Annotated in this window: 88 protein-coding genes, 3 tRNA genes, 1 other RNA gene and 4 pseudogenes (1 of these 96 running past the window's edge); 63 read left to right on the top strand and 33 right to left on the bottom strand. The window is 58.7% G+C overall.

Annotated features, from left to right (window positions below; genetic code table 11):
• On the bottom strand, positions 1-258 hold part of the coding region annotated (locus L9059_RS17590) for a LysR substrate-binding domain-containing protein (protein ID WP_247292232.1) (this coding region is incomplete at its 3' end). Its footprint begins 474 nt before the window's first position; 258 of 732 annotated nt are visible.
• A gap of 229 nt (positions 259-487) precedes the next feature.
• Between L9059_RS17590 and L9059_RS17585 the strand changes: the two genes are divergently transcribed.
• Positions 488-1,252 (top strand): sulfite exporter TauE/SafE family protein, encoded by a 765-nt coding sequence (locus L9059_RS17585; RefSeq protein WP_247292231.1) that lies wholly within the window; start codon positions 488-490, stop codon positions 1,250-1,252.
• On the opposite strand, the gene L9059_RS17580 is transcribed toward L9059_RS17585, so the two are convergent.
• Positions 1,242-1,556, bottom strand: coding sequence for a putative quinol monooxygenase (locus L9059_RS17580; protein ID WP_247292230.1), 315 nt, complete (start codon positions 1,554-1,556; stop codon positions 1,242-1,244). The genes L9059_RS17585 and L9059_RS17580 overlap by 11 nt on opposite strands.
• 157 nt (positions 1,557-1,713) lie before the next feature.
• Between L9059_RS17580 and mdaB the strand changes: the two genes are divergently transcribed.
• From mdaB to L9059_RS17565, 3 genes are all read left to right on the top strand, one after another.
• Positions 1,714-2,304: an NADPH:quinone oxidoreductase MdaB gene (gene mdaB, locus L9059_RS17575; RefSeq protein ID WP_247292229.1), complete on the top strand. Its 591-nt coding sequence runs from the start codon at positions 1,714-1,716 to the stop codon at positions 2,302-2,304.
• 137 nt (positions 2,305-2,441) lie between these two features.
• Positions 2,442-3,353: a LysR substrate-binding domain-containing protein gene (locus L9059_RS17570; protein WP_247292228.1), complete on the top strand. Its 912-nt coding sequence runs from the start codon at positions 2,442-2,444 to the stop codon at positions 3,351-3,353.
• A gap of 325 nt (positions 3,354-3,678) precedes the next feature.
• Positions 3,679-5,124: a SulP family inorganic anion transporter gene (locus L9059_RS17565; protein ID WP_247292227.1), complete on the top strand. Its 1,446-nt coding sequence runs from the start codon at positions 3,679-3,681 to the stop codon at positions 5,122-5,124.
• A gap of 59 nt (positions 5,125-5,183) precedes the next feature.
• On the opposite strand, the gene gliR is transcribed toward L9059_RS17565, so the two are convergent.
• Positions 5,184-6,212, bottom strand: coding sequence for an AraC family transcriptional regulator GliR (gene gliR, locus L9059_RS17560; RefSeq protein WP_247292226.1), 1,029 nt, complete (start codon positions 6,210-6,212; stop codon positions 5,184-5,186).
• A gap of 210 nt (positions 6,213-6,422) precedes the next feature.
• Here gliR and L9059_RS17555 point away from each other — a divergent pair, with 210 nt between their 5' ends.
• From L9059_RS17555 to L9059_RS17530, 6 genes are all read left to right on the top strand, one after another.
• On the top strand, positions 6,423-8,018 hold the full coding sequence (locus L9059_RS17555) for an FAD-binding oxidoreductase (protein WP_247292225.1): 1,596 nt from the start codon (positions 6,423-6,425) through the stop codon (positions 8,016-8,018).
• Between the two features lie 5 nt (positions 8,019-8,023).
• Positions 8,024-9,607, top strand: coding sequence for a glycerol-3-phosphate dehydrogenase/oxidase (locus L9059_RS17550; RefSeq protein WP_247292224.1), 1,584 nt, complete (start codon positions 8,024-8,026; stop codon positions 9,605-9,607).
• Positions 9,608-9,673: 66 nt separating this feature from the next.
• A complete protein-coding gene (locus L9059_RS17545) occupies positions 9,674-11,242 on the top strand; it encodes an FGGY-family carbohydrate kinase (protein WP_247292235.1) in 1,569 nt (522 codons plus the stop codon).
• Between the two features lie 145 nt (positions 11,243-11,387).
• Complete coding sequence (locus L9059_RS17540) at positions 11,388-12,677, top strand: phospholipase C/P1 nuclease family protein (RefSeq protein ID WP_247292223.1); 1,290 nt, start codon at positions 11,388-11,390, stop codon at positions 12,675-12,677.
• 60 nt (positions 12,678-12,737) lie between these two features.
• Complete coding sequence (locus tag L9059_RS17535) at positions 12,738-14,693, top strand: DUF1302 domain-containing protein (protein WP_247292222.1); 1,956 nt, start codon at positions 12,738-12,740, stop codon at positions 14,691-14,693.
• A 141-nt stretch (positions 14,694-14,834) separates the two neighbouring features.
• Entirely contained in the window at positions 14,835-16,208 is a 1,374-nt protein-coding gene (locus L9059_RS17530; RefSeq protein ID WP_247292221.1) for a DUF1329 domain-containing protein, read from the top strand.
• Between the two features lie 77 nt (positions 16,209-16,285).
• On the opposite strand, the gene L9059_RS31020 is transcribed toward L9059_RS17530, so the two are convergent.
• Complete coding sequence (locus L9059_RS31020; protein WP_428480282.1) at positions 16,286-16,990, bottom strand: methyl-accepting chemotaxis protein; 705 nt, start codon at positions 16,988-16,990, stop codon at positions 16,286-16,288.
• A gap of 201 nt (positions 16,991-17,191) precedes the next feature.
• Positions 17,192-18,070, bottom strand: a pseudogene (locus tag L9059_RS31015) (methyl-accepting chemotaxis protein); the annotation flags it as partial.
• A gap of 378 nt (positions 18,071-18,448) precedes the next feature.
• Here L9059_RS31015 and pmrG point away from each other — a divergent pair.
• Both pmrG and L9059_RS17515 read left to right on the top strand, forming a co-directional pair.
• Positions 18,449-19,120 (top strand): lipopolysaccharide core heptose(II)-phosphate phosphatase PmrG, encoded by a 672-nt coding sequence (pmrG, locus tag L9059_RS17520; protein WP_247292219.1) that lies wholly within the window; start codon positions 18,449-18,451, stop codon positions 19,118-19,120.
• Positions 19,117-19,953, top strand: a complete 837-nt coding sequence (locus tag L9059_RS17515) for a phosphatase PAP2 family protein (protein ID WP_247292218.1) — start codon at positions 19,117-19,119, stop codon at positions 19,951-19,953. The genes pmrG and L9059_RS17515 overlap by 4 nt, the downstream gene beginning before the upstream one ends.
• 12 nt (positions 19,954-19,965) lie before the next feature.
• Here L9059_RS17515 and L9059_RS17510 read toward each other — a convergent pair whose 3' ends face one another.
• From L9059_RS17510 to L9059_RS17500, 3 genes are all read right to left on the bottom strand, one after another.
• Positions 19,966-21,807, bottom strand: a complete 1,842-nt coding sequence (locus L9059_RS17510; RefSeq protein ID WP_247292234.1) for a CocE/NonD family hydrolase — start codon at positions 21,805-21,807, stop codon at positions 19,966-19,968.
• 90 nt (positions 21,808-21,897) lie between these two features.
• Positions 21,898-23,346 (bottom strand): YfcC family protein, encoded by a 1,449-nt coding sequence (locus L9059_RS17505; protein WP_247292217.1) that lies wholly within the window; start codon positions 23,344-23,346, stop codon positions 21,898-21,900.
• Between the two features lie 136 nt (positions 23,347-23,482).
• Entirely contained in the window at positions 23,483-24,388 is a 906-nt protein-coding gene (locus L9059_RS17500; protein ID WP_247292216.1) for a LysR family transcriptional regulator, read from the bottom strand.
• A 228-nt stretch (positions 24,389-24,616) separates the two neighbouring features.
• Here L9059_RS17500 and L9059_RS17495 point away from each other — a divergent pair, with 228 nt between their 5' ends.
• A complete protein-coding gene (locus tag L9059_RS17495; RefSeq protein ID WP_247292215.1) occupies positions 24,617-25,840 on the top strand; it encodes an OprD family porin in 1,224 nt (407 codons plus the stop codon).
• Positions 25,841-26,339: 499 nt separating this feature from the next.
• Here the strand turns inward: L9059_RS17495 and L9059_RS17490 are convergent, their stop codons facing one another.
• The 6 genes from L9059_RS17490 to L9059_RS17465 form a co-directional block, all read right to left on the bottom strand.
• Entirely contained in the window at positions 26,340-27,581 is a 1,242-nt protein-coding gene (locus L9059_RS17490) for an OprD family porin (protein ID WP_247292214.1), read from the bottom strand.
• 153 nt (positions 27,582-27,734) lie between these two features.
• Positions 27,735-29,474, bottom strand: coding sequence for an acetyl/propionyl/methylcrotonyl-CoA carboxylase subunit alpha (locus L9059_RS17485; RefSeq protein ID WP_247292213.1), 1,740 nt, complete (start codon positions 29,472-29,474; stop codon positions 27,735-27,737).
• Positions 29,471-31,090 carry a 5-oxoprolinase subunit B/C family protein gene (locus L9059_RS17480; protein WP_247292212.1) on the bottom strand — a complete coding sequence of 540 codons (1,620 nt, stop codon included), beginning with the start codon at positions 31,088-31,090 and terminating at the stop codon, positions 29,471-29,473. Before L9059_RS17480 ends, L9059_RS17485 begins: the two co-directional genes overlap by 4 nt.
• A gap of 9 nt (positions 31,091-31,099) precedes the next feature.
• The gene (locus tag L9059_RS17475; RefSeq protein WP_247292211.1) at positions 31,100-31,906 is read right to left on the bottom strand and encodes a putative hydro-lyase; all 807 of its coding nucleotides are present in this window, start codon (positions 31,904-31,906) and stop codon (positions 31,100-31,102) included.
• A complete protein-coding gene (locus tag L9059_RS17470; RefSeq protein WP_247292210.1) occupies positions 31,903-32,673 on the bottom strand; it encodes a LamB/YcsF family protein in 771 nt (256 codons plus the stop codon). The genes L9059_RS17475 and L9059_RS17470 overlap by 4 nt, the downstream gene beginning before the upstream one ends.
• Before the next feature lie 28 nt (positions 32,674-32,701).
• Positions 32,702-33,934, bottom strand: coding sequence for an NRAMP family divalent metal transporter (locus L9059_RS17465; protein ID WP_247292233.1), 1,233 nt, complete (start codon positions 33,932-33,934; stop codon positions 32,702-32,704).
• Positions 33,935-34,203: 269 nt separating this feature from the next.
• Here L9059_RS17465 and L9059_RS17460 point away from each other — a divergent pair, with 269 nt between their 5' ends.
• Positions 34,204-34,869 (top strand): GntR family transcriptional regulator, encoded by a 666-nt coding sequence (locus L9059_RS17460; protein ID WP_247292209.1) that lies wholly within the window; start codon positions 34,204-34,206, stop codon positions 34,867-34,869.
• A 171-nt stretch (positions 34,870-35,040) separates the two neighbouring features.
• Here the strand turns inward: L9059_RS17460 and L9059_RS17455 are convergent, their stop codons facing one another.
• Entirely contained in the window at positions 35,041-35,436 is a 396-nt protein-coding gene (locus L9059_RS17455; protein ID WP_247292208.1) for a GFA family protein, read from the bottom strand.
• Between the two features lie 969 nt (positions 35,437-36,405).
• On the opposite strand from L9059_RS17455, the gene mads1 reads away from it, so the two are divergent.
• From mads1 to L9059_RS17395, 12 genes are all read left to right on the top strand, one after another.
• Complete coding sequence (gene mads1 / locus L9059_RS17450) at positions 36,406-36,621, top strand: methylation-associated defense system helix-turn-helix domain-containing protein MAD1 (protein WP_039570240.1); 216 nt, start codon at positions 36,406-36,408, stop codon at positions 36,619-36,621.
• Entirely contained in the window at positions 36,614-38,656 is a 2,043-nt protein-coding gene (gene mads2 / locus L9059_RS17445) for a methylation-associated defense system DNA methyltransferase MAD2 (protein WP_247292207.1), read from the top strand. Before mads1 ends, mads2 begins: the two co-directional genes overlap by 8 nt.
• Positions 38,653-40,002, top strand: coding sequence for a methylation-associated defense system AAA family ATPase MAD3 (gene mads3, locus L9059_RS17440; protein ID WP_130000099.1), 1,350 nt, complete (start codon positions 38,653-38,655; stop codon positions 40,000-40,002). Before mads2 ends, mads3 begins: the two co-directional genes overlap by 4 nt.
• Positions 39,999-40,655 (top strand): methylation-associated defense system protein MAD4, encoded by a 657-nt coding sequence (gene mads4 / locus L9059_RS17435; RefSeq protein WP_247292206.1) that lies wholly within the window; start codon positions 39,999-40,001, stop codon positions 40,653-40,655. The genes mads3 and mads4 overlap by 4 nt, the downstream gene beginning before the upstream one ends.
• Positions 40,652-42,040, top strand: a complete 1,389-nt coding sequence (gene mads5 / locus L9059_RS17430) for a methylation-associated defense system restriction endonuclease subunit S MAD5 (RefSeq protein ID WP_130000101.1) — start codon at positions 40,652-40,654, stop codon at positions 42,038-42,040. The genes mads4 and mads5 overlap by 4 nt, the downstream gene beginning before the upstream one ends.
• Complete coding sequence (gene mads6 / locus L9059_RS17425; protein ID WP_247292205.1) at positions 42,040-46,191, top strand: methylation-associated defense system protein kinase MAD6; 4,152 nt, start codon at positions 42,040-42,042, stop codon at positions 46,189-46,191. The genes mads5 and mads6 overlap by 1 nt, the downstream gene beginning before the upstream one ends.
• A complete protein-coding gene (gene mads7, locus L9059_RS17420) occupies positions 46,191-47,864 on the top strand; it encodes a methylation-associated defense system protein MAD7 (RefSeq protein WP_130000103.1) in 1,674 nt (557 codons plus the stop codon). Before mads6 ends, mads7 begins: the two co-directional genes overlap by 1 nt.
• The gene (gene mads8, locus L9059_RS17415; RefSeq protein ID WP_247292204.1) at positions 47,861-53,419 is read left to right on the top strand and encodes a methylation-associated defense system ATP-binding protein MAD8; all 5,559 of its coding nucleotides are present in this window, start codon (positions 47,861-47,863) and stop codon (positions 53,417-53,419) included. Before mads7 ends, mads8 begins: the two co-directional genes overlap by 4 nt.
• 1,204 nt (positions 53,420-54,623) lie before the next feature.
• The gene (locus L9059_RS17410; RefSeq protein WP_247292203.1) at positions 54,624-56,030 is read left to right on the top strand and encodes a YfjI family protein; all 1,407 of its coding nucleotides are present in this window, start codon (positions 54,624-54,626) and stop codon (positions 56,028-56,030) included.
• On the top strand, positions 56,017-56,370 hold the full coding sequence (locus tag L9059_RS17405; protein ID WP_247292202.1) for a hypothetical protein: 354 nt from the start codon (positions 56,017-56,019) through the stop codon (positions 56,368-56,370). Before L9059_RS17410 ends, L9059_RS17405 begins: the two co-directional genes overlap by 14 nt.
• Positions 56,354-57,337 carry an integrase domain-containing protein gene (locus tag L9059_RS17400; protein ID WP_247292201.1) on the top strand — a complete coding sequence of 328 codons (984 nt, stop codon included), beginning with the start codon at positions 56,354-56,356 and terminating at the stop codon, positions 57,335-57,337. Before L9059_RS17405 ends, L9059_RS17400 begins: the two co-directional genes overlap by 17 nt.
• Complete coding sequence (locus L9059_RS17395) at positions 57,334-57,603, top strand: hypothetical protein (RefSeq protein WP_247292200.1); 270 nt, start codon at positions 57,334-57,336, stop codon at positions 57,601-57,603. The genes L9059_RS17400 and L9059_RS17395 overlap by 4 nt, the downstream gene beginning before the upstream one ends.
• A gap of 148 nt (positions 57,604-57,751) precedes the next feature.
• Here L9059_RS17395 and L9059_RS17390 read toward each other — a convergent pair whose 3' ends face one another.
• The 8 genes from L9059_RS17390 to L9059_RS17355 all read right to left on the bottom strand — a co-directional run bounded on the left by L9059_RS17390 (position 57,752) and on the right by L9059_RS17355 (position 67,697).
• Complete coding sequence (locus tag L9059_RS17390) at positions 57,752-59,008, bottom strand: integrase domain-containing protein (RefSeq protein ID WP_124334002.1); 1,257 nt, start codon at positions 59,006-59,008, stop codon at positions 57,752-57,754.
• A 187-nt stretch (positions 59,009-59,195) separates the two neighbouring features.
• Positions 59,196-59,592, bottom strand: a transfer-messenger RNA (tmRNA) gene (gene ssrA / locus L9059_RS17385).
• A 98-nt stretch (positions 59,593-59,690) separates the two neighbouring features.
• Complete coding sequence (locus L9059_RS17380) at positions 59,691-59,972, bottom strand: hypothetical protein (protein WP_247292199.1); 282 nt, start codon at positions 59,970-59,972, stop codon at positions 59,691-59,693.
• Between the two features lie 116 nt (positions 59,973-60,088).
• Positions 60,089-62,908, bottom strand: coding sequence for an FAD-binding and (Fe-S)-binding domain-containing protein (locus tag L9059_RS17375; protein WP_247292198.1), 2,820 nt, complete (start codon positions 62,906-62,908; stop codon positions 60,089-60,091).
• On the bottom strand, positions 62,905-63,576 hold the full coding sequence (locus L9059_RS17370) for a LutC/YkgG family protein (protein ID WP_247292197.1): 672 nt from the start codon (positions 63,574-63,576) through the stop codon (positions 62,905-62,907). The genes L9059_RS17375 and L9059_RS17370 overlap by 4 nt, the downstream gene beginning before the upstream one ends.
• Positions 63,576-65,030 carry a LutB/LldF family L-lactate oxidation iron-sulfur protein gene (locus L9059_RS17365; protein ID WP_247292196.1) on the bottom strand — a complete coding sequence of 485 codons (1,455 nt, stop codon included), beginning with the start codon at positions 65,028-65,030 and terminating at the stop codon, positions 63,576-63,578. The genes L9059_RS17370 and L9059_RS17365 overlap by 1 nt, the downstream gene beginning before the upstream one ends.
• Positions 65,027-65,851, bottom strand: a complete 825-nt coding sequence (locus tag L9059_RS17360; protein WP_247292195.1) for a (Fe-S)-binding protein — start codon at positions 65,849-65,851, stop codon at positions 65,027-65,029. The genes L9059_RS17365 and L9059_RS17360 overlap by 4 nt, the downstream gene beginning before the upstream one ends.
• A gap of 151 nt (positions 65,852-66,002) precedes the next feature.
• Positions 66,003-67,697 carry a lactate permease LctP family transporter gene (locus L9059_RS17355; RefSeq protein WP_247292194.1) on the bottom strand — a complete coding sequence of 565 codons (1,695 nt, stop codon included), beginning with the start codon at positions 67,695-67,697 and terminating at the stop codon, positions 66,003-66,005.
• A gap of 262 nt (positions 67,698-67,959) precedes the next feature.
• On the opposite strand from L9059_RS17355, the gene L9059_RS17350 reads away from it, so the two are divergent.
• Complete coding sequence (locus L9059_RS17350; RefSeq protein ID WP_247292193.1) at positions 67,960-68,727, top strand: GntR family transcriptional regulator; 768 nt, start codon at positions 67,960-67,962, stop codon at positions 68,725-68,727.
• Between the two features lie 131 nt (positions 68,728-68,858).
• On the opposite strand, the gene smpB is transcribed toward L9059_RS17350, so the two are convergent.
• Positions 68,859-69,341, bottom strand: coding sequence for an SsrA-binding protein SmpB (gene smpB, locus L9059_RS17345; RefSeq protein WP_028623113.1), 483 nt, complete (start codon positions 69,339-69,341; stop codon positions 68,859-68,861).
• Between the two features lie 118 nt (positions 69,342-69,459).
• On the opposite strand from smpB, the gene L9059_RS17340 reads away from it, so the two are divergent.
• From L9059_RS17340 to L9059_RS17330, 3 genes are read left to right on the top strand one after another with little or no spacing between them, the layout of a single operon-like run.
• Positions 69,460-70,863 (top strand): sodium-dependent transporter, encoded by a 1,404-nt coding sequence (locus L9059_RS17340; protein WP_247292192.1) that lies wholly within the window; start codon positions 69,460-69,462, stop codon positions 70,861-70,863.
• Between the two features lie 7 nt (positions 70,864-70,870).
• The gene (locus tag L9059_RS17335) at positions 70,871-71,305 is read left to right on the top strand and encodes a type II toxin-antitoxin system RatA family toxin (RefSeq protein ID WP_247292191.1); all 435 of its coding nucleotides are present in this window, start codon (positions 70,871-70,873) and stop codon (positions 71,303-71,305) included.
• A complete protein-coding gene (locus L9059_RS17330) occupies positions 71,298-71,612 on the top strand; it encodes an RnfH family protein (protein ID WP_247292190.1) in 315 nt (104 codons plus the stop codon). Before L9059_RS17335 ends, L9059_RS17330 begins: the two co-directional genes overlap by 8 nt.
• A 58-nt stretch (positions 71,613-71,670) precedes the next feature.
• On the opposite strand, the gene L9059_RS17325 is transcribed toward L9059_RS17330, so the two are convergent.
• Positions 71,671-72,198 carry an outer membrane protein assembly factor BamE gene (locus L9059_RS17325; RefSeq protein WP_247292189.1) on the bottom strand — a complete coding sequence of 176 codons (528 nt, stop codon included), beginning with the start codon at positions 72,196-72,198 and terminating at the stop codon, positions 71,671-71,673.
• Between the two features lie 97 nt (positions 72,199-72,295).
• On the opposite strand from L9059_RS17325, the gene fur reads away from it, so the two are divergent.
• The gene (gene fur / locus L9059_RS17320) at positions 72,296-72,700 is read left to right on the top strand and encodes a ferric iron uptake transcriptional regulator (RefSeq protein WP_003197684.1); all 405 of its coding nucleotides are present in this window, start codon (positions 72,296-72,298) and stop codon (positions 72,698-72,700) included.
• Between the two features lie 73 nt (positions 72,701-72,773).
• Here fur and recN read toward each other — a convergent pair whose 3' ends face one another.
• On the bottom strand, positions 72,774-74,447 hold the full coding sequence (gene recN, locus L9059_RS17315) for a DNA repair protein RecN (protein WP_247292188.1): 1,674 nt from the start codon (positions 74,445-74,447) through the stop codon (positions 72,774-72,776).
• Positions 74,448-74,686: 239 nt separating this feature from the next.
• Here recN and grpE point away from each other — a divergent pair, with 239 nt between their 5' ends.
• From grpE to L9059_RS17275, 8 genes are all read left to right on the top strand, one after another.
• A complete protein-coding gene (grpE, locus tag L9059_RS17310; RefSeq protein WP_247292187.1) occupies positions 74,687-75,253 on the top strand; it encodes a nucleotide exchange factor GrpE in 567 nt (188 codons plus the stop codon).
• 102 nt (positions 75,254-75,355) lie between these two features.
• Positions 75,356-77,272 (top strand): molecular chaperone DnaK, encoded by a 1,917-nt coding sequence (gene dnaK, locus L9059_RS17305; RefSeq protein ID WP_247292186.1) that lies wholly within the window; start codon positions 75,356-75,358, stop codon positions 77,270-77,272.
• Positions 77,273-77,569: 297 nt separating this feature from the next.
• Entirely contained in the window at positions 77,570-78,694 is a 1,125-nt protein-coding gene (gene dnaJ / locus L9059_RS17300) for a molecular chaperone DnaJ (RefSeq protein WP_247292185.1), read from the top strand.
• A gap of 10 nt (positions 78,695-78,704) precedes the next feature.
• Positions 78,705-79,508, top strand: coding sequence for a 4-hydroxy-tetrahydrodipicolinate reductase (dapB, locus tag L9059_RS17295; protein ID WP_162437898.1), 804 nt, complete (start codon positions 78,705-78,707; stop codon positions 79,506-79,508).
• 258 nt (positions 79,509-79,766) lie between these two features.
• Entirely contained in the window at positions 79,767-80,903 is a 1,137-nt protein-coding gene (carA, locus tag L9059_RS17290) for a glutamine-hydrolyzing carbamoyl-phosphate synthase small subunit (protein WP_247292184.1), read from the top strand.
• A 118-nt stretch (positions 80,904-81,021) separates the two neighbouring features.
• Positions 81,022-84,243, top strand: coding sequence for a carbamoyl-phosphate synthase large subunit (gene carB, locus L9059_RS17285; RefSeq protein WP_247292183.1), 3,222 nt, complete (start codon positions 81,022-81,024; stop codon positions 84,241-84,243).
• Positions 84,240-84,716 carry a transcription elongation factor GreA gene (gene greA / locus L9059_RS17280; RefSeq protein ID WP_247292182.1) on the top strand — a complete coding sequence of 159 codons (477 nt, stop codon included), beginning with the start codon at positions 84,240-84,242 and terminating at the stop codon, positions 84,714-84,716. The genes carB and greA overlap by 4 nt, the downstream gene beginning before the upstream one ends.
• Positions 84,717-84,747: 31 nt before the next feature.
• Positions 84,748-85,152 carry an MFS transporter gene (locus tag L9059_RS17275; protein WP_247292181.1) on the top strand — a complete coding sequence of 135 codons (405 nt, stop codon included), beginning with the start codon at positions 84,748-84,750 and terminating at the stop codon, positions 85,150-85,152.
• A gap of 9 nt (positions 85,153-85,161) precedes the next feature.
• Here L9059_RS17275 and L9059_RS17270 read toward each other — a convergent pair whose 3' ends face one another.
• Positions 85,162-85,470, bottom strand: a complete 309-nt coding sequence (locus tag L9059_RS17270) for a YhbY family RNA-binding protein (protein ID WP_008005472.1) — start codon at positions 85,468-85,470, stop codon at positions 85,162-85,164.
• A gap of 105 nt (positions 85,471-85,575) precedes the next feature.
• Between L9059_RS17270 and rlmE the strand changes: the two genes are divergently transcribed.
• From rlmE to L9059_RS17185, 17 genes are all read left to right on the top strand, one after another.
• On the top strand, positions 85,576-86,205 hold the full coding sequence (rlmE, locus tag L9059_RS17265; protein WP_247292180.1) for a 23S rRNA (uridine(2552)-2'-O)-methyltransferase RlmE: 630 nt from the start codon (positions 85,576-85,578) through the stop codon (positions 86,203-86,205).
• 202 nt (positions 86,206-86,407) lie between these two features.
• Positions 86,408-88,318, top strand: coding sequence for an ATP-dependent zinc metalloprotease FtsH (ftsH, locus tag L9059_RS17260; RefSeq protein ID WP_247292179.1), 1,911 nt, complete (start codon positions 86,408-86,410; stop codon positions 88,316-88,318).
• Between the two features lie 8 nt (positions 88,319-88,326).
• Positions 88,327-89,178: a dihydropteroate synthase gene (folP, locus tag L9059_RS17255; protein ID WP_247292178.1), complete on the top strand. Its 852-nt coding sequence runs from the start codon at positions 88,327-88,329 to the stop codon at positions 89,176-89,178.
• A 17-nt stretch (positions 89,179-89,195) separates the two neighbouring features.
• Entirely contained in the window at positions 89,196-90,533 is a 1,338-nt protein-coding gene (gene glmM, locus L9059_RS17250) for a phosphoglucosamine mutase (protein ID WP_247292177.1), read from the top strand.
• A gap of 66 nt (positions 90,534-90,599) precedes the next feature.
• Complete coding sequence (gene tpiA / locus L9059_RS17245; protein WP_247292176.1) at positions 90,600-91,355, top strand: triose-phosphate isomerase; 756 nt, start codon at positions 90,600-90,602, stop codon at positions 91,353-91,355.
• 4 nt (positions 91,356-91,359) lie between these two features.
• On the top strand, positions 91,360-91,743 hold the full coding sequence (gene secG / locus L9059_RS17240) for a preprotein translocase subunit SecG (protein ID WP_081818720.1): 384 nt from the start codon (positions 91,360-91,362) through the stop codon (positions 91,741-91,743).
• A 22-nt stretch (positions 91,744-91,765) separates the two neighbouring features.
• Positions 91,766-91,851: transfer RNA gene (locus tag L9059_RS17235), tRNA-Leu, on the top strand.
• Between the two features lie 96 nt (positions 91,852-91,947).
• Positions 91,948-92,024, top strand: a tRNA-Met gene (locus L9059_RS17230).
• 138 nt (positions 92,025-92,162) lie between these two features.
• Positions 92,163-92,621, top strand: a complete 459-nt coding sequence (gene rimP, locus L9059_RS17225) for a ribosome maturation factor RimP (RefSeq protein WP_010463487.1) — start codon at positions 92,163-92,165, stop codon at positions 92,619-92,621.
• Positions 92,622-92,668: 47 nt separating this feature from the next.
• Positions 92,669-94,150 carry a transcription termination factor NusA gene (nusA, locus tag L9059_RS17220; protein ID WP_045060041.1) on the top strand — a complete coding sequence of 494 codons (1,482 nt, stop codon included), beginning with the start codon at positions 92,669-92,671 and terminating at the stop codon, positions 94,148-94,150.
• Between the two features lie 27 nt (positions 94,151-94,177).
• Positions 94,178-96,709, top strand: coding sequence for a translation initiation factor IF-2 (infB, locus tag L9059_RS17215; RefSeq protein WP_247292175.1), 2,532 nt, complete (start codon positions 94,178-94,180; stop codon positions 96,707-96,709).
• 159 nt (positions 96,710-96,868) lie between these two features.
• Entirely contained in the window at positions 96,869-97,270 is a 402-nt protein-coding gene (rbfA, locus tag L9059_RS17210) for a 30S ribosome-binding factor RbfA (protein WP_045060039.1), read from the top strand.
• 3 nt (positions 97,271-97,273) lie between these two features.
• Positions 97,274-98,191, top strand: coding sequence for a tRNA pseudouridine(55) synthase TruB (gene truB, locus L9059_RS17205; protein ID WP_247292174.1), 918 nt, complete (start codon positions 97,274-97,276; stop codon positions 98,189-98,191).
• Positions 98,192-98,308: 117 nt separating this feature from the next.
• Complete coding sequence (gene rpsO / locus L9059_RS17200; protein WP_003176135.1) at positions 98,309-98,578, top strand: 30S ribosomal protein S15; 270 nt, start codon at positions 98,309-98,311, stop codon at positions 98,576-98,578.
• 194 nt (positions 98,579-98,772) lie between these two features.
• Positions 98,773-100,878, top strand: coding sequence for a polyribonucleotide nucleotidyltransferase (gene pnp / locus L9059_RS17195; RefSeq protein WP_247292173.1), 2,106 nt, complete (start codon positions 98,773-98,775; stop codon positions 100,876-100,878).
• Between the two features lie 215 nt (positions 100,879-101,093).
• Positions 101,094-101,169 (top strand) — tRNA-Thr (locus L9059_RS17190).
• 135 nt (positions 101,170-101,304) lie between these two features.
• The gene (locus tag L9059_RS17185) at positions 101,305-101,610 is read left to right on the top strand and encodes a DUF6388 family protein (RefSeq protein ID WP_247292172.1); all 306 of its coding nucleotides are present in this window, start codon (positions 101,305-101,307) and stop codon (positions 101,608-101,610) included.
• 74 nt (positions 101,611-101,684) lie between these two features.
• Here L9059_RS17185 and nadC read toward each other — a convergent pair whose 3' ends face one another.
• Positions 101,685-102,533, bottom strand: a complete 849-nt coding sequence (nadC, locus tag L9059_RS17180) for a carboxylating nicotinate-nucleotide diphosphorylase (RefSeq protein ID WP_247292171.1) — start codon at positions 102,531-102,533, stop codon at positions 101,685-101,687.
• A gap of 195 nt (positions 102,534-102,728) precedes the next feature.
• Here nadC and ampD point away from each other — a divergent pair, with 195 nt between their 5' ends.
• The 4 genes and pseudogenes from ampD (at position 102,729) to L9059_RS31005 (ending at position 106,321) form a co-directional block, all read left to right on the top strand.
• Positions 102,729-103,289, top strand: coding sequence for a 1,6-anhydro-N-acetylmuramyl-L-alanine amidase AmpD (gene ampD / locus L9059_RS17175; protein WP_247292170.1), 561 nt, complete (start codon positions 102,729-102,731; stop codon positions 103,287-103,289).
• The gene (gene ampE, locus L9059_RS17170; RefSeq protein WP_247292169.1) at positions 103,286-104,122 is read left to right on the top strand and encodes a regulatory signaling modulator protein AmpE; all 837 of its coding nucleotides are present in this window, start codon (positions 103,286-103,288) and stop codon (positions 104,120-104,122) included. Before ampD ends, ampE begins: the two co-directional genes overlap by 4 nt.
• A 201-nt stretch (positions 104,123-104,323) precedes the next feature.
• Positions 104,324-105,415, top strand: a pseudogene (locus tag L9059_RS31010) (methyl-accepting chemotaxis protein); the annotation flags it as partial.
• The gene (locus tag L9059_RS31005) at positions 105,392-106,321 is read left to right on the top strand and encodes a methyl-accepting chemotaxis protein (RefSeq protein WP_428480281.1); all 930 of its coding nucleotides are present in this window, start codon (positions 105,392-105,394) and stop codon (positions 106,319-106,321) included. The pseudogene L9059_RS31010 and the gene L9059_RS31005, both read left to right, overlap by 24 nt.
• Positions 106,322-106,330: 9 nt before the next feature.
• Here the strand turns inward: L9059_RS31005 and L9059_RS17160 are convergent, their stop codons facing one another.
• Positions 106,331-107,107 carry a TatD family hydrolase gene (locus tag L9059_RS17160; RefSeq protein WP_247292167.1) on the bottom strand — a complete coding sequence of 259 codons (777 nt, stop codon included), beginning with the start codon at positions 107,105-107,107 and terminating at the stop codon, positions 106,331-106,333.
• 3 nt (positions 107,108-107,110) lie between these two features.
• Complete coding sequence (gene cra / locus L9059_RS17155; RefSeq protein WP_247292166.1) at positions 107,111-108,106, bottom strand: catabolite repressor/activator; 996 nt, start codon at positions 108,104-108,106, stop codon at positions 107,111-107,113.
• 289 nt (positions 108,107-108,395) lie between these two features.
• Between cra and ptsP the strand changes: the two genes are divergently transcribed.
• Genes ptsP through L9059_RS17140 form a run of 3 tightly spaced genes read left to right on the top strand, consistent with a single transcriptional unit; the run spans position 108,396 to position 113,949 of the window.
• Complete coding sequence (ptsP, locus tag L9059_RS17150; RefSeq protein WP_247292165.1) at positions 108,396-111,257, top strand: phosphoenolpyruvate--protein phosphotransferase; 2,862 nt, start codon at positions 108,396-108,398, stop codon at positions 111,255-111,257.
• Positions 111,257-112,198, top strand: a complete 942-nt coding sequence (gene pfkB, locus L9059_RS17145; RefSeq protein WP_247292164.1) for a 1-phosphofructokinase — start codon at positions 111,257-111,259, stop codon at positions 112,196-112,198. The genes ptsP and pfkB overlap by 1 nt, the downstream gene beginning before the upstream one ends.
• An 11-nt stretch (positions 112,199-112,209) precedes the next feature.
• The gene (locus tag L9059_RS17140; protein WP_247292163.1) at positions 112,210-113,949 is read left to right on the top strand and encodes a PTS fructose-like transporter subunit IIB; all 1,740 of its coding nucleotides are present in this window, start codon (positions 112,210-112,212) and stop codon (positions 113,947-113,949) included.
• 8 nt (positions 113,950-113,957) lie between these two features.
• Here L9059_RS17140 and L9059_RS17135 read toward each other — a convergent pair.
• From L9059_RS17135 to L9059_RS17125, 3 genes and pseudogenes are all read right to left on the bottom strand, one after another.
• Positions 113,958-114,038: pseudogene (locus L9059_RS17135) on the bottom strand (outer membrane lipoprotein carrier protein LolA); the annotation flags it as partial.
• 187 nt (positions 114,039-114,225) lie between these two features.
• Positions 114,226-114,468 carry a pyocin S6 family toxin immunity protein gene (locus tag L9059_RS17130; protein ID WP_247292162.1) on the bottom strand — a complete coding sequence of 81 codons (243 nt, stop codon included), beginning with the start codon at positions 114,466-114,468 and terminating at the stop codon, positions 114,226-114,228.
• A gap of 264 nt (positions 114,469-114,732) precedes the next feature.
• Positions 114,733-115,343: pseudogene (locus L9059_RS17125) on the bottom strand (flavodoxin); the annotation flags it as partial.

Here is a 115,343-nt window from a genome sequence, read left to right as displayed (position 1 = left end):
CTCGGCCAGCTCCTGTTGCAGGTGTTCGGCCTGTTGCAGCAGGAGCCGGGCGTGCCTTGCCAAGGCTTTGCCGGCAGCGGTGGGGGTGACTCCGCGTCGACCGCGCAGCAGGAAATCCACACCCAGGGACGACTCCATGGCGCGGATCCGGGCACTCGCCGCCGCCAGGGATAAATGACTGCGGGCCGCGCCGGCGGTGATGTTGCCGCTGTCGAGGATGTTCAGATAGAGGCGCAGGTCGGTGAGGTCGAAGTGCATGGTGAGTCCATAGAGGTGTGTTGTTCGGTCTGCCGCCTTCGCGGGCAAGCCCACCCTCACAGGTCCTAGGTGTTGCCTGATCTTGAGCATGGCGCCTAACCCTGTGGGAGCGGGCTTGCCCGCGAAAGCGCCGGCTGCCACAACCGGGAACCTAGCCTCAGTCACAGCAAGAGGCACCCTCAGTATAAGCCAGCTTTTCAAGCCCCTTGCCCAGCCCCACGATAGACCCGTGAATAATCTGACTGCGTTCTATCAACACCTCGGCCTAGCCCTGTCAATCATGGTCATTGCCACCTTCCTGCTGGCCGGCATGATCAAGGGCGTGATCGGCCTCGGCCTACCCACTATCGCCATGGGCTTGCTTGGCCTGGCTATGGCTCCGTCGCAGGCTGCCGCGCTGTTGATCATTCCCGCGACGTTGACCAACCTCTGGCAGCTGGCATTCGGCGGGCATTTGCGGGAGCTGATCAGACGCTTGTGGCCGATGCTCCTGGCGATCTTCCTCGGCACCGGGGCGGGCACGCTGTGGGTCGGTATGGCTGGCGGGCACTGGGTGGTGCGAGGATTGGGCGCGGCATTGCTACTCTACGCGTTGAGCGGTTTGTTGCTGCCCACCTTGCCAGTCGGTAGCCGCGCTGAACGCTGGCTCGGCCCGCTGTGCGGTGTTTTGACCGGAGTAATCACTTCGGCCACGGGCGTATTCGTGATTCCGGCGGTGCCCTATCTGCAGGCACTGGGCTTGAACAAGGACCAGTTGGTGCAGGCACTGGGCCTGTCATTCACCGTCTCGACCCTGGCCTTGGCCGCCGGCCTGTTCTGGCGTGGCGCCCTCGGCGGGGGCGAACTGGGCGCATCGCTGCTGGCGCTGATCCCGGCAGTGGCCGGTATGTTGCTGGGGCAATGGCTGCGCCAGCGCATCAGCGCCACCTTGTTCAAACGGGTGTTTTTCATCGGCCTCGGTGTGCTGGGCGGCCACTTGCTGATCAGCGGCTAGGGGATGAGGGGCTGAGTATTTCGATGGCACGAATCTCGAAATCCCGTTCCAGATACTCCATGCGCGCTTCGCGAAACTGCTGCATGTGCGGCAGGTTCGAGTGCACGTCGAGGTGGGCCTGGGACTGCCAGATTTCAAAGAAGATAAACAGCGTCGGGTCCTGTTTGTCCCGCAACATGTGGTACTCGATGCAACCCGGTTCGGCGCGACTGGCTTGCACGTAGGCACTGAACAGCGCTTCGAACGCGGCAGATTTTTCCGGGCGGGTCTTGGCGTGCTGGATGAAGCCCGGAATGTCACTCATCAGCAAATTTCCTCAAATTAGGAGATCGCACTCCAAAGCAACAATAGGCATTCGATTCGTGCTTGTGGGTCAAATGAGTTTTGTCATATCAGGGCTTATACCGCGCGAAGCGGGTCGATACCCTGCAGCCATCGAATTCAAACCTTCCGAGACCTTCATGAAAAAAGTCCTGTTGCTCAATGGCGGTAAAAAGTTTGCCCACTCCGAGGGTCGCTACAACGCCACTCTGCACGAAACTGCGCTGAGCGTTTTGGATCGCGGTGGCATGGACGTGAAAACCACGTTCATTGACGAGGGCTACGATGTCGCCGAAGAAGTGGTTAAATTCCTCTGGGCCGATGTGATCATTTATCAGATGCCAGGCTGGTGGATGGGCGCGCCCTGGACCGTCAAGAAATACATCGACGAAGTCTTTACCGAAGGCCATGGCAGCCTCTACGCCAGCGACGGCCGCACCCGCTCCGATGCCTCGCAGAAGTACGGCAGCGGGGGGCTGGTCCATGGCAAGCAATACCTGTTGTCCCTGACCTGGAATGCTCCACAGCAGGCGTTTGATGACCCGACCGACTTCTTTGAAGCCAAAGGCGTGGACGCGGTGTATTTCCCATTCCATAAGGCCAACGAGTTCCTCGGCATGACCAGCCTCCCAACCTTCCTCTGCGTTGACGTCATGAAACGCCCGAACATCGAAGCCGACATCGCGCGTTATGAGCGGCATCTGACCGAGGTGTTTGGCCTGTCTGTCTAGGATTTCAGGCTACTATCGGACGCAAACGCCTAAAAGATCGCAGCCAGCTCCTACAGAGTTCGTCTTTCATTGTAGGAGCTGGCGCAGGTTGCGATCTTGGCGATAGATGCCACGCTGATTGTGCAAAGAGGACACCCGTGAAAGCCAGATCCGACGAACTGCAGATTTTCGTCTGCGTGATTGAATGCGGATCGATCTCCGCTGCCGCCGAGCAGGTGGGGCAAACGCCTTCGGCGGTCAGTCGCACGTTGTCGCGGTTGGAGGCCAAGCTTGAGACCACGCTGATCAACCGCACCACCCGGCGCATGGACCTGACGGAAGAGGGCAAGTATTTCTTCGAGCAGGCCAAGCTGATTCTCGACCAGATGGACCAACTGGAAGAACGCCTGACCTCCCGCCAGCAAACGCCGTCCGGGCGACTGCGGATCAACGCGGCCTCTCCCTTCATGCTGCACGCCATCGTGCCGCACATTGACGAATTCCGCCGGCTCTACCCGGATATCCACTTGGAGCTCAACAGCAACGACCTGATCATCGACCTGCTCGAACAAAGCACTGACATCGCCATCCGCATTGGCCCGCTAGCTGACTCGACACTGCACGCGCGCTCCCTGGGTTGCAGCCCGCTGCACATTGTCGCCAGCCCGGCTTATCTGGAGCAGCACGGTACGCCGGCTGCTGTGGCGGATCTGACCGCACACACCTTGCTCGGCTTCACCCAGAACGAGGGCCTCAACCAGTGGCCGTTGCGCTACATACATGGGGACCGCTGGCCAATCCAGGCCAGCATCAGCGCCTCCAGTGGCGAAACGATTCGCCATCTGGCGCTGGAGGGGCAGGGCATCGCCTGCCTGTCGCACTTTATGACCATCGAGGACATTCGCGCCGGTCACCTGCAGGTTCTACTGGAGGATTTCAACAGTGGTTATCGCCAGCCGATCAACGCGGTGTACTACCGCAACTCGCAGCTCGCCCTGCGCATTCAGTGCTTTCTCGACTTCATCCAGGGGAAACTGGCGGCGTATGCAGATGCGCAGTTCAACGGCTGATTCGTGACTCCCGCGCAAGGCTGATTTGGGTGGCAGCGCCTGTTTCCCGAGGGGAGGGTGCTCAATACTGGACCCATCACTTATTCACGCAGGGAGTTTCTCCATGAGCGTATTCATCACCGGCGCTGCGTCCGGGGGGCAACCCCGCGCCCACCCTGGACCCGTGTCGCGCACATATTTCGCGTCCGGCGAAGATTCCTGTGGGCGTCGGCTTACCCGCGATGGTGATTCCGACCGTCCGAAAGTAGCCTGATATCCCCCAAACCCGTAACATCCCACCCTCTTTCCCGGCCACGCCCCTGCGGCCCGTATTTTTGGGTATTTCATGAAACCACAACGTCTGCGCGCCGATATCCTGGCCGGACTCACCACCTCGTTCGCCTTGCTCCCCGAATGCATCGCCTTTGCCCTGGTAGCCCATCTCAACCCGCTGATGGGGCTTTACGGTGCGTTTATCATCTGCACCCTGACTGCGCTTTTCGGAGGTCGGCCAGGCATGGTGTCGGGGGCGGCAGGCTCGATGGCTGTAGTGATCGTCGCACTGGTGGTGCAACACGGCGTGCAATACCTGCTGGCCACCGTCCTGCTGGGCGGCCTGATCATGTTGGCGTTCGGGCTGCTTAAGCTGGGCAAGCTGGTGCGCATGGTGCCGCACCCGGTGATGCTCGGTTTCGTCAACGGTCTGGCAATCATCATCGCCCTGGCGCAACTCGAACACTTCAAGAGTGGCGAAACCTGGCTCAAGGGTGCGCCGCTGTACATCATGATCGGCCTGGTGGCCGTCACCATGGCCATCGTTTACCTGCTGCCACGCCTGACCCGTACCGTGCCGCCAGCGCTGGTGGCGATTCTCGGCGTGGGCCTGGCGGTGTTCCTGCTGGGCCTGCCGACCCGCACCCTCGGCGACATGGCGCACATCGCCGGTGGCCTGCCGACGTTCGCCTTGCCCGAGATTCCGTGGAGCCTGGAGACCCTGCGCATCATCGCCCCCTACGCGATCCTGATGGCGCTGGTCGGCCTGCTGGAAACCCTGCTGACCCTCAACCTCACCGACGAAATCACCGAGAGCCGTGGCTACCCCGATCGCGAGTGCGTGGCGCTGGGGGCGGCCAACATGGTCTCCGGGGTTTTCGGCGGCATGGGTGGCTGCGCGATGATCGGTCAGACCGTGATCAACCTCAGCTCCGGCGGACGTGGTCGTCTGTCCGGCGTGGTGGCCGGGGTGATGATCCTGCTGTTCGTGCTGTTCCTGTCGCCGCTGATCGAGCGCATCCCGCTGGCGGCGTTGGTCGGGGTGATGTTCGTGGTGTCACAGCAAACATTCGCCTGGGCATCGCTGCGAGTGCTCAACAAGGTGCCGCTGAACGACGTGCTGGTGATTGTCGCGGTCACTGTGATCACGGTGTTCACCGACCTGGCAACGGCCGTGCTTTGCGGCATCATCATCGCGGCGCTTAACTTCGCCTGGCAACAGGCGCGCGAGCTGTATGCCGATGCGCATATCGAGCCCGACGGCAGCAAGCTGTATCACCTGCATGGCACGCTGTTCTTCGCCTCGACCACGCCTTTTCTCAACCAGTTCGATACGGCCCGCGACCCCGATGTAGTGACAATCGACTGCCGCCACCTGAGCTTCGTCGACTACTCGGCCATTGCCGCACTCATGACCCTGCGCGAGCGCTACGCCAAGGCCGGCAAACACCTGCGGGTGCTGCACCTGTCCGAACGCTGCAAAAAACTGCTCAAGCGCGCCCGGGTGAATCACGACTGACTGACCGCTGATTGTTCCCGCGCGGCGCGTGGGAACGACACCCGCAACGGGCGGCAGCGTCAGCCTAGATCCGCACTGCGGTGAACCTGCCGAAACTCCCCAGGTGGCATTCCCCTACGGCTCTTGAACGTCCGATGAAACGACCGGGCTTCGGTAAACCCCAGGTACTGCGCAATATCCTGAATCGGCAGGGTACTGTTCAGCAGATAGTGCTCAGCCAGTTCCTGGCGCAGGTCATCGAGAATCTGTTGATACGAAGTGCCTGCCTGATGCAGCTGGCGTTGCAGTGTGCGCACGGACACGGTGAACTGTTCGGCCACCTGTTCCTTGCGCGGCAATCCCTCCTTGAGCAACTGGCGCAGGATGCCCTTGACCCGCTGCTGCAGCGACGCATCCTCCAGGGTGGCCATCAACCCCAGCGCATGTTCTTCCAGGGTGCGCAGCAGTTGTGCATCGGCCTGGCGTAGCGGCAGTTGCAGGTAGGGCAGCGGCACAATCAGCGCCGAGTAGGGCTGCTCAAACATCACCGGGCAGTCGAAGAACTCCTCGTACTGTGCCTGCGTAGTTTCGTCCGGGTGTGCGTGCTCAAGCCAGACGGCGGCCGGCGACAGCTGGGTGTCGGCAATCCAGCGCGCGTATTGCAGCCAGGAGCCGAGCACATTTTCTACCAGGTGTCGGCGAATGCGCGGGCGTTGGTGGCGGCAGGTCCAGATCAGGTGCACGTGTGCGTTCTGGACCTCGGCACGGCTGACGCCCATGTCGCCGACCAGTTTTTCGAACGGCATGATGCGGCTCATGGCATCGCCCAGGGTCGCGCAGTTCATGGTGATATAACCCAGCACGCTCCAGGAGTTGGGCAGCACGAAACGCGCCGAGTTGAGACCGAACAGCGGGTCACCCGAGTGTGCGCAGAAGTAGTCGAGCAGTCGCTCATGGACCTCGCCCGGCAACCGCAGGCTATTGTCGCTCAACTGTTGCGCCTGCAACCCGGCAGCCGCCAGCGCAGGCTCGGTGGCGACACCCAGTTGTTCGGCATAACGCAGGTATTTGAGCAGCGGCGGAACCGAAGTGAAGCCCAGGGATTGCATGACCGTGTTCCTTTGATCAAGGCCCGCATGTGCGGATGAATACCCTGAAAGGTAGTGTGAAACCACCGCTAAAGTAAATGGCCTGTCCTTGCGCGGTGTTTGACTCAATTGGCTACTCGAAGTGGCCGGATGCGACCGTGACACTTTTGGTGGGCTGGCTAGTATGGGTGTCTGAAATATTACTTATAAGAACCGCAAAAGGACACACGCATGCGACGCTGGAACGGCTGGGGAGAGGCAACCACGGTGGTCGAGTTACCGGCCCAGGGCGCGGGATTTCTCGCCGCACGGCTGGGCGCCGGGCGTGTACTGCCTGATGCAACCCTCGAAGAGGCGCTGGCCAGGGTACCGGCTTCGCGACTGGCGGCGCACGGGCTGTACAGCGTCGAGCCGCATGATCGCCTGCTGCATGCCCGGGGTCAGAGCCTGCCAGACTGGCTGGCCTTGCGCGAAGGGGCGCCAGGGCTCTATCCCGACGCCGTGGCTTTTCCGGACAGTGCCACGCAGATCCGCCAGCTGCTGGCGCTCGCCCAGACCCAGGACCTGTGCCTGATCCCCTACGGCGGCGGCACCTCGGTGGCCGGGCATATCAATCCACCGAGCTCGGCGCGACCGGTGGTGACGGTCTCCCTGGCCCGGATGAATCGCTTGCTGGACCTGGACGAGCAGAGTCTGCTGGCCACCTTCGGCCCCGGTGCCACTGGTCCGCAGGTGGAAAGTCAGTTGCGCGCCCGGGGTTACACCCTGGGGCATTTTCCGCAGTCGTGGGAGCTATCGACCCTGGGCGGCTGGGTCGCCAGCCGGTCCAGTGGCCAGCAGTCGCTGCGCTACGGGCGAATCGAGCAGCTGTTCGCCGGCGGCACTCTGGAAACCTTCGCCGGGCCTCTGGAAATCGCCACCTTTCCGGCCTCGGCGGCCGGTCCCGATCTGCGTGAGGTGGTGCTGGGCTGTGAGGGGCGCTTCGGCATCATTTCCGAGGTCAAGGTGCGGGTCAGTGCGCTGCCTGCCGATGAGCGTTTCTACGGCGTGTTCCTGCCCGACTGGGCGCAGGCGCTGCAGGCGATCCGCCAGTTGGCCCAGGCGCGTGTGCCGCTGTCGATGCTGCGCCTGTCCAATGCGCTGGAAACCGAAACCCAGCTCGCGCTGGCCGGTCACCCTCAGCAGATCGCCTGGCTGGAAAAATACCTCGCTCTGCGGGGAGCCGGCGTCGGCAAATGCATGCTCACGTTCGGTGTCACCGGCAATCGTCGACAGAACGCGTTGTCCCTCAGTCAGGCTCGCCAGCATCTGAAGGCCTTCGGCGGAGTCTTCACCGGCACCTTGCTCGGCAAGAAATGGGCGCAAAACCGTTTCCGTTTTCCCTACCTGCGCGAGAACCTGTGGAACGCCGGTTATGTGGTGGACACCCTGGAAACCGCGACCGACTGGAGCAATGTCGACAACCTGCTCGGGCGCATCGAGAACAGTCTGCGTGCGGCCCTGGCGGCCGAGGGTGAGCAGGTGCACGTGTTCACCCACCTGTCCCATGTGTATGGCGAAGGTTCGAGCATCTACACCACCTACGTGTTTCGTCCGGCGGCGGATTACCCGGCAACACTGGCGCGTTGGCAGGCGCTCAAGCAGGCGGCCAGTCAGACCATCGTCGACAACGGCGGCACCATCAGTCACCAGCATGGGGTGGGCAAGGACCACGCGCAGTATCTGCTGCGGGAGAAAGGTGCCCTGGCGATGGACGCCTTACAGGCGTTGAGCCGGCATTTCGATCCGGCCGGGCGGCTCAACCCTGGCACGTTGCTGCAGGAGTGACGGCGATGAGCCCGGACTGGAATTGCGCGTGGCGAGAGGCTGTGCTGCCGACCCTGGCGGATGAGACCTGGGACCTGGTTGTCATCGGTGGCGGGATCAGCGGCGCTGGCATTGTGCGTGAGGCCGCGCGCCGTGGCTGGCGCTGCTTGTTGCTGGAGCAGCGCGACTTCGCCTGGGGCACCTCCAGCCGTTCTTCGAAAATGGTCCATGGCGGCTTACGTTACATCGCCAAGGGCCAGTGGCGCCTGACCCGTGATTCGGTTCGCGAGCGCCAGCGCCTGCTTGATGAAGCGCCAGGGTTGGTGGAGCCCATGAGTTTCATGATGCCGCATTACCGCGGCGGTTTTCCCGGCCCGCGACTGATGGGTGGTTTATTGACCGTGTATGACGCGCTGGCCGGGAGGCGAAATCATCGTTTCCATGACGCGCAGCAGCTGAGGTATATGGCGCCGGGAGTGAAAGAAGAAGATTTGCTGGGCGGCACCGGTTTTGTCGATGCGCTGACCGATGACGCCCGGCTGGTGATGCGTGTCCTGGCCGAGGCACGCGCCGACGGCGCGGTAGTACTCAACGGCCTGCGAGTCGAGCAATTGCTGCGCGAAGATGGGCGGGTATGCGGGGTGCAGGTCGAAGACTGTGAAGGCGGGGCAGGGCTGCAGCTGCGCTGTCGCGTCCTGGCGGTGGCGACCGGTGCCTGGGCTGAACGTCTACGCCCGCCTGATCATGCGCTTCAGTTGCGTCCGTTGCGCGGAAGTCATCTGTTGCTGCCCGGGTGGCGTTTGCCGGTGGCCCAGGCGTTCACTTTTTTGCACCACGGCGACCGCCGCCCGGTGTTTGTTTTTCCGTGGGAAGGCGCCACCGTAGTGGGCACCACGGACCTGGATCATCACGACGACCTGGACCTGAGTGCAAGCATCAGTGCCGAGGAACTCGACTACCTGCTGGCGGCCTGCACCCAGCAGTTTCCCCGCGCCGGGGTGGTTGCCGCCGATGTGCTGTCGACCTGGTCCGGCGTTCGCCCGGTGGTGGGCGAGGCGGCAGGCGAGCAGCAAGTTAAACCATCGAATGAAACCCGTGAGCATGTGCTGTGGAAAGAGCCCGGTTGCGTGACGCTGGCGGGCGGCAAGCTGACTACTTTTCGCCCCCAGGCCATTGAAGTGCTCAAGGCCTGCGCGCTCATGCTCGGGCGTCCACTGAGTGATGACGGCGCGCCGGTGTTTGCCGCCGTGCCATTCCTGGCGATCCCGGGGCTCGGTCGCCACCAGTGGCGGCGGTTGGCCGGGCGTCACGGTCGAGCCTTGCCCAGACTTGCGCAATTGCTCGAACAGTTGGGCCACGACACTGTTGGCGCCACAGACACCTTGTGGGCGGAACTGGCGGTGGCCTGTGACACTGAAATGGTCCTGCACCTGGATGACTTGCTGTTGCGCCGCACCCGTCTGGGGCTGTTGCTGCCCTGCGGCGGCGAGGAGTATCTGCCTGCCATTCGTCAGCTGTGCCAGCCCCGGCTGGGCTGGGATGACGCACGTTGGCAGCAGGAGGAACAGCTGTACCGGGCATTGTGGCGACGGCATCACGGTCTGCCTTGAAACAGCCGTCACGATTTGCGCAATTTCACGGATATGCAGGTACACATGCCCATTGAAGAGAGCTCCATGGACAACCACCCGAACAAACGTTACCTGCTGGCCATCGACAATGGAACCCAAAGCGTACGGGCGCTGTTGTTCGATCTTCAAGGCAATCTGCTGGGCAAAGGCAAGGTCGACCTGCAAGCTTACTACTCGACCCAGCCTGGTTGGGCCGAGCAGGATCCAGATTATTACTGGGCGAAGCTGGGTGAAGCCTGCCAGCTGTTATGGGCGCAGACCGGTATCGATCGTGCACAGATTGCCGGTGTCTCCCTGACGACCCAGCGCGGTACGTTGATCAACGTCGACGCTCAGGGCAATCCGTTGCGCCCGGCCATTCTGTGGCTCGACCAGCGCCAGACGGAGGTCGAAGGCGGCATCAAGGGGCGTTGGGGATGGTTGTTCAAACTGGTGGGCGCCCAGGCCACCGTGGACTATTTTCGCGCCCAGGCCGAGGCTAACTGGATCGCCCACCACCAACCTGAAGTGTGGGCCAAGACCGAAAAGTTTTTACTGCTCTCGGGGTTTCTCACCCATCGCCTATGCGGGCGCTTTGTCGATTCAGTGGGCGGCTGCGTCGGTTATCTGCCCTTCGACTTCAAGCGCCTGCGCTGGGCGGCTCCTTCCGACTGGAAATGGCAGGCCCTGGCGGTGCGCCCCGAGCAACTGCCCAGCCTGCTCAAGCCCGGCGAAACCCTGGGCTACATCAGCGCCAACGCCAGCCGTCACACGGGCATTCCCGAAGGACTGCCGTTGATTGCCGCCGGTGCCGACAAGGCCTGCGAAGTGGTGGGTGCCGGCGTGGTCGATTCCAGCACGGTGTGCCTGTCCTACGGCACCACGGCGACCATTACCAGCACCCGTTCGCGCTACCTGGAAATCGTCCCGCTGATCCCTCCCTATCCGGCGGCCGTACCCGATCACTACAACTGCGAAGTGATGATCTACCGCGGTTACTGGATGGTCAGCTGGTTCAAGAATGAGTTCGGCCTGCGGGAAATGCAGCAGGCCAGGGAGCAGGGAGTGGAGCCGGAGCAACTGTTCGATGCGTTGGTCAATGCAGTGCCTGCGGGCTCTATGGGACTGATGCTGCAACCGTACTGGTCGCCCGGAATCCGCGAGCCTGGAGTCGAAGCCAAAGGCGCAATGATCGGCTTCGGCGACGTGCACACCCGCGCGCATATTTATAGGGCGATCCTCGAAGGTCTGGCTTACGCCTTGCGTCAAGGCATGGAGAGCATCGAGAAACGCTCGAAAGTCTCCATCAAGCGCTTGCGAATCGCCGGCGGTGGTTCCCAGAGCGATGCGGCGATGCAGCTAACGGCGGACATTTTCGGCCTGCCTGCCGAGCGTCCGCATGTGTACGAGGCCTCCGGTCTTGGCGCTGCCATTTGCTGCGCCGTAGGGCTTGGACTGCACGCGGACTTTCCCACGGCTACGGCGGCGATGACCCGGGTCGGCACGGTATTCATGCCCCAGGCCGAGGCGCATCAGATCTACGAGCGCCTGTACAAGGAGGTGTACCTGCGCATGTATCGTCAGTTGAAACCGTTGTACCAAAGCATTCGCGAGATTACGGGTTACCCGGCTTGATTGGTTGCCCACTGCAATACCTGTGTTCAAACCGCCAAAATCCATGGCGCTATCGGAGAACTTTTTTGGCCAGATCGGACAGTGCCACACCCCAGTGCGGTTGTTAGGCTCATCCCCACTGTCTATCCAATAAGAAACCCGAGCAATGAAGCTGCCATTTATCCTGCTGGTGCTCTGTGTCACGGCCCCGCCAGCCTGGGGCTGGTCCAATCACACAGTGGGCAGCTACCTGGCGCTGCAAGAGTTGCCCGCTTTGCGCGAAGCCCCACCGGTGGAAGTCGAACCCCTGGAACAATTCCTAGCCCAGCAGTACCACGCGGTGACCGAGTTGCTCGATGAACAGGAGCGGTTCGCCCGTCAGCACTTCGCCCGATACCCGCCGCGTCCCGACAGCCTGAAACTGCCCGCCGAACCCGGGCACAATCTGCGACAGGCATTCCTCACCGCGCTGCGCATCAACCCGCAGATTTACCTGGCGATGGCCATCCAGCCGCTGCCGGGTCGCGACCTGCCCGAACGCGAACACCTGAAGGCCAACCAGGTGATGGTTGAACAGACCCTCTCGCCCTGGAATCGCCAGCGCTTTATCCACGTGCTGACCGGCGAAAAACTGCCGCCCCTGGCGGTGCTGGCCAGCGCCGCCGACGAACCGGATTATGGCCACGACATCAATCTGTTCAGCGACAACCCTGGCGAGGTCGGCGGGCGCTACGGCTTCGGCCCGCAGCCTTTTGGCGACTCACGTTTTCAATACAGCTCCCAGGCTGCCTTCCACATGGGCTTCTTCCATGAGAGCCCGGTGGTGTACGCCGCTGCCGGTTTTCTGCAGCGCAGTTGGCCGCACTGGCGCGCTTACCAATACATGGGACTGGCGCGCCTGGCCTTCGCGACGGGGCATTCGTATTGGGGTTACCGCTTCCTTGGCTGGGGCCTGCACCACATACAGGACCTGACCCAGCCCTATCACGCCAAGCCACTGCCCGGCGCCGGGCTGGCCAGTTTGCTGCTGATGGAAGGCAAGGCACTGGCGGGTTTCGACAGCGACAAACACGCCGCCATCCAGCGCGTCGCAACCCGGCACATGGAGGTCGAAAAGTATCAATCCGCCTGGCTGCGGCGGCTACTGAAAGCCGGAGAACCGCACCCGATGATTGCGGCATACGCCAGGCTCGCTGAAGACGCCGATTACCCGCCGTACTCGGTGGACTACCTGCGTGAAGTGGTCAGTGCCCAGGCCGTCGCCGAGTCCGCAGCCTTTGATGAGGCCATCGAACAATGGCTAGCGACTGCCCCGGCCACCAGCGATTTCAGCGCCAGCAATCAGGTCTCGCGCGAAGACTACGACCACCCGCAACTCAACCGGCAGCTGTTGCAGTTGCTGGGGCATTTTGGCGCGCACAGCCGGATTTATGTCAGGGCGGGTTTGGCACCCTAACCATCGCGGCGAAGTTGCCCGCACACCAAAACAACAAAATCAGGGAAGGAGAAGCTGACCATGAGGATGCGCTTACAACTGTCTGGCGCGGGCATCACCGGAGCAAGCCTGGCAGGGCTGCTGCAACTGTGCGCGGTGGACGCGGTACAGGCCGTGGAATTCAGTGTGCTCGACCAGCAGGTCACCGGTTCGTTTGACAGTACTTTGTCTTATGGCCGTTTGTGGCGGGTCCAGGGGCGGAACAGGAGCAACGACGACGTCAATACCAACGACGGCAATCGCAACTTCGATACCGGGCTGGTTTCCGAGGTGTACAAGATCACTTCCGAGCTTGAGGCCAACTACCAGAACTACGGTTTGTTCATGCGCGGCACCGCGTTCTATGACACCCAGCTGATGGATAAGCGCAACGATTACTATCGCAACAACAGTCCTTCACAACCGAGCCAGAGTTATCCCCAGGACGACCACTTCACCGACCAGACCCGCGACATTGCCGGTAGCCGGGTGGAAATGCTCGACGCCTACGTGTACGGCAACTGGGACGTGGCGTCGATGCCGGTGACCGGGCGCCTCGGGCGCCAGGTGTTCAACTGGGGGGAAGGCATTTTCTATCGGGGCGGGATCAACACCACCAATCCGGTAGATGCCGCCAAGTACCGCTTACCCGGTGCCGAGGTCAAGGAAGTGCTGATCCCGATCGAGGCGATAAGCTTCAACATCGGCCTGTCCGACACCCTGACCCTGGAGAGTTTCTACCAGACCAACTGGAAAGAAACCCGCATCGATCCAGTCGGCACCTTCTACTCCCAGACTGACCTGTTCGCCGATGGCGGCAACACCGCCTACAACAATTTCACCGGCACCGCGCTGGATACACCGGTGCCAGGTTTCGGCAACGTGATCGACCTGTACAGCGCGCTGGGTAATAACCCGTTGCTCAACCAGGCGCTGGGCACTACCGGCCTGTACGCCAACGGCGTGACTCCGGCCTTCGGCAACACCCTAAAGGTGGCGTCGGTCGGCAAGGACTACAACGCCCGCAACGACGGGCAGTTCGGCTTCGCCTTTCGCTACATCGCCGAGCAGCTCAACAGCACCGAGTTCGGGCTGTACATGGTCAACTATCACGCCAAGGAGCCGACCATCTCCGCCAACCTCGGTGGTTACCAGGGCATCGACATGGACGCCCTGACCAATCTGCTCGCCGGAGTCGCCGGCAGTCAGGCCGGGCAACTGGCCAACGGCCTGGCGACAGCAGACGTGCTGGGTAATATCCAGGCGAATCGGCGCTACGCCGAAGACATTCGCATGTACGGCTTGAGCTTCAACACCACCGTGGGCCAGGCGTCGGTGTTCGGTGAAGTGGCTTATCGGCCGAACCTGCCCATCGGCGTCGCCGCAACCAACGACCTGATCGGCGACTTGGCCAACGGCGCTGCTGCGGCGGCTGCCGGGCAGACTATCAACATCGGCGGGCAGATGGTGCAGCTCGACAGCCAGATCAACAACGGCGAGCGCGTGGAAGCGTTCAATACCTCGTTGGGAACGATCTACAACTTTGGCCCGAGCCTGTCGTTCGACTCGATGTTCGGCGTGTTCGAACTGGCATCCGAGCACTTGCGTGGCAGCAACCTGCAATACACCGCCTATGACGGCAGCACGCGTTATTACGCCGGTACCGGCAACTATTCCTACGTGTCCGGCGGCGATCGAGGCGACCAGGTCAACCGCAACTCCTACAGCTACACCGCCATGTTCAACGGCACCTGGAACGATGTGTATGCCGGGGTCAACGTCTCGCCCTATGTCGTCTACAAGGATGATTTCAAGGGCAACAGCTACCAGGCCGGCAACACCATCGAAGGGCGCAAAGCCTACACCCTGGGGATCAAGGCCAACTACCAGAACAGGCTCGAAGCCGAGCTGCAGTACACCGAGTTCTACGGCGGTGGCCAGAACAACGGCATTCGTGACCGCGACAACGTCGGCTTCAACCTCAAGTACTTCCTGTGACTGCCCGGTACCGGTAAGCGCACTCAATGGTGGGAGCGAGCCTGCTGCGATGGGTACAGCACAGTCAACACAGATGTCGCCTGAAACATCGATATCGCGAGCAGGCTCACTCCCGCAGAGTTTCTATTTTGGAGAATGTCCATGTTTCATACGTCACGACTGATCAAGACCACGCTGGCACTGTTACTAGGCCTGGCCGCCGGTAGCACGCTGGCGGCGATCACGCCTCAGGAAGCGCAACAACTGAAAACCACTCTGACGCCCCTCGGCGCCGAGCGTGCCGGTAACGCGGCCGGGACCATTCCGGCCTGGGATGGCGGAATTACCCAGCCGCCCAAGGGCTACAAACCCGGCGAGCATCACTCCGACCCTTACGCAACGGACAAGCCACTGTTCACCATCACCAAGGCCAACCTCGAACAGTACAAAGCGCACCTCAGTGCCGGTCAGGTCGCGCTGTTCAACAGCTACCCGGACACCTTCCAGATGCCGGTGTACACCAGCCGTCGCTCAGGCTCGGCGCCCCAGTGGCTCTACGACAATACGTTCAAGAACGCCACCAGCGCTAAGCTGCTCGACGGCGGTACCGGCTTTGCCGATGCCTATGGCGGCGTGCCATTCCCGGTGCCCAAGGATGGTGTCGAAGCGTTGTGGAACCACATTACCCGCTATCGCGGGATCTACGTGGTCCGTCGCGCATCCGAAGCGCCGGTGCAGCGCAATGGCAGTTTTGCGCTGGTGACCTCGCAACAGGAAGGGCTGTTCAACTACTACCGCCCGGGCGGGCAGTTCGCCGATCTGAAAAACATCCTGTTCTACTACTTGGCCTTCGTGAAGAGCCCGGCCCGGCTGGCGGGGGGGGCGGCACTGATCCACGAGACTCTGGACCAGCTCAAAGACCCGCGTCAGGCCTGGATCTACGATGCCGGCCAGCGACGTGTGCGCCGGGCACCGAATCTGGCTTACGACACACCGATTGCCTCGTCGGACGGCCTGCGCACGGCGGACGACACGGACTTGTTCAACGGCTCCCCGGACCGCTACGACTGGAAGCTCAAGGGCAAGCAGGAGATCTATATCCCCTACAACAGCTACAAAGTCGGTAGCCCGCAGGTGAAGTACGCAGACTTGCTCACCCCCGGTCACCTCAACCCGCAGTACACCCGTTACGAACTGCACCGGGTGTGGGTCGTGGAAGGTATGCTCAAACCTGGCTCGCGGCACATCTATTCCAAACGAGTGCTGTTCCTCGATGAAGACAGCTGGGGCGCTGCGCTGGTGGATCAGTACGACGGCCGAGGGGAGTTGTGGCGGGTGTCGATGGGCTACCTGAAGAACTTCTACGACCTGCCCACCACCTGGAGCGCGCTGGACGTGTTCCACGACCTGCAGGCGCGCCGTTACTACGTGCAGAACCTGGATAACGAAGAGCCACAGACCGTGGACTTCTCCCAGCCAGTGCCCGAAGACGCCTATTTCATGCCATCAGCGCTGCGCCAGCGCGGGACGCGGTGACTACAGATTAATCTATAGGCAGAGTTAGACCCCCTTTGTCGGAACGACGAAGGGGGGCAATCACCGCAGACCTGTGATTAAACGCGAAAGTGGCTCACCAACATCTGCAACTGGCCACCCAACCGTGCCAGTTCGACACTGGACTTGGCCGTCTCGTCGCTGGCGGCGGCGGTCTGTTCCGATACGTCGCGCACGTTGACGATGCTGCGGCTGATCTCCTCGGCCACGGCGCTTTGCTGTTCGGCAGCAGCGGCGATCTGCTGGTTCATCGACTGGATGTTCGACACCGTGCGGGTGATGTTCTCCAGGGACAGGCCAGCCTTGCGGGTCAGGGCGACACTGCTGTCGGTCAGGGTGCGGCTGTTGTTCATCACCGTTGATACCCGTTGGGTGCCGTTCTGCAAACCGGCCACCAGGCCTTCGATTTCCTCGGTGGATTTCTGCGTGCGCTGGGCCAGCCCGCGGACTTCATCGGCGACCACCGCAAATCCGCGACCCGCTTCACCGGCACGAGCTGCCTCAATGGCAGCGTTGAGGGCGAGCAGATTGGTCTGCTCGGCGACGGCCTTGATTACGTCCATGACGCTGCCGATCTTGTCGCTTTCCTGTTGCAGCACACTCATGGCTTCGGTGGAACGCGCCACTTCGCTGGCCAGGCGTTCGATCTGCACAATGGCTTCGTTGACCACCTTGTCGCCTTCGCGCGCTTCGCCATCAGCAGCGGCGGCTGCTTGCGAAGCCTGTTCGGCATTGCGCGCCACTTCCTGCACAGTCGCCGTCATCTCATGCATGGCGGTGGCCACCTGATCGGTTTCGATCTTCTGGCTGTTGACGCCGGCGCTGGTTTGCTCGGTTACTGCGGAGAGCTCTTCAGCAGCGCTGGCAATCTGCGTGACGCCATCGCGGATGCCGCTGATCAGGTCACGCAGGGTCACGCCCATGCGCGCGATGCCTTGTTGCAATACGCCCAGTTCATCGCGACGAGTCACCTTGATGTCCTGGGACAGATCGCCACCGGCGATGCGCTCGACCACCGCGAGGGTTTCACGCAGCGGGCAGGTGATCTGTCGGGTGATGAGTACGGCGGCAATGATGCCCACCAGCAACGCCAGCAAGGTGCTGATCAATTGCAGAGTGCGCGCTTGTGCGCTTTCGATGTCGCGGCGGTTGAGCTGAATTTGATACAGCTGATCGCTCAGGGACACGATGGCCGCGCCCTGGTCGGTCATTTCCTTGCGCGCCTGAACCGCTTCATTGCTGGCATTCTTGTAGGCCTGCAAAGCGCTGCGATAGTTGCCCAGCGCTGTTTCCAGCTGACGCAATGCGTCGAGCTGAGTGTCGGCGAAATACACGTTTAGCGGTTTCAGGCTGGCAATCGCGGAGCCCAGTTGGCTGAGCGCTTTTTGCTCGGTCTCGGCATTGGTGGTGGCGGTGTAGCCACGCACTTCGTAACGAGCCAACAGGAATGCTTCCTTGGCCGCAGTGATGGCCTGGAACTGTTCAAAGCGCTGATCGCTGATCGGCATTTGCTGCACGCCGGTGTTGATGGCGTTGATCAGCGAATTGGCGGTTTCGGCGTTGGCGCCCATCACGTCGCGGGCGCTGTTGCCAGAGCGGTAGGCGCTGCGCATCTTGTTCAGGGACGCTTTGTAGGCGTCGATCTGAGCGCCTTGCTCCCGGAGCAGCTTGAGGTTGTCCGGGCTCTTGAACTGCACCAGCAACGCCTGTTGCTGGGCGGAGAACGCATCGAGGGTGGTCTGCACATTCTGCGCAGCGGTTTCGTCGCCGTTGGTCAGCATGTATTGCAGGCGCACTACTCGCAGCTTGGTCAGGCCAGCGTTGAGTTGGGTGATGTCACTCATCCAGTTACTGCGGTCAATCAACCCGCCCAGGCTCGTCCAGCCGGTCAGGGCGAGGACGCAGGTCAGTGCCAGGACCAGGCCAAACCCCAGACCCAATTTCAGGTTCACACTGATGTTGCCGAACCAGCTATTCATCACAATTCCTCCAGGAACGTTGTGTTTCTTGATCGTCGTTAGGCTGGAAGATTGTTGTTTTTGAGAGCCAGCAAAAATGGGTAGCAGGGGGATATCGGCAGCTGGCTTGTTAACTGAAGATCAAACGAGGCTGCGATCTTTTCTTAATCTATTTTTCACAACCGTTTCACTCCCTGCCAACGTGCCACTCTCTAACCTCGCGGCAGAAAATGAAGGCGATGGGTGCCGGCGAGGCGGCTAAATATGGAATTAAGACTGAATCTGTTGGGGATAAAGCGCTCGATTGATCGGCGCTGGCTGACCCGCTATCGAAATACTGTCGTGGTCCTGGCCTCTGCCCTGCTGGTCATCCCGTTGACCCTCTGGTTGTTGGCGCCAGCCGCAGTGCCGGACCTGGCCCATGGCAACGCTGCTGGCGCCCGGGCATTGCTCGCCGGCTGGGCCAAGGGCGACATGATCGTCCTGGTGCGCCACGTAGAACGTTGCGATCATTCCAACGCCGCTTGCCTGAGCGGCGACGAGGGCATCACCGCGCGCTCACGCAGTGTTGCGGTGGGCGTCGGCGCGCAGTTTGAACAGTTGGGTCTGGACAAGGCGGATGTCTACAACAGCCCGACGCTGCGTACGGCGCAGACGGCCGGGTACATGTTCAACAAAGTGGGTGCTGGTGAAGAGTGGTTGGTCAATTGCCGGGGCACCATGTTGCAGGATGCCTTGATGCACAAAGTACCGGGTCGCAACCTGATTTTGGTCACTCACAGCGAATGCATGGCGCAACTGGAAAAAGACCTTAAGCTGCCCGTTTCGACGCTCGGTTACGGTGCGTCGCTGTTCATCTCTGCCCAAGCCTTTACCGTCCCGCGTATGCTGGGCTTCGTTGAAGCGTCCGACTGGCGCTCGGTGACCACCCAATGAGCCGATCCATGCGCTTCTATGCCTTTAATTTTGGTATCCCGCTGGCCCTGGCGGTCGTGGTGTTCCTGCTGTTCGACCTGACCAGGATCGACATCGCCTTCAATGATCTTTTTTATGACCCGGTCACCCGCACCTTTCCGCTGGACCATGTCCACCTGTTCGAAAAAATCACCCACAAATGGGCACGCATCATTCCCAACTGGACCGGCGAAATCGCGATCATCGGCGCGTTGCTGTCCTTTTTATGGCCACGTCTGAAGGCTGAAAAGCATTCGAAACTCATTGGCTTCCTGGAAAAAATCAAGCTGGCTCCGGTGCTGCGATTTGCGACGAAGCACCGTCGGGATTTTTTGTATGTGGTGTTCGCGTTTTCCATCAGCACCGGCGTCATCCACTATCTCAAGGGTCACACCAGCGTGTATTGCCCGATTGAAACCACCCAGTACGGCGGTAAGATCGAGCACAAAGAGTGGTATCAGAACTTCGACCTGCTGAAAGTCGCGGGTGACGGGCGCTGCTGGCCAGGCGGGCATGCCTCGGGTGGTTTCACCATGTTGGCGCTGTACTTCGTGGCGCGTCGTTATCGCTGGCGCTATTCCAAGGCGCTGATGTACGGCTCGCTGGCGTTGGGTTTTGTCTACGGCACCACACGAGTCCTGCAAGGGTGGCACTACATGTCCCACACCTTTTGGGCCGGGATCTTTGTGTGGCTGGCCTGTCTGCTGACGGCGCTGGCGTTTTACGGCCGCGCGCGATTGGAGGTCCCCGTGACGCAGGCGCCATTGCAAGCAACTGATGGGGCGCTATCGCGAGCAGGCTCGCTCCCACAGTAGATGACCGTCCGGCTACAGGGAGGCTAGTGCATTCGCCGGCAGAACCGTCAACACCAGGCGCGAGGCAAAGTCTTCGCACATATACACGGTATTGGTGGCGATTTGCTTGTGACGGGCCTGGCCTTCGGGTTCGCCGCTATTGGGGTTGACGTCGAAATGCGGGAAGTTGCTGCTGGCAATGTCCAGGCGCAGTCGGTGCCCGCGTTTGAACAGGTTGCAGGTTGCGAACGGTTCGATGACCACCTTGACCCGTTTCCCTGGTGTCAGTGGTTGCGGGGTTTCCCAAGAGTCCCGGTAGCGGCAGCGGCGGATACCGTCGGTAATGTTCATCGCGTAGCCTTCGGGGTAGTCGGCGCTTGGCGGGTAGACGTCCACCAGTTTGGCGGTGAAGTCCGTGTCGGGCGCGTCACTTTCGATCCACAGTTCTATCTGCAGGGGACCCGCGATAATCAGGTCCTCAGTCAGCGGTGGGGTTTGAAAACTCAGCACGTCCGCCCGTTCTGCCAGGGGCCGATTGTTGCCACGGGTGCCAAAAAAATCCGGCCGTTCGCGTTGATCGAATGCGCCGCCGACAAACACCGGGGCACCCGAGGTGAGCGCACCGCCGAGGGTGGGGACAGGGTTGTCGGGGTCGGCGCGATAACTCAGTGTTGCCTCACGGACGCCTGGGGGAGTGGGGCTCAGGCGCCGATTGTGATCCAGATACAAACTCATTGCCTCACTGCCAGGCAGCGGCCATTGTTGGCTATGCAGCCAGCGCCCGCCATGTTGCAGGCGGCCGTTTTCATCGGTCGTACCGTCGCCGCCGCCCATCAGGAATACTTTCACCGGGGCCGATGCTGGCGCTACCTGCGACGTGTCCTTGAGTGAGCGCTCGAACCATTGCAGCCGACACGTCAACCAGTCCTCGGCCACCTGCCCATCGAAGGGGGCCGTCGCGCCGAATTCGACATCACCGCTGTGACTGATGTTACGGTCCCCGTGCAGCCAGGGTCCCATGATCAGATGCTGCGGCGCGCTGTTGTGGCGTTTGAATGCGCTGTAATTGGCGAGCGTCGAACTGACATAAGCGTCATACCAACTGGACATGAACAGCACCGGAATATCCGGCAAGTCAGCATAATGACCCTCGGCGTAAATCCCCGGCTTGCGCCAATAATCGCTGAAGCTGCCCTGGGCCCATTGTTCGAGCAGGTACGCTTCGTATTCCGGGACGTGGCGGATCGGCGATTGGCCCGGCTGCCAAGGCATCCGGGCAAACCATTGATGGATATCCTCCTGCTCCAGAGCGTCGCGGATCTGCGGGTCGGCGAGCGCTGCCGGGCTCTCCTTGGCCTGGCGCCAGGCCCAGGTGGCCTGCTTCAGTTCGAACGCTCCACCCTGGCGGATGCCGCACTGAAAAGCGTTGGAAAAGCCACCCGAGTCCAGAACCATGCTGCTCAGCCCGGGCGGATGCAGGCAGGCCATCGCCAATTGCGTATGGGCCGCATAGGACAACCCCATGCTGCCGATTTTGCCGTTGCTCCAGGTTTGATCGACGATCCAGGCGAGCGTGTCGAAACCGTCTTCGCCTTCTGCCGTGTACTTGGTGAAAACCCCTTCGGAGGCGTATCGCCCGCGACAATCCTGAAAGATTGCCACAAACCCTTGTTCGGTAAACCGTGCAGCCATGGCTTCACGGGAAATGTGTTGCCCGTCGAGCTGCTTCTCCGAGCGCGAGGGCTTGCTCTTGTCATAGGGCGTGCGTTCGATGACGACCGGAAATGGACCTTCAGCGTTTGTCGGAAGATAGATGTCGGTGGCCAGATGCACGCCATCGCGCATGGGGACTGACTGGTCGCGCAGAATGTGCATGGCCGGTAAAGCTTTTTCAGAAAGGGAATTCATATCAGAACCTTGTCGACGCTGGCGCCTGCGGTCATCACCGCAAGCGCCGTTGCACAGTCAGTAACCGGTGGTCACCGCGATGGCCAAGAGAATTATCGCCAGCGCCATGTAGATGAGAAACAGCGGCAGGATATAGCGCGCCCATTGGCCCCAACCGACTTGCGCGGTCGCCAGCAATACCAGCAGGCCACTGGAGGTTGGGGTGATCATGTTGGTCAAGCCATTGCCCAGCAGGAACGCATACACCGTGGTTTGCGGGCTGACGCCGGAGAGCTGGCCGAGTGGGCCGAAAATCGGCATGGTCACCGCGGCCTGACCGGAAGTTGAAGGGATCAACACATCCAGCCCCAGTTGCGAGAAGAACATGCCATAGGCCGAAACGATCGGGCCATGATCACTCACGACGCTCGCCAGGCCATTGACGATGGTGTCCAGTACCTGGCCGGTGGTGAGGATGATTTCAACGGCAGTGGCCAGGCCGATCAGCACACCGGCAATCAACACCTTCTTCATGCCATCGACGAACGCGTTCGCCGTGGCACTGGCACCCATCCCGGCGATGCTTGCGAAAGCGATGCTCAATGCCAGATAGAACGCTGACAGTTCGTGGTACTTCCACTCCCAGCGGGTGGAGGCAAAGACCATGAATGCGATGCCGCTGCCCAATACCAGCAGGTTGAGCAAGTGGCGCATCGGCAGCGGTTTGTGTTCGAAGCTGATTTTTGCACTGGCGTCGAAGCCCTGCCTGCGGATGCTCCACAACACGAACGCAATGCCGACGCTGAGGAACAGGGCATAGGCAGCGATCCGCATGCTCATGCCACTGAAGATTGGCAGGCCGACCATCGGCTGGGCCACGGAGAGCACCACCGGGTTGGTGATGGAGGCCAGGTAGCCAACCTTCACCGAGATACATACGATCGCCAGCCCGATCAGGTTCGACAGGCCTAGCCGATTGGCCATCGCGACCATCAGGGGCACGATCAGGATAAATTCTTTGGCCAGTCCCATGAAGGTACTGCCGGCCGAGAACACCAGCATCAGCATCGGCACCAGCACGTAGATGTTGCCGCGGGTCATTCCGAGCAAGCGTTCGAGCCCGGCATCGATCACGCCGGCCTTGTTGAGGACACCGAACATGCCGCCGATGAACAGCACCATGAAAATCAGTGCCGCACGCTTCTCGATGCCTTGCGGGATCGCCATGAAGCCTTCGACCAGCGACACCGGTCGGGCCACGCTTTCGTTGGCCTTGCGCGGTTCGGTGGAGAGCAACTGAGTCAGTGAGTGGCTCTTTTCCAACACCTGATAGGAGCCCGGTATCACCAGCGCGTTCTGGCGCTGGAAGGTCCCGGAGTTGACGACATAGGTGAAGGCGACCGCCAGCAAAACGATGCTCAGCAGGATGATCGCCGGGTTGATGGGTTTGCGCTGGCCGGCATTGCCGGTATCCACTTTCGTGGGGGCGGCGGTCGGCTGGGAGATGGTGATTTGTGGTTCGCTCATGATTCTTGCCCTGGCTGGCAGGGACGCCCTCGCGGTTATTGTTTTTGGTGTCGGCTGTTGTTGGAGCGGACACTAGGCCAAAGATCAAAGGCCCACAACGTTATGCGTGGAGCGGGTTGAGCTATGCGTTTTGTCATCATTTGCCAGCGACGGGCGACTCGCTCAGGCGCTGCTTGAGGTGTTCGGCGAAGGCACTGACAACACCCGGACGCGGCTCGTCCCGACGGAAAGCGAGGCCGAATGCATAGGGCAGGGCAGGCCGAAACGGACGGGTGACAATCGGCAAATGAGCGAAGTGGCTGGCCAGCAGTCCGTTGACGATCGACACCCCCAGGCCTTCTGCGACGAAGCTGCACGCGGCCCCGACGGAGTGCACTTCGATCCGCACCTGGGGCGTCAGGTTGACCGCGCGAAACACCTGGTTGAGCTCTGCGCGCAACGCCCGTTGTCGGCCCAGCATGACCAGCGGCACGTCGCGCAAATGCTGGACCCCGATCACCGCGTGACGTGTCAGCGGATGGTCTGCGGGCATCACGCACACCCCTTCGGTTTCCAGCACCGGCTCGATGTCAAAATCCGCCAGCTCGGTGGGCAAGCGGACGAACCCAAGATCGGCCGAACGATCCAGCACCGCTCGTTCGATCATGTCGTAGGAGCCGGTCAGCAACTCGACGACGATGTCTTCATGACCCTTCAGGAACTCGGCCACAATTTTCGGCAGCAGCTCCTGGGTCATGCTGGTCGGCACGCCCACCTTGAGCAGGCGCTTGCGCGAATGCCCAACACGCAGCTCGTCGGCCAGCCGCTGGATGCGCTGCATGCCATCCACCAGGCCAGCCACTTCCGCAAGCAACTCATCGGCCTCGGGGGTCGCCATCAAACGACCCTTTTTGCGCAGGAACAAGGCAAAGCCCAAGGTCTCTTCCAGCTGCGTGAGCAGGCGACTGACTGCCGATTGGGACAAGCCCATCCGCGTCGCGGCACCAATGGTCGAGCCGGTGGACATGATGGCCTTGAAGGCTTCGAGTTGTTTGAGATTCACGCAGGGATCCCCGTGGTTTTTAACCGCCGCAAGGTGTCGACACACGAGCTTGCGCATAGCCTGATGCGCTTCTCGCATAACGTTGTGCAGGCGTGGATGAGTCGTTAGTGTCCACCCCAATGCGCCGCTGAGTCCAGCGCGATACCACAAGATTATCGACACATATCCCGTCCGCGGGACCTTTGCTACTGCCCATAAAACCGACAATACGGCACTGAGGAAATGGTTATGCGTGAGCTGTTCACGAGAGGCGCAATTGTGCCCGTCGCACTACTGGCAAGCTGGTCACCACAGCTGCTGGCCCAAGGGTTCCTGGAGGATTCGCAAGGAAAACTGTCCCTGCGCAATTACTACTTCAACGATGACTATCGCGATGGTGGAAACGATCGCCGAGAGTGGGCCCAGGGCTTTCTGCTCAACCTGCAATCAGGCTACACCGAGGGCGCCGTGGGCTTTGGCCTGGACGCGCTGGGCCTGGCCGGACTCAAGCTGGACTCGAGTCCGACCCATGCAGGTACCGGGTTGTTGCCGGTGCACGATGACGGGCATGCGGCGGATGGTTTTTCCAGCCTGGGGGTGACGGCGAAGATGCGCATTGGCGATGCCGTGGTCAAAACCGGCAACCTGCAGCCGAAGATCCCGGTGCTGGTCTACAACGACGGCCGTTTGCTGCCACAAACCTTTCGTGGTACCCAGGTTGAATACACGGGTATCCGCGATCTGTATCTGCATACCGGGCATCTGGATAAATTCAAGCAGCGCAATTCGTCGGACAGTGTCGATATTTATCCCCAGGGCTACACCGGTGGTAAAGGCACGGATTTCGACTTTGCTGGCGCGAGCTACAAATTCACGCCAAACCTGAGTGGCACCTGGTACTACGGTGAAATGCGCGAGTTCTATCGCCAGCAGTTCCTCGGCCTCGTGCACAAGCTACCAGTGGGCAGCGGCAGCCTGACCAGCGACCTGCGTTATTTCATCAGCAACGATGCGGGCGAGGCGCGCAACGGTGCGGTCGACGCCGACATGTTCAGCGGTCTGTTTACCTACAAGGTGGGGGCGCAAGCCATCGGCGTGGGTTACCAGAAGGTGACCGGTGACACGGCGCTGCCTTACACCAGCGTTTCAACGGTTTATTCGTTCACCAACGCGGGGGTCGGCAAGTTCATCCAGGCCGGTGAACAAACCTGGATGCTGCGCTACGACTATGACTTCGCGGCCGTGCTTCCGGGCTTGAGTTTCATGAGCCGCTACTACAAGGGCGAGAACGGCGATTATAAAGGCCGGGAAGCCCGCGAATGGGAGTCTGACACCAACCTGCGTTATGTCATTCAGGACAGCGCGTTCAAGGGGGTGGGGATGGAAGTGCGCAAGGCGACTTACCGTTCTACCTATGTCAGCGACCGGGATAATTGGCGACTGTACCTGACGTATGACATCGCGTTGTGGTGAGGTAATCGCGAGCAGGCTCGACGATGAACGATCACGCGGTAAGCCCGTCCTGCAGACAAAAAAAAGCCCGCGGGAGGGCGGGCAAACCGTAGTTTCTTGAATGAGCGAGGGCAATGTATCGTTTGCCGCCGGGCAGCGGGGTGAAGAAAAATTCATCTGCACCGCGCGCCGTAGTTGTTCGACGGTGTCCTTTTACCATTGCCGTTGTCTGCTGTCGTAACCGGCGGACATCTCCCGTGGGGGGATATATCTGAAATCCCCCTCACGGGTACCCAGCTAACTTGCGATGAATTGATCCATCAGCCTGCGGCGTTACAACTTGCCGAGTATATTTTCGGTTGAAGGATCTTGGCCGATGGGTTCCGTAACATCCTTAATCAGAAACAGTCGCCCCTCCAGCCAGCTCTGGATGTTGTGGGTCATAGAGCCCGCGAGGGCGCGCGTGCTTTGCTCGATTCTGTGGATGTCGATGTTTGAAAGTTGTTAAAGCGCGTCGACCTTACCACAATGCCAATGTGTAACTCAGGATCAGTCGTGTTTCATCCAGGTCATTGCCGAAGTTCGATCGGACCGTGGCATTTCGAACTTTGACCCCGAGATTCTTCAGCGAACCGCTTTGGACCACGTAACCTATATCGGTATCGCGCTCCCACTCTTTCCCCGAATTACTGCCCGCTACCTGCGCATTGTCGCCATTGACGTAACGAGTCATGAAGGTCAGCCCGGGAATACCCAACGCGGCGAAGTTGTAGTCATAGCGCACCTGCCATGAGCGCTCCTCAGTGTTGGCAAAGTCGTTGATCTGCACGAAGTTGACCAGGTAAGGGTCGCTATTGGCTATGTACGGGAACGGGTCATCACCGCTCATTCGCTGATAGGCGGCGGTAAATACGTTGGAGCCCAGGGTGTAGGCCACTTGGCCGTTCGCTGCCTGGTTATCGAGAGGGCGGAAATTACCGTCATCGGTACTTTTAGAATAACGCAGGTCGAACTTCAGCGACTGTTGCGCGGCGAGGGGGATTTCATAGATCACACCGCCAAAGTACTGGCGATAGACATTTTCCAGATTGCCGTAAAACAGGCTTGTGCTTAGGGCTTTATTAAAACTGTAGGTGCCACCGGCAAAACGGAAGTCATCACTGACGCCGCCGATGCGGTTGCCGGTGAAGTCTTGATAGTTTGAGGAACTGTTAAACTTTATCTTCTGCAGTTTGCCTCCTTGCAGGGCCAATTTATCGATATCTTTTGAGGTGAGCAGTGCCCCTTCGAAGGTGGAAGGCAACAGGCGCGTGTCATTGCTCGACACCACTGGCGTACGGAAAGCCAGTGAGCCGACCTTTAGTTCCGTTGCAGAGACCTTCGCCTTGGCCGTCAGGCCCAGCTTGGAGTACTCGTTTTGCGAACCGCGGCCGTTCTTCGAACTGAGGTCAGCCGGCAACAGGCCAGAGCCTCCGGACCCATCACCGCCGTCAAGCTTGATGCCGAGCATGCCGATGGCGTCGAGGCCGAAGCCAATAGTGCCCGCGGTATAACCCGACTCGACGCGCAATATCGCACCCTGTGCCCACTCTGCTGCAGCGTCACGTTGTGCCGTAGGCGGGCCGTTACGAAAGTCTCGATTGAAGTAGAAATTGCGCAGTTCCACACTTGCCTTGCTGTCGTTAATAAAGTCGGCAGAGGCTGCGAGTGGAAAAACCAGCGCGCAGGTACCCGCAATAGCAAAAGCCTTGTTGATTGACATGCTCTTTATGCTCCAGATAAACGGCAGATTTAATGATTAGATTTATTGTTGTTTTTCATGAAAAATTACATCTACAATTTTCTGCGGGCAACACGCGGCAACGGGGCTATTAACCCGTTGCGCGTAATACCTGCGAAAAGAAAAGCGTTTAAATCAATTAAGGGTCTTGATGCGGCCAATCACGGAACCGGCTTCAAAATAGTCGCCTGCCTGTTTGGCGATCTGCACCTGACCTTCACAAGGTGCAAGGACCGAAGTTTCCATTTTCATGGCTTCTACAACCGCGATCACTTGTCCGGCACTCACCGACTCGCCGTCTTCGACGACCCAGGTATGCAGATTCCCCGCCACGGGCGTCAGTATCGCCTGCGGATCAGTAACCTCGGACGGGGCTGTGCTTTCGCTGTCGGTGCTCGATGCATTCAGGCTGACGCCTCGCAGCAGCGCAGCCGGAAGGCCCAGTTCGTGGCGTTTGCCGTCAATCTCGACAAATGTGCGCAGGATGCCTGGGTCGGCGGATACAGCAGCACGTGGGGCGAGCGTGATCTGTTCGGCGAAATCGGTCTCGATCCAGCGCGTGTGGACGGCGAATTTATCGGTCCCGGTGAAGTCATCATGGTCCATCACGGCCCGGTGGAACGGCAGTACCGAGGCGATGCCCTCAATGTTGAATTCAGCCAAGGCGCGCCGGGCGCGCACGATAGCTTGCTCGCGAGTGGCGCCGGTGACGATCAGTTTGGCCATCATCGAATCGAAGGTGCTGGGAACTCGTGAGCCGCTTATCACTCCGCTGTCCAGACGCACGCCCGGGCCAGACGGCGGCAGGAAATCGGTGATCTGACCGGGGGTCGGCAGGAAACCCTTGCCCGGGTCTTCCGCGTTGATTCGAAATTCGAAGCTGTGGCCTCGCGGGGTCGGTGTCTCACTGAAGGACAGCGGGAAACCGTCGGCGATCCGCAGTTGTTCGATCACCAGATCAACCCCAGAGGTCTCTTCGGTCACCGGGTGCTCGACCTGTAAGCGGGTATTGACCTCCAGGAACGACAGGGTGCCATCCTGGCTGAGCAGGAACTCCACAGTGCCGGCACCGACGTAGCCGGCTTTGGCGCAAATATCCTGAGCAGACTGATGAATACGCTGGCGCTGTTCGTCGCTGATAAAGGGCGCAGGCGCTTCCTCCACCAGCTTCTGATTGCGCCGCTGCAAGGAGCAGTCACGCGTGCCGACGACGACGACCTTGCCGTGTTTGTCGGCGAGGATCTGCGCTTCGATGTGCCTAGGGCGGTCGAGGAACTGTTCGACGTAGCATTCGCCACGACCAAAGGCCGCTTCCGCTTCGCGCACGGCGGAGGCGAACAATTCAGCTACTTCATCCATGCGCCAGGCGACTTTCATGCCACGTCCGCCGCCGCCAAAGGCCGCTTTGATGGCAATGGGCAGGCCGTGCTGTTCAGCAAAGGTCAGCACTTCGGCGGCGCTTTCGACCGGGCCTGGCGTACCGGCCACCAGAGGCGCACCGACCAGATGGGCAATTTTTCGCGCCTCGACCTTGTCGCCAAGCACGTCGATGGTCTCTGGGTTGGGACCGACCCAGATCAGCCCAGCCTCGATCACCGCCCGGGCGAAGTCGGCCCTTTCAGACAGAAAACCATAGCCGGGGTGCACGGCATCGGCACCGCTGCGTTTGGCGACGGCGATAAGTTTGCCGATATCCAGGTAGGTCTCGGCCGGACGCTGGCCATTCAGTGAGTAGGCTTCGTCGGCTTGGTGCACGTGCAGGGCGTCGATGTCCGCGTCGGCATAGACTGCGACAGACTGCACGCCATAGTCGCGGCAGGCGCGGGCGATGCGGACGGCAATTTCACCACGGTTGGCAATCAGTAATTTTTTCATGGGAGTTTTTTCACATCGGCAGGTGAAGAAGAGGCTTCAGTAATGGTTTGAATCTCTTTGAAGCCGTCCAAAGGGTTAAAGCGAATCTGCGCATTGATAGGTATCTGGCCAGCCAGGTCGAGGTGGTAGCTGGCGACTGCGCCGATCACCGGATAGCCACCGGTCAACGGGTGATCGGCGAGAAACAGAACCGGTTGGCCGCTGGCCGGAACCTGAATGGCGCCGACGGAAGTGCCTTCGCTGGGCAACTCTTGGTGGTTGCTGCGCTCCAGCGGCGTGTCACCCGCCAGACGAATACCGACGCGGTTGGACTGTGAGGTGACTCGCCAGAGTTGGCTGCTCAGACGCTGGATAGCGTCTTCGGTAAACCAGTCAGTGCGTGGCCCCATGACCACGTCCAGGGTCACGATGTTGGCCTTAGTGGGCAGATCGAAGGCCGGAGCTTCGTTCAGCGACACGCTGGTGCCTGTCGCAGGCGTCGTAAAACCCAGCTTGTCACCGGCCGCGAGTGCAGGGGGGCCGACTTGGGCTAGGGTATCTGTCGACAGACTGCCGAGCACCGGAGCGACCTCAAAGCCGCCGCGAATCGACAAGTAGCTGCGCAACCCTGCCGAAGGTGAACCCAGGCTGACCTTGTCACCGGCCTCCAGCTCAATGGGCTGGTAGTTGTCGGCAGGCCATTGCAGGCCACTGGCGTTAGTGATGGTGACCGGGGTGTGTGCGCCGGTGATTGCTATCACCGCACGACCATGACAGACGAAGCTTAGGCCGCCGAGTACCGATTCCACACAGGCCATGTCCGAGGGATTGCCGACCGCGCGGTTGGCCGCCCGCAAGGCGCCGAGGTCCAGCGCGCCGGAACGGGATACGCCTTGGCCGGTCTGGCCGGGACGGCCCATATCCTGCAACACGCAGTGCAAGCCGGGAGTGATGATTTCCAGATAGGCACCGCTGGGCGCGGCGGCACTTGCCGGGACTGTGGGAGCGGGCAGGCCGCCCGCCGGGAGTGGGCCAGCATCGGTAAACCGCACTTTATAGCCGGGCCGCAGCAGGGCCGATTCAGCGCGGTTCAGGTCCCACATCTGCAAAGGCGTGACGCCGATGATCTGCCATCCGCCGGGGCTGGCTTGCGGATAAACACCGCTGAATTCCCCCGCCAAGGCAACCGCACCTGCGGGTATGCGGGTGCGGGGAGTTTGTCGGCGGGGTACCTGGAAACCCGCCCCGCCGGTCAGGTAGGCGAACCCCGGAGCGAATCCGCAGAAGGCCACGCTGTAGTCATGGGCGGTGTGACGTTGGACCACCTCGGCGCGGCTGATCCCCAGCAGCGTGGCGACCTCGTCGAGGTCTTCACCATTGTAATGAACGGGAACTTCCACCCGGCGATGCTCGAACGCGCGGGGCTGGCTCAGGTCCTGGACAGCGATACGATTGACCAGCGCCTGCTGCGTAATGGCGCTGGGGCGGAATTGGATCAGCAGGGTTCGTGCGGCAGGAATGATTTCTTCCACCCCCGCAATAGGGTCCGCCGTCAGGGCGTCGAACAATGCCAGGGTTTCGTCCAGATCTTTCAATTCGACGAGCAGGGCGTCCAGGTTGACCGGTAAAAAACGCACAGCAGACTCCTAGACGTGGTACGTGCTGTCAGGCACATCGGTGATGAACATATGGCCGGGCGAATGGGTGATTGCAAAGGGCACGCCCGAAGCCATGACCGCCGCCTGAGGCGTTACTCCGCAAGCCCAGAACACCGGGATCTCTCCCGGCTCGATGCGTACGGCGTCGCCGAAATCGGGTCGAGCCAAGTCCTGGATGCCAAGCAAAGCGGGCTCTCCGATGTGCACCGGGGCGCCATGGACTGAAGGGTAGCGCCCGGAGATGCCGCAGGCTTCGGCCACGCGATCGGCGCGGATCGGCCGCATGGAAACCACCATGTCACCCTTCAGGCGCCCGGCCGGACGGCAGGCATGGTTGGTCAGGTACATCGGTACGTTGCAGCCATCGGCGATATGCCGCACTTCAATGCCTGCCTCTTGCAGGGCCGTTTCAAATGTAAAGCTGCAGCCGATCAGAAAGGTCACCATGTCGTCGTGTTCGGCCCACGCCTTCGTGGCGTCGCTGACTTCCTCCACCAGCTTTCCGTCACGCCAGATGCGGTACAGGGGCAGATCAGTGCGCAGGTCAGCTCCTTCAGCCAACAGGGTGTTTGGGCTTGCGGCATCGGTGACGTCAAGGATCGGACAAGCTTTAGGGTTGCGTTGGGCATACAGCAGGAAGTCATAGGCCCAGTCACGCGGTAAGGCAATCAGGTTCGCTTGAGTCATGCCCGGTGCGATACCGGCGGTGGGGGTGACTAGACCGCCACGGTAGGCTGCGCGTGCTTCACGGCCAGCGGCGATGGCCGCCCGGCGAGCGCGATCAAGGGCATTCATGGACGACCTCCTGCAAAGGGTTGCAGGGTCATGTTGGCCTGTTCCAGCACGCGGCGCAGTTCACGGGCCATTTCCACCGCTGCCGGGCTGTCGCCATGGACACAGATCGAGTCGGCCTGGATTTTGGTCAGACTGCCGTCGATCGCTTCGATGGTGCCGTCTTCAACGAGGCGCAGCATACGTTGGGCGACGAGCTTGGGATCGTGCAGCACGGCACCTGGTTCGCGGCGAGAGACGAGGGTGCCCTGCGGCGTATAGGCACGGTCAGCGAACGCTTCGGCGATACACTGCAAACCCTCGTTACGGGCCAGTTCAATCAGGCTGGAGCCCGCCAATGCGACCAATATGAGGTTGGAGTCAATCGCGCGGATGGCTTCGATCACGGCCAGCGCCTGACGGCGATCGTGAGCAATGGTGTTGTACAGGGCGCCATGGGGCTTCACATAGCGCACGGAGGCGCCGGCGGCCTTGGTCAGGCCTTGCAGCGCGCCGATCTGGTAGATCACGTCGGCAGTCAGCTCGTCACTGGACAGGTCCATGTTTCGTCGGCCAAAGCCGACTTTGTCCGGGTAAGCGACATGGGCGCCAATGGTGACATTTTTTGCCACTGCAGCTTTCAGTGTCTGCAGAATGCCGGCCGGATCGCCGGCGTGAAAACCGCAGGCGACATTGGCGCTGGTCACGACATCGAGCATCGCGTAATCGTCGCCCATGCTCCAGGCGCCAAAGCTTTCGCCCAGGTCGCTGTTGATATCTATTGTTGGCATTAACGTGACTCCTTGTTCGTCATCGGGCTCAAACAATGTTGAGGAAGGCGAAGATCGGCCCAACGGATTTGATTGCCATGTACCAGGTCAGCAGGCAGGTCACGGCGCCCAGCACCAGCAGCCAGCGTGGGTAATGGTAACCGTCCATGAGGTCGGACCGGCGCCAGCCGACGTAGATAAAAATGCTCAGACCGATTGGTAGTATCAGGCCGTTGAAACCGCCAGCGAAGAGCAACAGTGCGGAAGGTGCAGTACCCATCAGGACAAAGATCAGCAGCGATAGGGAGATGAACACTATCGTGGCGCGGTTGCGCCCCTTCTCAGTGATGTTCGGCTTGAACACGGTGATGAAGGAAATGGAAGTGTAGGCAGCGCCGATCACGCTGGTAATACTGGCGGCCCACAGGATGAGACCGAAGACGCGCAGGCCGATCTGCCCAGCCGTTGCCTGGAAGGCTTGAGCGGCCGGATTGGCGCCCTGACCCGAGGTGTCGATAACTACACCGCTGGCAACAACGCCTAGGATGGCGAGAAACAGGATGTAGCGCATGAGGCCGGTGACCATGATGCCGCTCAGGGCTGCCTTGGTCACTGCCTGGAGATTTTCTACCCCGGTAGTACCGCGGTCTAACAGGCGATGAGCCCCGGCATAGGTGATGTAACCACCAACCGTACCGCCAACAATGGTGGTAATGGTGGCGAAATTGATCTGGTCAGGAAGGATGGTCTGGTAGAGGGCTTCACCCAGTGGCGGGTTAGAGGCAAAGGCCACGAACAGCGTCAGGCCAATCATCACCAGGCCCAGCACGACGATCAGCCGGTCGACGGCCAGTCCGGCGCGGTGGGAGAGGAAGATACCGATGGCCAGCAGGGCGCTTAGACTACCGCCCCATTTTGCATCAAGCCCCATCAGCGCGTTCAGGCCCAACCCGGCACCGGCGATGTTGCCGACGTTGAACACCAGCCCGCCGAAGATCACCAGCACCGCCAGCAGGTAACCACTGCCTGGAATCGCTTTGTTGGCCACGTCTGCGGCACGCATTCGGGTCAGGGTGACAATACGCCAGACGTTCAGTTGAACCACGAAGTCGATCACAATCGACGCCAAGATACCGAATGCAAAGGCCGCCCCCATCTTAGCCGTGAACGTGGCGGTCTGGGTGATGAATCCAGGGCCGATGGCAGAAGTGGCCATCATGAAAATTGCGGCTATCAGGGAAGAGCGTCGCGCCTTTGTAAAATCTTGAGCGGTCTGTGTCACGGCTGTCTGTGTCACTGCATCATTCCTACGGTGGGAGATGCTTTGGTTGAGCAACGAGTGTGCCAAGATTCAATTATTGGGCTGAATGTGTTGATACATAGCTATTTGATTGTTGAACAATGATTTGTCTTTGGGTCGACAATGTGCACCGGTTTGTAACCTTATCACTCCTGCGTGTTACTTAATGATGCACACGGCACCCTTACGTCTTGCCATGCGCTGAGCTCTGATGGAACATCAAAATGACTTTTTCTGACTCTGGATCGCACATGAACGACGTTTCAAATTCCCTTCCTCGCTCGCTGGGTGAATCCATTACCCAAGAGGTCCGCAGGATGCTGGTCGAAGGCGAATTGGTCCCGGGCCAACGGCTGTCCGAAGCAGCGCTGGCCGACAGCCTGCAGATTTCCCGCAACACGTTGAGAGAGGCGTTCAGGGTCCTGACCCGTGAGGGGTTGCTCAAGCATGAGCCCAATCGAGGGGTAACTGTGGCGGAACCTGATATGGCGTCGATTATTGACATCTATCGTGTACGCCGCTTTATCGAATGCAAGGCCATTGCTCAGGGTTACCCGCTGCATCCGGGAACATTGCATATGCGTCAAGCAGTGGAGGCGGGCATGCGAGCGCGCGAAGCCAAGGATTGGGTCGCCGTCGGCACCGCTAACATGATGTTCCACAAGGCTATCGTCGAGCTAGCCGACAGCCCGCGATTGGTGGTGTTCTATGGTCAGATATCTGCCGAACTGCGGTTGGCCTTCGGCCTACTGGATGACGCAGAATTCCTGCATATGCCTTATGTCGACATGAATGTTTCAATCCTGCGCTGTATCGAAGAGGGGCGACCAGAGGAGGCAACTCAGATGCTCGAAGCCTATCTGGTGCAGTCGGAGCGCACCGTGCTGGCAGCCTACGAACGCAGTATGAGCCGATAGCTTCTGACGAGCGCTACGAACTCTTCAGAGACTAAAGCCAATACGGTCGTGAACGTCAGCCATCGAGACTTTCCAGCCACCTTTGTTTGCCAGTGCCATTGCGGAACATAAGGTCTCAGCATGAATCCCGCATGGGCACCTAACGGGTGTTATAGCCTGGCAACTGTTCTGTTATCCATCCGGCTGCCATTGTGAGTACCTCGGGAGATCTTCCCCTTCCAGCCACGCTACGTCCTGTTCCGTCCAGATGTGATACTTGGGCCTAGAGCCAGGCTCATCGTCCAGCGTCGCTACGCGTACGATCATTGCAGCTGATCCGTTACGCTCAGCTGCAAGGTGCGATCCGCATTGAGAGCAGAAGTGTCGGAGTTTTCCTGGAGATGACTCGAAAGATTTCAATGCTTCCAAGCCTTGAGTCCATTTGAAATGCTCTCTAAGCACCCCTGCTGTGGTGACATATGCAGCCGCATGGGTCTTGCGGCAGGTACTACAATGGCAATGGCTAATTGGCATATCAATGCTGTCGATTTCATAACCTACAGCCCCACAAGCGCAGCTTCCCTTCATTTCATCCTCCGATTTCGACACAGTGCGAAGATTATGATCACCATCGTAAATCTAACCAACAAGCAGTGCCTGCAATCCTAGTTGGAACGCATGCCTGCGGGACCACGCCCCGCGCAACCAGACCGGTTGCCAGTTGTGCGGCAGCAACTGATCGATTTCACGCATGGGGGCGCGGATATTGGTCTGCCGGAAGTCACGGAGTGTTTTTTAGCTCGAACCAGGCGGTGGCCACATTCTCTAGCGTATGTTCCGTCTGCGCTCGCTTGGCTTCGTTTTAGTTCCACAGCATCGAGCCATTGCTCCTGACGCGCAACTGAAGGTTCTAGGACCCTAAAACCTTGTGTTTACTGGATTCCAGGCACAAAAAAAGATGTCCGTGGACGTCTTTAGATGATGAATTGGTGGGCCGGGGTAATTTGAATCTTGGATGTAGGTATTTGATTTAAATTAGTTTTATAGATTTCAATTTTTCGGTGGAATACCGCTTGGAATACCTTTTCCCTAAGTTAGCTTGGGATTCCGAGTCTACGACTTGGCTCGGATGCACGGCCTGATCGCAGCGCGGTTAGTGAATTAAGCCGAAATGTGCATCGTCCCACAGTCATGGCTTTCGTCGGCATCGATTGGCTACCGTTACCCCGGATCAAGCTCCTCGGTGCTATGTGCGACGAGTTAAAAGCTTTGCCATGCCTACTGACTTCACTCTGGAGAAGGGGTTGGCGAGGCAATAGGACCGGTAGTTTGAGATCCACTCGAGGCAACCCACTTTCACCCGCGACAGCATCGCCGCCGCTGCGGGTGCAATCGTCATGGATCAGAGCAAAATCTAGATCATCACTTTCGTTCTGGTTCGGGTGAAAGGCGGGCTTACTAGGTTTTACCCTACCTAACCCTGCCTAACCCATGCAAGCAGGTCTGACTACGTGTAAGCTCCCCCTCTAATACCTATACAGCAATTAGGGCTTCGCTATGGACGACCGCTGGCTATCCGTCGATGAAATCGCCGATTACCTAGGTGTAGCCAAAGACACCATCTATACCTGGGTGACCTCTAAAGGCATGCCTGGGCACAAGGTTGGGCGCTTCTGGAAATTCAAAAAGGAAGACGTGGACACCTGGGTGCGAGAAGGCGGTGCCGCTGCGAGTACTGATGACTTTGACAACAAGGAGCCGCGCAATGCCTAAGCAGCGCTCCACACAGGACAGCAATGACATGAGCGACCTTGATCAAGAATTCCAAGCGCCAGCGCGCGCGCTCGAAGAGGGCAAGGTCTTTGATTACATCACCGGCAACCCGGTGAAAGACAGCGACAAAGAAAAGGTTCGCCAGCGCATTGCGCGTGCCATCATTCATGAGTACGGCATTGCGGCCGAAGACATGGAACCCGACTTCAAGGTCAAGGTGCTGGGCAAGAATCGCAAGCTCGACATCGCGATCTTTAAGCCGGGCCAGGCGCACACTTTAGACAACCTTTACCGTGCTGTGGTGGTTGAGAAAGAGCCCAAGATCGGTACTAAGGGTGCGTATCGCATGCGTGATCCAGAAGAGGCGCGCAAAGAGTTCGAGGTGCTGGAGGCCGTGATGGCTGAGGTCGATAGCTGCGATTACGGGCTGTGGACCAATGGACTGGAGTTCTTCTTTTTCAAGAAGGAGGTCACCCGCTTCGATACCAAGTTCAAACCCATCGGTGACTGGCCATTGGGAGACGACTCCTTCAGTGTTGAAGGTCGCTCCATGGGCCGGATGCGCCGTGCAGATCCAGTGATGCTGCGTACCGCTTTCCGTCGTTGCCATAACTACATCCATGGCAACGAGGGCATGCCCAAGGACGCCGCCTTCTGGCAGTTCCTGTATCTCATCTTCTGCAAGATGTATGACGAGCAGCAGCCTAATGAAGCTAGGGTGTTTTATGTCGGCCCATTCGAGCCTTTTGACCCTGAAGGCCAGAAAGCCATTCGTCTCCGAATCAAACCACTCTTTGAGAGGGTGAAGACTAAGTACGGTGGCCTATTCAAGGGTAACGAAGAAATCACCTTATCCGATCGGGCATTGGCTTTCATCGTCTCGGAGTTGGCTCGCTACGACTTTGGCCGCACCGATGTCGATGCCAAAGGCGCGGCCTATCAAGAGATCGTTGGTACCAACCTGCGTGGGGATCGCGGCCAATACTTCACGCCGCGTGGTGCCATCAGCCTTGTGGTCAAGATGCTCGCACCCAAAGAGCACGAACGTGTGCTGGATTCGTCCTGCGGGACGGGTGGCTTCTTGGTTGAGACTCTGAACTACCTGAACAAGGTCTTCCACGAAGAGAAGCGCATCAAGGCAGGCGATGAGAACACTGAAGAGTTCCTATCCATCCGTGATCGGTTGGCCAACTACGCAGCCAAGAACCTATTCGGTGCTGATTTTGACCCTTTCCTGGTCCGGGCTGCTCAGATGAACGTGATGATGGCAGGCAACTCGCTGGGCCACCTCTATCACATGAACTCGCTGGAGTTCCCGGTAGGACATCTCCCTGGCGTTCAGGCAGCGAAAGAGTCCATCCCGCTCGGTACGATTGATGTCCTGATGACCAACCCGCCGTTCGGCTCGGACATCCCCGTCACCGAAAAGACCATTCTTGAGCAGTATGAGCTGGCCCGCCGTTGGGAGCGGCAAGGCGATGGCTTTGTGATGACCAGTGCGACCAAGCCAGCGGTTTCGCCCGAGGTTTTGTTCATCGAGCGCTGTGTGAAATGGCTCAAGCCGGGTGGCCGGGCTGGCATCGTCCTGCCTGATGGCATCTTGGGTAACCCTGGTGATGAGTACATCCGCTACTGGATTCTTCGCCATTGCTGGGTGTTAGCTAGCATCGACTTGCCAGTGGAATCGTTCATCGTCGAGGCCAACGTCAACATTCTCACTAGCCTGCTGTTCCTCAAGCGCAAGCCTGCGGAAGTCATTCAGGCAGAAGACCTGGGCCAGAAGAGTGATTATCCGGTGTTTATGGCTGTGGCTGAGAAGGTGGGTTTCGACCGTCGTGGCAATACGCTGTACAAGCGTCACCCTAACGGCGAAGAAATCCTCGTGAGTGTGAGTCACGAAGAGAAAGTCCGAATCGCTGGTGGTCTACAGGTGCGCACGCTCCATCGTAAAGAGCGCATTCTCGACGACGACCTACCCGATATCGCCAAGGCGTATGCTGAGTTCCGCGCGATACACCCGGAGCCTGGCAAATGATCACTCGACTGGAAGCCACGCGCTATCGCTGTTTTGAGCGCCTCGGAATCGAAGTTGGCGACTTCCAGGTTTTGGTTGGAGCGAATGGCTCTGGTAAAACTACTTTGCTTGATTTGCCTGAGCTATTTGGAGATTTGTTGCGCACTACGAATGTCACCTCCGCATTCTTAGAGCGGCGAAATGGCATGCCAGCTCGTGCTGGTAATGCAAGAGAGCTTTTATTTGCAGGCGCAGGGAAAGACTTTTCGCTCGCAGTAGAAGCACGTCTTCCTGCTGATGTGGCCAATGCTGTTACCAATGCAACGATTGCAAAACAGCGAGGTGAAAAAGCTCGAGCCGCCTTTGCTGCTGATTCAAATCGTTGGCCTACCCATCTTCGCTATGAAATAGCATTCGAAGTCGCTGAAAATGGTGCGATTACGGTGCGAAACGAATATCTATTTTTGTTTCCATCCGTTCTTGCCCCGGAACGCAATGGTCAAGTGACTTTGCATGGCGTGAATGTGGACTCCAATAAGAACTGGTTGCCAGTGCTCGTCCGTGATTCACGCTCCGGGGCCTTATTTTCAGCAGAAGCCCCCCGGCGAAAGCAGCGAGATCAGGAGGCAATTGATCTGCCGGGAAATGTTCTTGCGCTTGCGCGTGTTCTTTATGAGTCGGCAGCCGAGTTCCCTGCTGCTCGCTGGTTCTTCGGATTGCTTACTGAGCGAGCGGTTTTTCTTGAGCCAAACTGGGTGGAGATGAGGCAGGCAAGTTTACCTGGCCAGCCAAACACGATTATTCGCTCAGGGCGGAATATTCCATGGCTGGCTCTTGATCTTAAGAATGACGAAAAGGCGCCTGACAGCGACTCGACCTATCGTAGCGAGCGATTTGCAGATTGGATTGCACATGTGCAAACGGCTCTTCCTCAAATTGTTGATATTGATGTTCGTGAGCGCGAGGATGATCACCATGCCTACTTCCGGGTGACCTATCGGGGCGGATTCACTGTGCCTCAATCGAGTTTATCAGATGGGACGCTTCGCATTCTTACGTTGACTCTGTTGCCTTATCTCCGCAAGCCTCCGTCCATTCTCGTTACCGAAGAGCCAGAGAATGGCATCCATCCGCGCGCCATTGAGGCGGTTCTACAGTCACTCTCGTCCATGTACGACAGTCAGGTGTGGGTGTCATCACACTCTCCCGTGGTCCTCGCTAGTGCAAACCTCGATCAATTGTTGTGCGCTCGGTTGGTCAATGAAGGCAGTGTAGAAATGGTCGCGGGTACCGATCACCCGCGTTTACAGGAGTGGCGCGGTGGCATCGATCTGGGCAGCCTGTTTGCAGCGGGGGTCCTAGGATGATTAACAAACGACCCTGTGTCATCTTGGTGGCCGATAGCAACATGGCAGCCACCTTTCGTGGCTATTTTAGGCGCGACGGTTGGCACCTGAGCCTCGGCTGCGCGCCTTTCGAGATTAACACCGATATTGGTGCTGACCTTCTCGTCGATGAGGGTGGTAACGATCCTGGTGTGTATACCAAGGGTCATGAGTTGCTGCGTCCCTACCAAAGCAGCCACCATCGTGCGTTGGTGGTTCTGGATTGCGAGTGGGAGGGCTCACCAGATAAGGCTGCCATCGTTGAACACATCACGGCACGTTTAGTGGTAAGTGGCTGGGGTGAGGATGCGGTTAAAGTGATCGCCATTGAGCCGGAGTTGGAGAACTGGTTGTGGCAAGACAAACCGCAAGTAGCGGATGCGCTTCGCTATAAGGGTGATAAACCCCTGCGTCAGCACCTGGCCGATAGCGGCTGGTGGCCCCTTGATGCTGCCAAACCACCTCGGCCAAAAGAGGCGGCTGAGTGGGTTTTGAGGCAAACTCGTCAGCCGCGTTCTTCGGCGATCTATCAAAAACTGGCGGAGCACATCTCGATTAAGGGATGCACGGACGCGGCATTTGCTGAAATGCATGCAGCGTTTCTGGCTTGGTTCCCACAGGAGGTGGCTCCATGACCTTTGCGAGTTTCAAGAACGCGCGCATTGTCCGTTCCGGCTGGCTAGATAACGGTGGGAGGCGATTGGATTGCAACCCATATATGTCCGGAGCGCTGGAAGCAAGAGATGCATTGATGCGCCTCGGCTGCCCCAAAGAAAAACTCTGCGATCTCACCTTAGGCATGTTCGACTCTGGTAGAGAAAGCAGAAATTGGGTTAATGACTCTAGATATGGAGTGCGTTACATGGGCAGCTCGGCAATTAGCCTAGCTGATCTGTCTACATTGCCGTTGATCTCAAATAAGCAGGTCGCTCGGAATCCGAAGCTGCTTGTTGAGGCAGGCTGGTCTTTGATTACACGTTCCGGAACAATCGGTCGCATGGCGTATGTGCGTTCAGATATGGCTGGATTGGCGTGCTCTGAAGATGTCCTCCGAGTGGTTCCGGATCCCGAAAAAATTCCACCTGGCTACTTATATGCGTTCCTGTCTAGTCACTATGGTGTACCCCTTGTGGTGTCCGGAACATACGGCGCAATCATTCAACACATTGAGCCTGTTCACATTGCCGATTTACCTGTGCCGAGGTTCGACCGAGAATTTGAGCGACAAGTAGCTGATGAAATAGAAGCCGCAGCGGTTCAACGAGCTATTGCATCGTCAAGCCGTCGAGCGGCTATTCAATTATTGGAGATGAAAATTGGTTGGAAGGGAGTTACTTCGTCTTCGATTGCAACCAGAACAAACGCTGCAGCGGTCTTGAGGCGCATGGACGCCTTTCACCACTCTTCAAAAGTTGAAGCAGGCCGTGCCGCACTCGCGGCGACAAATGGCGTTATATTGAGAGACCAAGTCGAACGAGTTTTCGAACCCAATCGTGGATCGCGACTTAAAGTCACCGATCCGGCTTACGGTATTCCGTTTTTATCATCGTCAGCCGTATTCGAGTTGAGTCCCTGCGCTGAGTACTTTGTTTCACGATCCTTAACTCCGAATTTGGAAAATTTATTGCTGTCTGAGTGTGATGTTTTATTGCCGAGAAGTGGGCAGTTGGGAGGGATCATTGGACGTGCGGTCTTGCCGCTGCCCAGGAATGTTGGTCATGCGGGAAGTGAACATCTTGTTCGGATTAGGTGCCATTCACAGTCAGATGCGGCCTATTTGTGGGCCGTCTTGGCATCTGAGGCGGGATATTGGGCATCAATAGGCACTGCTTTTGGATCGTCGATCCCGAGCTTAGATTCATCCCTAATAGGCGAGCTGGTTGTGCCATGGCTGCCTAAGCAAGATCGCGTCGAGATTGAAGCGCTGGTGAGAAAAGCTGTAGCCGCCCAAGATATGGGGGTTGCTCTTGAAACCGCAGCAGTGGAGCAATTGGAAGCAAAGATTAGGAAGGAAGGCTGATGGCTAAAGTGATCCCCGTAGGTCAGCCGGTCAACGATGCAGAGCGCAGCGCTATCGCTTACCTGCGGGATCGCTTGCCAGACAGCTTTATCCTTTTGCACAACTTCGAAATCGAACGCCAGGGTGAGCGCTTCGAGATCGATATTGCTCTGTTGACGCCGCATGCGCTGTACTTGATCGATGTAAAGGGCACGCGCGGCACCATCGATGTATATGGCAACAAGTGGTATCCCGAGGGGCGTGCACCATACCCTTCGCCCCTGAGCAAGCTGCGCGGGCATGCACGTACGGTCAAGGGCCTGGTAACTCAGGCCCACCCAGGGCGAAATGAACTGAACGACATCTATGTGGATGCAGCCATTCTGCTCACTGCGCCGGATGCGCACCTGATTGACCGCGACCAACTAGATTCAGACCGTTCGCTGAAGTTGAAGGACGCCGAGCGCTACTTCAAAGATGCTACACGCATACCCGCACGTTTTTCGAAGAACATTCTGCAGCAGCATGGGCTGATCCTACATGCTCTGAAAGTGGTGAAACCCGCCTCTGCCGTTCTCCGTTTTGGCCATTGGGAGGTGAAGGAAAAGCTCGGCGCGGCGCTGGCCTACAGCGAATTCCGTGCAGAGAACGCCTTTGCAGGTGGCACGGCCCGTCTGCGGGTGTATCAAGCGGACCCCTACCAGCCTGAAGACGTGCGCGAGGTCCAGGTTAATCGCATTGCCAACGCCTACCGGGCGCTATCCAAATTACCACTACATCCCAACATTGTTGCCGCGCGAGATTTCTTCCCCGCCGACGATGACAAGTCCTTCATCTTGATTCTGGACGACGCGCCCGGCCAGGCGCTGACCTTGCATATGGCGCGGCCACAGTTGGCGCTGACCATAGACCAGAAATGGCGTGTTGCTAAAGATCTACTGGCAGCCCTTGCACATGCTCATCAACATGGTGTGTTGCATCGCAACCTTACTCCCAGTGCGATCCTGATCGGTCAAGACGGCACCACTCGTATCACAGACTTCGACTTTGCGAAACCTAGTGAGAACCGCAGCCTGACCATTGCTGCGGACATCGTTGATTTGGTTGAAAAGGCCTATGTCGCGCCAGAGGCATTCCGCGAACCGGGTGCCGCGTCGAGCGCGTCGGACATCTTCTCGGCCGGTGTCATCATTTACGAGCTGTTCACTGGAGAGCGCCCGTTTTCGGGGGCGCCGACGACGGTGTGGGATCGTGTAGGTGAGTTCCTGAACAAACCATCAGCGCTGCGGCCCGAGTTGAATGACGCTTTCGATGCTTGGCTGCAAAGTCTGTGTTCGTTTGACGAGCATAAGCGACCATCGGCACCCAAAGCGTTGGCAGCATTGTATGCCTTGCTACAGCCTGAGGCCCTGCAAACAGGGGGGCTCGTTGCAGCATCGGCCTTTGAGTCCCCTGAGGTATCTGATGACCAAACCGACTACCTAAATCTACCAGCGGGATATAGATTGACCCGCAAGTTCATCATCGAAAAGAAGCTGGGGCGTGGCAGCTTTGGCGTGGTTTACAAGGTGATCGACACACTGGGCGATGTGGCGCGTACGGTGAAGCTCATCGTCAGCGATCGACACTCGACTCTGGATCGCCTGAAACAGGAGTACCGTCATCTTGTGCACATACCCGAGCACCCACACGTAGTGCGCGTGCTGGACGCGGATGTGATCCCTGGTCGTGACATTCCCTTCTTGGTTTTCGAGTACGTCGAAGGCTCCGACGTCGGTGACATGATTCATGAGCGATTGCTGTCGCCCGAAGACGTCTTGGAGCTGGGTAAGCAGGTGATTGAAGGCTTGGTGCATTTGCATCTACATGGCTTTCATCATTGCGACATCAAACCACGGAATCTGCTGTGGACGCAGAAGGGCGCGAAGATCATCGACTTCAATGTGTCGGTGCGGGCTGATGACAAGGAGTCGCGAGGAGGTGGTTCGCGTCGTTATCTGCCTCCTGACTTTGATCCAGAAGTCATCCCCTATAACGGCGAGCGCGCAGACCGCGACCTATATGCCATGGGGCTAACGCTTTATGAGGCGCTGACTTCGCGCTATCCCTGGGATACGACGGAGCCACCCGTCAACAAGCCTGCGCCAGACCCACGCGAGCTGTCAGGATATTCTGACCTTGCACCGGAGCTGGTGAACGTAGTGTTGAAGGCCATATCTCCGCGTCGTGCGGAGCGATTTGCCACAGCCACAGATTTTCATGATGCCCTGGCCGATGTGCGCCACGCACGGCGAATCAAAACCGTGAGTTTGGCTGCAATTGCAACCGCCAGCAGTGGCCAGGTGCAATCGTCGCCCAACAGCAATGCCTTCGTTTCGCACCTTCTTACGCTCTACAGCCAAAGTCACCGCAGTAATGCCGGTACGCGTGGTATGGACGCACTGGGGTTCTCAGCTTATGTGGATACCGCCTTGGATCGGGAACTATTGCCAGCGGTCCTTTCTGGTGAGTTCCGATTGGTGCTGATCTCCGGCAACGCGGGCGATGGAAAAACAGCGTTTTTACAGCGCTTGGAGAAGGAAGTTGAAAGTCGTGGCGGGTCAGCCAATCGAGGCTTGCCAAACGGCAGCGAGTTGGCATTGGACGGCAAGCGTTATTTAATCAACTACGACGGCAGCCAAGACGAAGGTAATAAGGACAACAACCAGGTGTTGTTGGATTTCCTATCACCCTTCAAGGGTAGCGATGCGAGCACCTGGAAGCCGAAAGAAACTCGCCTTATTGCAATCAATGAAGGCCGCTTGGTGGACTTCCTTGCGACACATGAACACGACTTCTGTGAGTTAACCGCGCTAGTTCGGCGGGCGTTCTCGACGGGCGATACTGAGTCTGGCGTCGCGGTGGTGAATCTGAATCTTCGCAGCGTGGTGGCAGAGGCCGAAGGGGGCTCGATTCTGGAGCGTACCCTGCAGAGCATCGTGCAGCCCAGGAATTGGTCAGCTTGCGAAAGCTGCGACCTGAAGGACAGCTGCTATGCCTTGCATAACGCACGTAGTTTCCAGGATGAGATTGCTGGCCCACACTTGCTGGAACGACTCAAGACTCTCTACACAATGGCGCACCTGCGTGGTCGTTTGCACATCACCATGCGTGACCTCCGCTCGGCGCTGTCATTCATGCTGATCGGCAACCGTGATTGTGGCCAGATTCATGCGCTGTATTTGGCCGGAAAGCATGATGAGGTAGCGCGCAGCTACTACTTCAACAGTTGGATGGGCGGCGGGCAGCCTACTTCGGATCGATTGCTCACCCTGCTAGGCGAACTCGATGTGGGCAAGCAGGAAGACCCGCGATTTGACAGAGGGCTTGACTTTGTTCAGCCGGATGACCGAGCGCTGTTCCGTTTTGAACGGCGGGGGCAATTCGATTTCGAGGTGTTGAAGCGTCTGTTCGGTGATCTACCTCGCGGGGTGGGTGACGTGTCCGTTCGACAGCGCGCGCATAAGCACCGCGAATATGTGGCGATGGCCCGGCGTAGGCACTTTTTCGAGCGGCGCGATGCAAGCTGGGAAAAAATGCTCCCGTACCGTTCGGCCAAGCGCATGGTTGAAATCGTTCGTGGCGACACTTCAATTGATGCACTTACAAGTGAAATTTTGCATGCCATTAACCGAGGCGAGGGTCTACACCGCCCGGAGCGTTTGGGGACCAGCTTGGCTCTGCAATTGCGTCAGGTGGAGCACGGTACGGTCCGCAGCTATAGGCTCTTCCCCGTGGAGGGGTTTGGCCTGCAGGTGCAAGACTTTGCCGCCAGCGCGCGTTTTGTTGAGCACCTGCCGACGGGCCTGTTGCTGAAGTTTCAGGGGCAGGGTTTCGGGGCCATTTCCAGTGAGCTGCTCATCAACCTTGACGTGTTCGAGATGTTGGTGCGACTGAATGAAGGCTACCGGCCTAGCGTCGAAGAGATGCAGGGCTTCTACCTCTGTCTGGGCGTCTTTAAAAACAGCCTCAACGCGCAGCCATATCGGGAAATTTTACTGACCACGACAGGGCATGACTTCTACCGTTTGGCTCGTCATGACGACAGCCGGGTGGAGATGCGCTTGTTGCAAAGGGCCGTGACCGGTGTAAATAAAGAAGAGGCCTTAGCGAAAGGCTTCGGGGAGAACTGATGGCGTTGCAAAAAAAGGACAGGGAGTTCCGCCTCCCGAAAGTCAGCTACCTCGACTTCAAGACCATCGAGATGGATCGCGTTCTCACCGGATTGTTTGAGCGCTTGGAGCATGGCGGCTATCCGAGCGTGTTTCGCGACAAGCGCGAGCTTACGGTGGACAAGTTTGTGGACGACATCCTTGAAGCCGGCGACCGCTTCTTGGGATTCGCGCAGCATCGAGACATGGTGCAGCGCTGGGTTGAAACCCACCTCATGGACATCGTTAATCGTGGCAAGAAAAATTCTGCGGTGGCTGGCCCACGTCCGCTGCATGGTTATACCTACCGCTTCCGTAATCCCAAGCATTCTCGTGACTATGGCGCTGCCCAGCAACTGTACCAAATGCTGCACCACGCCCGGCATCTTTCGGGGCACAAGGCCATCGAGCACCTGAAGGGCTTCTTCTTTGACGGCTTCGATAAAGTCACGCGAGAGCTGAACAACAAGGCGCTGACGGACATTGAGACCGCCACGCTTTTGCACTTCCTATCTCAGCGCAAAGACACGGCGGATACCCGTGCCGGTGGAGAGCGCTTTGCGCCGGTGTGTATTGGATCGGCAGACCTGATGGCTGAGGACATTCAGCGACTGCTTTTCTACAAGCAATACATGCCGCGCTCGGTGATGGTGGAGTACTTGAAGGTGCTGCTATCGTTTCACTTGGCGCTCTATCACCTGCGCTTGCTGAAGCTCTTGCCTGCCTGGCAAAAACTGGAGGGTGCGAATTCGTTGTGCGCTGAGTCAGCGTGTCCGATGAAACCCCGTGAGCATCGCGAACCACAGGGTGACTGCCCTTACAAGCTGGGGATGTTTGTTGACCTATCGGGCAACGCCAACTCAGCAACCGCTGCGCTCGCTGAGCGTAGTGCCGATGGTTTTTACCGACGAATCCCGAGTTTCATTCGCGCGTACTTTGTAGCGAAGAAACTAGACGAGTTCTCGGAGCACCTTGTGCGGCGTGGCAAATTGATCCGTCCGTTGAATTCAGTGCTCTCTGTCGGTGAACTGTATGGCCTTCAAGCCGAACCATTCGCTGAGGAGCGAGACAAGTTCTTTGGCGAGCGTTTGTCGGGGCTCTTGGAGTCGCTGTCAGAAGGCGAGGCCGGGCTGGATTTCGAGGTTGAAGCCATCACTAAGATGGGCCTCTCGGATTTTGAAACCTACATCGAGATTCTTGTCGCCCTCCGCGGTACTTTTCACAGGAAATACATCATTGAGTCGTTAGACGCGACGATGTTGAAGAATAAGTCGGGAGGACTGCTGGCCCAAACGCGTGCGAGAAATGCCCCTCGCCGATTTTCTCTTGAGAGCCGCTTGCTGGAGGTGCTGCTGCAAATTGCGGTGCTGCGTCCAGGGGGGGACCAGGGCTACTTCACTGGTGAGATGCGGATAGATGACCTGCTATCTTTTCTGCGTGAACGCTACGGCCTCTACATAGATCAGCTGCCGCCCGGTGAGGGGTTCTCAACACCCACGATCGACGAGCGTAAAGCTCTACGATGCAACGTTCAGGCATTTACTGGACGCTTGCGCGAGATTGGCTTCTACCGCGATTTGTCCGATGCCTATGTCACACAGACGGTTATACCCCGCTATACGATTGCAGAACGAACAGAAAGGGCGCGCACATGAGCCGGGGCCTGCGTGAACTCACCAGCCAAGAGCTGAGCGCGGCGCTTGAGTCCGTATTGCTGCCGAGGCTTTGCAACGTCTTGGCTGCCCGTGATCTTGGGCATTGCATGCGTGTCACGGACCTGGATCGTGATCTGATGATCCGATTGGCTGGAGGGCTGCGTGCGGCCGTTCCTTCTGCCAATGTGGTTGTGTTAGCAGACGACGCCCTGCGTGCCCAAGCACCGGAATTGGCCGTGACGAGCACCAAGCTTGTTGAACTGCGCAACCCGTTGCCCAACGAAGAGCTAAGGCCACCACTGCTGGTTTTTGTGCCGAATGATCTGCGTGCGTCTGCCGAGGATTCGTTCGGTGTCGCGACGTTTGAAGAGGTGTCGATTGATGGTGCCTACGCTCAGCTGAATGCGCAGCTGATCATGCAGATTCCGGCCAACATCAGGGTTGCTGTCGAAGCCTGTTTGGGTGAGCTGCTCAGGCGCGATTCGCGCTGGCGATATGCCGACGATGCCGCTGTAGTTCGATATCTACTCACATGCCAAGTCAACGGTTTCGACCCGGATGCGATGGGGGCTGCTCTTTTCGAGCTGGCCCTCGTGCCAGATTTCGAGTTGTTCCAGCAAGCAGAACGTGCTCCAGCGCGGGTGGCTCGCAATCGCGAATGCGTCGAGCAGATCACATGGTCAACCAAAACCGAGCGCGTGCGCGCTCTTGAGCTGGGCCTGCTCGATCCAGTTTTCTGCAAGCAGCTTGGTGAGTTCTTTTCGAGGGTTGGTGTTGCCAATCCGAAGGAGTGGACCCAGCTGATCGTCCGCGATCGGAGCAATTGGCCCCTCGCTTTCAACAAGTGGCTGTTTGAAGATGGGGGCGTCAATCCGGATAGCATATTCATCAGCGATGTTGAACTGCCAGATTTGCCGGTGGTGAAGGACGACAATGAAGACTCCCGCCTGGCAGAGCTGATTGGTCACCGGGTGTTGCCTATCTCGAAGACGGGGCTGAAAAAGTTCAGTGTGTCTTTCAGGGTCGATCCTGTGCCGTCCAGGGTGGAGGGCTTATCTCGATTCGTGGCTGAGGTGGTGTCACGCGACAACGGCCCTACAGGCTTGCGCCGCCGTAAGGCCGCGTGGACCAAGGGTACGGATTCTGGGGTGATCGCATTTTCGTCGATTGGCAAGATCGATTGGGAAGAGGGTTGGCACTTTGTTCGCGTGTACGGGGAGACCGAAGACGGTGACCGTATTCCGCTTGCTGACGGCGAGGGAAATCCTATTCGCTTCAACAGCGATGTCTCCGAGACCTTTGGCAATGCTAATGAGAGCGATCTCTTTTATGTGGTCACCGATGACGAGTTAGAGGTAGAGCCTCCACAGCGGGCGGTGCCGCGCGAACCAAGCTTGATGCATGCGCTGCTGCGTGCGCGCTTTGCTGCTGTGGCTCAGGATCGAGATCCCAGTTCCGTATCGATCACGGGATGCGCTTGGGTAGAGCGAGGAAGCAAGGCTGCGGCCAGCGGTGAGACCTTGGAGGTTCGACTGGGAAAAGAAGGCAAAGCGAATGTCTCGGTATCCGCCGTGTTGGCTGATCTGGAGCGCGCCTTTCTTGGCGACCCGGATGGCCTCAATCGATTGAGGCTTTCGATAAACGTTTCCGGCGTCGCCGCGCGATCAACGACTTCCTTCAAATGGCCCGTCTCGGATGAATCCGTGAGGTTTCGGGAGTCTCGGGCAACCTTCTTTGGCGCAGTCTTACAAGGCGATCAACGCTTGATCATGCAGGCCAGCGATCTTCTCAGTTTGCAGGAGCCCACTCAGAATTATGCGGCAGCCTATTTAGCTTGGATTGATGCTGTCTTGATTCGATGCGGCTCAATAGACGCCGTCATTGCACGCCAGGCTTTTGAAGAGTTGCGTTGCGCACTCACCATCGATTCGGTTGCTTTAGTGCTGGAAGACTATCAGGGTAAACGACGTGATGCCGTTCTGTTGGGGCCGACTCATCCTCTTCGTGCTAACTGGCATGTCGCCTGGAGTCAGCTGGGTCAGACCTGGATGGAGCGCAGCCAGGCGAGTGGCCGCGAGTTTGTGGTGCCGACTCGAGACGCTGTGATAAAGCAGCTTGCGCCTGCGGCATTTCCACCTGTATTGCCTTTCGGTGAGGAGCTGGGGCGCACAGCTCTGGCTGTAGATAACATCAACCCTTTCTGGTCGCTGTATGCGGCACCCGATGAGGAAGACCCGCGTGGTCTGGTTGGGGAGGTGTGCGCCGCACTTGGTCTGCCCGAGCCAGCCATTGGCGGTGCGACCATCGATAGCGCCTACTTGGCGGCTCGGGTGCAGCGTTATCTGATTCAGCACCCGTATGTTGCGACTCTGACGATCAACGCGTTCAATGCGGGACGGGCGAAGGCTTTAGCTGAAGTGCTACTTGCACTGCAGCGTCATTCCGAGTTTGCCGATCTTCGGTACGACATCAGGCTGTTCGTGCCCGATCCGGCTGCTCCTTCAACGGGAGAGGCACTGCTGGAACTGCTGGTCCCCGATTCGGGAACCAGCGCGAAGGAGGCGGACGCGTTCTCCACGCCGACTGAGAGCCACCTGCACCCCAAGTTGAGATTGGCAATCCGAGCGATCAGGGAGTTCCGAGAAGAGCCTGATTTGCATTCTGCGCACTTGTCGTTCTTGTTTGACTTGTTTCCGGCCGAGGACATTCGCGCTGTTGATGTTCGAGATTCGGATGACTCCTCCTTCGTCCACGGGCTTGTCCAGCCCTTTAAGGTGGATTACCTGGAAGATGAGCAATCGATCACTTGGCTTCGTCGCCCGCTGCACGGGGCGGCGCAGCCGATTGAGGGGGCAGAGGCCTTGTTCGATCTTATGGGAGGCATCTCGCGTGCAGTTTCGGTTGCCGTGGCGACGGTGGCGCGCAGCCAGTATTTGCCGCACGCTCGGCCGGTGGTAGCGTTGAGCTTGTCTGCAGACGAGCGTGCGATGCTCCATCAGATACATGAGGTTAGCGATTGGGTGCTCACCATTGATCGGAACCTGGGCATAGAGTTTTTTGACCATCGACGGCACCCAACTCGCCCTGATTATTTAATTGATCACTCGCCCGACATGGCAAATGCGATGAGCCATCGGTTGGCAATCACCTCCCGTTCAGTGGCCGAGCTGGAGTCATTGTTGGTGCCAATCTTGGGGGAATATGGCCTCCCAAATTCAGGCAGCCATGCCTTGGTGATGCTGGATCAGCTTCGCTCGCTGTCCGGGCGGTTGGCCCTGAAGCTGCTATCGTCCTCATCGCAAAGAGCTGAGGCGATGGGGCTCGCACTTTCAAGGTTGTTTCTTGAGCATCAAGGGGTGTTTCAGAACCAAGTTGTTGTGCCCCTGGATGCGCACCTGGAGCTGTACAAAGCTCTTCGTCAGAACGCCGAAGAAATGGGCGATGAGGTCAATTTCCGGCGAACTGATCTTGCACTGTTCGACCTTGATCCAATGAACCGTGTTGTGACCTGCAGGCTCGTCGAGGTGAAGTGCTACAGCAAGGTTGGTGATGTAGCCGCGTATGCGCAATTAAAAGCATCCATTGCTGAGCAGATCGAACAGACGGAGCACGTTCTCGCCTACCACTTCGACCCTAAGTTGGCGGAAGTGGATCGTCCGGATCGTCCTATTAAGAACCGTGATCTTGCAGCTCTGCTTGGCTTCTATTTAGACCGCTCGGAACGCTACGGTGTGGTCTTGCCTGAGGCGGCAGAGGAGGCACACTTTTTCTTGCGTCGTTTGGATGAGCGGCCCTACACACTGCAGTTCACGCGAAGCGCTGTCGTGTTCGACTTCAGCAAGCCGGGCACGGAACCGCCTGAGCATGAGAACGGCATCGAGTTCTACCGCATCGGCAGTGATCTGATTCGCCAGTTGGTCGAAGCAGCAGTGATCGACACCGAGACCATCGCAAGCTTGCAGAGTGTTCGATCCACCGATACGGCGCGCGAGGTGACCCAGGAATTGCTACGTCGCAGGACTTTGGCACCAGCTGTCCCGACCTTTGAGAGCGCTGCTTTCTTGAGTCCGCCTCGTGATAGAACTCTGGCTTGGGACGATAGGCCACGAATTTCGTACAGCCCATCAAACCTCACGCCTGCATTGCAGGTGCGCGAACCAGAGCCGGCCGGGATGTTGGTCTCAGAAGTGATTGAACCGCCTCAGCTGCCGATCACAATGTCAGAGACGAAGCAACCTTCCATCGCTGACTCCAGGCCCGCGCCTGTGCCAGACGAAGAGAAGGTGGCGACGCCCATGGTCACCGAAGCCTCAGTTGCTTCGTCTGAAGTTGCTCAGCCAATCAATGGCCGGGTCGCCTACGACATCATGCTTGGCGCGACCGGATCAACGCCTCAATACGGTTTGCTCGGAGAGGTGTCTGGGCGGAAGGTTGCACTGGACCTGAACCAGACCCACACCATCAGCCTGTTCGGTGTTCAAGGGGGCGGGAAGAGCTACACCTTGGGCAGTGTTGCGGAGATGGCCTCGTTGCCAATCCCAGGCATAAACTGCCTACCAGAACCGCTGTCCACGGTGATCTTCCATTACAGCCCGACGATGGACTATAAACCCGAGTTCACGTCGATGGTAGGTGCCAATAGCGTTGAGGATCAGGTCCGAGCGCTGAAGGAGGTGTACGGCGCAGAGCCGAAAGCTCTAACTGATGTTTTGCTGCTTGTACCTGCAGACAAAATTGAAGAGCGGCGTGCCGAGTATCCGGGCATCGAGGTGTTGCCCCTACAGTTCTCTGCATCGGAATTGAAGGCCTCGCACTGGAAGTTTCTTATGGGGGCCGTGGGCAATCAGGCCACCTACATTCGTCAGATTATGCGCATCATGAAGTCCATGCGCGATGACATCACTCTGGAGGGGCTGCGAGCCGGTGTCGAAGCGTCGCCGATCCCGGAGCATCTGAAGGAACTGGCCAGAATGCGTCTGGAGTTGGCTGCCGAATACATCAACGATTCAGCTTCGCTCACCGAAGTGGTAAAGCCTGGTCGCTTGATCATCGTGGACCTTCGAGATGAGTACATCGAGAAGGACCAGGCTCTCGGACTCTTCGTCGTGCTCTTGCAGCTGTTTGCCGAAGCGCGAATCGATGGGCGTAGTTTCAACAAGCTGGTGGTGTTCGATGAGGCCCACAAATACATCGAAAGCCCAGACCTTGTTGCGGGGCTTATCGAAGTTGTACGCGAAATGCGCCATAAGGGCGTGAGCATTATGGTGGCAAGTCAAGATCCACCATCAGTTCCTGTCAGCCTGATAGAGCTATCCACCCAGATCATAATGCACAAATTCAACTCACCCGCCTGGCTGAAGCACATTCAGAAAGCCAACGCCGCATTGGCCAATTTGACTCCCGAGCGCATGGCTCTGCTCAAGGCCGGCGAGGCTTACGTCTGGTCAAGCAAGGCCACTGACGAGTCGTTCTCAAAGGGGGCCGTAAAGCTTAGATGTCGGCCACGAGTGACTGAGCACGGCGGAGCAACTAGGGTCGCGGTTAAAAGCTCGTGATGTATGCATCACGAGCAGACTCAATTACAGCTAGAAGAGGAAAGAAAAAAGCGTTGTAAGCGCAATGCCCGCACCGCATAAGACTTGCACTACAAGGTACCTGAGGTCTGAGGTACACCTAATTTTTCTAGACACATATGACAGACTACATCTGGCCGACGGCTTTGCTTTTCCCGCCAAACCCTTCGTTCAAGCGATCTTTGATCGCGCTGATCGGAGGGTTCACTCGCTTTTTCTCGAAGCCACCACGTACCACCATTTCATATCTGATTAACGCCACGCCGACTTTTACTGCCGGTAATTACCCTCGATATCTATCGAGGGCAGCGCAGTTTGGACGTCAGAGCTGAGCTTGTCGTAAGGCTACGGTTGAGAGATGGCGACAGCGGCGACACCGGCGACACTGCACGTAGAACGTAGCCTGGAGCATGGCGACAAAAGTGGCGACAGTCGCCACTTCTTGCGCGTTTTGGCCGTGATGCTTGACCGCCTTTTCGAGTCGGTATAAAAATTGGCGCACGGATCGCTGTCGTTGACAGCACCAGCCCAGGTAGCCAGAACCTTTAAGGCTACGCCACTTAATGTGGTGGTTCTTCCGAAGTGCGATTAGCGTCCGGCGGCTCGCACGGTCACTCCCCAAGAGTGATGGATGCCTACTCGACTGATCTGCCCACTGCGGCAGACGATGGACCTTCCTCGCTGCACTGCAGCAACCTCACCTATCGGCACACTTCGCTGCGCCAATCCGCGCCCGTCTCTTTCTCCTTGAAAGAGACGGGCGCTCGTACCACTGCTGCAAGCCACGTCGTACAAGGCATTGCCGCAACTCTCCTCGTGACAATCGGCCTGACAAATCCGATTCGTCGCCATCCGCAATAACACAGGCACCGGTGCCGCAGCCTAAGGAAAGGCTGCACCTGACTGACAGTCAGACATGCCCCAGGTGTCGATGTTGTTGCCTTCTCCCACTCAGGATCTCCAGGTGCCGAACTCGTCAGTCGGCACAGCCTCCACCCGCCCGTGTCTTTGGATACGTCAAGGAGGTCAGGTTCATGGGGTCATGCCCTCGCTCCCGGCCGTAAGGAGCCGTGCGTTCCACGTCAGTGAACACCTCACAGGCCGCAGGGGCCTTGATCCCTGATAACACTCAACAGCCGTGGCGGGACTACGTGAGGACAACCAGCAATTACCGAGGAGAGGGCACATGCAGCAGTTAGATCCGAAGCTTGAACTACCACGACCGCCTCGACCGCTGATTGAGTCAAACCCCGTGGCCGAGCCTTATCCGGTCCAGGCACTGGGTGGAATTCTTGGGCCTGCGGTTGAGCGCATGGCCGAGGTCATCGGCGTGCCCCAGGCACTGGCCGCACAATCGGTCTTGGCTGCCTCGGCGCTGGCCACTCAAGGTCATGCGGGCTTGCAACTCGATGGACGAAATTACCCCCTGTCGCTGTTCCTGATTACAGTGGCCGCGTCAGGTGATCGCAAGACCGCGGCAGATCGTTTTGCATTGCTGCCAGCACGGCAATGGGAGCGTGAGCAGTGGCAGCGCTACCGTGAACAACTCGCCCGGTACCGTGTCGCGCAGCGACAGGCGCAGCGTATCAACCCTCGCGATCCCGACCCCACAAACGGCGTACCGCTTGAAGCGGAGCCCTCTGCACCTAGGCTGATCACCACGGATCCGACTATCGAGGCCCTGATCAAGGGACTCTGCCATGACTTGCCGAGCATGGGCCTGTTCTGTGACGAGGGGGGACAATTCCTCGGGAGCAGCACCATGAGTCGAGATAACCGTTTGAAAGCGGTTACGGCCTTGTCGTCACTCTGGGACGGCAGTCCGATAGATCGCGCGCGGTCCATGGTGGGTGAAAGCTTGCGAGCTTACGATCGACGCTTAAGCCTGCACCTGATGCTGCAACCGTATCTAGCCATGCAGTTACTCTGTGACCCGTTGCTGCAGGGGCAAGGCATTCTCGGTCGCTGCCTCATGACCTGGCCCACCAGCCTGGCCGGACAACGCAGTTACCAGGCTGTCGACTTGTCCAAAGACCCCGCCCTAAAGCGATATCACCACCGTCTTTCGGCCCTGTTTCATCAGCCTTGGTCGCTTTCCGCTGACGGTGCCTTGCGGCTGTCACCGCTGAGCCTCAGTCCACTGGCTCGTCGTCGCTGGATTGATCTGCATGATGCCATCGAGGCCCAGTTGGGTGAGTTTGGCGAGTTGGCCAGCGTACGGCCTAGCGGATCGAAGGCCGCCGACAACCTGCTGCGCGTCGCCGGCAATCTGGCAGTCGTGGAGGAGAGCAGCTTCGTGGAGGTCGATCACATCCAACGGGCCTCGGCCTTAGTCGGCTATTACCTCACCGAGATCCAGCGCCTGACCGAGCAGGAACCGGTGTGCCGGGTAAAAGAGGAGGCAGACCGGCTGCTGCGCTGGCTGCAGGTCAAAGATTGGAAGCGCTTCAGTATTCGGGAGCTGAATCGCAATGGTCCCCGATTTGCCCGTAAGAGCAGTCGTCATGCCGCCAAGCTGTTGGTCGAGTTGATTGATCATCAGTGGCTGAGCACTGACGGTTGTACCTTCGAGGTGCGCCATGTTCAATCTTGATGAAGCGCTGCGCAACCACCTGGCTCAACGTCAAAAGGAGCCGAAAGCGCGGTTTGTCGCCGTGACTGTCGCCACTTTGTCGCCACGCTCAAAGCCAGGCAGGACAAGGGTTGTCGCCGGTGTCGCCGGTGTCGCCACCCCCCATAAAGCTATCACCTCGCCGACAGCCATCATCCAATGGTTGAAAGAGGAGGGCGCGCATCTCTACGTCTCCGATAACAGGCTGTGTTTTCGTCCGACGGATTGGGCCCAGGTCGCCATCGTGAGTGCGCACTGGCAAGCCCTTTTGAATGATCTCGCTGCAGTCGATCAGGAACAGAAAAATGGCTCGGGTCGGTAAGCGAGCGGGACGTAATTTTGGCTTCGGTCGCCAGCTCAGCTATGCCGGACCGCAAGCATTGAAAGATCTGTTTGGCGACGGCCATTTTGCTACCGTCAAAACCCATAGCGATCGCTGGCAGGTATTCGTGCGTTGGTGTCGATCCGAGGAAGGGCCAAGGCTCAATGACGCGCGACAGATCGACCGCGAGATCCTTATGCGGTACGCCTTCCATTTGCGCGAGCAGGTTGATCAGGGCAACGTCGGCATCGCTACCGCGCAGAACCGCCTGTCCAGCGTGAACCGAACGATGGCCGCGCTGCGCGGTGATAAGTACGTCAAAATCCCCAGTCCGAGTAAAGCGCTTGGCTTGCAGCGCTCAGGTGTGCGTAGTGAGGCCCCGCAAGGCCAAGACCATGTCCAGATCGAGTTGATCGCACAGGCGTTGTCAGAGCGAGGCCAGCAATCGAGGGTGAGTGCCATTGTGCTCCTTGCTCGGGAGACCGGCATGCGTCTGCGTGAAGCGATCTTGGCGGACTTGCCTCGGCTGCAACGTGAGGCTCAGCAACTGGGCAAGATCAATATCCAGGACGGCACCAAAGGCGGTCGATCAGGCGCATCGGCACCGCGTTGGATTGCGGTCACGGATCAAGTTCGTGGCGCCCTCGACAGGGCCAGCGAGGCTTCACCCAAGGGCAGTCGGAATCTGTTAACACCTGATGAAAGCTACAAAGATTTCCTACAGACAATCGTGCGACCGGCACGGGACATCCTGCATGAACATGGATTGAAAGGCTTTCATGAACTACGGGCGGCTTACGCCTGTGAGCGCTATGAGCAACTGACCGGCTTCTCCGCGCCCATTAATGGCGGTCGTTGTCATCGAGAGGATCGAGCACTCGATCTGCGTGCACGCCAGCAGATCAGCCACGAGTTGGGGCATAACCGCATCGACGTGGTGAGTGCCTACATCGGAGGTCGTCGATGAAGTCCGAGTTCGATATGGAGTTGTTTCTGAGTCCCGTGCTCAAAGGTGCGCATTCCACGCGGCAGCGGCATATCAGGCAGGCAGAAAGGATGCACGAGGCGATTCGTGAGCGCTGGAGTTGTGCGACCCCCTGGTCCTGGAAGGAAAAGCACACCAGATGGTTTTTAGAGCACTATCTGCGTTGCTCAGCACCAGCGACCGTCTATTACTATGAGTTAACAGCAGGGCTGATCCGCAGCAGAAAGGCGCAACTCGTGGTTGTCTGATAGACGCTTTTAAGCGTGAGCCCCTGAGTGTGGGAATGCGGAGCCTTCCCATACTCAGGGGCTTGGCCGAAGAAGCGCAGGCATACGGCAGATTTAGCGATAGTCGCCACTTCAGTCGCCCTGCTGCACGACACGGATTGTCGCCGGCTCAGCGTATCGGCACGACGTTACGGTCCCTGGTTTGATTGATGGCAGATGCCGACAGGCTGCCGGTAGCCGCCTTCTGGATATGTTCACTCCACCAAGCCATCATCGGGCGCCGACGTTCGATGTAGTCCGCCCTGTTGTAGGCGCTTCGAACTTCGTCTTTATCGACATGCGCCAGCGCGACTTCGATTAGCTCCGGATCCCATCCATGCTCGTTCAGGATTGTGCTGGCCATGGAGCGCATGCCGTGGCTGACCAAGCGGTCCTGAAAGCCCATTCGTTTCAATGCCATGTTGGCTGTCTGGCTATTCGCGTGGGTGCGCGGATTTCTATCTGACGGGAACACATATTCCCTGTGGCCGCTATGGGGCTTAAGCGTCTCCAATAACGAGAGTGCATGTTCGGTCAGCGGGATTGTGTGCGGACGACGCTTTTTCATTCGCTCCGGAGGGATGGTCCAGATGCGTTTGTCGAAGTCGATGTCTGCCCATCGAGTGGTGGCTGCCTCGGCAGGGCGGGTCATGGTATGAAGTTGCCATTCGATCAGGCAGCGGGTCGTCCGCTTGATGCTGGCGTTCGCGATTTCCATCATGAGTTCGGGAAGCTCATCAGCTGGTAGCGCGGCCATGTTCTCTTTTTTGGGTTTCTTGAAGACCGCTCGAATGCCGCTGAGAGGGTTGGCAAAGATCATTCCGGAATTGACCCCGTAGGTCATGATCTCGTTAAGGCGCTGGCTAACTCGCTTAACTGTCTCGAGGCTGCCTTTGGCCTCAATTGGACGAAGGAGCTTGATGACCATTGGGGCGCTGACTTCCGAGAGAGGCGTTGATTTCATGCTCGGAAAAACATGCAGTGTGAGGGAGCGCCAAATGTCTTCGGCATACGCCGGCGTGACGGAATCCTTCTTCAACTCGAACCAGGCGGTGGCCACGTTCTCGAAGGTGTGTTCCGTTTCCGCTCGTTTGGCTTCCTGCAGCTCATTGCGCTGAGCTTTTGGGTCGATGCCCTGTGCAAGCAGCTCTCTGGCCTCAACGGTTTTCTTCCTCGCTTGCGCAAGAGAAACCTCGGGATAAGAGCCGAGTGCCATGTTGATTCGGTTCTTGGTTACTGGATGCCGGTAGTTGAAATTCCACTGCATCGAGCGATTGACCCTGACTCGCAGCTGGAGCCCGTCGCCATCGGTGAGGACGTAATCCTTGTCTTTCGGTTTGACCGCCTTGAGCTGGCGGTCGGAGAGGCGGGTGGTTTGAGCGCACATGAGAAGTACTCCATGACACCTTTTGGTATTCCCAAGATTAGCGCCGGGTAGCCGGGAATACCATTGGGAATACCAAACCGCCTGGAACTCAAAAAACCTGGAAAGCCCCCCGAAGCCATGAAACCCCCGTATTCACTGGATTTCAGGCACAAAAAAAGACGTCCGTGGACGTCTTTAGATGTTGAAGTGGTGGAGCCGGGGGGATTTGAACCCCCGTCCGCCAGTACTCCGCTGTCGGTACTACATGCGTAGCCGTTTCTATTAAGTTAACCCTCAGCGACCCGAAGGGCAGGGTGCTTTGGGCGAGTTGTGTAAGTTTTAGCCGCTTCGTCCACAACGTACTGCACGGCGATTCTGTTCTATATGACAATCACTTCGGGTTTACAGACATCCCCTAGTGATTGCTGGGCCCGAAGGCACCAGAAGCTCAGGTCTAAAGCTGCTTACGCAGCGAGAGAGAATTCCTGGCCGTAGTTTTCGTCATTGGCAACTATAAGTAGTTGCAACAGTGGATTTACGAGTTCTGTTACCAACTCGGCATGCACCTAAAGTTTCGCGACCAGCGTCGAATCCTAAACGGCCCCGAACTCATTGCTCGTGAATCTGGTGAGCAACAAGCCTGTGCAGTGTACGTCAAACCATCCCGGAAGGCCAACCCGAAGGTTCGCCTTCCGGGTGGAAGTCACTTATTGGTGCCGCTGCTGGCATTCTTGATGTCTTGAATGGTCTGGGTCGTTTCAGCGATGCACTTCTCGGTGCCTTCCTTGGTGTTCATTGCCTGGTGAGCCTTGGCTTGCTGGACGCTGGCCTCGACACGGGTCTGGATTTCTGGCGCCTGGATCTGCGACTTGGCATTGGCGATGGTCTGCAGGTTCACTTCGCAGAGGTCTTCAGTGGCGGCGAAGGAAGTAGAGGCCATCATGGAAGCAGTAACGAACAGACCTAACAGTACAGAACGTTTCATGTGTATCTCCTTGAACTGAAGCGCCAGGCTTGGCTGGCGTCAGGACGGGCTGCCGAGTTTGAGTAAAACCCGGCAGTGCCGGGTTACTCGGTTGACTACAGCCAGGGGCAAGGGTTCTATTTTTCTTCAGTTACTCGCGCCCGGGTGACCCGGTCCACAAGGTAGACCAGCCCGTGGTAATCGATTCCACCGTGTTGGCTCAGGCCGATTTCGCAGGTGCGGCTGGTGGATATCCCTTCGCTGCAGTACTGCACGGCATCCTTGAGCGAACGCAATGAATGTGCGTTCAATTCCGGCGTTGTAAAGCCTTTGTCGCCGGCAAAACCGCAGCAGTGGATGCCTTCGGGTATGACCACCTTGGTGCTGCATTTGCGCGCCAGGTCAATCAGCGCCTGGCTCTCGCCCAGGTGCTGGGTGCTACAGGTGACGTGGACGGCGATAGGCGCTTGCTGCGGGGTGAAGTCGAGGCGATCCATCAGGTGGGTACGGATGAATCGAACGGGGTCGTACAGGTCCAGGCGCACGTCGCCCAGGTCCTGGACCAGTCGCAAGGTGCAGGGGCTGGTGTCACAGTAGATCGGGTCGAGCCCGCCACGGCTGGCGTGCAGCAGCGCACCGATCAGCTCCTGACGCTTGTGTTCGGCCTGCTCGGCATAGCCCTTGGAGGCGAAAGGTTGACCGCAGCAGAGGCTGTCCAGATTGTCCGGGAAGATGACCTGGTAGCCGGCTTTTTCCAGCAAACCGCGGGTTTTTTCGTACAGCGACATCTGCTCGCTGTCGCCGGCTGATGGGCCCATGACTCGCGACACGCAGGCTGCCAGATACACCACCCGAGGGCGCTCGTCTGAGGGGGCCGGGCTGAAGCGAATGGCTTTTTCCGGCTGTGGCATGGCGTTGGTCCATTGTGGGACCTGGCCTTTGGACAGTTTTGTCAGGGTCGCCGATAACTTCGCCAAACGCGGCGCACCCAGCAGCATTCGTGCGCCGTTGGCCACATGCAGGGTGAAGCGCGCGCCTTGCAGCGCGGTGGCGAAATTGCCTTCCAGCCAGTCAGCGGTTTTCTTGCTGGTTGCCTTGCGACCACGAAGTTTTTTCACCAACTCGCCGGTATTGATTCCTACAGGACAGCGTTGCGCGCACAGCCCGGTAGCGGCGCAGGTGTCGATGCCTTGGTATTCGTAAGCGGCTTCAAGCTCGGAGGTGTCGACACCGGCGCGTTTCTTCGCCTGAATATCGCGCCAGATCACGATTCGCTGGCGCGGGCTCAAGGTCATTCCCTTGGAGGGGCAGACCGGTTCGCAGAAGCCACACTCGATGCACTTGTCCACAATCTCGTCGGCGGCGGGCAAGGGCTTGAGGTGCTTGAGATGGATCTGCGGGTCCTCGCTGAGCACCACATCCGGATTGAGAATGCCAGCGGGATCAAGCAGGCGCTTGAGTTGCCACATCAACTGGTAGGCATCGCTGCCCCATTCCAGTTCAACGAAGGGCGCCATGTTGCGTCCGGTGCCGTGTTCGGCCTTGAGCGACCCGCCAAACTCCACCGCGACCAGTTGCGCTACGTCGTCCATAAACGCCTGGTAGCGCGCGACTTCTTGCGGGTTGTTGAAGCCCTGAGTGAAGACGAAGTGCAGGTTGCCTTCCAGGGCGTGGCCGAACAGTATCGCTTCGTCGTAGTGATGTTTATCGAACAACTCGATCAGGCGGTTTACGCCGATCGCCAGCTGTTCCACAGGAAAGGTCACGTCTTCGATGATCACCGTGGTGCCGGTTTTACGCACGGCGCCGACAGCGGGGAAGGTGTCCTTGCGGATCGCCCAGAGTCGGGCGTTCTCGACGGGATCTTCAGTGAAGTCGACTTGTTTCTCCACAGGGAACGAAGTCAACGACGCCATGATCTGCGCCAGTTGTTCCTGCAGCAAAGTGGATGACGCGGCGCGGGATTCGATCAGCAGCGCGCAGGCATTGTTCGACAGCTGTTGTACGAAAGCCGGCATGCCGGGTTTGTCCTGCACCGAGCGCAGGCTTCGGCGGTCGAGCAGTTCCACGGCGGACACCGGCTGGCTCTTCAGCACGCTGACTGCATTGCAGCAGGTTTCGACATCCGGGAAGACGATCAGCGCCGAGGCTTTGTTGGGGTGATCTATTACGGTGTCGTAGGTCACTGCGCTGATAAAGCCCAACGTGCCTTCTGAACCCACCAGCAAGTGGCTCAAGATATCCACAGGCTCGTCGAAATCTACCAGGGCGTTGAGTGACAGGCCGGTGGTATTTTTCAGGCGGTATTTGTGGCGAATTCGCGCAGCCAGTTCGGTATTGGCGCGGGTTTCGCGGCCCAGTGTCGCCAGACGCTCCAGCAGTGCAGCGTGGCTCTGGCGAAATGCCGCGACACTTGTGGCGTCTTCGGTATCGAGCCGGCTGCCGTCAGCCAGCACCAAGCGAATGCCGGCCAGGGTGTGATAGGTATTCTGCGCAGTGCCGCAGCACATGCCGCTGGCGTTGTTGGCGACAATGCCGCCGATTTTGCAGGCGTTGATCGACGCCGGGTCCGGGCCGATCTTGCGTCCGAACGGCGCCAGCCATGCGTTGGCCTGCGCGCCGATCACCCCCGGTTGCAGGCGAATCTGTGTGCCCTTGCCGCGGATCTCGCGGCCGTTCCAGTTATCCCCAAGCACAATCAGCACCGAATCGCTGATGGCCTGGCCGGAGAGGCTGGTGCCCGCCGCGCGGAAGGTCACCGAAACCTGGTCCCGTTGCGCCAGCTGGAGCAACGCCACCACTTCGTCTTCGGACTCGACACGTATCACCAGCTGGGGAATCAGCCGGTAGAAGCTGGCGTCGGTACCGAACGCCAGCGTCGACAGCGGGTCGTCGAAGCGCCGCTCCTGGGGGATCAGTTGCTGCGCGTCGCGCAGGAAAGCCGCCGGTAAAGTCATTGGTCCTCCAGAATCAAAACCACCAGGTCTTTCGGACCGTGGGCGCCGTAGGCCAGCACTTGTTCGATGTCAGCGGTCTTCGACGGGCCGGACACCAGCAAGGCGTTGGTCGGCATGCCTTGTGCCCATTTGAATTCTTGCTGCACCTGATAAAAGTTGTCGCGGATTTCGCTCGCCTTGAGCAGGGCGAAATGCACCGGCGGTACCAGGCTCATCAACCGCGGCTCTTCCCGGGTTGGCCAGAGGATCAGGCTGCCGGTGGCGGCGATGGCGCCCAGGGTCGTGGTCAGGCTGGCCGGCGTGTCGTGGAACAGTTCGGCTTTCCATTCCTCGATCGGGCGATTGTAGGATTTGAGTGTTGGCAGCTGCGGATTGTTCGCCCAATGCTGAGTGACGCGTTGGCCGTGTGCAGTGGTCGGGGCGATCAGCAGACTCGGTAGCTGGCGATCCTTGACCAGTTGCGCGAGCAATGCCGGCCACTGTTCATCGCACGTCAGGTGAATCTCGGTGTGCACCGCTTCCATCAGCTTGCGCAGTTGCGGGATGCGTTGTTCGGGCGCATAGGTGTAGGGCGCTGTCAGCAGTTCGACGTCGAAGTCGTCAGGCACCGGCGTGGTTCCCGTCAGACTGTTGCGTAACTTACCGAGGATATTCTGCTTGGCACTCATCAACGATCTCCCTGTCTGGCCAGATGCTCGCGAGCCATGTCATGCAATGAACGGGCAGCCGGTTTTGGTGCGCTGTGGTTTTGGGTCCACGGGCCCATGCTGCTGGGCGTAAGGGCACGCAGGCGGGTGGCGAAGAAGCCGAACAGGCGATAGAGCGTCGGCGAACTGTTGAGCCTGGCCCAGGCGTTCCAGACGAACCGTTCCTTGCGCGAATACTTGCTGCCCTGGCCGCGCATTACCGGGTTCGGGCTGTCCGGGGCCTTGACGTTCTCTTCCCGCAGGCGACGCAGCAACGCGGGGATAGGGATTTTTACCGGGCAGACTTCACCGCACGCACCGCAGAGCGAAGAGGCGCTGGGGTGGTCCGGAACTTTCGCCAGGCCAACCATGTGTGGGGTGATGATTTTTCCGATCGGCCCTGGGTACACCTCGCCGTAGGCGTGGCCGCCGACTCGGGTGTAGACGGGGCAATGATTCATGCAGGCGCCGCAGCGGATGCAGTTGAGGGTCTGGCGCAATTCGCTGTCGGCGAAAGCCTGGCTGCGACCGTTGTCCAGCAGCACCAGGTGCACTTCCTGCGGGCCGTCGAGTTCATGTTCCTGGCGCGGGCCGGAGATCATGTTGACGTAGGTGGTGATCGGCTGGCCGAGGGCGGAACGAGTCAGCAGCGACAGCAGCGGCACCACGTCGCGCAGGTTCTCGACCACTTTTTCGATGCCGGTGACGGCAATGTGCACTGGCGGCACCGTGGTGGTCATGCGCCCGTTGCCTTCGTTTTCCACCAGCAGCAGGGTACCGGTTTCGGCCACGGCGAAGTTGACACCGGAGACGCCGATGTCTGCTTCGAAGAATTTCTGCCGCAGGACTTTGCGACCGATCTGAATGAGTTGGTCAACGTCCTTGGTGTACTCCACGCCAAGTTTGTCGTGGAACAAGGACGCGACCTGGCCGGCATTCTTGTGGATTGCCGGCATAATGATGTGTGAAGGCTTCTCGTGGTCGAGCTGGACGATGTACTCGCCCATGTCCGATTCCAGGCATTCAATGCCCCGATCAGCAAGGAAATGATTCATCTCCATTTCTTCGCTGACCATCGATTTGCCCTTGATCACTTGCCGCCCCTCGTGAGCGCGGATGATCGAGAGGACGATGCCATTGGCCTCGTCCACCGTTTCCGCCCAGTGCACTGTCACACCGTTGCGGGTCAGGTTCTGTTCAAGCTGCTCGAGCAGGTCGGGCAACTTGGATAAAGCACGGGCGCGGACGGCGTTGCCGAGCGCTCGCAGGTGTTCTCTTTCGTGGGCATCGCTGAAAGACGCTGCCCGTTTGCTCATCAATGAATCCATCGCCGTGCGAAAGTTATTTCGCAGCTGCGGGTCACCCAGTGCCGTGTGGGCTCGGGTGCGAAAATCTTCTTCTACGGCAACCGTAGGAATAATCGCGGAAGCGTTCATAGAACACCTCCGGTTCGCTGCCAAAGGAAACTGGCCAGGTGTAGGCCGCGCAACGATTCCTTCTGTTTCTCCAGCGAGCCGTTGATGTTCATCAGGCAACCGCAATCGGCACTCAGTACCTGATGCGCGCCGGACTCCTTCAACGACCGGGTCTTGTCAGCCACCATCGCGCCGGAAATGTCTGGCATACGGACGCTGAAAGTCCCACCGAAGCCACAGCATTCACTTTCGTGGCTGTGGTCGACTCGCTCCACGTTGCTCAGTTGCGACAACAACTCGCGACCGTGCAGGTGGGTGTTCATCTCACGACGCGCCGAACACGAGGTGTGCAACGCCACTTTTACCGGCTCGCCGCTGTCCTTGAGCTGCACCTTGCAGACAAACAGCAGGAACTCAGCCAGTTCATACGTCCGGGCCGCCAGTGCCTGAACCTGTTTCAGCGTTTGCGGCTCGTCCTTGAACAAGTCGGCATAGTGTTCGCGCAACATCCCGGCGCACGATCCCGACGGCACTACCACCGGGTAATCTCCGGCGAACAGCGCCAGTTGCGAGCGCGCGACGGTCCTTGCCTGCTCGGTGTAACCCGAGGTGTAGGCCGGTTGTCCGCAGCAGCTCTGCCCTTGCGGGTACTCGACCCGAATGCCTTCGCGTTCCAGCAAGCGGATCGCATCCATCCCGGCTTCGGGATAGAACAGATCCACCACGCAGGTCCCGAACAGGTAGACCCGTGACGGTTTCTCGCTGGGGTATTGCCGAGGCTCAGGTAGTGGCGGGGCCACGCGGGTCGCGTTCGGCACGGCGTTGTAAAAAAGCTCGCTCATCAGGCGTGTCTCCGGGTGGGCCCGGTTATCCATCCGCTGAGGCTGCTGAATATAGAGAGGGAAGCTTTCAGCAGCCTTACAGACCGGGTTGTGAATAGCTGACGCCGGAGTCGTGGTCCGGCGTCGGTTTTTTCGATGCTGCTTGCAGGTCTTAGTGCACCAGCATGCCGGTGAGCCAGTAGGCCTGGATGTAGGTGATCAGGCCGACGATCGTTGCAAAGAACAGGCTGTGCTTGAGGGTGAAGCGGAACAGATCCGACTCCTTGCCCACTAGGCCGGTCGCGGCGCAGGCCACGGCGATCGATTGCGGCGAGATCATCTTGCCGGTCACGCCGCCGCTGGTGTTTGCCGCTACCAGCAGCACATCACTGACGCCGATCTGGTGCGCGGTGGTCGCTTGCAACGAACTGAACAGCGCGTTGGACGACGTGTCGGAACCGGTCAGGAACACGCCCAGCCAGCCAAGGAACGGCGAGAAGAACGGGAAGGCCGCGCCGGTGCCTGCCAATACCAGCGCCATGGTCGAAGACATGCCCGAGTAGTTGGTGACGAAGGCAAATGCCAAGACCATGCCGATGGACAGAATCGGCCAACGCAGTTCGTAGATGGTCTCTCTAAAAGTGGTCAGACCAGTTTTGAAATTGATCTTCAGTACCAGCATCGAGATCAGTGCGGAGAAGAAAATCGCCGTGCCGGTGGCGGAAATCGGGTCGAGCTTGAACACCGCTGGAATGGCGGTCGGCGCAGTCACGATCGGTGCGACTTTAATCACCATCTGATCCAGGTGCGGAATCGCGAAGTTGAACACCCAGCTGTACATCGAGCCGCCGGCAGCAAACATTGCCTTGAACGGTTTGAGGGTCCAGATGGTGACCAGCACGGTGAGAATCAGGAACGGCGACCAGGCTTTGATGATTTCGAACAGGCTGTAAGGGGATGCCACGCTGGTGCGCGGTTGGCCGAAACCACCGGCGCTGGCGGTCACCACCGAGGCAGAGACGGCACCGGCGATGTGTTGGCCGGCGGCGCGTTTTGGCTGCCAGACTTTCAGGAACAGCGTCAGGGAAATCAGGCTGGCCAGGGCCGAGGTGATGTCCGGCAGCTCAGGACCGATGAAGTTCGACGTGAAGTATTGAGTGATTGCAAAGCTCAAGCCGGCGACCAGCGCAGCAGGCCAGGTCTCACGAACGCCGCGCAGGCCGTCCATCATGAACACCAGCCAGAACGGCACGAACAGCGACAGCAGCGGCAGTTGGCGACCGGTCATGGCGCCGATCTTGAACGCGTCGATTCCGGTCACTTGCCCGGCCACGATGATCGGAATCCCCAAGGCACCGAAGGCCACTGGCGCGGTGTTGGCGATCAGGCACAGGCCCGCGGCGTACAGTGGATTGAAGCCGAGTCCTACCAGCAATGCGGCGGTAATCGCTACCGGCGCACCGAAACCGGCAGCACCTTCCAGGAACGCACCGAAGCAGAAACCGATCAGCAGAACCTGCAAACGCTGGTCGTCGGTGATCGACAACACCGAGCTGCGGATGACCTCGAACTGACCACTCTTGACCGTCAGTTTGTAGAGGAACACAGCGGCGACAATGATCCACGCAATCGGCCACAGACCGTAGGCGAAGCCATAGCCTGCGGCGGCGAACGCCATGTCGACGGGCATCTGGAAAGCGAAGATTGCGACGGCGATGGACAGCGCCAGCGTGATACTGCCGGCCACGTGCCCTTTGAGGCGGAACACCGCCAACGCCAGGAAGAAAAACACGATGGGGATAACGGCGGCGAGCGCGGAGAAGCCAAGGCTGCCGAGCGGGGTATAGAGCTGTTGCCAGGTTTGCATATGGGGTGGCCCCTAATTGTTGTTGGTCAGGCACTGGTCAGCGTGCTTGGTTAATTGGTAATACCAATTTACAATCGCTGTTGGCTAGGGTAAAAGCCTTCTGGGGGGTGTGTCAATTTGCCGCCCGCAAACTTTCGTCTTAGGTGCGCCTGGCGGATCGATTTTTTCGTTCGACTTAACAGTGTCTGGCAGGTGCCTGCGCAGCGCCGATAGGCCAGAATAGAGAGCCCGGCGAGTGGTCGGGATCGTGGAGAAATGAGTCATGGGGTTTGATCAGATTCGCCAGCGCCGTTTGTCTGACGATATTGTCGAGCAACTCGAGGGGATGATTCTCGAGGGCACGCTGAAGGCCGGTGAGCGGTTGCCTGCCGAGCGTGCGCTGGCCGAGCAGTTCGGCGTTTCGCGGCCGTCTTTACGCGAAGCGATCCAGAAACTGGCGGCCAAGGGCTTGCTGGTCAGTCGTCAGGGGGGTGGCAACTATGTGGTGGAATCCCTGGGCACGACGTTCAGCGATCCGTTGCTGCATCTGCTGGAAAGCAACCCCGAGGCCCAGCGCGATCTGCTGGAGTTTCGTCACACCCTGGAAGCTTCATGCGCCTATTACGCGGCGTTGCGCGCTACCGATGTTGATCGCGAGCGACTGACTGCGGCATTCAATCAATTGCAGGACTGCTATACGCGACACGACGAAGTCAGTCGCGTGGAGGAGGGCGCCGCTGATGCGAAATTTCACCTGGCCATTGCCGAAGCCAGTCACAACGCGGTGTTGTTGCACACGATTCGTGGGCTGTTCGATCTGCTCAAGCGCAATGTCGTGACGAACATCGGCGGGATGTACAAGCAGCGCACGGAAACCCGCGACATGCTGATCACTCAGCATCGGGAGTTGTACCTGGCGATTATCGAGGGGCGTGCCGAGCAGGCGCGAGAAGTGTCCAGCAGGCATATCCTGTATGTGCAGGAAGTGCTAGAGGAAGTGCGTCAGGAAGTGCAGCGCATGGCTCGGGCGGAGCGGCGCAAGGGGATGTAGTCAGTACGCTTTGCAGGGTTTTCGAGATTGCATTCGCGAGCAGACCCGCTCCCACACTGGATTTGTGAGCGACACAAAACCAAATGTGGGGGCGGGCTTGCTCGCGAAAGCGGATTCAAGCAAAAAGAAAATTAATCTTCCTTGCCCTTGTTCCGCACCGCACGCTGCAGCTCTCGACCAGCGTCGCGCTCGCGTTCGGTATCGCGCTTGTCGTATTCCTTCTTGCCCTTGCCCAGAGCGATCTCGCACTTGACCATGTGCTTGCTCCAGTACCAGGACAGGCATACGCAGGCGTAACCCTTTTGCTGCACGGCCGCGGCCAGCTTTTCCAGCTCGCGCCGATTCAGCAGGAGCTTGCGCGTGCGAGTCGGGTCAGCAATGACGTGAGTGCTCGCGGTCATCAGTGGCGTGATATGGCTGCCGAGCAGCCAGGCTTCGCCATCCTTGAGCAGTACATAACTGTCAACCAGTTGTAGCTTGCTCGCCCGCAAACTCTTTACTTCCCAGCCGGCCAGGACCAGACCAGCCTCGAACCGATGTTCGATGAAGTAATCGTGTCGCGCCTTTTTATTTTGCGCGATGGTCCCTGTGGGGTGTTTCTTCTGTTTAGCCATAGGGGCGGCATTATAGGGAGTTGCAAGCGAGTCGGCTACGGTATCGCTACGTGCTTGAGCAGGTTGATTGAATCCCGGACAATGCGCGCTCTTTTTTGAACGCTTGGGCGTGATAACGATGTCGACAGACAAGGTTTCTGTCCACGGCAGTTGGGCTAGCCGCTGGGTCTTCATACTCGCCGCGACCGGTTCGGCCGTGGGCTTGGGTAGTATCTGGAAATTCCCCTACATGGTCGGCGTCTATGGCGGCGGCGCCTTTGTGCTGATGTTCCTGGCTTGCATCGCGCTAATCGGGATGCCGGTCATGCTGGCCGAAACCCTGATCGGCCGCCGCGCCCGGCAAAGCCCGGCGAATGCCCTGAAGGTGCTGGCAATCGAGGCGGGGCATTCGGGCAAGTGGTCTTGGGGCGCGTTCGCCGGCATGATCACAGCGTTGCTGATCCTGTCTTTCTATAGTGTGGTGGGTGGTTGGTCGCTGGATTACATCATCGACATGGGGCGCGGCGATTTCCAGGGCGTTACGCCTGATCAGGTCGGCGCCTATTTCGGCAATGTCATCGCCGACCCTTGGCGTCTGACACTTTGGCACACAATATTCATGCTTTTGTCGGCCGTGGTGATCGCCAAAGGTGTGGTCGCCGGGCTTGAGCGCAGCCTGCGAATCATGATGCCACTGCTGTTCGTGATGATCCTGGTGTTGCTGGGTTACAGCATGACCACCGGGCACTTCATGGAAGGCGTGCATTTCATGTTCGACTTCCATCCGGAAAAAGTCCTCGATGGCCTGCTACCTGCCATGGGCCATGCGTTCTTTTCCCTCAGCGTCGGCGTTGGTTCGATCATGATCTACGGCGCCTACATGCCGAAAGATTCGTCAATTTCCGGCACGGTTGTCGGTGTGGCGCTGCTGGATACCTTTGTGTCCCTGGTCGCCGGATTGGCCCTGTTCCCGATCGTGTTTGCTGCCGGCCTGAACCCAAGCGAAGGCCCGGGGCTGATGTTTGTCAGCCTGCCTTTCGCCTTCGGCAACGTAGCCTTCGGCCAGATGATGGGCGTAGTGTTCTTCGTACTGGTGGCCGTCGCGGCCTGGAGCTCGGCGATTTCCCTGCTCGAGCCGATGGTGGCTTACCTGGTTGAGCGGACCAAGGTCCGTCGGGCCTGGGTCACATTCTGGCTGGCTTTCACTTGCTGGTTTGTCGGGCTGGGCACGGTGTTTTCCTTCAATATCTGGAAAGAAGCCAAGTTTTTCGTGAACGAAGGCGGGATGTTTCACCTCTATCAATGGGGTGCGGCCGGGGGATTGGACTTTTTCGGCGTGATCGATTTCTTCACCTCGCGAGTCATGCTGCCCCTTGGTGGACTATGTTTCGTGATGTTTGCAGGCTGGGTGATGGGCCGTGAAGCGGTGCGTGACGAATTGTCGATCCGCAACCCGGCACTGTTCGCCTTGTCCCTGTTTTTGATGCGCTATGTGGCGCCCATCGGCATTCTTGTAGTGTTTGCCGCCCAGCTGTGGAAGTGACGCTGACATGACGACCCATATTCAACGTTCGGCCCTGCTGCCGTATCCGGCACAAGCGCTGTATGACCTGGTCAATGACGTGGCGCGGTATCCGGAATTCCTGCCCTGGTGCTCGTCTGCCGAGGTCCTGGAGAGTTCTGCCGAGCATATGCGCGCCAGTGTCGGCGTGGCGAAGGGTGGCCTCAGCCAGCATTTCGTGACGCGCAATACACTGGTGCCCGGCCAGTCCATCGAGATGAACCTGGAAGAAGGTCCGTTCAATCAGCTGCATGGCGTCTGGGTGTTCAAGCCGTTGGGCGAGAAGGCCTGCAAGATCAGCCTCGACCTGTCGTTTGATTATGCGGGACCGATTGTTCGCGCGACCTTGGGGCCTCTGTTCAATCAGGCCGCCAATACACTGGTGGATGCGTTCTGCCAGCGTGCCAAGCAAATGCATGGTTAAGGCCATGATCGACGTTGAGGTGGTGTATGCCGCCGTTGATCGACAGATGCTGTTTGGGGTGAGCGTGCCGCCAGGTCTGACCGTGCGCGAGGTTGTGCGGCGCTCCGGGGTTGCTGAAGAGTTCCCCGAGCTGAATCTTGCCGAGTGCCCGATAGGGATCTTCGGCAAAGTGGTTTCAGATCCGCAGAGTCGGCTAGCCCGGGCAGGTGACCGGATCGAGATTTACCGGCCATTGCTGGCCGATCCCAAAGAAGTTCGGCGCCTGCGCGCGGCGAAAGCGGCTGAGGCCAGGTCGCGTAATCAGTAGTGGCTGAATTGCAGACAATAAAAAACCCGGCGTGCCGGGTTTTTTATTGCGTCGCAAATTATTGCGGCGAAGTGTCCAGAGGCTCCGGAGTCGGGACCGGAACGGTTTCTACGCCGTCCACGTCCTTCTGGATCTGGTCCAGCAACGAGCCGGGCTTGACCGGTTTTTCCGGTTTCGGCTTCTCGACGTTTTCTGCAGGCGCGGTCACATTAGTGCCGCTATCCTGCCCGAGAATGGCTTCGTCACGGCTGACTCCCGGCATGAAATCACCGGAAAGGCTGACAAGCTGGTCATTTGGGTTGAAGATAACGCTAATGCGTTCCTGTTGGCGTTCACCGCCACCGGGTTGCAGGCTATACAGATAATCCCAGCGATCGGCATGGAACGTGTCAGTCAGCAGAGGGTTACCCATGATAAACCGTACTTGCCGGCGGGTCATTCCCGGGCGTAACTGGTCTATCATGTCCTGCGTGACGACATTGCCCTGCTGGATGTCGATTTTGTAAACCCCGGGGAATGAACAACCGGCGAGTGCGAGCAGTCCCACAAAGGTGAAACTGGTTAGCAAGAGCTTGGTGTTTTGCATCGGTGGGCGACTTCCACTATCTTGGCTGGGACAACGTAAACGCCGATCATACCCGCATTAAGAGAAGCTGCGAAGCAGCATCGCGAGAAAGCTGACCATGGTTGAAAATAGCGAACTACGCAAAGCCGGCCTCAAAGTGACCCTTCCACGGGTCAAAATTCTGCAAATGCTCGATTCCGCCGAGCAACGCCACATGAGTGCCGAGGACGTCTACAAGGCGCTGATGGAGGCTGGTGAGGACGTCGGTCTGGCCACGGTTTATCGTGTACTGACCCAGTTCGAGGCAGCTGGCCTTGTGGTGCGGCACAACTTCGACGGAGGCCATGCGGTCTTCGAGCTGGACGACGGCAAGCATCACGACCATATGGTCAACGTCGAAACCAGCGAAGTGATCGAATTCTTCGACGAAGAAATCGAGCGTCTGCAGAAAGCCATCGTCGACAAGTATGGCTTTGAGATGGTTGATCACAATCTTGTGTTGTACGTGCGCAAGAAAAAGTAAGCATGTCGCGTGAACTCAGGTTCGCGAAACGAGCGAAGGCGACCCCAGGGTCGCCTTCGCGCTTTCTGCCCGGTTAAATTTTTGCGGTTACCACCATCTTTTTCGCGTGAGCGAGGGATTCCTTGGTGAGGTCGATGCCTCCGAGCATTCGCGCCACTTCTTCCACTCGATCGTTCTTGCTCAGCTTGGACACCGCGGTACGGGTCGCGTCTTCCCCACGCACCTTGTGCACAAATAGATGCTGATGACCCTGGGCGGCCACCTGAGGCAAGTGAGTTACCGTCAGCACCTGGCCACGCTCGCCGAGGCGGCGCAGCAGCTGGCCGACGATTTCTGCGGTTGGGCCGCCGATGCCGACATCCACTTCGTCAAATACCAGGGTGGGCACTCGTGAGGTCTGGGCGGTGATGACCTGAATGGCCAGGCTGATCCGCGACAACTCGCCGCCTGAGGCCACCTTTGCCAAGGCTTTGAGCGGCTGGCCAGGGTTGGCGCTGACCAGCAATTCGACTTGCTCAAGCCCGTTTGGCAGCAGCTCATCACTGGTGTTGGGGCGCAGTTCGATGCTGAAGCGCCCGCCGGGCATGCCCAGGCGCTGGATTTCCTCTTCCACCGCGCTGGCCAGGCTGCCCGCTGCCTGGTGGCGCAGGTCGCTCAGATCGCGCGCTTTCTCGTGATAATGCCGGGCGTATGACGCCAACTCGTCACTCAAACGCTCGATGGATTCGTCGTTGGCATTCAGTGTCTCGATTTCATCCAGCAGTTTCTGCTGCATTTCCGCGACTTCTGTCGGCTGGATACGGTGTTTGCGTGCCATGGTGTAGATCGCATCCAGGCGCTCTTCCAGGAACTGCAGGCGCGCCGGGTCGGCATCGAAGTTGTCGAGAAAGCGGTTCAGTTCGCCCACGGCTTCTTCGACCTGGATCTGTGCGCTGGTCAGCAAGCTGCTGGCTTCGCCCAGGGCGCCGATGGAATTGTTGACGCTCGACAGACGATTGAGGCTGGCAGTCAGTGCGTTCAGGACATTTCCGGAATCGCTTTCACTGCACTGCTCGACTACCTGGCGGCAGATGCCCAGGAGTGTCTCGGCGTTGGTCAGATTCTTGTGTTCTTGCTCCAGCTGTTCCAGCTCGTTTTCACCAAGGCCCAGGTTTTCGAGCTCTTCAAGCTGGTAGCTGAGCAGTTGGTGGCGGGCACGCTGTTCGTCGCCGGAGTTGGAGAGGCGGTCCAGCTCGTGGCGGGTCTGGCGCCAGCGCTGGGCGGCCAGTTGAACATGGCGGGCCAGGTCGGTTGCGCCGGCATACTCGTCGAGCAGGCGGCGGTGGGTATCGGTCTTCAGCAAGGACTGGTGTTCGTGCTGGCTGTGGATGTCGATCAGCAATTCGCCCAGGGACTTTAGGTCGCCGAGGGGGCAAGGGGTGCCGTTGATGTAGCCGCGCGAACGTCCCTCGGCGGTAATGACCCGGCGCAGGATGCACGGTCCGTCGCTTTCGAGGTCGCGCTCGGCCAACCACGCACTGGCTTCCGGGATGTCGATCAGGTCGAAGGTGGCCAGGATGTCGGCCTTGTCTGCGCCGGGACGCACCACTCCGCTGTCGGCACGATCGCCCAGGGTCAGGCCCAGGGCGTCGAGCATGATCGACTTGCCGGCGCCGGTTTCCCCTGTGATCACGCTCATCCCGCGATCAAGTTCCAGATCGAGATGTTCAACGATGGCGTAGTTGTGTACAGACAGGTGCACCAGCATAGGGGCCGCTCCCAGGTGTTAGGTCTGGTTATTTATACAGTGTTTTCATTCTGGCTGACAATGCCCTCGCTTAGCTCGATTTGCTTGATCCGACGAAACCCTTAGTGCTGTGTGGAATCACAATGCAGCTCTTTTTGTAGGGTTAATCCGGTCCACCCCTTGAAGCTGGTTTTTGCGGCCCCATATAGCTGGACAGAAGCGCGAGTTGAGCTCGCGGACGTAATTGAAAGGAGAAATCTATGGCTGACGAACAGACAGTGGATACGCAAAATCCAGACGCCAATCAGGCGCCCGAGAGTTCGGGTGATGACCTGGCAACCCGTGTACAAGTGCTCGAAGAGCAACTGGCAGGCGCGCAGGATCAGGCTTTGCGTGTAGCCGCCGATCTGCAGAACGTCCGCCGTCGCGCCGAGCAGGATGTAGAAAAGGCTCACAAGTTCGCCCTGGAAAAATTCGCCGGCGACCTGCTGCCGATTATCGACAGCCTCGAGCGTGGCCTGGAGTTGTCCAGCCCGGACGACGAAAGCATCCGCCCGATGCGCGAAGGCATCGAGCTGACCCTGAAAATGTTCCAGGACACCCTGAAGCGTTATCAGCTGGAAGCAATCGACCCGCATGGCGAACCGTTCAACGCCGTTCAACATCAGGCGATGGCCATGCAGGAAAGTGCCGATGTCGAGCCGAACAGCGTGCTCAAGGTGTTCCAGAAGGGCTACCAGCTCAACGGACGCCTGCTGCGCCCGGCCATGGTCGTGGTCAGCAAGGCGCCTGCGCCAGTTTCGCCTTCTATTGATGAGCAGGCTTGAAATTAGCCGCAAGGCCCCCATTTAGAAGTCAAGCGTTTAAGTGCTACCGCAGTTAGCCACCACTGCTGCGGCAACCAAATCCAAAGTTTCGGGAGAGTTAACATGGGCAAAATTATCGGTATCGACCTGGGGACTACCAACTCCTGCGTCTCCGTGCTTGAAAACGGCGTAGCCAAAGTTATTGAAAACGCTGAAGGCACCCGCACCACGCCGTCGATCGTGGCTTACGCCAACGATGGCGAAATCCTGGTTGGCCAGTCGGCCAAGCGTCAGGCAGTGACCAATCCGCACAACACCCTGTACGCGGTGAAGCGTCTGATCGGTCGTAAGTTCGACGAAGAAGTCGTACAGAAAGACATCAAGATGGTCCCGTACAAAATCGCCAAGGCTGACAACGGCGACGCATGGGTTGAAGTGAACGGCCAGAAAATGTCGCCGCCACAGATCTCGGCTGAAATTCTGAAGAAAATGAAGAAGACCGCCGAAGACTACCTTGGCGAGCCGGTGACCGAAGCGGTAATTACCGTTCCGGCCTACTTCAACGACAGCCAGCGCCAGGCGACCAAAGACGCCGGCCGCATCGCGGGCCTGGACGTTAAACGTATCATCAACGAACCAACCGCAGCCGCTCTGGCCTACGGTATGGACAAAGCGAAAGGCGATCACACCGTGATCGTTTACGATTTGGGTGGCGGTACTTTCGACGTTTCCGTGATCGAAATCGCTGAAGTCGATGGCGAGCACCAATTCGAAGTATTGGCCACCAACGGTGACACGTTCCTGGGCGGTGAAGACTTTGACATTCGTCTGATCGACTACCTCGTTGACGAATTCAAGAAAGAAAGCGGCATGAACCTTAAAGGTGACCCGCTGGCCATGCAGCGCCTGAAAGAAGCCGCTGAAAAAGCCAAGATCGAACTGTCTTCGAGCAATTCGACCGACGTGAACCTGCCGTACATCACTGCAGACGCTACCGGTCCTAAGCACTTGAACGTGAAAATCTCCCGCGCCAAGCTGGAAGCGCTGGTGGAGGACCTGGTTCAACGCACCATCGAACCATGCCGCATCGCTCTGAAAGACTCCGGTATCGACGTTGGCGCGATCAACGACGTGATCCTGGTCGGCGGTCAGACCCGTATGCCACTGGTTCAGAAGCTGGTAACCGAGTTTTTCGGTAAAGAAGCTCGTAAAGACGTGAACCCGGACGAAGCCGTTGCCATGGGTGCTGCCATCCAGGGCGCAGTATTGGCCGGCGATGTGAAAGACGTTCTGCTGCTCGACGTCAGCCCGCTGACCCTGGGTATCGAAACCATGGGTGGCGTGATGACTGCGCTGATCGAGAAAAACACCACGATTCCTACCAAGAAATCGCAAGTGTTCTCGACTGCTGACGACAACCAGGGCGCAGTGACCATTCACGTGCTGCAAGGTGAGCGTAAACAGGCCGCACAGAACAAGTCCCTGGGCAAGTTCGACCTGGCCGAGATTCCACCAGCACCACGTGGCGTGCCACAAATTGAAGTGACCTTCGACATCGACGCCAACGGCATCCTGCACGTCGGTGCCAAGGACAAGGCCACTGGCAAGACTCAGTCGATCGTGATCAAGGCTAACTCGGGTCTGTCCGAGGAAGAAATTCAGCAGATGATTCGCGATGCTGAAACCAACGCCGACGCAGATCGTCAGTTTGAAGAGCTGGCCGCTGCCCGCAACCAGGGTGATGCGCTGGTGCACTCGACTCGCAAAATGATCGCTGATGCTGGTGACAAGGTGAGCGCTGAAGAGAAGACTGCAATCGAAGCTGCTGTGGTAGCCCTGGAAGCCGCTGTCAAAGGCGACGACAAGGCTGCGATCGAAGCCAAGGTTGAAGAACTGTCGAAAGTCTCCGCTCCAGTGGCGCAGAAGATGTACGCCGAACAGGCCCAGCCTGCTGAAGGCGCTGCGCAGCAGGACGAAAAGGCTGAGAAGGCTGATGACGTCGTCGACGCCGAGTTCGAAGAAGTAAAAGACCAGAAGTAAGTTGTTGGTCGCCCGGTTGACTGCCTTCAGGCGGTGACTGGTAGGATGTCGCCGCGCGGGAGCCTGCTCCCGCGTTGGCGTGTCTGGAGTACGAGAATTTTTACCGCATGCGACAACGTTCGCCTGTGGGTGGTATGGCCGAGGATGCTCCTGCTTTTCGCGCCGCAAGTACCGCAATGAATCAAAGACCAGGATCGTTGAATTGACGTGAGTTGGGTCCGGGCCTGTATTGGGGCTCAACGAGTTTGGCAAGGCTCAGGAGAGGTTTGCCGGACGTCCTCAAGAGTGCAAAGACTTATGGCAAAGCGTGACTATTACGAAGTGTTGGGTGTTGAGCGCGGCTCAAGCGAAGCAGACCTGAAGAAGGCCTACCGCCGCCTGGCAATGAAGCATCACCCGGACCGTAATCCCGATGACAAAGCATCGGAAGAGATGTTCAAGGAGGCCAACGAGGCCTACGAAGTGCTATCTGATTCCAGCAAGCGCGCGGCCTACGACCAGTATGGTCATGCCGGCGTCGATCCGAGCATGGGTGGCGGTGGCGCCGGTTTCGGTGGTCAGAATTTCTCCGACATCTTTGGTGATGTCTTCAGTGATTTCTTCGGTAGCGGTCGCGGCGGTGCTCGTGGCGGCGCCCAGCGCGGCAGCGATTTGCGCTACACGCTGGAGCTGAACCTGGAAGAAGCGGTGCGCGGAACTACCGTGAATATCCGCGTTCCGACATTGGTCAATTGCAAGCCGTGCGATGGCTCGGGTGCCAAGAAGGGCTCGGCGCCTGTTACCTGCCCGACCTGTGGCGGCATTGGCCAGGTTCGTATGCAGCAAGGCTTCTTCTCGGTGCAGCAGACCTGCCCGCGCTGCCATGGCCAGGGCAAGATCATTTCCGACCCGTGCGATTCCTGTCACGGCGAAGGACGTATCGAAGAGTACAAGACCCTGTCGGTGAAAGTGCCGGCCGGTGTCGATACCGGTGACCGCATCCGCCTGTCCGGCGAGGGTGAGGCGGGTGCCCAAGGTGGCCCGACTGGCGACCTCTATGTGGTGATCAACGTGCGCGAGCACGCGATCTTCCAGCGCGACGGCAAGCATCTGTTTTGTGAAGTGCCTATCAGCTTCGTCGACGCGGCGCTGGGTGGTGAATTGGAGATTCCGACCCTTGATGGTCGAGTCAAGCTGAAGATTCCTGAAGGTACCCAGACCGGCAAGCAGTTCCGGGTTCGCGGCAAAGGCGTTGCGCCGGTGCGCGGTGGTGGTGCCGGTGACCTGATGTGCCGGGTGGCGGTCGAAACCCCAGTGAACCTGGGTCGTCGTCAGCGTGAATTACTGGAAGAGTTCCGCAGTTCGCTCGCAGACGACAACAGCCAGTCGCCGAAAACCACCGGCTGGTTCGAAGGTGTGAAACGCTTCTTCGGCGATCTGTAAGGAGATGGGCATGCGACGTATTGCAGTGATGGGCGCCGCCGGGCGCATGGGCAAAACCCTGATAGAAGCCGTGCAACAAACTCCGGGCGCCGGCCTGACTGCGGCTGTGGATCGTCCTGACAGCACGCTGGTTGGTGCGGATGCCGGTGAGCTGGCGGCGCTGGGGCGTATTGGCGTTCCGCTGTCAGGTGACCTGGCCCGGGTAGTCGACGAGTTCGACGTGCTGATCGATTTCACTCACCCGACAGTGACCCTGAAGAACCTTGCATTCTGCCGCAAACACGGCAAGGCGATGATCATCGGCACTACGGGTTTCAGTGTCGAAGAAAAGCAGTTGCTGGCCGAGGCGGGCAAGGACATTCCAATTGTCTTTGCTGCCAATTTCAGCGTCGGCGTCAACCTGTGCCTGAAACTGCTCGATACTGCCGCGCGGGTGCTGGGTGATGATGTCGATATCGAAATCACCGAGGCTCACCATCGGCATAAAGTCGATGCGCCTTCAGGCACTGCCGTGCGCATGGGTGAAGTGATTGCCGATGCCCTCGGCCGTGATCTGAAGAAGGTTGCGGTGTACGGTCGTGAGGGTCAGACCGGCGCTCGTGAGCGCGAGACCATCGGTTTTGCCACCGTGCGTGCCGGCGACATTGTTGGCGATCACACGGTGCTGTTCGCCGCCGACGGTGAGCGCGTAGAGATCACCCATAAGGCATCCAGTCGCATGACCTTCGCCAAAGGTGCGGTGCGTGCCGCATTGTGGCTGGACGGGCGTGAGCCTGGTCTGTACGACATGCAAGACGTGCTCGACCTGCGTTAAGATGCACCCGAAATCGGGCTCGCGCGCAGCGTTTGAGCCCGTTTTTACTCCGCCAAGCGACGTCCTGTCGCATTCTCCAGCCTTTAAGGCTCATTGGCGGTAGACCAAAAATGCCTTTTTCTGTAAGCTACAGCTTTAGTGTGTTCACTAAAAGCGCGCAGAATAATTCAGTGAATGAGCGGGGTGACGTGTCCATACGTCACTCCGCTTTTTTACACCTGCGATCGCCCTTTCAGGCTTTATTTACGGGAGGTCTTCTTGACTAAGCCAGCCATACTCGCCCTTGCTGATGGCAGCATTTTTCGCGGCGAAGCAATTGGAGCCGACGGTCAAACCGTTGGTGAGGTGGTGTTCAATACCGCCATGACCGGCTATCAGGAAATCCTTACCGATCCTTCCTACGCCCAACAGATCGTTACCCTGACTTACCCGCACATCGGCAACACCGGTACTACGCCGGAAGATGCCGAGTCTGACCGCGTCTGGTCCGCTGGCCTGGTCATCCGTGACTTGCCACTGGTTGCGAGCAACTGGCGCAACACGATGTCCCTGTCCGATTACCTGAAAGCCAACAACGTCGTGGCCATCGCCGGTATCGACACCCGTCGCCTGACCCGCATCCTGCGTGAGAAAGGCGCACAGAACGGCTGCATCATGGCCGGCGACAACATCTCGGAAGAAGCCGCCATTGCCGCCGCCCAGGGTTTCCCTGGCCTCAAGGGCATGGACCTGGCGAAAGTCGTCAGCACCAAAGAACAGTACGAATGGCGCTCGACGGTCTGGGACCTGAAAACCGACAGTCACGCGACTATCGACGCTTCGGAGTTGCCGTACCACGTGGTTGCCTACGACTACGGCGTGAAGCTGAACATTCTGCGCATGCTGGTCGAGCGCGGCTGCCGCGTTACTGTGGTTCCGGCCCAGACGCCAGCGGCTGACGTGCTCGCGCTGAAACCGGATGGCGTGTTCCTGTCCAACGGCCCGGGTGACCCGGAGCCATGCGACTACGCGATCCAGGCAATCAAGGACGTGCTGGAAACCGAGATCCCGGTATTCGGTATCTGCCTCGGTCACCAGTTGCTGGCCCTGGCCTCCGGTGCCAAGACCCTGAAAATGGGCCACGGCCACCATGGTGCCAACCACCCGGTGCAGGACCTGGACAGCGGCGTAGTGATGATCACCAGCCAGAACCACGGTTTTGCGGTGGACGAGGCGACCCTGCCAGCCAACGTCCGGGCGATCCACAAATCGCTGTTCGACGGCACCTTGCAAGGGATCGAGCGTACCGACAAGAGCGCCTTCAGCTTCCAGGGTCACCCTGAAGCCAGCCCTGGCCCGAACGACGTAGCGCCTCTGTTCGATCGCTTCATCAATGAAATGGCCAAGCGACGCTAATCGCTGGTACTGATGCAGCATAGCTTGAGGGTGGTCCCGAGACCGGCGGCCCCCTCAAGGCTTCACAGATTGAACAAGACGGCTTGCCGACTGACCTGCGGATTTGAGTGACAAACCCATGCCAAAACGTACAGACATAAAAAGCATCCTGATTCTCGGCGCTGGCCCGATCGTTATCGGCCAGGCTTGCGAATTCGACTACTCCGGCGCCCAGGCCTGCAAAGCCCTGCGCGAGGAGGGCTACCGCGTCATCCTGGTGAACTCCAACCCGGCAACCATCATGACCGACCCGGACATGGCCGACGCCACGTACATCGAGCCGATCAAGTGGCAGACCGTTGCCAAGATCATCGAGAAAGAACGTCCGGACGCGCTGCTGCCAACCATGGGCGGCCAGACCGCCCTGAACTGCGCCCTGGACCTGGAGCGCGAAGGCGTCCTGGAAAAGTTCGGCGTAGAGATGATTGGCGCCAATGCCGACACCATCGACAAGGCCGAAGACCGTTCACGCTTTGACAAAGCGATGAAATCCATTGGCCTGGACTGCCCGCGCTCGGGTATCGCCCACAGCATGGAAGAAGCCAACGCAGTGCTCGAGAAGCTCGGCTTCCCGTGCATCATCCGTCCGTCCTTCACGATGGGCGGCACCGGTGGCGGTATCGCTTACAACCGTGAAGAGTTCGAAGAAATCTGCGCTCGTGGTCTGGACCTGTCGCCGACCAAAGAGCTGCTGATCGACGAATCCCTGATCGGCTGGAAAGAATACGAGATGGAGGTTGTCCGCGATAAGAAGGACAACTGCATCATCGTCTGCTCCATTGAAAACTTTGATCCGATGGGCGTGCACACCGGTGACTCGATCACTGTTGCGCCGGCACAGACCCTGACGGACAAGGAATACCAGATCATGCGTAACGCCTCCCTGGCGGTACTGCGCGAGATCGGCGTGGAAACCGGCGGCTCCAACGTCCAGTTCGGCATCTGCCCGGACACTGGCCGTATGGTGGTCATCGAGATGAACCCGCGGGTATCCCGTTCGTCGGCACTGGCCTCGAAAGCCACTGGTTTCCCGATTGCGCGTATCGCTGCCAAACTGGCGATCGGCTACACCCTGGATGAACTGCAGAACGAAATCACCGGTGGTGCTACTCCTGCGTCCTTCGAGCCGTCCATCGACTACGTCGTGACCAAGCTGCCACGCTTCGCCTTCGAGAAATTCCCGAAAGCCGACGCGCGCCTGACCACTCAAATGAAGTCGGTGGGTGAGGTCATGGCCATTGGCCGGACTTTCCAGGAATCGCTGCAGAAAGCTTTGCGCGGCCTGGAAGTGGGCGTTTGCGGCCTGGACGAGAAGCTCGACCTGAGCAATCCGGAAAGCATGAGCATCCTCAAGCGCGAGCTGACCGTGCCGGGTGCCGAGCGTATCTGGTACGTGGCTGACGCGTTCCGCGCCGGCCTGTCGGTCGAAGATATCTTCGGCATGAACATGATCGACCCGTGGTTCCTGGTACAGATCGAAGATCTGATCAAGGAAGAAGAGAAGGTCAAGACCCTGGGTCTGGCCAGCATCGACAAAGACATGATGTTCCGCCTCAAGCGCAAGGGCTTCTCCGACATGCGTCTGGCCAAGCTGCTGGGCGTGACCGAGAAAAACCTGCGTCGTCACCGTCACAAGCTGGAGATCTTCCCGGTCTACAAGCGCGTTGACACCTGCGCGGCCGAGTTCGCCACCGACACCGCCTACCTCTACTCGACTTACGAGGAAGAGTGCGAAGCCGCGCCGTCGGGCCGCGACAAGATCATGATCCTCGGCGGCGGTCCTAACCGTATCGGCCAAGGCATCGAGTTCGACTATTGCTGCGTGCACGCGGCATTGGCCCTGCGCGAAGACGGTTACGAGACCATCATGGTCAACTGCAACCCGGAAACCGTTTCCACCGACTACGACACCTCCGATCGCCTGTACTTCGAACCAGTGACCCTGGAAGACGTGCTGGAAATCTGCCGCGTCGAAAAGCCTAAAGGCGTGATCGTCCAGTACGGCGGCCAGACCCCACTGAAACTGGCGCGTGCCCTGGAAGAAGCCGGCGTGCCGATCATCGGCACCAGCCCTGACGCCATTGACCGCGCCGAAGACCGCGAGCGCTTCCAGCAAATGGTCGAGCGCCTGAACCTGCGTCAGCCGCCAAACGCTACTGTGCGCAGCGAAGACGAAGCGATTCGTGCTGCCAGCAAGATCGGTTACCCACTGGTAGTTCGTCCGTCCTACGTGTTGGGCGGTCGCGCGATGGAAATCGTCTACGAAGAAGAAGAGCTCAAGCGCTACCTGCGTGACGCGGTGAAAGTGTCCAACGACAGCCCGGTGCTGCTCGACCACTTCCTCAACTGCGCCATCGAAATGGACGTGGATGCGGTCTGCGACGGTACCGACGTGGTGATCGGCGCGATCATGCAGCACATTGAGCAGGCCGGTGTTCACTCCGGTGACTCCGCATGCTCCCTGCCGCCGTACTCGCTGCCTGCGCATATCCAGGACGAGATGCGCGAACAGGTCAAGAAAATGGCCCTGGAGTTGGGCGTTGTCGGCCTGATGAACGTGCAGTTGGCGCTGCAAGGCGAAGACATCTACGTGATCGAAGTCAACCCGCGCGCTTCCCGTACCGTGCCGTTCGTGTCCAAGTGCATCGGTGTTTCCCTGGCGATGATCGCGGCTCGCGTCATGGCCGGTAAAACCCTGAAGGAAATCGGCTTCACCAAGGAAATCATTCCTAACTTCTACAGCGTGAAAGAGGCGGTGTTCCCATTCGCCAAATTCCCGGGTGTGGACCCGATCCTGGGCCCTGAGATGAAGTCCACCGGTGAAGTGATGGGCGTGGGCGACACCTTTGGCGAAGCATTCGCCAAGGCCCAGATGGGCGCCAGCGAAGTACTGCCGACTGGCGGTACCGCGTTCATCAGCGTGCGTGACGATGACAAGCCACTGGTTGCAGGCGTGGCCCGTGATCTGATCAACTTGGGCTTCGAAGTGGTTGCCACTGCCGGTACTGCCAAGCTGATCGAAGCCGCAGGCCTGAAAGTGCGCCGTGTGAACAAGGTGACCGAAGGTCGTCCGCACGTGGTCGACATGATCAAGAATGACGAAGTCACCCTGATCATCAACACCACCGAAGGTCGTCAGTCGATCGCCGACTCGTACTCCATTCGTCGTAATGCCTTGCAGCACAAGATCTACTGCACCACCACCATTGCTGCTGGCGAAGCCATCTGCGAAGCGCTGAAGTTCGGTCCCGAGAAGACCGTACGTCGCTTGCAGGATCTACACGCAGGATTGAAGGCATGATCAAGTACCCAATGACCGTCCAGGGCGCCAAAGCCCTGGAAGAGGAGCACGCTCACCTGACCAAGGTCGTCCGTCCGAAGCTCAGCCAGGACATCGGAACGGCCCGCGAGTTGGGAGACCTGAAGGAAAACGCTGAATACCACGCTGCTCGCGAGCAGCAGGGCATGGTCGAGGCGCGGATTCGTGACATCGAAGGCCGCATGCAGAATGCGGTAATCATCGACGTCACGACCATTGCGCACACCGGCAAAGTGATTTTCGGCACCACCGTTGAAATCGCCAACGTCGAAACCGACGAAAGCGTCACTTACCACATCGTGGGTGAAGACGAAGCTGACTTCAAACTCGGCAAGATTTCCGTGGGTTCGCCACTGGCCCGCGCCTTGATTGCCAAGGAAGAGGGTGACGTGGTTGCCGTGAAGACGCCGGGTGGCGTTATCGAGTATGAGATTGTCGAAGTTCGCCACATCTAATAAGTCAGGGCGCCCGCTTCGTGCGGGCGCCATGCTTTGGCAGTTGACCCAGATGTTATGGGTTGGCGGCCTGTGGCTGCTGCATATCGGTCTGGTGCCGGTGCTGGGCATGATTGGCCTGGCGCCGCTGCTGATCGACGAAGTTGCAGGCATGCTGAATGCGCTGATGGTGGCGTTTGGCGCAGCGTGTGTGATTTTTCAGGCTTTGGTGCTGATTCAGGCCGAGGGCCTTGCCAGTCTATGGCGCGATATTCGCGGGCAACTGCTGTTGGTGGGGTTGTGTGCGTGCGGGATGTTTGTCGTCGTGCGCTTCGGCTGGCCGGATGCAGTGCGTTGGCAGGTTTTCAGCTACCTGGTCCTGGGCTTTTCCGGGCTGGTGCTGGTGTTGCAGCCGGTGCCTGGGTGGAGTGGCAGGGTGCGCGAAGCACACCCTTGACCCTTGTCATCACTTGAAGCGATGGACGTTCGACAGTTGCTTGTTGACGCTGAAGTTCTTGCGGTAAATCAGTGCCATCTTGCCGATGACCTGAACCAGGTCCGCTTTGCCGACCTTGCACAGTTCTGCAATGTTCGCCAGGCGCGACTCGCGATCGAGGATGTTGAGCTTGATTTTAATCAGCTCGTGATCCGCCAACGCGCGTTCAAGTTCGGCTAACACACCTTCAGTCAAACCGTTGTCAGCCACAGTCAAGACTGGTTTCAGATGGTGGCCAATGGATTTGTACTGTTTCTTCTGCTCTTGAGTGAGCGGCATAATCTGACCCCTGCGTCTGATCTTGTAAAAAGCGGCGGCCAGTTTACCCGAGCGAGTCCGGGACCGCCCAGTTAATCACGACCCGTTTTATTTTCGAGGTGGCCCGTGGCCCGTTCCAAGACAAGCCTTAAGTGGCTGCAAAGACATGTCAATGATCCCTATGTGAAGCAGGCGCAGAAGGATGGTTACCGCTCGCGTGCGAGTTACAAGCTTCTGGAGGTCCAGGAGAAATACAAGCTGATCCGTCCGGGTATGAGCGTTGTCGACCTGGGTGCGGCGCCCGGCGGCTGGTCGCAGGTCACTAGTCGGCTGATCGGTGGTCATGGGCGTTTGATCGCCTCGGACATCCTGGAAATGGACAGTATTCCGGACGTGACTTTCATCCAGGGTGACTTCACCCAGGACGAAGTGCTCGCTCAGATCCTTGAAGCCGTGGGTAATTCGCAGGTGGACCTTGTGATTTCCGATATGGCCCCCAATATGAGTGGTACGCCTGAGGTGGACATGCCAAAAGCCATGTTTCTATGTGAGCTGGCTCTTGATCTGGCGGCACGGATACTCAGGCCGGGTGGCAATTTTGTGATCAAGGTGTTTCAGGGCGAAGGGTTTGATGCTTACGTGAAGGACGCTCGTCAGAAATTCGACAAGGTCCAGATGATTAAGCCGGACTCTTCCCGTGGCAGTTCCCGCGAGCAATACATGCTGGCTTGGGGCTACCGCGGCCGCAGTGAGTAAATCGAGGTTTTTTTGCGGCTCGATAGGATTTTCGTATTTCGCCCTGTGGGAAATAGCGAATATTGTGTAGAAAGTGTTTCACAAAGGGTTACAGACGGCGCCTGCCAGAGCCGTACGTAATGTAGTAAGTTAGGCCGGTGAATATCATGCGAAGCGCGCGCCATTAGCGGAGCTTGCTTCAGAGGGTAGTTAATTGAACGATATGGCAAAGAATCTGATCCTGTGGTTGATCATCGCGGCGGTCCTGGTGACGGTGATGAACAACTTCTCCAGCCCTAACGAGCCGCAGACCCTCAACTACTCCGACTTCATCCAGCAGGTCAAGGATGGCAAGGTCGAGCGCGTAGCCGTTGACGGTTATGTGATTACCGGTAAACGCAACGATGGCGACAGCTTCAAGACCATCCGTCCGGCAATTCAGGACAACGGTCTGATCGGTGACCTCGTGGACAACCACGTCGTTGTCGAAGGTAAGCAGCCTGAGCAGCAAAGCATCTGGACTCAACTCCTGGTGGCAAGCTTCCCGATCTTGGTGATCATCGCCGTGTTCATGTTCTTCATGCGCCAGATGCAGGGCGGCGCGGGAGGCAAGGGTGGGCCGATGAGCTTCGGCAAGAGCAAGGCACGCCTGCTCTCCGAAGATCAGGTCAAGACTACATTGGCTGACGTTGCTGGTTGCGACGAAGCCAAGGAAGAAGTCGGCGAGTTGGTAGAATTCCTCCGTGATCCGGGCAAGTTTCAGCGCCTGGGTGGTCGCATCCCTCGCGGTGTGCTGATGGTCGGTCCTCCGGGTACCGGTAAAACCTTGCTGGCCAAGGCGATTGCCGGCGAAGCGAAGGTGCCGTTCTTTACCATTTCCGGTTCCGACTTCGTCGAGATGTTTGTCGGCGTGGGTGCGAGCCGTGTTCGTGACATGTTCGAGCAGGCCAAGAAGCATGCGCCTTGCATCATCTTCATCGATGAAATCGACGCCGTCGGTCGCCACCGTGGCGCCGGTATGGGTGGTGGTCACGACGAGCGCGAACAGACTCTCAACCAGTTGCTGGTAGAGATGGACGGCTTCGAAATGAATGACGGCATCATCGTGATTGCTGCAACCAACCGTCCGGACGTATTGGACCCTGCGTTGCTGCGTCCGGGCCGTTTCGACCGTCAGGTCGTGGTAGGTCTGCCGGATATCCGAGGTCGCGAGCAAATTCTCAAGGTGCACATGCGCAAAGTGCCAATGGGTGACGACGTCGCTCCTGCGGTAATTGCCCGTGGTACACCAGGGTTCTCTGGTGCCGACCTTGCCAACCTGGTGAACGAAGCGTCGTTGTTCGCTGCCCGTACCGGCAAGCGCGTCGTCGAAATGAAAGAATTCGAACTGGCCAAGGACAAGATCATGATGGGCGCTGAGCGCAAATCCATGGTCATGTCGGAAAAAGAGAAGCAGAACACCGCTTATCACGAAGCAGGTCATGCCATTGTGGGGCGCGTAGTGCCGGAGCATGACCCGGTCTACAAGGTCTCCATCATCCCGCGCGGTCGTGCGTTGGGTGTGACCATGTTCCTGCCGGAGGAAGATCGCTACAGCCTGTCCAAGCGTGCGCTGATCAGCCAGATCTGCTCGCTCTACGGTGGTCGTATCGCTGAAGAGATGACCTTGGGCTTCGACGGTGTGACCACCGGAGCTTCCAACGACATCATGCGCGCCAGCCAGATTGCGCGGAACATGGTAACCAAATGGGGACTGTCGGAAAAACTCGGTCCGCTTATGTATGCCGAAGAAGAAGGCGAAGTGTTCCTCGGTCGCGGTGGCGGAGGTCAGGGTGCAAGCTTCTCTGGTGAGACAGCCAAGCTGATCGACTCCGAGGTCCGCAGCATCATTGATCAGTGCTACGGCACCGCCAAGCAGATTCTCACCGATAATCGCGACAAGCTCGACGCAATGGCCGATGCGCTGATGAAATACGAGACGATCGATGCCGATCAGATCGACGACATCATGGCGGGTCGTACTCCTCGCGAACCTCGGGACTGGTCGGGTGGTACAGGCACTTCCGGTACTCCTCCGGCAGTGCAGGATCCGCGCCCGGAAACACCGATCGGCGGTCCTGCTGCTGACGTTTAAGGTTTGAAATGACTTTTGTTCAGTCCTCGACCCGGTTGCCTTGCGGCAACCGGGTTCTTGATTTGGCCCATACGCATGTCATGGGTATTCTCAACGTAACTCCCGACTCCTTTTCCGATGGCGGCCGCTTCAGCCAGCTCGACGCGGCTCTGCGCCATGCGGAAGCGATGGTGGCGGCCGGCGCGACGCTGATCGATGTCGGAGGTGAATCGACCCGGCCGGGTGCCAGGGCGGTTTCTCCGCTCGAGGAGCTCGAGCGCGTAGCGCCTGTCGTCGAGCGCCTCAACAACGAACTCGATGTGATCATTTCGGTTGATACCTCCACTCCGGCAGTCATGCGCGAAACTGCGCGACTGGGGGCGGGGTTGATCAATGATGTGCGCTCCTTGCGCCGTGACGGCGCATTGGATGCCGCTGCAGCCACCGGCTTGCCTGTGTGCTTGATGCATATGCTGGGCGAGCCTGGCGACATGCAGGATGATCCGCATTATCAGGACGTTACCAGTGAGGTCGGTGAGTTTCTCGCCGAGCGGATGGCTCAGTGTGCACTGGTTGGCATTCCAGCCGAGCGCATCATCCTGGATCCGGGCTTCGGCTTCGCCAAAACCCTGCAGCACAATCTAAGCTTGTTCAAACACATGGAAGCCTTGCACGCCCTGGGGCGCCCCCTGTTGGTCGGGGTTTCGCGCAAGAGCATGATTGGCAATGCGTTAAATCGTCCGGTCGGGGAACGTCTGTATGGCGGCCTGGCGCTGGCGGCACTGGCGTGCGCCAAGGGAGCGCGTATATTGCGCGTCCATGATGTAGCCGAAACAGTTGATGTAGTGCGGATGATTACCGCAGTCGAAACAGCCGAATAAGAGTGATGGAGCAACTTATGACTAAGAAATACTTTGGTACCGACGGCATTCGCGGTCGAGTCGGCGAATACCCAATTACCCCTGACTTCATGCTCAAGCTTGGCTGGGCTGCAGGCATGGCGTTTCGCAAGATGGGTGCATGCAAGGTGCTGGTGGGCAAGGACACCCGCATATCCGGATATATGTTTGAGTCGGCGCTGGAGGCTGGCCTGACGTCGGCCGGTGCCGACGTGATGCTGTTGGGGCCGATGCCAACACCTGCCATTGCCTACCTGACCCGCACTTTTCATGCGCAAGCCGGGATCGTGATCAGTGCCTCGCACAACCCTCACGACGACAACGGCATCAAGTTCTTCTCCGGCAGTGGGACCAAGCTTCCGGATGAAGTCGAGTTGATGATCGAAGAACTGCTCGACACCCCGATGACTGTGGTTGAGTCGAGCAAGATCGGCAAGGTTTCGCGGATCAACGATGCCTCGGGTCGTTATATCGAATTCTGCAAGAGCAGCGTGCCGACGGGTACCAGCTTTGCTGGCCTGAAGATCGTGCTCGACTGCGCCCACGGTGCGACCTACAAAGTGGCCCCGAGCGTATTCCGTGAGCTGGGGGCTGAAGTCGTAGTGCTCTCTGCCCAGCCCAATGGCCTGAACATCAATGATAATTGTGGCTCGACCCACATGGGGCAACTGCAGGCTGCCGTACTGGCCGAACACGCCGACCTGGGTATCGCCTTTGATGGCGATGGCGACCGGGTGCTGATGGTTGATCACACCGGTGCCATTGTTGATGGCGACGAGTTGCTCTATATCATTGCTCGCGATCTGCATGAGCGTGACAAGCTGCAGGGCGGCGTGGTCGGTACCTTGATGAGTAACCTTGGGCTGGAACTGGCCCTGGCTGACCTGTCGATTCCTTTTGTGCGCGCCAATGTCGGCGATCGGTATGTTATTGCTGACCTATTGGAGCGCAATTGGCTGGTGGGTGGCGAAAACTCCGGGCATATCGTGTGCTTTAGCCACACTACCACCGGTGATGCGATCATTGCGGCGTTGCAAGTGCTGATGGCCCTCAAGACTCGCTCCGAAGGTCTTGCCCAGGCGCGTCAAGCGTTGCGCAAGTGCCCTCAGGTGCTGATCAATGTGCGTTTTGGCGGTGGTGCCAATCCAATTGAGCATCCAGCAGTCAAAGAGGCCAGTCAGCGCGTCACTGACGCCATGGCCGGTCGTGGGCGCGTGTTGTTGCGTAAGTCCGGTACCGAGCCGCTGGTGCGTGTCATGGTCGAAGGCGAAGACGAAACACAGGTTCGTGGCTATGCCGAAGAGCTGGCAAAGCTGGTTACTGAAGTTTCTGCCTGAATTCGGCTTGCCAGTCTTGATTGTGTTGGGTAACATCTGCGCCCACTTTGACCGACGAGGTACAGCATGCGTCGCCCTATGGTAGCTGGTAACTGGAAGATGCACGGTACCCGCGCCAGCGTCGCTGAGCTGATCAATGGCCTGAGTCATCTGGCCTTGCCGAGCGGTGTTGATGTAGCGGTATTCCCGCCTTGCCTGCATATCAATCAAGTGATTGATGGCTTGAAAGGCCAGCCGATCCAGGTCGGTGCGCAGAACTCTGCGGTGGAATCCATGCAAGGTGCGTTGACCGGTGAGATTGCACCGAGTCAGTTGGTGGATGCAGGTTGTACCCTGGTTCTTGTAGGGCACTCCGAGCGCCGCCAGATCATGGGCGAGCAGGACGGAGCATTGATCCGCAAGTTCGCAGCGGCACAGGCATGCGGCTTGATTCCGGTGTTGTGCGTAGGGGAGACCCTTGAACAGCGCGAAGCCGGGAAAACTCTTGAGGTGGTCGGGCGTCAGCTGGGCTGCATCATCGAGGAGCTGGGTGTTGGTGTCTTTGCCCAGGCAGTCATTGCTTACGAGCCGGTCTGGGCCATTGGCACCGGGCTGACGGCTTCGCCGCAACAAGCGCAGGATGTGCACGCAGCCATCCGCGCCCAGTTGGCGGCAGAAAATTCTGAGGTCGCACAAGGTGTGCGGCTTCTATACGGCGGCAGCGTGAAGGCGGCCAATGCGGTCGAACTGTTCGGCATGCCGGATATCGATGGGGGGCTCATTGGTGGAGCTTCCCTGAATGCAGATGAGTTCGGTGCGATCATTCGCGCCGCGGGAAACTGAAAAAATGCTGGAAACAGTCGTAGTCGTTTTTCATCTGCTGGGTGCATTGGGCGTAGTTGCTCTGGTTTTGCTGCAGCAGGGTAAAGGTGCGGATGCTGGTGCGTCTTTCGGAGCAGGTGCTTCAAATACTGTGTTCGGAAGCCAAGGTTCCTCTACCTTTCTTAGTAAGTTTACTGCTATACTTGCCGCAGGTTTCTTCATAACCAGCTTGGGGTTAGGTTACTTTGCTAAAGAGAAAGCTCACCAGCTGACTCAAGTAGGTTTACCAGATCCAGCAGTGTTGGAAGTTCCAAAGCAAAAACCGGCTTCTGATGATGTACCGGTGCTTCAAGAGCAAAAGTCGGCTACTTCAGCGACTGACGTGCCTCCAGCTCAAGAGCAGAAGTAAGAAGGGTTTCAAACGTAGTATTGCCGAGGTGGTGGAATTGGTAGACACGCAACCTTGAGGTGGTTGTGCCCATAGGGTGTAGGGGTTCGAGTCCCCTTCTCGGTACCAATTATCAGGAGAGCCCGCTGTTGCGGGCTTTCTTGTAGGTGGAAGGTTACATTGACCCTGAAAGGGATCGGTCGTATACTTCCGCCCCAGCTTTGTCGCGGGGTGGAGCAGTCTGGTAGCTCGTCGGGCTCATAACCCGAAGGTCGTCGGTTCAAATCCGGCCCCCGCAACCAGTTTAAGGAGCCCCTTTTAAGGGGCTTTTTGTTAGCTGGACACTTTCAACGCCGCTGTTCGACGGCGTTTCAAGGATGGGCGTTTCGCCCATTTTTTTATTTTGCACAGCATGCACATACATGCACGAGGGGGTTCAGGTGTCGAGCAAGCTAGAAGAGTTGCAGGCCTTGCTGGCCCCGGTGGTCGTGGCCCTAGGCTATGAATGCTGGGGTATTGAGTTTTCGGCTCAAGGTCGCCACTCAATGTTGCGCGTTTATATCGATAAAGAGGGCGGTGTGCTGGTGGACGACTGTGCCATTGTCAGCCGTCAGATCAGTGGTGTTCTGGACGTTGAAGATCCAATCGCCGTTGAATACACCCTCGAAGTTTCCTCGCCTGGCATGGAACGCCCGCTGTTCACTATTGAGCAGTTTGCAAAATTTGCCGGTGAACAAGTGAAGATCAAGCTGCGCTCGCCTTTTGAAGGTCGACGCAACTTTCAGGGCCTTCTGCGCGGTGTAGAAGAGCAGGACGTCGTGGTGCAGGTAGAAGACCATGAGTTCCTGTTGCCGATCGATATGATCGACAAGGCCAACATTATTCCCAGTTTTGACTGAGACGCGGATCCCGCGGATCCAATGGCTTGCGAAAGGCGAGGCGTACGATGAGCAAAGAAGTACTGCTGGTTGTTGAGTCGGTATCCAATGAAAAGGGCGTACCGGCAAACGTAATTTTTGAAGCGCTGGAGCTGGCCTTGGCCACTGCTACCAAAAAGCGTTTCGAGGACGAAGTCGATCTGCGTGTGGAAATCAATCGCCACACCGGTGCCTACGAGACTTTCCGTCGCTGGACGGTGGTCGAAGAAGCAGACCTGGACGATCCGGCTATCGAAACCTGGCCAAGCAAGGTTGCAGAAACGCATCCTGGCGCACAGGTCGGTGACGTAGTCGAAGAAAAGATCGAGTCCATCGAGTTCGGCCGTATTGCTGCACAGACTGCGAAGCAGGTCATTGTGCAGAAAGTTCGCGAAGCCGAGCGCGCTCAAGTCGTTGATGCTTATCGCGAGCGCCTGGGAGAAATCATCTCCGGCACCGTGAAGAAAGTGACCCGCGACAACGTGATCGTCGACTTGGGCAACAACGCAGAAGCGTTGCTGGCTCGTGAAGACATCATCTCCCGCGAAACTTTCCGGGTTGGCGTACGCCTGCGTGCGTTGCTCAAGGAAATCCGCACCGAGAACCGCGGCCCGCAGCTGATCCTGTCGCGTACCGCGCCGGAAATGCTGATCGAGTTGTTCCGCATCGAAGTGCCGGAAATTGCTGAAGGCCTGATCGAAGTAATGGCTGCATCCCGTGACCCGGGTTCGCGTGCCAAGATCGCGGTCCGCTCCAAGGACAAACGCATCGACCCGCAGGGCGCTTGCATCGGTATGCGCGGTTCGCGCGTCCAGGCAGTGTCGGGTGAGTTGGGCGGTGAGCGTGTGGACATCGTCCTGTGGGACGATAACCCGGCTCAGTTCGTAATCAACGCTATGTCCCCGGCTGAGGTTGCGGCAATTATCGTTGACGAAGATGCCCATGCAATGGACATCGCCGTTGGCGCAGACAATCTGGCTCAGGCCATCGGTCGCGGAGGTCAGAACGTGCGTCTGGCCAGCCAGTTGACTGGCTGGACCCTGAACGTGATGACCGAATCGGACATCCAGGCTAAGCAGCAAGCAGAAACCGGCGACATCCTGCGCAACTTCATCGACGAGCTGGAAGTCGACGAAGACCTTGCACAGGTGCTGGTAGATGAAGGCTTCACCAGCCTGGAAGAGATTGCCTACGTACCGGTGGAGGAAATGCTCAACATCGATGGCTTTGACGAAGAAACCGTCAACGAGCTTCGCGCTCGTGCCAAGGATCGTTTGTTGACCAAAGCCATCGCTACTGAGGAAAAGCTGGCAGACGCCCATCCGGCCGAAGACCTGCTCTCGCTTGAGGGTATGGACAAGGATTTGGCGATGGAACTGGCGGTGCGCGGCGTAATTACCCGCGAAGACCTGGCCGAGCAGTCTATTGACGATCTGCTCGACATCGACGGCATTGACGATGATCGTGCCGGCAAGTTGATCATGGCCGCCCGAGCCCATTGGTTCGAGTAATTAGGCGCGGCCTGAGGAGAGAAGTGCATGACGCAAGTCACGGTGAAACAACTGGCCGATGAGGTCAAAACACCGGTAGAGCGCCTGTTGCAGCAGATGCGTGAGGCAGGTCTGCCGCACACCGCCGCCGAAGAACATGTGACTGACAGTGAGAAGCAATCTTTGCTGACTCACTTGAAAAGCAGCCACAAGGCGAAAGTGGAAGAACCACGCAAGATCACGCTGCAGCGTAAAACCACCAGCACCCTGCGTGTTGCTGGCAGCAAAAGCATCAGCGTTGAAGTACGCAAGAAGAAAGTCTTCGTACAGCGCAGCCCGGAAGAAATTGAAGCCGAGCGCAAACGCGAACTGGATGAACGTCGCGCAGTAGATAGTGCTGCACGTCAGAAGGCTGAAGAAGAAGCCAAGCGTCGCGCCGAAGAAGAAGCGCGTCGCCAGCCTGCTGCTGCGCAAACCGCTACCAACGACGCAGTCGCGGCTCCTGCTGCGGCCGCCGTGCCTGTGCGTGAAAGCGCTCCGGTTGTGGCTGCTGCTCCAGCACCGTCTGCAGACGTTCGTAACAAGCAGAACGAACAGCGCCGTCCGGACAAACCACGTGCAGACGATAACAATCGTCGCAGCGGTGGTGGCGACGGCGAGCGTAAAAACGCTCCGCATCGTGCCTCGGTCAAAGAGAAAGCGCCTGCTCCACGCGTTGCCCCACGTACTACCGACGAAGAAAGCGATGGCTTCCGTCGTGGTGGTCGCGGCAAGGCCAAGCTGAAAAAACGCAATGCCCACGGTTTCCAGAGCCCAACCGGCCCTGTCGTGCGTGATGTGCAGATCGGTGAGACCATCACTGTTGGCGATCTCGCCAATCAGATGTCGGTCAAGGCTGCTGAAATCATCAAGTTCATGTTCAAACTGGGTACTCCAGCGACCATCAACCAGGTGCTTGATCAGGAAACTGCTCAGCTGGTAGCCGAAGAACTGGGCCACAAAGTGACCCTGGTCAGCGACACCGCCCTGGAAGATTCCCTGGCCGAGTCCCTGAAGTTTGAAGGTGAGACGTTCTCCCGTGCTCCAGTTGTGACCGTAATGGGCCACGTTGACCATGGTAAGACTTCGCTGCTCGACTACATCCGTCGTGCCAAGGTAGCTGCTGGCGAAGCCGGCGGTATCACCCAGCACATCGGTGCGTACCACGTTGAAACCGAACGTGGCATGGTCACCTTCCTCGACACCCCAGGTCACGCCGCGTTTACCGCCATGCGTGCTCGTGGTGCCAAGGCCACTGACATCGTGATCCTGGTAGTTGCAGCGGACGACGGCGTGATGCCGCAGACCATTGAAGCTGTCCAGCACGCCAAGGCTGCCGGTGTTCCACTGGTTGTTGCAGTGAACAAGATCGACAAGCCGGGCGCTGATCTCGATCGCATCCGTAGCGAACTGTCGGTTCACGGCGTGACTTCGGAAGAGTGGGGCGGCGACACCCCGTTCGTATCGGTTTCGGCGAAAGTCGGTACCGGCGTGGACGAGTTGCTCGAAGCTGTCCTGCTGCAAGCTGAAGTTCTTGAATTGAAAGCGACTCCTTCGGCTCCTGGCCGTGGCGTCGTGGTTGAATCGCGTCTCGACAAAGGTCGTGGTCCGGTTGCAACCGTTCTGGTTCAAGACGGTACCCTGCGCCAAGGCGACATGGTGCTGGTCGGTTCGAACTATGGCCGTGTACGTGCCATGCTCGACGAGAACGGCAAGCCAATCAAGGAAGCCGGTCCTTCCATCCCTGTCGAGATCCTCGGCCTGGACGGTACCCCGGACGCTGGCGACGAGATGAGCGTGTTGTCGGACGAGAAGAAAGCCCGTGAAGTGGCTCTGTTCCGTCAAGGCAAGTTCCGCGAAGTCAAATTGGCTCGCGCTCACGCCGGCAAGCTGGAAAACATCTTTGAAAACATGGGCCAGGCAGAGAAGAAGACGCTTAACATCGTCCTCAAATCTGACGTCCGTGGTTCGCTGGAAGCGTTGAACGGTGCCCTTAACGGCCTGGGTAACGACGAAGTGCAAGTGCGTGTTGTCGGTGGCGGTGTCGGTGGTATCACCGAGTCCGACGCCAACCTGGCACTGGCCTCCAACGCTGTACTGTTCGGCTTCAACGTGCGTGCCGATGCTGGCGCTCGCAAGATCGTCGAGCAGGAAGGTCTGGATATGCGTTATTACAACGTGATCTACGACATCATCGAAGACGTCAAGAAAGCCCTGACCGGTATGCTGGGCAGCGATGTTCGCGAGAACATCCTGGGTATCGCTGAAGTACGTGACGTGTTCCGTTCGCCGAAGTTTGGCGCGATCGCCGGTTGCATGGTGCTCGAAGGTGTCGTTCACCGTAACCGTCCAATCCGTGTACTGCGTGAAGACATCGTTATCTTCGAAGGCGAGCTGGAATCCCTGCGCCGCTTCAAGGATGACGCTTCCGAAGTACGTGCCGGCATGGAATGCGGTATCGGCGTGAAGAGCTACAACGACGTCAAAGCTGGCGACAAGATCGAAGTCTACGAGAAGGTTCAGGTTGCTCGCAGCCTCTAACTCGCGCACTTCAAGGGCCACGACGGGCCGTCGCATGCAAATGCGCGGCACGGCGTCAGGACTCTAAACGCAACGCCCGGTCTGGCTTTTGTCAGGCCGGGCGTTTGCCGCTTTCAGACCACACGGGTTTCACCGTGGGGCAGTAACAGGTAACAAGACATGGCAAAAGAATACAGCCGTACCCAACGTATCGGCGATCAGATGCAGCGCGAGCTCGCACAGTTGATCCGTCGTGAAGTCAAAGACCCGCGCGTCGGCCTGGTCACCATTACCGCTGTTGAAGTCAGCCGTGACGTCGGTCACGCCAAGATTTTCATCACCGTGATGGGTCAGGACAACGCCGAAGACATCGCGCAAAGCATCAAGGTGCTCAACTCCGCCGCAGGCTTCCTGCGCATGCAGCTGGCCCGTGAAATGAAATTGCGCAGCGTTCCGCAGCTGCACTTCCACTACGACGAAAGCGTCGTGCGTGGCGCGCACCTGTCGGCCCTGATCGAACGTGCGGTGGCTGAAGACAGTCAGCGCCCGGTAGCGGCTGAACCCGAAGACGCCAAGGAGTAATCGGTGGCTCAGGTCAAACGTATCCGTCGTAACGTCAGCGGCATCATCCTGCTCGACAAACCGCTGGGGTTCACCTCCAACGCGGCGTTGCAGAAGGTTCGCTGGTTGCTCAACGCCGAGAAGGCCGGCCACACCGGCAGTCTCGATCCGCTGGCCACCGGTGTATTGCCGTTGTGCTTCGGTGAGGCGACCAAGTTTTCGCAGTACCTGCTCGATTCCGACAAGGCTTATGAAACCTTGGCGCAACTGGGCAAGACCACCACCACGGCCGATGCCGAGGGTGAGGTTTTGCAGGAGCGTCCGGTGACCGTTGGTCGCCCCGATATCGAAGCGGCTTTGCCGAAATTCCGTGGGCAAATCAGTCAGATACCACCTATGTATTCAGCGCTCAAGCGTGACGGGCAGCCGCTGTACAAGCTGGCTCGTGCAGGCGAAGTAGTGGAGCGCGAACCGCGTTCTGTTACTATTGCGCGCTTGGAATTGCTGGCCTTCGAAGGTGATACTGCGCGGCTGGCGGTGGATTGCAGCAAAGGCACCTATATTCGTACCCTCGTGGAGGATATTGGTGAGCAACTCGGTTGTGGCGCTTACGTTGCACAATTGCGACGTACCCAGGCCGGGCCGTTCACGCTGGCGCAGACTGTCACGCTTGAAGAGCTGGAAGCGGTACATGCCGAGGGTGGTAACGAAGCGGTCGATCGCTTCCTGATGCCATCGGACAGCGGCCTGCTGGATTGGCCACTGTTGCAGTTTTCGGAGCACAGCTCGTTCTACTGGCTTAACGGCCAACCGGTACGAGCCCCGGACGCACCGAAGTTCGGCATGGTACGGGTACAGGATCACAATGGTCGCTTCATCGGAATCGGTGAAGTGAGCGAAGACGGGCGCATCGCGCCGCGTCGACTGATTCGGTCAGAATGACCGGACGAGGGTGGCTGTTAATAGGCACGGTCACTACTCATTTTTAGATACAGGGATTTGTCCCTGGCCTATTGAGACTGTTTTTCTGAAACAGTTTCCTGATAAAAGGATTGCCTCATGGCTCTCGACGTTCAAGAAAAAGCTCAAATCGTAGCTGACTATCAGCAAGCTGTTGGTGACACTGGTTCGCCAGAAGTGCAAGTTGCACTGCTGACCCACAACATCAACAAACTGCAAGGTCACTTCAAGGCCAACGGTAAAGATCACCACTCCCGTCGTGGTCTGATCCGCATGGTAAACCAGCGTCGTAAGCTGCTGGACTACCTGAAAGGCAAGGATCTGGGCCGTTACCAGGCTCTGATCGGTCGCCTGGGTCTGCGTCGCTAATAAGCGATTGCGCTAGAGGTTGGTTGTCTGCCGTACGTCAGTGGGTTTCCCTCTGGCGCATGGCAGGCTCCCAGCCTCAAGTTTTATCTGGATACACGTTTTACCCTGGACAGGCGTTGGGCCGACTCCCGACATTGCCCAAGAATTTCGCAAGAAGACAAGTTCCCCAAGAGCCACAAAGAAGGTAGGACACCGTGAACCCGGTAATCAAAAAATTCCAGTTCGGTCAGTCGACCGTTACCCTCGAGACTGGCCGTATCGCCCGTCAGGCCTCCGGCGCAGTATTGGTCACCGTTGACGACGATGTCAGCGTGTTGGTGACTGTTGTCGGTGCCAAGCAAGCCGATCCAGGCAAGGGCTTCTTCCCTCTGTCCGTTCACTACCAGGAAAAAACTTACGCTGCCGGTAAGATCCCTGGCGGTTTCTTCAAGCGCGAAGGCCGTCCTTCCGAGAAAGAAACCCTGACTTCCCGACTGATCGACCGTCCGATCCGTCCGCTGTTCCCAGAAGGCTTCATGAACGAAGTGCAGGTTGTCTGCACCGTCGTTTCCACCAGCAAGAAGACCGATCCGGACATCGCTGCGATGATCGGTACCTCGGCTGCCCTGGCCATCTCCGGCATTCCTTTCGATGGCCCTATCGGCTGTGCACGCGTTGCGTTCCACGAAAGCACTGGCTACCTGCTGAACCCGACTTACGAGCAACAGAAAGCTTCGAGCCTGGACATGGTCGTTGCCGGTACCTCGGAAGCCGTACTGATGGTTGAATCGGAAGCCAAAGAGCTGACCGAAGACCAGATGCTGGGCGCGGTACTGTTTGCTCACGACGAGTTCCAGGTTGTGATCAACGCCGTCAAAGAACTGGCGGCCGAAGCGGCCAAGCCAACCTGGACCTGGACTGCACAGCCAGAAGCCACCGCTCTGCTGGGCGCCATCCGTGCCGAGTTCGGCGACGCGATCTCCCAGGCTTACACCATCACCATCAAGGCCGACCGTTACGCTCGCCTGGGTGAGTTGAAAGACCAGGTTGTGGCCAAGCTGTCCGGTGAAGAAGGTCAGCCTTCTTCCAGCGAAGTGAAAGCTGCTTTCGGCGAAATCGAATACCGCACCGTTCGCGAAAACATCGTAAACGGCAAGCCACGTATCGACGGCCGCGACACCAAGACCGTACGTCCTTTGAACATCGAAGTTGGTGTTCTGCCTAAGACCCACGGTTCGGCTCTGTTCACCCGTGGCGAAACCCAGGCGCTGGTTGTTGCAACTCTGGGTACTGCCCGTGACGCGCAGCTGTTGGACACCCTGGAAGGCGAGAAAAAAGACCCGTTCATGCTGCACTACAACTTCCCTCCGTTCTCGGTAGGTGAGTGTGGTCGCATGGGTGGCGCTGGTCGTCGCGAAATCGGTCACGGCCGTCTGGCCCGTCGTTCGATTGCAGCCATGCTGCCTGCAGCCGACGTGTTCCCGTACACCATCCGTGTTGTATCGGAAATCACCGAGTCCAACGGTTCGAGCTCCATGGCTTCGGTCTGCGGCGCCTCCCTGGCACTGATGGATGCCGGCGTTCCGATGAAGGCACCGGTTGCCGGTATCGCCATGGGTCTGGTTAAAGAAGGCGAGAAGTTCGCCATCCTGACCGACATCCTGGGCGACGAAGATCACCTGGGCGACATGGACTTCAAAGTAGCCGGTACCGCCAAAGGTGTTACCGCGCTGCAGATGGACATCAAGATCAAGGGCATCACCGAAGAAATCATGGAAATCGCTCTGGGCCAAGCCCTGGAAGCGCGCCTGAATATCCTCGGTCAGATGAACCAGATCATTGGTCAGTCCCGTACCGAACTGTCGGAAAATGCTCCGACCATGATCGCGATGAAAATCGACACCGACAAAATCCGTGATGTTATCGGTAAAGGCGGCGCGACCATTCGTGCGATCTGTGAAGAGACCAAGGCTTCGATCGACATCGAAGACGACGGCTCGATCAAGATCTTCGGCGAAACCAAGGAAGCTGCTGAAGCTGCACGTCAGCGCGTTCTGGGCATCACCGCAGAAGCTGAAATCGGCAAGATCTACGTTGGTAAGGTTGAGCGCATCGTCGACTTCGGCGCATTCGTCAACATTCTGCCTGGCAAGGACGGTCTGGTTCACATCTCGATGCTGAGCGACGCTCGCGTTGAAAAAGTGACCGACATCCTGAAAGAAGGCCAAGAAGTGGAAGTGTTGGTACTGGACGTGGACAACCGCGGCCGTATCAAGCTATCCATCAAAGACGTAGCCGCTGCCAAGGCTTCGGGCGTTTAATTACGCACATCGCCTGACCGCTTCAACGTTGTAGAAAATGCCCCGCCGTGAAAACGGCGGGGCATTTTTTTGTGTCCGGAAAAGATCAAAAGATCGCAGCCTTCGGCAGCTTATACGCACGATTTTCTGTAGGGGCTGCCGGAGGCTGAGATCTTTTGCTTTTAAAGGTAAGTGAAGTTGCCTGACCCCTGAGTCAGTGCTAGGTTTAGCCCACTGCCCGTGTAGCTCAGCCGGTAGAGCAGCGCACTCGTAACGCGAAGGTCGCAGGTTCGATTCCTGTCTCGGGCACCAGCGACACGTTGTTTTCAGATGATCCCCGAATGGTTCTGAAGGCCAGACAAACCGGGCTTAAAACGGTTTATTTGCGTCAGAGAGATCCTTGATGATCCAGATCCATCTTCCATTCCCCCGATCAAAGAGAACGCCATGACCGTTAAAGAATTGTCCCAGGAAGCTCGTCACGAAGAAGCGCTGAAGAAGTATTTGCTTGAGTCACCCCAGCTGGCTGGCGAGATCAAAGACCTGCCCGCCGACGATCAGAAAGACCAGATCCAGTGGGCATTCGAGGACGAGGCAGAATCCCAGGGCCTGCAACCCTGGGAGCTGACGCTCAAGTACACTTCGACACCGGAAGAGTTCGAAGCCGCGCGCCTGGTTTTGCACAAGGAAGCGGCCGAAGTCCTGGGCGTTGAGTGGGAAGAGTACTGCGAGATGAATAATCTGGTGGTATGACCCTTGTACGAGCGAGCCTGCTCGCGATGGCGTCCGAGAGATCGCCATCGCGGGCAAGCCCTGCTCCTACAGCATCACAAGCTCAACCTCATCGACAGATCAACCGCCTTCACATCCTTGGTCATCGCACCAATCGAAATATAGTCCACACCGGTTTCAGCAATCGGCAGCAGCGTACTTTCGTTGACTCCACCGCTTGCCTCCAGTTTGGCCTTGCCGCCGTTCAGGCGTACCGCTTCGCGCATGTCATCAAGGCTCAACTCGTCGAGCATGATGATGTCTGCACCCGCTGCCAGCGCTTCCCTCAGCTCACCCAGACTCTCCACCTCGATCTCCACCGGCTTGCCCGGGGCAATCTTGTGCGCAGCGTTGATGGCTTCTGGGATGCCGCCACAGGCCGCGATGTGGTTTTCCTTGATCAGGAACGCGTCATACAGGCCGATGCGGTGATTGTGGCAACCGCCGCAGGTGACAGCGTACTTCTGCGCCAGGCGCAGGCCGGGGAGCGTTTTACGGGTGTCGAGCAGCTTGACCTCGGTTTGTGCAACGAAATCCGCCAGGTAGCGGGCGCGAGTGGCTACCCCGGAAAGCAACTGCAGGAAATTCAAGGCGCAGCGCTCACCTGACAACAGCGAGCGCGCCGGGCCTTCGAGGTGGAACAGCGCCTGATTGGGTTGCACCCGGTCGCCGTCACTTACCTGCCAGTGCACGGCGACTCGCGGGTCCAGTTGCCGGAACACGGCATCGACCCATGCGGTACCGGCGATGACGGCGGCGTCACGGGTAATGATGGTGGCTTTGGCCAGGCGTTCTGCCGGGATCAACTGTGCGGTGATGTCGCCGCTGCCGATATCTTCAAGCAACGCACGGCGCACGTTGGCTTCGATTTCGGCAGTCAAATCGGCGAGACGTAGATTCGGCATAAAGGACTCCACAAACAAAGTGGTCCGATTATAGGGCCATGGCGCGCGGCAACCCAAGGCATCCGAAGCGCGGCGCGGTTGTGAAACCTGCATTTGGTCGCCTTGGCGAAGATATCTATCGTGGCAAGTGATCGCGCGCGGAGGGCCTATCGCGGCATACTGGGGGCCAATACAGTCGACGCTGAAGGAGCCAGTATGCAGTTGGACCCCGCGAGTGGTTGGTGTGAAGGCGCCCAAGTCTGTCCTTCGCCCAACTTCAATGCGCGCCCTACGGATGAAATTTCCCTGCTGGTGATCCACAACATCAGCCTGCCGCCGGCGCAGTTCGCCACTGGCAAGGTGCAGGAGTTCTTCCAGAATCGCCTGGATGTAACGGAGCATCCCTATTTTGCAGGGATTGCCGATCTGCGGGTGTCCGCGCACTTTCTGATTGAGCGAGATGGCACTGTGACTCAGTTTGTCTCTTGTCTTGAGCGTGCCTGGCACGCCGGGGTCTCGGTTTTCGAAGGTCGGGAAATCTGTAACGATTTTTCCGTGGGCATTGAGCTCGAAGGCACGGATGATCAGCCTTTCACCGACGTTCAATACGAGGCGCTGACGGGGCTGACCCGACATTTGCAGAGGGCCTTTCCGGCGATTACTCCACAGCGCATTTGTGGTCATAGTGACATCGCACCCGGTCGCAAGACTGATCCGGGGCCAGCGTTCGACTGGGTACGCTATCGCGTAGCCCTGGCAAAAGAGGAACAACAATGAGTTTTCTGGTGTTGCTGTTGGCGGTCTGGATCGAGAAGTTCTCGGCCTTGCGTCATCGGGTCCAGCGCGACGGCGGATGGTTGCGCGAACTGAACAAGCTTGAGGCCAGCCCACGCCTGGCGAGCCACCCGTGGCTGGTGCTGGTGATTCTGGTGTTGCTGCCGGTCGCGTTACTGGGCCTGCTGTTGATCGTCCTGGACCCGGTTGCTTACGGCCTGTTGGCGTTGCCCGTGCATTTGCTCGTGGTGATCTACAGCCTGGGCCGTGGCGATCTTCTCGCGGGCCTGGGCCCCTTCCGCGACGCCTGGCGCCGGGAAGACCTGCAAGCCGCTACGCATGTGGCAAACCGTGATCTGGGTATCACCGCGGACAGTGGCGAGCAGTTGCTCGAACGCGTGCAGGGCCACTTGCTGTGGGAGGCATACCAGAGTTTCTTCGCGGTGATTTTCTGGTACTTCCTGCTGGGCCCGGTCGCTGCGCTGAGCTATCGCCTCCTGGCGCTGGCCGAAGCTCACTCCCGGAATCGCGCCGTCGCCGAGCGTGCCGCCCAATTGCGCCATGCCTTCGACTGGATACCGGTACGCCTGTTGGCGGCAAGTTTTGCACTGGTCGGTAATTTTGTTGCGGTCAGCCGGGTCATGCTCCACGAACTGCTGAACTGGGATATCAGCGCTGCCCAGTTGATCGAAAAAGTCGGCCTTGTAGCTGGTGAAATTCCAGCGCCAGTGGTCGGCCCGGACGGCATCAACAGCCTCGATCGAATCTGGGAGCTGCTGCTGCGCGCAGCGGTACTCTGGTACGCCGGATTTGCCTTGTGGACAGTCCTTCCCTGAATCCTGCGCCCTTAACGACGAAGATTGGTGCTTGCGATCTTTGTCGTTAACCTTAAGTTACAAAAACTCCCGCCGATTTAAGCTATACAGAGACAGCGTCCAATAGTGGCTATCTGCTTTCTCTGTGCGCCTGCCAATAAAAATAAGAATTTCTAGGGAGACTTCACAGTGAAGAGCTTGCTCTATCCCGCCGTCGCGCTAATGAATCGTCTGAGCTTCGGTATGAAGTTCAGCCTGATCAGCGTGCTGTTCCTCATACCGATGCTGGTGACCAACTTTTATCTGGTGCGCGATTCCTATCGTCAATTCCAGGGCACGCGGATCGAACTGCAAAGCATCGACCTGTTGGGTAGCAGTCTGACGTTGCGCCGGGACCTGGAAACGCTCAATAACCTGGTGCAGATCAACGTCACCCTGGGGCAGTCGGGCAAGGCCGGCAACGTCGAGTCGACAATCAGTGCCCTGGAGCAAAGCCTGCTGGCGCGACTGCAGGCTTTGAACGCCATGTCGTCTGATCCTGAGCAGGTCACAGTGTTCGAGGCCAAGCGCGATGAAATGATCGCGGCCTTCAAGGCCCAGCAGGCCGAAAGCTCCCTGCAAAGTAAGAGCGGCATGATCGGTAAGCTGCTTGGCAACGCGCAGATTTTCAGCCAGATCATTGCCAGTCAGGCGGGCCTCAGTCGCGATACGCAAAGCGACATGCGTCAACTGACCGAACTTATTACCACTGTCACTCCGTCGGTCACTCAATTGCTAGGTGATGGACGGGCCATGGGGGCGTTTTCGCTGGGGCAGGGGTTTCTCAACTCGGCATCGAGCACTCGCTTCGACGAGTTGTTGGCGCAAATCGAAAAGCTCCAGGGCGAATACGGACTCAAGCTGCAGGACGCGCTCGGCTCTAGCAAGGCGGCGAGGGAAAGCCTGGCGGCTCAAGCCGATATCAGCCAGTCGAGCCTGAAAAAAGCCAGTGAGCTGTTTGAAGATCAGGTGGTGATGGCTGATACGCTGGACGCGCCGTGGCAAGGTTTCTACGATCAGGTCACGGGCCTGATGGACCAGACCTACCAGCTCAACGAAGCCACCCTGAAATTTCTTGGGACCCAGCTGCAGCAACGCCTGGAGCAGAACCGCACGCATATTGTGTTGCAGGCGGTGGCGTTATCGGTGGTCTTCATCCTGATTTTCTATCTGTATGGCGGTTTCTACGCCTCGACCCGCACCACCCTCAAGAACCTGGGCGCGATGATGGACAAAGTCGCGGCTGGCGACATGACGGTAACGTTCAACGCCAATAGCCGCGACGAACTGGGGGAGTTGGGCGAGGTGTTCAACGGTACAGTGAAGAAGATCCACGACTTGATCGAGCGCGTAGGACACACCGTAGGTGAAGTCGAGCGCCAGGCCGGTCAGGTGGAAAACGTTTCCGCCCGCAGCAATCAAGCCGTGGCAGGGCAGCGCTCGCAGATCGAGCAGGTGGCGACGGCCATGAATCAGATGTCGGCGACTTCTCTGGAAGTGGCACGCAGTGCCGCAGCGGCTGTCAGCAGTGCCCACAGCGTCAATGATGAAACGCTCAGCGGCCGCGGCCTCGTGCAATCGCAACAGGGCAGTATTGCCGCACTGGCTGGCGAGATCGATCAGTCGGTGCTGGTGATCAATCAACTGGCCACCGACAGCCAGGCCATCAGCCGCGTGCTGGAAGTGATCAAGAGTATCGCCGAACAGACCAACCTGCTTGCGCTCAACGCAGCCATCGAAGCCGCTCGGGCGGGTGAGCAGGGGCGTGGATTTGCCGTAGTGGCCGATGAGGTCAGGACCCTGGCAAAGCGTACCCAGCAATCGACCGAAGAAATCGAGCAAATGATCAGCAAGCTGCACACTGGCGTGGGCGCCGCGGTGAAGGCCATGGGCTCCAGTCATCAGATGGCCAGCGGTACAGTGGGGCAGTCGGAGAAAGTCCAGCAGGCACTGGAAAACATTCTCGGTGCGGTCGGCATGATCGTTGACCAGAACCAGCAGATCGCGGCTGCCGTGGAACAGCAGACGGCGGTGGCGCATGACATCGACCAGAACATCGTCGAGATCAATCGCGCGGGCGAACGTACTGCCGAGGGGGCGCACCAGACCGAAGACGCGAGTCGGGCCCTGTCGGCCCAAGTTGTGGAGTTGAAGCAATTGATCAGCGCGTTCCGGGTCTGAAAAGACCGGCTACCAGCCGAAAACTTCATACGCATTGGCAGTGCTGGCGGCTGCCAACCGCTCGGCACTGACTCCCATGATCACCGCCAGCGCCGCACAGATATCCGGCAAATGCGCCGGACTATTACGCTCGCCGGGGTACATCGCCGGAGCCATGTCCGGCGAGTCGGTTTCCAGCACCACGGTGCCGAGCGGTAACTCGGCCAGCACTCGGTGCATGCGCAGCGCTTGCGGCCAAGTCGCGGCACCGCCCAGGCCGAGCTTGAATCCCAGCTTGATGTACTCGCGAGCCTCTTCCTTGCTGCCGGCAAACGCATGGATGATGCCCGCGCGTTTCAACCTCAAGCGTTTGAGTGTGGCGATGACTGCCGCATGGCTGCGACGCACATGGATTAGCGCCGGCAAGTTGAAATTCGCCGCCAGTTGCAGTTGCGCTTCGAACAACGCCTGCTGGCGCTCGCGATCCAGGGTTTCAATAAAGTAATCGAGGCCGATCTCGCCCACCGCGCACAGCTGTCGATGCCCGACCAACCGCTCGAGCCAGGCATCCAGCTCAGGTAGATCTTCAGGCTGGTGCTGGTCCAGATAAACCGGGTGCAATCCGAACGCTGCATACAAGTCTGGATCGCTTTGCACCAGATCCCATACCCTCTGCCAGTTATCGTGGAAAACCCCCAGCACCACCATCCGCCGCACACCCAGTGCGCGGCTTGCAGCCAGCAGCGCCTTGCGATCGGCGTCGAAGTCGGCAAAATCCAGGTGGGTGTGGGTATCGATCAGCTCCACGATTCAGTCCTGGCGAATACGCTGCTTGAAGGTCCGTGCAATGGCTTGCACGCCAGGTTGGTAGTCCGACTGCTCAATGGCAGCCAATGCCAATTGCAGCGCCTTGTCGGCGATCAGTTGATGTTGTTGGGCCATGGCATTCACCGGCAGTGGCAGGAAATCCAGCAACTGGGTGTCGCCAAATGTACCAAGGCGCAACGGGCGGGATTTGAGCGGGAAGTCATGCAAGGCATCGAACACACCCTGCAACAGAACATAGGAGGTGGTGACCAGCGCGTCGGGCAGATGCCCCAGGCGCTGCAGCATTTCCTCCATCAACTGCCTGCCACATTCGCGGCTGAAAGACTCGCCGTGCTCTATCAGCACTTCCCCATCAAAGCCGGCCAATGCTTTTTTGAAACCTGCTGCACGCTCCTGACTGATGCTCAGTTCGGGGCGCGCGCCGATCAGGGCAATCTGCCTGGGCAAGGGCTCCAGAAGACTGCGGGTCAATTGCAGGCTCGCTTCGCGGTCGTCACTGATCACCGAACAGAAGTGCTCAGGCTCCATGACCCGGTCGATCGCAATGATCGGAATACCCTTGGCTTGCAGCTGGCGATAACTGTCGTCGCCACTGGGCAGGCAGCTGGCGACGATCAGCGCGTCGCAGCGCCGGGCGCGAAACAACTGCAACAGTTGCCGCTCGCTGTCCGGTGCGTCGTCCGAACTGGCGATCAGCAGCTGATAGCCACGGGCCCGCGCGCCTTGTTCCAGCAATTTGGCGATTCGTGCGTAACTGGGGTTTTCCAGATCCGGCAGAATGAACCCCAAGGTGCGGGTGTGTCGACTGCGCAAACCTGCCGCTTGTGGATTGGGGGTAAAGCCATGCTGCTCGACCACGGCGCGCACGCGCTCGACCGTGGCACTGCTGATTCGCTGCTGTTCAGCCTTGCCGTTGATGACATAACTGGCGGTGGTCACGGAGACCCCAGCCAACTGGGCGATATCACTGAGTTTCAACTCGGGTTTTCCTTGTTTTTTCGAGCTTGCCCGACATTTTCGACAATCCTACCTGATTCAGGCAGGCGACCATTGTCGCAGCGCATCCGACAATCTGGACTTCAAGGATGGGACATTATCGAGTAACGTGCCAATCTTTCTAGATTAAACGTTTCAGCAGGCGTATTTTCTACGTTTAGGGCGCCTTGGCCGATTCTGCCGTGAAACTGCCAAATTTGCTGAACAAGCGCCTAAGCTGAACTATCTAAAACAATACCTGGCACCTTTTCGGCGCCAAAAAGGAGAAAGCATGCTCGAGCTCACTATTGAGCAGATATCCATGGGGCAATCGGCCGTGGATAAGTCCGCAGCGTTGCATCTGCTGGCCCAGCACCTGGTTGCCGATGGACTGGTCGCCGAGGGGTATCTCGCCGGCTTGCAAGCCCGGGAAACCCAGGGCTCGACTTTTCTCGGTCAAGGTATTGCCATTCCCCACGGTACGCCGGATACCCGCGACCAGGTGTTTTCCACTGGCGTGCGCCTGATGCAGTTCCCCGAAGGGGTGGACTGGGGCGACGGGCAGATCGTCTACCTGGCGATCGGTATTGCCGCCAAGTCCGATGAACACCTGCGCTTGCTGCAACTGCTGACCCGTGCCCTGGGTGAAACCGACCTGGGCCAGGCCCTGCGTCGTGCCGCTAGTGCCGAAGCCTTGCTCAAACTCCTGCAGGGCGCACCTCAGGAACTGGCGCTGGATGCCCAGATGATTGGTCTGGGTGTGTCCGCCGATGATTTCGAAGAACTGGTGTGGCGCGGTGCCCGCTTGCTGCGCCAGGCCGATTGTGTGAGCAACGGTTTCTCTGCGGTATTGCAGCAGGTTGAGGCACTGCCGCTGGGTGACGGTTTGTGGTGGTTGCACAGTGAACAGACGGTGAAGCGTCCGGGCCTGGCCTTTGTCACGCCGGATAAGCCGATGCGTTATCTCGGCCAGCCGCTGAGCGGACTGTTCTGTCTGGCCAGCCTCGGCGAGGCGCATCAGGCCTTGCTCGAGCGCCTGTGCGCGTTGTTGATCGAAGGGCGTGGCCATGAGCTGGGCCGTGCCACGAGCAGCCGTAAAGTCCTCGAAGTACTGGGCGGAGAATTGCCTGCCGACTGGCCGAGTGCGCGGATCGCTCTGGCCAATGCCCATGGCTTGCACGCCCGCCCGGCGAAGATCCTCGCCCAACTGGCGAAGAGTTTTGAAGGCGAGATTCGTGTACGCATCGTCGATGGTCAGGACAGCGCAGTCTCGGTGAAGAGTTTAAGCAAGCTGTTGAGCCTTGGCGCTCGCCGTGGTCAGGTGCTGGAGTTTATTGCCGAACCGGGGATTGCTGCTGACGCGTTGCCGGCTTTGCTGGCCGCCATCGAAGAGGGCCTGGGGGAAGAAGTCGAGCCTTTGCCGGCCGTGAGCCAACAGCGCGAAGTGCTCACCGATATCGCCGAGGTACTTCTGGCGCCGGCATCCGGCAGCCTGATTCAGGCGATCGCCGCCGCTCCTGGGATTGCCATCGGCCCGGCGCATATCCAGGTGCTGCAAACCATCGAGTACCCGTTACGCGGAGAGTCCGCCGCGATCGAACGCGAGCGTCTCAAGCTGGCGTTGACCCAGGTGCGGCAGGATATTGAAGGTTTGATCGAACGCAGCAAAGCCAAGGCCATCCGCGAGATCTTCATCACCCATCAGGAGATGCTTGACGACCCGGAACTCACCGACGAAGTCGACACCCGTCTCAAGCAAGGCGAAAGCGCCGAGGCGGCGTGGATGGCAGTGATCGAAGCGGCAGCCCGGCAACAGGAAGCCTTGCAGGATGCGTTGCTCGCCGAACGCGCGGCCGACCTGCGGGACATCGGCCGCCGGGTGCTGGCGCAACTCTGCGGCATCGAGACGCCGAGCGAGCCGGACCAACCCTACATCCTGGTGATGGACGAGGTCGGTCCTTCCGATGTGGCACGTCTCGACCCGACGCGCGTAGCCGGCATTCTCACCGCACGCGGTGGCGCTACGGCACACAGTGCAATCGTCGCCCGGGCCCTGGGCATTCCGGCTCTGGTCGGTGCGGGTGCGGCCGTGTTGCTGCTGGCCCCAGGTACGCCGTTGCTGCTGGATGGCCAGCGTGGTCGACTGCACGTGGACGCCGACGCCGCCACTTTGCAGCGCGCCACGGAAGAACGTGATACCCGCGAACAACGGCTCAAGGCTGCCGCCGAGCAGCGCCATCAACCGGCCCTGACCCGCGACGGCCACGCCGTCGAAGTATTCGCCAACATTGGCGAAAGTGCGGGCGTGACCAGTGCCGTGGAGCAGGGCGCCGAAGGCATTGGCCTTCTGCGTACCGAACTGATCTTCATGGCCCATCCGCAGCTGCCGGACGAGGCCACGCAAGAGGTGGAGTATCGCCGGGTGCTCGATGGCCTGGCAGGTCGCCCGCTGGTGGTACGCACCCTCGATGTCGGTGGTGACAAGCCCTTGCCTTACTGGCCGATCGCCAAGGAAGAAAACCCTTTCCTCGGAGTGCGAGGTATTCGCCTGACCCTGCAACGCCCCCAAGTCATGGAAGCGCAATTACGTGCGTTGCTGCGCGCCGCTGACAACCGACCATTACGCATCATGTTTCCCATGGTCGGCAGCGTTGATGAGTGGCGTCAGGCCCGAGACATGACCGAGCGTCTGCGCCTGGAAATTCCCGTTGCGGACTTGCAGCTGGGGATCATGATCGAAGTGCCGTCGGCGGCATTGCTGGCGCCGGTCCTGGCGAAGGAAGTCGACTTCTTCAGTGTCGGCACCAATGACTTGACCCAATACACCCTGGCCATCGACCGCGGTCATCCGACCCTGTCGGCGCAGGCGGATGGCTTGCACCCGGCGGTGCTGCAACTGATCGACATCACGGTACGTGCAGCCCACGCCCATGGCAAATGGGTCGGTGTGTGCGGCGAGTTGGCTGCCGATCCACTGGCGGTGCCGGTACTGGTTGGCCTGGGTGTGGATGAGTTGAGCGTCTCCGGCCGCAGCATCGCCGAGGTCAAGGCGCGCATCCGCGAGCTCAGCCTCACCCAGGCACAAACCGTTGCCCGCCAGGCCCTGGCCGTCGGCAGCGCGAATGAAGTACGCGCATTAGTGGAGGCCCTGTAATGGCCAAGATCCTGACCCTGACCCTGAATCCGGCACTGGACCTCACTGTCCAACTGCCCCGCCTTGAACCCGGCCAGGTCAACCGCAGTGACGAGATGCAAGCCCACGCCGCAGGCAAGGGCGTGAACGTGGCGCAGGTCCTGGCAGACCTCGGGCATCAATTGACCGTCAGCGGATTCCTCGGTGAAGCCAATCCCCAGGCGTTTGAGACGCTGTTCGCCAAACGCGGATTTGTCGATGCGTTTATCCGTGTCCCGGGTGAAACCCGCAGCAACCTCAAGCTCGCCGAGAGCGATGGGCGTATCACCGACGTCAACGGCCCGGGACCGCTGGTCAGTGAAGCTGCCCAGCAGGCATTGCTCGATCGGCTCGAACAGATCGCACCCGGTCACGACGCGATCGTCGTCGCCGGCAGTCTGCCTCAGGGTGTCAGCCCAGCGTGGTTGCAGGCGCTGATTGAGCGCCTGAAGAATCTCGGACTGAAAGTGGCCCTCGACACCAGCGGCGAAGCCCTGCGCGCAGCGCTCAAGGCCGGCCCCTGGCTGATCAAGCCCAACACCGAAGAACTGGCCGAAGTATTCGATTGCGAAGTGGTGTCAGTGGCTGCGCAGGCGGAAGTGGCCAGCCGCTTGCACGCGCAAGGTATCGAGCACGTGGTGATTTCCCAGGGCGCGCAAGGTGTGAACTGGTTCAGCGTCGGCTCAGCGATGCACGCCACCCCGCCCAAGGTCAGCGTTGCCAGCACGGTGGGCGCAGGTGATTCGTTGCTTGCCGGCATGCTCCACGGTTTGCTCAGTGCGGACACGCCTGAACAGACCTTGCGCACCGCCACGGCGATTGCAGCGATGGCCGTCACCCAGATCGGCTTCGGTATTGGCGATACCGCGCAATTGGCGCAGCTCGAACAGGGTGTGCGTGTACGCCCCCTGACAGAACAATAAGAGGGTTTGTCATGAAGTTAGCCATTGTTACGGCCTGTCCGAACGGCATGGTCACCAGTGTGCTGTGCGCCCGTTTGCTGGATGCGGCAGCGCAGCGCCAGGGCTGGAGCACCAGCGTCGAAGTCACCGATGCGGCACACCCTGAACGGCAATTGTCGGCCGCCACCCTCGAGGCGGCCGAGTGGGTATTACTGGTTACCAGTGCTCCTGTGGACATGTCGAGATTCGTCGGCAAGCGTGTGTTTCAGAGCACTCCGGCCCAGGCCCTGCAGGATGTCGAAGCGGTGTTGCGCAAGGGCGCCGAAGAGGCGCGGATTTACGTAGCCCCCGAAGCCGTCACCGAGACGCTGCCCAACGGCCAGACGGCGCCCCGACTGGTGGCGATTACCGCCTGCCCGACCGGTGTCGCGCATACGTTCATGGCCGCCGAAGCCCTGCAGCAAGCGGCCAAGCGTCTGGGCTACGAGTTGCAAGTCGAAACCCAGGGTTCGGTCGGAGCGCGCAATCCGCTGAGCGCCGAGGCCATTGCCGAGGCCGATGTAGTGCTGTTGGCCTGCGACATCGAGGTGGCCACTGAGCGCTTTGCCGGGAAAAAAATCTACCGTTGCGGCACCGGCATTGCCCTGAAGCAAGCCGAGGCGACCCTCAACAAAGCCCTGGCCGAAGGCTCGCAAGAGAGCGCAGCGAGTGGGTCCAAAAGCCCCATGAAGCAGGAGAAGACCGGCTTCTATAAGCACTTGCTGACCGGCGTGTCGTTCATGCTGCCCATGGTGGTGGCAGGCGGCTTGATGATCGCCTTGTCGTTTGTGTTCGGCATCACCGCGTTCAAGGAAGAAGGCACCCTGGCTGCCGCGCTGATGCAGATCGGTGGCGACACGGCATTCAAACTGATGGTGCCGCTGCTGGCGGGTTACATCGCCTACTCGATCGCCGATCGCCCGGGCCTCGCGCCGGGGATGATCGGCGGTATGCTGGCAAGTACCCTCGGAGCTGGCTTCATCGGCGGTATCATTGCCGGCTTCATCGCCGGCTACGCTGCCCAGGCAATCAACCGATATGCGCGGTTGCCGCAGAGCCTCGAAGCGCTAAAACCGATCCTGATCATCCCGCTGCTGGCCAGCCTGTTCACCGGCTTGGTGATGATCTACGTGGTTGGTAAACCCGTGGCCGGGATGCTCGAAGGGCTCACTCATTTCCTCGACAGCATGGGCACCACCAACGCGATCCTGCTGGGTGTGTTGCTCGGAGGAATGATGTGCGTCGATCTTGGCGGGCCTATTAACAAGGCCGCGTATGCGTTCTCGGTGGGCCTGCTGGCGTCGCAGAGTTATGCACCGATGGCCGCGACCATGGCGGCGGGGATGGTACCGCCGATCGGGCTGGGCATCGCCACCTTCATCGCCCGGCGCAAGTTCGCCCAGACCGAGCGTGAGGCCGGTAAAGCTGCTTTGGTATTGGGCTTGTGCTTTATTTCCGAAGGGGCGATTCCGTTCGCTGCCAAGGATCCGCTGCGGGTTATCCCGGCGAGCATCGCCGGTGGCGCGCTGACGGGTGCATTGTCGATGTACTTCGGCTGCAAGTTGATGGCGCCGCATGGTGGGTTGTTTGTGCTGGCGATTCCCAATGCGATCAACCATGCGTTGCTATATCTGCTGGCGATTGTCGCGGGGAGCCTGGTGACGGCGGTGGCCTACGCGCTGCTCAAGCGGCCGGAAGCCGTCGAACTGGCACTCGAGCCCGCCAAGGCCTGATCCCCCACAACTGTAGGAGCGAGCTTACTCGCGAAAAAACCGAAAGCAGCGCGGGGCATCAGGTTCCCCGCGTCTTCGTTAACGACCATCGCAAGCAAGCTCGCTCCTACAGGGTATCTGCGGCCTACACAGAATTTGGTCGGGCGCAGATTGCTGTAGGAGCAAAGCTTGCTCGCGATAGCGGTCTAACTGTCACATCAATGCGGGACTCCAGATACGCCATCGTCGGAACGCCGCAGAGCAGGCTCGCGCCTACAGGCCGCGGATGCCGAAGTCTCACATATAGCTGCTGACATGCAGTGTCAGGTTCTTGGGTAATCTGAGCATTATGAGACGTTCTATTGCCGTGATTTGCGCAGCGTTTAGAGGGTGGCTGCCCATGGCCTCCTCTTCTTCACGCCAACCCATGATCGGCATCAGGATATCCGCAGTCACTGTCGCTGGTAGATCGATCTCGTATTTAGCCCGGTCGCTGTCTGGTTCTATTCCGTAGATCTGGAACTTCAAATCATATTTCATTGTTCAACCTTTGTAGTTTGATTGCTCACTTCGACTGCGCGCAGGCTTGCGCGGGAAACTGCCGAGGCGTGGAGCCTTCAAAGTACTTGGGTTACAACGACGCTGGCATTAGGACGTTTCCCAAATGCAGAGGTGAAATTCCTTCTTGCTGGGCAGGATGCGCGCGATGGCGGTGGAGCAATCAACCTATGGGTTGCATGGCATACCGTCATCGCGAGCAAGCTTTGCTCCCACAGGGGATATCCCACCCTGGAATTTTGGATTTCAGTAAACGTCGCGTCGGTAGCGGCCTTGCTCGATCAGCTTGTCGACTTCTTCAATGCCGAGCACTTCGTTGAGCACGTGATCCACACCTGAAGCCATCCCCTGCAAGCTTCCGCAGATATAGATGACGGCACCGTCGGCCAACCATTGCTTCAGTAGATCGGCCGACTCACGCAGCCGATCCTGCACATAAATTTTCTCGGCCTGGTCCCGCGAGAAGGCCAGGTCCAGGCGCTCCAGGTCGCCGGAAATCAACCATTCCTGTAGTTCATCGCGACAGAGGAAGTCATGCTCGCGTTGGCGCTCGCCAAACAGCAGCCAATGCCGCTGCTGGCCATCGGCAATCCGTGCCTTGAGCAGGCTGCGCAACCCGGCCAGGCCCGTGCCGTTGCCCAGTAAAATCATCGGCATCGGCTCGGCCGGCAAATGGAAACTGCTGTTGCGCCGAACACGCAGGCTGATGCTGCCCCCCACCGTTGCATGCTCGGTCAGCCAGCCGGAACCGACGCCCAGGCTGCCGTCGGCATGCACTTCCTGGCGCACGATCAGTTCCAGAATGCCGTCGGCGGCGATCGAGGCGATCGAATATTCGCGCATGGCCAGCGGCACCA

It is taken from the genome of Pseudomonas violetae (assembly GCF_023072615.1).
GTDB classification, from domain to species: domain Bacteria; phylum Pseudomonadota; class Gammaproteobacteria; order Pseudomonadales; family Pseudomonadaceae; genus Aquipseudomonas; species Aquipseudomonas violetae.
Note: the sequence above shows the minus strand (reverse complement) of the source record. Positions and strands in the feature narration are given on the sequence as shown.

Bases quoted from the DNA above. Each gene is read 5' to 3' on its own strand.
- L9059_RS17490 (WP_247292214.1), bottom strand. From the start codon at position 27,581: ATGTCAATCAACAAGGCTTTTGCTATTGCGGGTACCTGCGCGCTGGTT.
- mads7 (WP_130000103.1), top strand. From the start codon at position 46,191: ATGGCGTTGCAAAAAAAGGACAGGGAGTTCCGCCTCCCGAAAGTCAGC.
- mads4 (WP_247292206.1), top strand. From the start codon at position 39,999: ATGATTAACAAACGACCCTGTGTCATCTTGGTGGCCGATAGCAACATG.
- L9059_RS17360 (WP_247292195.1), bottom strand. From the start codon at position 65,851: ATGAGCGAGCTTTTTTACAACGCCGTGCCGAACGCGACCCGCGTGGCC.
- fur (WP_003197684.1), top strand. From the start codon at position 72,296: ATGGTTGAAAATAGCGAACTACGCAAAGCCGGCCTCAAAGTGACCCTT.
- L9059_RS17335 (WP_247292191.1), top strand. From the start codon at position 70,871: ATGACGACCCATATTCAACGTTCGGCCCTGCTGCCGTATCCGGCACAA.
- L9059_RS17460 (WP_247292209.1), top strand. From the start codon at position 34,204: ATGAACGACGTTTCAAATTCCCTTCCTCGCTCGCTGGGTGAATCCATT.
- L9059_RS17475 (WP_247292211.1), bottom strand. From the start codon at position 31,906: ATGAATGCCCTTGATCGCGCTCGCCGGGCGGCCATCGCCGCTGGCCGT.
- L9059_RS17130 (WP_247292162.1), bottom strand. From the start codon at position 114,468: ATGAAATATGATTTGAAGTTCCAGATCTACGGAATAGAACCAGACAGC.
- greA (WP_247292182.1), top strand. From the start codon at position 84,240: ATGATCAAGTACCCAATGACCGTCCAGGGCGCCAAAGCCCTGGAAGAG.
- L9059_RS17400 (WP_247292201.1), top strand. From the start codon at position 56,354: ATGGCTCGGGTCGGTAAGCGAGCGGGACGTAATTTTGGCTTCGGTCGC.
- pmrG (WP_247292219.1), top strand. From the start codon at position 18,449: ATGGAATTAAGACTGAATCTGTTGGGGATAAAGCGCTCGATTGATCGG.
- recN (WP_247292188.1), bottom strand. From the start codon at position 74,447: ATGCTGGTGCACCTGTCTGTACACAACTACGCCATCGTTGAACATCTC.
- L9059_RS17540 (WP_247292223.1), top strand. From the start codon at position 11,388: ATGAAGCTGCCATTTATCCTGCTGGTGCTCTGTGTCACGGCCCCGCCA.
- L9059_RS17340 (WP_247292192.1), top strand. From the start codon at position 69,460: ATGTCGACAGACAAGGTTTCTGTCCACGGCAGTTGGGCTAGCCGCTGG.
- carB (WP_247292183.1), top strand. From the start codon at position 81,022: ATGCCAAAACGTACAGACATAAAAAGCATCCTGATTCTCGGCGCTGGC.
- mads8 (WP_247292204.1), top strand. From the start codon at position 47,861: ATGAGCCGGGGCCTGCGTGAACTCACCAGCCAAGAGCTGAGCGCGGCG.
- L9059_RS17365 (WP_247292196.1), bottom strand. From the start codon at position 65,030: ATGAACGCTTCCGCGATTATTCCTACGGTTGCCGTAGAAGAAGATTTT.
- pfkB (WP_247292164.1), top strand. From the start codon at position 111,257: ATGGCCAAGATCCTGACCCTGACCCTGAATCCGGCACTGGACCTCACT.
- L9059_RS17495 (WP_247292215.1), top strand. From the start codon at position 24,617: ATGCGTGAGCTGTTCACGAGAGGCGCAATTGTGCCCGTCGCACTACTG.
- L9059_RS17505 (WP_247292217.1), bottom strand. From the start codon at position 23,346: ATGAGCGAACCACAAATCACCATCTCCCAGCCGACCGCCGCCCCCACG.
- nusA (WP_045060041.1), top strand. From the start codon at position 92,669: ATGAGCAAAGAAGTACTGCTGGTTGTTGAGTCGGTATCCAATGAAAAG.
- L9059_RS17530 (WP_247292221.1), top strand. From the start codon at position 14,835: ATGTTTCATACGTCACGACTGATCAAGACCACGCTGGCACTGTTACTA.
- L9059_RS17410 (WP_247292203.1), top strand. From the start codon at position 54,624: ATGCAGCAGTTAGATCCGAAGCTTGAACTACCACGACCGCCTCGACCG.
- gliR (WP_247292226.1), bottom strand. From the start codon at position 6,212: ATGCAATCCCTGGGCTTCACTTCGGTTCCGCCGCTGCTCAAATACCTG.
- L9059_RS17455 (WP_247292208.1), bottom strand. From the start codon at position 35,436: ATGAAGGGAAGCTGCGCTTGTGGGGCTGTAGGTTATGAAATCGACAGC.
- ampE (WP_247292169.1), top strand. From the start codon at position 103,286: ATGAGTTTTCTGGTGTTGCTGTTGGCGGTCTGGATCGAGAAGTTCTCG.
- smpB (WP_028623113.1), bottom strand. From the start codon at position 69,341: ATGGCTAAACAGAAGAAACACCCCACAGGGACCATCGCGCAAAATAAA.
- glmM (WP_247292177.1), top strand. From the start codon at position 89,196: ATGACTAAGAAATACTTTGGTACCGACGGCATTCGCGGTCGAGTCGGC.
- L9059_RS17405 (WP_247292202.1), top strand. From the start codon at position 56,017: ATGTTCAATCTTGATGAAGCGCTGCGCAACCACCTGGCTCAACGTCAA.
- L9059_RS17185 (WP_247292172.1), top strand. From the start codon at position 101,305: ATGACCGTTAAAGAATTGTCCCAGGAAGCTCGTCACGAAGAAGCGCTG.
- L9059_RS17535 (WP_247292222.1), top strand. From the start codon at position 12,738: ATGAGGATGCGCTTACAACTGTCTGGCGCGGGCATCACCGGAGCAAGC.
- dnaK (WP_247292186.1), top strand. From the start codon at position 75,356: ATGGGCAAAATTATCGGTATCGACCTGGGGACTACCAACTCCTGCGTC.
- L9059_RS17380 (WP_247292199.1), bottom strand. From the start codon at position 59,972: ATGAAACGTTCTGTACTGTTAGGTCTGTTCGTTACTGCTTCCATGATG.
- dnaJ (WP_247292185.1), top strand. From the start codon at position 77,570: ATGGCAAAGCGTGACTATTACGAAGTGTTGGGTGTTGAGCGCGGCTCA.
- ampD (WP_247292170.1), top strand. From the start codon at position 102,729: ATGCAGTTGGACCCCGCGAGTGGTTGGTGTGAAGGCGCCCAAGTCTGT.
- mads5 (WP_130000101.1), top strand. From the start codon at position 40,652: ATGACCTTTGCGAGTTTCAAGAACGCGCGCATTGTCCGTTCCGGCTGG.
- L9059_RS17470 (WP_247292210.1), bottom strand. From the start codon at position 32,673: ATGCCAACAATAGATATCAACAGCGACCTGGGCGAAAGCTTTGGCGCC.
- L9059_RS17510 (WP_247292234.1), bottom strand. From the start codon at position 21,807: ATGCACATTCTGCGCGACCAGTCAGTCCCCATGCGCGATGGCGTGCAT.
- L9059_RS17325 (WP_247292189.1), bottom strand. From the start codon at position 72,198: ATGCAAAACACCAAGCTCTTGCTAACCAGTTTCACCTTTGTGGGACTG.
- L9059_RS17275 (WP_247292181.1), top strand. From the start codon at position 84,748: ATGCTTTGGCAGTTGACCCAGATGTTATGGGTTGGCGGCCTGTGGCTG.
- L9059_RS17370 (WP_247292197.1), bottom strand. From the start codon at position 63,576: ATGAGTGCCAAGCAGAATATCCTCGGTAAGTTACGCAACAGTCTGACG.
- mdaB (WP_247292229.1), top strand. From the start codon at position 1,714: ATGAAAAAAGTCCTGTTGCTCAATGGCGGTAAAAAGTTTGCCCACTCC.
- folP (WP_247292178.1), top strand. From the start codon at position 88,327: ATGACTTTTGTTCAGTCCTCGACCCGGTTGCCTTGCGGCAACCGGGTT.
- L9059_RS17545 (WP_247292235.1), top strand. From the start codon at position 9,674: ATGGACAACCACCCGAACAAACGTTACCTGCTGGCCATCGACAATGGA.
- ptsP (WP_247292165.1), top strand. From the start codon at position 108,396: ATGCTCGAGCTCACTATTGAGCAGATATCCATGGGGCAATCGGCCGTG.
- L9059_RS17515 (WP_247292218.1), top strand. From the start codon at position 19,117: ATGAGCCGATCCATGCGCTTCTATGCCTTTAATTTTGGTATCCCGCTG.
- L9059_RS17550 (WP_247292224.1), top strand. From the start codon at position 8,024: ATGAGCCCGGACTGGAATTGCGCGTGGCGAGAGGCTGTGCTGCCGACC.
- L9059_RS17395 (WP_247292200.1), top strand. From the start codon at position 57,334: ATGAAGTCCGAGTTCGATATGGAGTTGTTTCTGAGTCCCGTGCTCAAA.
- L9059_RS17565 (WP_247292227.1), top strand. From the start codon at position 3,679: ATGAAACCACAACGTCTGCGCGCCGATATCCTGGCCGGACTCACCACC.
- L9059_RS17555 (WP_247292225.1), top strand. From the start codon at position 6,423: ATGCGACGCTGGAACGGCTGGGGAGAGGCAACCACGGTGGTCGAGTTA.
- mads2 (WP_247292207.1), top strand. From the start codon at position 36,614: ATGCCTAAGCAGCGCTCCACACAGGACAGCAATGACATGAGCGACCTT.
- ftsH (WP_247292179.1), top strand. From the start codon at position 86,408: ATGGCAAAGAATCTGATCCTGTGGTTGATCATCGCGGCGGTCCTGGTG.
- mads3 (WP_130000099.1), top strand. From the start codon at position 38,653: ATGATCACTCGACTGGAAGCCACGCGCTATCGCTGTTTTGAGCGCCTC.
- L9059_RS17350 (WP_247292193.1), top strand. From the start codon at position 67,960: ATGGGGTTTGATCAGATTCGCCAGCGCCGTTTGTCTGACGATATTGTC.
- tpiA (WP_247292176.1), top strand. From the start codon at position 90,600: ATGCGTCGCCCTATGGTAGCTGGTAACTGGAAGATGCACGGTACCCGC.
- L9059_RS17580 (WP_247292230.1), bottom strand. From the start codon at position 1,556: ATGAGTGACATTCCGGGCTTCATCCAGCACGCCAAGACCCGCCCGGAA.
- rpsO (WP_003176135.1), top strand. From the start codon at position 98,309: ATGGCTCTCGACGTTCAAGAAAAAGCTCAAATCGTAGCTGACTATCAG.
- grpE (WP_247292187.1), top strand. From the start codon at position 74,687: ATGGCTGACGAACAGACAGTGGATACGCAAAATCCAGACGCCAATCAG.
- L9059_RS17140 (WP_247292163.1), top strand. From the start codon at position 112,210: ATGAAGTTAGCCATTGTTACGGCCTGTCCGAACGGCATGGTCACCAGT.
- rbfA (WP_045060039.1), top strand. From the start codon at position 96,869: ATGGCAAAAGAATACAGCCGTACCCAACGTATCGGCGATCAGATGCAG.
- L9059_RS17485 (WP_247292213.1), bottom strand. From the start codon at position 29,474: ATGAAAAAATTACTGATTGCCAACCGTGGTGAAATTGCCGTCCGCATC.
- L9059_RS17375 (WP_247292198.1), bottom strand. From the start codon at position 62,908: ATGACTTTACCGGCGGCTTTCCTGCGCGACGCGCAGCAACTGATCCCC.
- L9059_RS31005 (WP_428480281.1), top strand. From the start codon at position 105,392: ATGACGGTAACGTTCAACGCCAATAGCCGCGACGAACTGGGGGAGTTG.
- mads6 (WP_247292205.1), top strand. From the start codon at position 42,040: ATGGCTAAAGTGATCCCCGTAGGTCAGCCGGTCAACGATGCAGAGCGC.
- secG (WP_081818720.1), top strand. From the start codon at position 91,360: ATGCTGGAAACAGTCGTAGTCGTTTTTCATCTGCTGGGTGCATTGGGC.
- mads1 (WP_039570240.1), top strand. From the start codon at position 36,406: ATGGACGACCGCTGGCTATCCGTCGATGAAATCGCCGATTACCTAGGT.
- dapB (WP_162437898.1), top strand. From the start codon at position 78,705: ATGCGACGTATTGCAGTGATGGGCGCCGCCGGGCGCATGGGCAAAACC.
- nadC (WP_247292171.1), bottom strand. From the start codon at position 102,533: ATGCCGAATCTACGTCTCGCCGATTTGACTGCCGAAATCGAAGCCAAC.
- infB (WP_247292175.1), top strand. From the start codon at position 94,178: ATGACGCAAGTCACGGTGAAACAACTGGCCGATGAGGTCAAAACACCG.
- L9059_RS31020 (WP_428480282.1), bottom strand. From the start codon at position 16,990: ATGACGGCGACTGTGCAGGAAGTGGCGCGCAATGCCGAACAGGCTTCG.
- L9059_RS17390 (WP_124334002.1), bottom strand. From the start codon at position 59,008: ATGTGCGCTCAAACCACCCGCCTCTCCGACCGCCAGCTCAAGGCGGTC.
- L9059_RS17270 (WP_008005472.1), bottom strand. From the start codon at position 85,470: ATGCCGCTCACTCAAGAGCAGAAGAAACAGTACAAATCCATTGGCCAC.
- L9059_RS17330 (WP_247292190.1), top strand. From the start codon at position 71,298: ATGGTTAAGGCCATGATCGACGTTGAGGTGGTGTATGCCGCCGTTGAT.
- L9059_RS17355 (WP_247292194.1), bottom strand. From the start codon at position 67,697: ATGCAAACCTGGCAACAGCTCTATACCCCGCTCGGCAGCCTTGGCTTC.